Origin of the sequence: Kribbella sp. NPDC026611 (assembly GCF_040638345.1) — a bacterium.
Classification (GTDB): domain Bacteria; phylum Actinomycetota; class Actinomycetes; order Propionibacteriales; family Kribbellaceae; genus Kribbella.
Map to the genome: position 1 here is coordinate 271,841 of NZ_JBEZYC010000006.1, position 111,903 is coordinate 383,743.

Here is a 111,903-nt window from a genome sequence, read left to right on the forward strand (position 1 = left end):
GGGGATACGCAGCGGGTTCCGCGGGAGCGGGTGCGCCAGCCGGAGGCGGGTGGGGTGAGGCACGAGCACGATCCGTCCGCGGGGGAGACGCAGCGAGTTCCCCGGGAACACCTGCAGCAGGGGACGGGTGGGGTACGGCGTGAGCAGGATCCGTCGGCGGAGGAGACGCAGCGGATTCCGCGGGAGGAGGTGCGGCGTCAGGATGGTGGGTCGGTGGGTGAGCGGGGGCGGCATGAAGTGGGTTCCGGGGTTGATGAGACGCAGCGGATCTCTCGTCCGGAGCAGGACGGTGGGACCGGGGAGTCACACAACGCCTGGGGTCGGCGTCGCCCCACCCCTCCGGGACACACGCACGAGCATGATCCCGACCGCACCCAGCCGGTCCGGCGCGAGGAGGGCGGAGTACCGGACCGCGAGCACACCCAGCCGGTGCATCGAGGGGAGCACGAGGGCGCAGCCCCGGAACGGACACAGCCGGTTCGGGGCGAGGAGCACGAACCCGAGCGCACCCAACCGGTCACGCGCGAGGAGCACGAGGGTGCAGATCCGGAGCGGACTCAGGCAATCCGGCTTGAGGAGCACGGTCCCGAGCGCACCGAGCCGGTACGCCGCGAGGAGGCCGGCGTACCGGACCGCGAGCACACTCAGCCGGTGCATCGAGGGGAGCACGAGGGCCCAGACCCGGAGCGGACTCAGCCGGTCCGGGGCGAGGAGCACGGCGTACCCGATCCGGAGCGGACTCAGTCGGTGCGGCGGGGGGAGTACGAGGGCGCGGATCCGGAGTGGACTCAGCGGGTCCGGGGCGAGGAGCACGGCGTACCCGATCCGGAGCGGACTCAGTCGGTGCGGCGGGGGGAGTACGAGGGCGTGGACCCGGAACGGACACAGCCGGTTCGGGGCGAGGAGCACGGCGTACCCGATCCGGAGCGGACTCAGTCGGTGCGGCGGGGGGCGCACGAGGGGGCGGACCCGGAACGGACGCAGCCGGTCCGGGGCGAGGAGCACGGAGTACCCGATCCGGGGCGGACTCAGCCCGTGGGGCGGGAGGAATACGACGAGGCGGAGGCCGGGCGGGGAACAGACGACGACGGGGTGGATGAGGGGTGGAAGCGGCGGGAAGCTGGGCTTTATCGGAATCAGCCTTGGCGGGGGGTTGATGGGGATGGGCCGGTGCCTACTCATGACGGGGCGGAGGAGGTAGGGGAGTCGTCGGTGTGGAAGGGGATGGTGGGGCAGGAGCGGGTTCGGTGGGAGGTGCCGCAGGAGCGGGGGCGGCCGGTGCGGGTGCGGGTGGAGCGGCGGGGGGATCTGTACGACAAGTACGGGCCGCGCGACTGGCAGGCTGTCAAGGAGTTGGGGTTGACGCCGCCGGAGGCGTACGGGCGGCCGGGGGTGCCGCGGCGGGAGACGGATCCGCAGCGGTGGGATCCGGGTGACCCGAATGGCGACCTGCGGCGCGAGGTGGAGGCCTCGGTCGGTACGGACCCGCTCCAGGACCCGCAGAGCTGGGTCACCAAGGTCAACCCGCACCACGACTACGGCGGCGACCAGTTCCAGAAGAACTGCCCTTCGGTGACGATGACGGTCGCCGACATCATCCAGGGCCGCGACGTCCGCCTCGCCGATGGCGACTTCGGCAAGGTGCCGGGCGACTACGACGAGACGATGAAGTGGATGGGAGTGCGCAACCCGACCGAGCGGTTCGACCGGCACCTCCCGCCCACCCACCCCGACCCGGCCGCGCATCTGCAGGCGTTCACCGACAAGGTGTACCGATCGGTCGCCGACGGCCTCCGCGGCCGGCCGCCGCGGACCGTCGCCGCCATCTGCGTCGAGTGGGCGCCCAGACCGGTCGGCGGTGGCCACTGGTTCGTGGCGTACGTCGACGACCACGGCGCCGTACGCGCGATCGAGGCCCAGCCCGGCGCCAATTCCAAGGTGATGGCCTGGCCGCCGGCGTACCCGACCCAGCTCGAGCGGCTCGAGTACACCGTCCGCGAGCCGGGCGGCGACTGGGAGGACGGCGGACCGGCCGGACCGGAGTCGAAATGGGCCTGACCCGAAGGGGAGGAAACGCCTGATGCCGAACGAAACCGAGGCCCGCGAGACCCTGGCCGGCTGGCTCTCAGACCGCACGCCCACGCAGCCCCTGACCGCCGAGGACCTGGCCGACTGGCCCACGGCGCCGGTCGGTGAGTGGCAGGCGTTCACCCTGCCCAGCCCGGCGAACCAGGTCTACCTGGTTGCTGGCAGCACCGTTTTCGCCTTCGCCCCGAGCCGGTTCACCTTCGACCAGGCTTTCGCGGCGGCGCGAGCGCAACAGGCGGCACAAACGAAACAGGCGGCACAAACGAAACAGCCAGCACAAACGAAACAGCCGGCGCGAGCCAAACAGGCGCCGCGAGCCGAACGGATGGAGCGATGAGCGGACTGCTCGACCAGCTGCCCGGCGTCGACGCCGTCACGACCAAGGCGATCGTGATGCTGCAGGACCGACCGGTCGTCTCGATGTCCAACTGGTTGCTGACGGCAGCGATCGCGGCCGAGGAGACCAACCGGCAGCTGCAGATCGTCACGCCCCCGACGGCGCGGATCACGCACGCGGTGCGAACGCAATTGCGGGCCCTGTGGGTGGTCAAGGGCAACGAAGAGGTGTACGACGGCCTGACCGGCCGGCGACTGATCTGGGACGGCGACCAGTTCGTCCCGAATACGGACACGCCGACGCTGAGTCGCGAGTGGCTCAAACCCCTCGACGGTCCACCGCAAGCTTGCCTCCAGCTCGTAGCGCGAGTGCGTTACCCCGCCGCAGAGCAGACGGTTGTCGGCGGTGCAACGGAGTACCTCCTCGAGGAGCTGACCGGTGAGCCGCCCGCGGGCTGGGGCACCGAGGAGCCGGCGACCCAACTCTGGGACACCAAGGAACTGACCCACTTCTGCCGCCGCTGGGCTCCGCGCCGGACCATGCTCGTGGTCGCCGGCAAGCAGGCCAACGGAACAGTCGAGATCGCTGTACGCCCGGCCGGCCTCGAAGAGCTCGTCACCGTTGCCATCGGCTACCAAAGCGCCGACACCCCGTTGCCGGAAGCAATCTTCCCGGTCGTACGCCGGCTCGCAGACGACTTCGACCTGGTCTCGCTGCTCCTCATCGGCGTTGGCACGACCAACGACACCACCACCCCGGCGCGCTACACCGGCCTCCCGGACCCGGTCGCGCTGGCGATCGGCGGTGACGGACGGGCCGCGATGGGACCCGAGGCGGACCGGGCGATCGCGGCCGGCGCCGCTACCTCGATCGGCCACGACACCGGCCTGTGGTTCCCGCTCGGCACCGGTCACACCGTCCCGGACTGGCAGACGTACGCCGGCATCATGCGCCGGATCACCGCCGCCACCGTCCACTATTCGGCCAACCCGACACCACCCCGCCTCAGCTTCACCATGCCAAGCTGAGACGTATGGACATGCAGGCCTGGGCCGTTGACCACCCCGCGCCGATCGATGACGGCCCGCTCCGCAAGGTACGCCGTACCGTCCCGGAGCCCGGGTCGGGTGAGGTCCTCGTGCAGGTCGAGGCGTGCGGGATCTGCCGCACCGATCTGCATCTCTGCGAAGGCGACCTGGCGCCGAAGCGACCAGGCGTCGTCCCCGGCCATCAGGTCGTCGGCAAGGTGGTCGACCGAGGTGGCCGGTTCAGCCCCGGCGACCGGGTCGGCATCGCCTGGCTGCGCGGTACTGACGGCACCTGTGAGTTCTGCCGGGCCGGGGCCGAGAACCTCTGTCCGCAGTCGACGTACACCGGCTGGGATGCCGACGGGGGCTTCGCCGAGTACGCCGTCGTCCCGGAGGACTACGCCTACGCCCTGCCCACCGACCGGCCCCCCGAGGAGCTCGCGCCGTTCCTCTGCGCCGGGATCATCGGCTACCGCTCGCTCCTGCGCGCCAGTCTCCCGCCCGGCGGCCGCCTCGGCATCTACGGCTTCGGCTCCAGCGCCCATCTGACGGCGCAAATCGCGGCCGCCCAAGGCGCCGAGCTCTTCGTGATGACCCGTGGCGCCGGCAACCAGGCGCTCGCGCGCGAGCTCGGAGCGTCGTTCGTCGGGGAAACCGCGGACCGGCCGCCCACGCCACTGGACTCCGCGATCGTCTTCGCCCCGGCCGGTGAAGTGGTCCCGTACGCGCTCGAGGCCCTCAAGCCGGGTGGGACCGTGGCGGTCGCCGGCATCTACCTGTCCGACGTTCCGCAGCTCAACTACGAGCGCCAGCTCTTCCACGAGCGCGACCTCCGCAGCGTGACCTCCAACACCCGTCGCGACGGGGAGGAACTGTTCCGCCTGGTCGCTCGGCTACCGGTCCGCGCGCACACCACGGTGGTCTCGCTCGACGCCGTCGACCAGGCGCTCGCGGACCTCGCACACGGCCGTGCGAGTGGATCCCTGGTGGCAGTTCCTACCACTTGACTCCGTGGTGAACCGCCCGGCTCAGTTGTTCGTTAGAAAAGGGTGAAGATTCCACCAACAGCTCGGTGCGGACTTCTGGGGCGCCCGCTAGCTGCGTTAGATTTGATCAAATCTTGCGGACGGGGCAGGGGACCACGATGGCCGGAACACCAGGGAGCGTGAGCGTGAATGCAGGAACTGACCAAGCAGCTGTGGTCGGTCCTGCCGACAGGCGCGAGCCGCTGCCCGCGGGACGGCCGGTGCTGAGCAAGATCCTCGGCGCGGTGGGAGTGGTCCTGCTGATCGTCGGGGCGGTGTTCGCTGTCCGGCCGGTGCACCTCGACCGGGAGGACTGCGGCTCGGTCTTCTCGCCGGCCAGGGGCGTCACCCCGATGCAGTGCGACGACCGGCTGGGCAGCCGCGGCGATCTGGTCACCGGCTTCGGCGCCGGCGGTGTCGCCCTGCTGGTCAGCGCCTTTGCGATCACGGCCGTCCGCGACCGGAGGACCCGCGTCAAGCGCTGACAAGGACCAAGCGTTGCGCCGTACCCTCGGATCCGGGTCTTGACCTTCACACTGTGTCAACCCGGAAGGTGGCTGCATGTTCACCATCGGAGACTTCGCGGCGTTCGGTCAGGTGTCCGCACGGATGCTGCGGCACTACGACGCGCTCGGTCTGCTCCGGCCTGCGGTCGTCGACGCGGCCACCGGCTACCGGTACTACTCGGCCGACCAGTTCAGTCGGCTGAACCGGATCGTGGCGCTCAAGGACCTCGGCTTCAGCCTGCAGCAGGTCGGCGCAATCGTCGACGCCAAGCTGTCAGCGGAGGAGCTGCGCGGCATGTTGAGGCTGCGGCAGGCCCAGCTCGAGGACGACCTGGCGCGGAGTGCGGCCCGGCTGACCAGCGTCGAGGCGAGGCTCCGGCTGATCGAGAAGGAAGGTCACATGCCCACCGACGACGTCGTTCTGAAACACATCGCCGCCACCCGGGTCGCGGAACTGTCCGCGATCTCCCCGAGCTACGACGGCGAGGACATCGGTCCCGTCCTGCAGCCGTTGTTCGGCCAGCTCTTTGAGCGCCTCGGTGCTGCCGGCATCACGCCGTGCGGCTCCCCGGTCGCGTACTACGAGGACGCCGAGCACGACACCATCCGCGTGCACGCCGCCGTACCCGTCGACACCGGATCGGCTGCCGACGTGGAGATCCTGAGCATGCCGGAGCTCGCGCAGGCCGCGACCATCGTGCACAAGGGCGACATGATGGAAGCGGACCGCAGTATGCAGACCCTCGCCCGCTGGATCGAGGACAACGGCTATCGCAGCGACGGCTACGCCCGCGAGGTGACCCTCCAGTTCGACATGGACAACCCGGCGAACTGGATCCACGAGTTCCAGATCGCTGTCACCAAGCGGAACTGACGGTCGCGAAGGAGTGCGGCGGCAACGTCATCCGTAGACCCCGGGGTTCCGGCTCCAATCCGAGTGGAGCCGGAGCCACCACGTCGGGATCGCTGACCGTGTTGCAGCTCTGCGGCTTAGGTGCCGTCAGCAACCTTCCGGTGGGCTGGCGGAGCTCCCCGCCCCGCAGATCCAGTACGACGTCCCGCGCCGACACCGGATCCAAGTTACTCAACGAAATAAGGACTCGCCCGTCCTTCACCGACGCGGACGCCGACACCTCCTGGCCCTCGACCACGTGCACCGGTACGCCGGTCGCGTCCTGGTGCCCCTTGTTCATCTCGAACACGTGGTACGTCGGTGTCCGCACCAGCCCGCCGTCGCCGTCGGTGAGCAGCATCGCCTGCAGCACGTTCACCGTCTGCGCGATGTTCGCCATCACCAAGCGTTCCGCGTGCCGGTGGAACACGTCGAAGTGCAGACTCGCCACCAGCGCGTCCCGCATCGTGTTCTGCTGGTACAGGAACCCCGGGTTCGTGCCCGGCTCGACGTCCCACCAGGTGCCCCACTCGTCCAGCACCAGGCCGACCTTGCGCTCCGGGTCGTACGCGTCCATGACGGCCGAGTGCCCGCGGATGATCCGCTCCACGTCGCGCGCCTGGGCGATCGTCCGGTGGTAGTCGTCCAGGTCGAAATCGGTCGCGCTGCCCTTCTCCTCCCACGTCCCGGCCACCGTGTAGTAGTGGACCGAGACCGCCTGGAAGATGTTCTGCGGGTCGCGGCCGCAGCCCAGGCAGCTGATCGACTTCATCAGCGCCTCGGTCCAGGTCAGGTCGTCCTTGTTCGCGCCGGCGGCGATCCGGTAGAGCTGGTTGTCGCCGTGGTCGCGGCAGTAGGTGGCGTAGCGCCGGGCGAGATCGGCGTACGCCTCGGCCCGCATGTTGCCGCCGCAGCCCCAGGCCTCGTTGCCGATGCCCCAGAACGGGATCCGCCACGGCTCGTCGCGCCCGTTCGCCTTGCGCTGCCGGACCATTGGGCTGTCGCCGTCGCGGGTCAGGTACTCGACCCAGTCGCTCATCTCCTGGACGGTCCCGCTGCCGACGTTGCCGCAGATGTACGGGTCCGCGCCGAGCAGCTCGCAGAGCGCCATGAACTCGTGGGTGCCGAAGTGGTTGTTCTCCTCGACGTTGCCCCAGTGCGTGTTGACCATGGTGGGCCGGTCGGCCTTCGGGCCGATGCCGTCCTTCCAGTGGTACTCGTCGGCGAAGCAGCCGCCGGGCCAGCGCAGGTTCGGGATGTTGAGAGCTCGGAGCGCCTCGACCACGTCCACGCGGATACCGCCCTCGTTCGGGATCGGCGAATCCTCGCCGACGTAGAAGCCGCCGTAGATGCAGCGGCCGAGGTGCTCGGCGAAGTGCCCGTAAAGGTGCCGGCTGATGGTCGGACCGGGTACGTCGAGGTCGACTACGACACGTGCGGCCTGTGCTGTGGTCACGGCTCGCCTCCTTGGCTTCTACTCTTGTCGGCATGAACCGACCGGGACGCTGGGGTGGGGACGGCAAAGCACGGTCGTCGACTGTTGTGACGATGGCCGACGTCGCGCGGTTCGCCGGGGTGTCGACGATGACGGTTTCCAACGTGATCAACGGCCGGCCGCGGGTCGGCGCGGCGACCCGGGAGCGTGTGCTCGCGGCGATCAGCGAGCTCGGGTACCAGGTCAACCTGGCCGCCCGGCATCTGCGCGCCGGCCGAACCGGAGTCGTGGGTCTCGCGGTTCCCGAGCTCGAGCGCCCGTACTTCGGTCAGCTGGCCGGACGGCTCGCGGACCGGTTCGAGGCGCACGACCTGCGGATCGTGATGGAGCGTACCGGCGCCAGCCGAGAGGGCGAGCTGAACGCGGTCGCGTTCTCCCGGCTGCGGATGTACGACGGCCTGATCCTGAGCGTGGTCGACATCGACCCGGCCGAGCTCGGCCAGCTGCGGACCGACGCGCCGGTGGTGATGATCGGCGAGCGGGCGCTGCCGTCGCGCTTCGACCACGTGATGATGGCGAACGTCGACGGCGCCCGGCAGGCGACTGCGCACCTGCTCGCGACCGGGGCCCGCCGGGTCGCGATGATCGGCGGCGATCCGGGCGGGAGCGCGACCATGCCGGCGCTCCGGGCCGAGGGCTACCTGGCCGCTCACACCGAGGCCGGCGTATCGGTCGACCCGCGGCTGAACGTCCCGTCCACGTTCCGGCTGCAGGACGGGTACGACGCGATCCGGTCGCTGATCGACCGGGGGATCGGCTTCGACGCCGTGTTCGCGCTCACCGATGTCGTTGCCTTGGGCGCCCTTCGCGCGCTGGCCGACGCCGGGCTGCGGGTGCCGGACGACGTCCAGCTGGTCGGCTTCGACGATATCGACGAAGCGCCGTACCTGATCCCGTCGCTCTCCACGGTCAACCCGGGGCACGAGGAGATGGCCGACGCGATCACGTCTCTGCTCATCGCCCAGCTCAGCAACGGCCCCACCGGCGAGCCGCAGGAAGTCATCGTCCCGGCCCAGCTGATCACCCGCGGCACGACCAAACCGCTCAACTGACCACCACGACCGACCCGCCATGCCATAGGTATATCGATAAACCGATAGGCCGGGCAAGAGGAATGGCGCTGCAATGGCGCAGAGGTGAGGCGCGCGAGGAAGCAGCTACCTGTGCCAGGCCCGGCGCCACCACCTCCCGCCACACGAGGGGATATCCCCTCGACTTGAGCCTTCGCCCCTTCCGTGCCGGGGGAGAACCCTCAGCTCAGGGGGTTAACCCCTCGTGTGGCGGGGGAGGGAGGGAGTCGCCGCACCGCGGTGAGTCAGTCCGTGAGCAGCTTCGCGATCTCGGTCAGCTGCGCGTCGTTCAGAGGGCCGAACTCCATCGCGCGGGCGTTCTGCTCGGCTTGTTCGACGGTGCGGAAGCCGGGGATGGGGAGGGTGCGCGGGCTGCGGGCCCAGAGCCAGGCGAGGGCGCCTTGGGCCAGGGTGCGGCCGTCGCTCTGCAGGACCTCGCGGATGGCGGAGACCTTGTCCCACCACTCCGGCGCGGGTACGCCGCCCTCCTCGAAGTACCGGAGCCAGGACGGTGGCAGCGAGCGAATGTCCGCGCCGGTGGCCGGTCGACTCGGGTCGCGTTTGCCGAGGATGCCCATCCCGAGCGGCGTGCGGTTGATGCTGGCCAGGTCCGCGCGCTCGGCCAGCGCGAAGAACTCCGGCGCGTCGTGCAGGACGCTGGCCTCGTGCTGGACCGCCGAGCAGTGCTCACCGGCCGCGAACAGCTCCGCGCTGTGCACGGTGTCCGTGCTCCACGCGTAGCTCCGGATCAGACCCTGGCGGACCAGCTCCTCACACGCGTCCCGGAGCGGCAGCGCGATCTCGTCGGTCGTGTCGCAGTGCAACTGGTAGACGTCCAGGTAGTCGGTGCCCAGCCGCTCCAGCGACGCGCGGACGGCCTGGTGTACGTACTCCGGGGTGGTGTCCTGGTGGTGCATCACCCGGGTCGACTCGTCGAACGTGTTGCCCCACTTGCTCGCGATGACCACCTGGTCGCGCATCCCGGCGAGGGCCTTCCCGAGCACGCGCTCGCTGTGGCCGGCGCCGTACACGTCCGCGGTGTCGAAGAACGTCACGCCGAGCTCGATCGCCCGGTGGATCGCCCGCACCGACTCGTCGTCGTCGACCTCGCCCCAGCCCAGCGGCTCACCGGCCGGCGTACTGAACGGACCACCGATCGCCCAGCACCCGAACCCGACCGGGCTGACCTCGATCCCAACTCGTCCCAATCTGCGCTTGTCCATGCCCCCAGCCAACCAACCCGCCGATCATCCGTCCAATGAATCTTTTGCCCAGAGTTGATGCGCTCCTCGTATGACCGCTTTACCTTCCGTTAACTGTTAGGTAACCTTCCTAACAATTCACTTCCGCGCCCCCGGAGGTCTTCCGATGAAACTGCGCCACCTCGCGCTCGTCCTGCCCATCGGCTTACTGGCCGCGCTCGGCGGATCCGCCGCCGATGCGCGGACCACCGCCGACAGCTTGCTGTCCCAGAACAAGCCAGTCCTTGCCTCGAGCACCGAAGACGACACCCTCACCGCACCCCGTGCTGTCGACGGAAATGCGTCGACCCGCTGGGCCAGCGTCGAAGGTGCCGACCCGCAATGGCTCCGGGTCGACCTCGGCCAGGCAGCCACGATCCACCGGGTCAGGCTGACCTGGGAGGCAGCCTACGCGAAGGCGTACCGGATCGAGGTCTCCGACGACGGGATCACCTTCGATACTGCCAAGGAGGTTGCCAATGGCAATGGCGCCACCGACGACCTGACCAACCTGCAGGCCCACGGCCGGTACGTCCGGCTGGTCGGCACCCAGCGCGCGACGACGTACGGCTATTCGCTGTTCGAGCTCGAGGTCTACGGCATCACCGATTCGACCGGCGACACCCAGGCGCCGAGCGTCCCGTCCGGTCTGAGGAGCGGCACGGTCACGGCCACCTCGGCTGCGCTCAGCTGGACCGCGGCGACGGACAACGTCGGAGTCAGCGGGTACGACGTACTCCGCGACGGCGTCGTGGTGGCGACTAGCGGCACGACGACGTACAACGACACCGGGCTCACCGCGGCGACGGCGTACCGCTATGCCGTCCGTGCGCGTGATCTGGCCGGCAACGTGTCCGGTGCGAGCGACCCGATCACGGTGACGACGAGCGCCGGCGGGACCGGGCAGTTCGTGCTCGCCGCGGCCGGTGACATCGCGGACCGCTGCACGGCGTCGGACTCGAACTGCATCCACCCGAAGACCGCCAAGCTGGTCACCGCGATGAAGCCCGCGGCCGTGATCACGATGGGCGACAACCAGTACGACGACGCGCACTACTCGGACTTCCAGAACTACTACGCGACGACGTGGGGGAAGTTCAAGAGCATCACCAGGCCGATCCCGGGCAACCACGAGACGTACGACAGCCCGGCGTACGCGGGGTACCACAAGTACTTCGGCTCGATCGCGACGCCGGACGGAAAGAACTACTACAGCTGGAACCTCGGCAACTGGCACTTCATCGCGCTCGACTCCAACGACTTCGTCAAGGAGGACGGCGCGCTGGCCGAGCCGGCCCAGCTGACCTGGCTGAAGCAGGACCTCGCGAAGAACACGAAGGGCTGTGTTGCGGCGTACTACCACCACCCGCGCTTCAGCTCCGGCGACCACGGTGACAACCCGGATGCCGCGCCGCTGTGGCAGACGCTCGTCGGCGCGAAGGTCGACCTCGTGCTGAACGGGCACGACCACCACTACGAGCGGTTCAACCCGCAGAACGTCAACGGTCAGCCGGATCCGAACGGCCCGACGCAGATCATCGGCGGGATGGGCGGGATGGACGCGTACCCGGTGCACACGCCGCACCCGGCGACGGCCAAGCTGATCGCCGACACCTTCGGAGTACTCAAGCTGTCGATGACCGACACGACCTTCACCAGTCAGTTGATCGGGCTCGACGGCAAGGTCCTGGACAGCAGCCCGACGTACAGCTGCCACTGACATGTACCTCGCCTCTGTCGGGCCGCTCCGCACACCGCTCCGACGGGTCCCCGGGAACGTCGTCGCACTGGGCCTCGTCAGCCTGGTCACCGACATCTCGGCCGAGATGGTCACGGCGATCCTGCCGCTCTACCTGGTCGTCGGACTCGGCCTGAACCCGCTCCAGTTCGGCCTGCTGGACGGCCTGTACGCCGGAGCTACCGCGGTACTGCGACTCGTCGGAGGCCACGCCGCCGACCGCTGGCGACGGTTGAAAGCCGTCGCCGGCATCGGCTACGCCCTCTCGGCGATCTCCAAACTAGGCTTCCTGGCCGCCGGCTCGAGTGTCCCTCTGATCGGCGCGGTCCTGGCAATCGACCGCGCCGGCAAAGGCATCCGCACCGCCCCCCGAGACGCCCTGATCACCCTAAGCAGTCCACCCGAATCCCTAGGCCACTCCTTCGGCGTCCACCGAGCCCTGGACACAACAGGCGCCTTCCTAGGCCCCTTGGTAGCAACCCTCGTCCTCTGGACCAGCCTCAACAACTACAACTCAATCTTCATCACCAGCACCTCCCTAGCCACCTGCGGAGTCCTACTGCTGGTTGCGCAGGTACGTGACCATCCCAACCCGGCGCCGGTCCAACATCTGCCACCGACCCGCTTGTTGCGCGACGCAACCTTCCGCAAGACTTGTCTGTGGGCCGCGGGTCTCAGCCTCTTCACCATCACCGACTCGTTTGTCTATCTCGCCATCCAGCGGCGGTGGGAGATCAGCACGGGGTTGTTTCCGTTGCTTCCGTTGGCTACTGCGGGGACCTTTCTCCTGTTCGCGGTTCCGCTTGGGAGGTTGGGGGATCGGGTGGGGCGGTGGAAGGTGTTTCTTGGCGGGCATCTGGCGCTCGTACTCGCCCTCGTCCTCATCTGCGGACCGACCGGCACGTGGTGGCTGGCGCTCGCGCTGCACGGCACCTTCTACGCCGCCACCGACGGCGTACTCCCCGCAGCCGTTGGCCCGCTGCTGCCTGAAGGGCAACGTGCGACCGGCCTGGCAGTACTTCAAACCGGCCAGGCCTTGGCTCGGATGGCCTCGGCCGTCACGGTCGGCCTGCTGTGGACGGTGTGGGACGTCCGGCCGGCTCTCCTCGCGATCGCAGTCGCGCTGCTAGCAGTCACCATCACCGCCGCGGTCGCCAAGCCCCTGGAGGTACGTCGATGACCCGTCGTCTGCTCGTCACCACGATCGGCATCCTCGTCCTGCTGACGGCCGCGATCGTCTACATTGTCGACGCCCGCACCGGCGGCGCCGCGGAGAACGCCGTACCTGTCGTCAACCGGCCATTCACCCTCGACAACTCCACCCTGTACTTCCGGAACCTCGCCCCCGGCCCCGACTCCGGCAAGCTCGCCGCCGTACCCATCACCGACCCATCAGCACCTCGCCGAGTAGGCGACCTCCACTGCGACCGCTTCGCCGCGGCCGGCGGTACGGCGATCTGCCTGCAGCTCAAACCCGGCTCCCTCCCCGCGCTCACCGACCTCATCCTCCTCGACGCCAACCTCCACGAGCGCCACCGCGAAACGCTCAACGGCACCCCGAGCCGCGCCCGCGTGTCCCCGGACGGCAAACGCGTCAACTGGACCCTCTTCGTCACCGGCGACTCGTACGCCGCCACCGGCTTCTCCACCCGCACCGGCGTGTACGACCTCACCACCGGCCACCTCGTCAAGACCATCGAGGAGCTCGCAGTCTTCGTCGACGGCAAGCGGTACTTCGCCTCCGACGTCAACTTCTGGGGTATCACGTTCGCTGCCGACGGCAACCGTTTCTACGTGACGATGGCCAGCAAAGGTACGACGTACCTGATCGAGGCCGACTACCGCACCTATCGCGGCACTGCGATTGCCAAGAACGTCGAGTGTCCGTCGCTCTCACCCGATGGCCGCCGAATCGCCTATAAGGAGAAGGTGGCAAAGGGAGAATGGCGCCTCGCCGTCCTCGACCTCACCACCCGCGAGCTCACCCACCCAGACTCACGCTCGATAGACGATCAGCCGGTGTGGCAGGGCAACTCGACCTTGCTCTACCCGGTCCGCAACTCCACCGGCACGCTCGACCTGTGGTCGGTCGGCCTGGCCACGGCGCCGCGTCTGCTGGTCGCCCAGGCAACCAGCCCGTCCTTCGGCTAATCACTGCCAGCCATTGTCAGGTTTTGCTGACACCGTGAAGGGGTGACTTCGCGACCGCGCCTGCTGGTTCCGGCGGCCTTCATCACCTCCCTCGGCAACAACATCCAACTGATCGGCGCCGCGCTGCTGCTCGTCCGCGCGCACGGTTCGATGCTCGACGTCGGCTGGCTCTTCATCGCGGTCGCAGTACCGCAGGCGCTGCTTTCGCCGTACTTCGGTCGCCTGGCCGACCGCTTCGACCGGCGCCGGCTGTGGATCGGCTGCGACCTGCTCAGCGCCGCCGCGGCCCTCTGCCTCCCCATCGGGCTGGCACTTGGTGGCCCACAGCAACCACTCGTCTACGCGACCAACTTCGCGCTGGCCGTGATCGCGGCGCAGTTCGTCCCAGCCAGTGCCGCGCTGATCCGGGAGCGAGTGCCGGTGGAGCAGTTGCGCCGCTTCAATGCGCACTACGAGATCGCCCTGCAGAGCGGAATGTTGCTCTCCGCATCAGTCGGTGGGCTGGCGTTGCAGTACTTCGGGGCGATACCGCTGTTCGTCTTCAACGGAGTGAGCTTCGCACTCTCCGCCGTCCTGGTGATCGCGGTCGGTCGGGGGCGTCGGGTCGAGGTGGTCGATCAGTTGCCGCATGCAACCAAGGTCAGCGGTCTGCCGTTGGCGCCGTTGGCGTTGCTCTTCGGGCAAGGGCTGGTAGTAGTGACGGTGTTCAACGCGCTGTCACCGGTACTCGTCGTCGGGGAGTGGCATCGCGGCCCGGCGGTCCTCGGCGCGGTGGACGCGCTCGGAGGAGTCGGCTTCCTCTTCGCGGCGGTCGTCTACCGGCGAACCGCCGTACGCTTCGGCGACCTGAAGATCGCCGTCGCCGGCTTCCTACTCTGCAATCTGCTCCTGTTCTTCCAGCCGCTCCTAGGCGTCACTGCCTTGATGGGACTGGTCCTTCTAGGTGCCTTCGTCTTCGGCCAAGCTCGCATCGCAGCTCGCTCGCTGTTGATGACAGCTGTCGACGAGACCCGAGTCGGCCACGCCTTCGGCCTCGCCAACGGCTACGGCCTGGCCGCAACGGTCGTCGTCATGCTGGTGACGTCTCTTGTCACGGACCACACCGACACCCGCTACGGCTTCGCAACCCTGGTAACAATCAGCATCACCGCCGCACTACTCGCCCTCCACTGGATCCGCCGCTCAACCATTTCCCGCCGTACGGCATCTCACCACCATGAAGCGCGACCAGTCGTTCGACCACCTGGCGGAGCGCTACGACCGACTGGCCGACCTGACTGAAGACCCGATCGCCGACTGGCTGCCGACCGTTCTCCCCGAGCGCCGGCGCCGAGCGATCGACCTCGGCTGTGGTGCCGGTCGGCACGCGGTCGTTCTGGCGGAGTACTTCGACCAGGTCGACGCGATCGACCTCTCCGGCCCGATGATCCGGCTGGCCCGGCGCAAGCGGGCGCGCTCGAACATCACGTACCTCGAGTCGGACATTCTCGACGTCTCCGGCCAGTACGACTTCGTCACCAGCGCCGCGACGCTGCACCACGTCGCCGACCTGTCCGACGTACTGCGCCACATCCGGTCCCTCGTCGCGGTCGGTGGCGGCGTCGCGCTCGCGGACACCGTGTCGCCGCGGCCGTCGAACCCGCGGTGGTGGTTGTACGGCGGTGAGGTTCGGAAGCTGTTTCGCAACATCACGCGGCGGGGTGTGGGGACGCGTGGGAGATCTTCCGGCTGGCGACCGGGGACTGGCTGGACCACCGGGTGAGCGACCGGTATCTGAGTCGAGCCGGGTTCGAGCAGGCGTACGGCGCGGTGTTCCCCGGCGGGCGGTTCGTGCGCGTGGGTAACCAGCACGCGGTGCTCTAGTCGCGGCCGGAAGTGACAGTGCTTATATAAGTGCTGTTATGATCGGTGGATGGACGATCCGACGGAGTCGAGTCAGTGGCGTGGGGTGCATCAGTTGCTGGGGCGGATCGACGGGGAGATCGGGCGGATCTACACCGATCGGCAGATCGAGGGGCTGAAGCCGACGTACGTGATGGAGTTGCTGCGGCTGCATATTCGCGGGCCGATGACGATTACCGAGCTGGCCGAGTCGGTGGGACGGACGCACTCGGCACTGAGCCAGAAGGTTGCGGCGATGCGCCGGGCCGGGCTGGTGCGGACCGTGCCGGGTGTGGACGCGCGGAGCAAGAAGGTCACGTTGACGGCCAAGTCGAAGCAGTTGGTCGACCTGCTCGCCGCTGAGTGGCGTGCGACCGAGGCCGTAATCACGGAGCTCGAGGCCGAGCTGCCCTACCCGTTGACGCAGGTGGTGCAAGACATCGAGGCCGCGCTGGCCCGGAAGAGCTTCTACGACCGAGTCGCGGAGAAGCTGCAGTGAAGCACGCGCTCATCGACCTCCGGCCGCTGCGGGTCGTCGCGTACCGGCGGCTGTGGATCGGGCAGGTGTTGTCGGCGCTCGGCGGGCAGCTGACGTTCGTGGCGGTCATGTTCCAGGTGTGGGACCAGACGTCGAGTACGGCGTGGACCGGCGCGGTCGGGCTGGCGCAGGCGCTTCCGTTGATCGTCCTCGGACTGTTCGCCGGAGCCCTGGTCGATCGGGTTGAACGGCGGCGGATCTACCTCTTCACGGTGTGCGGGCAGCTGGTGACGGCCGCGGTGATGGCGAGTCAGCTGGTGCTCGGGCAGGTGCCGGTGGCGATGCTGCTCGGGCTGATCGCCGTACAGGCCACATTTGGTGCGGTGGCTGGTCCAGTCGCGCGGACTGTGTTGCCGCAGCTGTTGTCGCGGGACCAGTTGGCGGCGGGGATCGCGCTCAACCGGATCGGCTTCCAGGGCGCGATGCTGGTCGGCCCGGCAGTCGGCGGCTTGATCGTCGGCGCCTGGGGCGTGGGGGTCTGCTACCTGATCGACGCGTTCACGTTCCTGGCGGCGTTGTACGGCGTACTCGGACTGCCGCGGATGCGGATCGCGGCGACCGCGAAGCCGGGGTTGCGCGGGGTGTGGGAGGGGTTGACGTTCGTCGCGGCGACGCCGGTGATCCGGGGCGCGCTGGTGACCGATCTGGCGGCGACGGTGTTGTCGATGCCGATCAGCCTGTTCCCGGTGATCAATGCCGAGCGCTTCGGCAACAACCCGCGGACGTTGGGGTTGTTCCTGACCTCGATCGCTGTCGGCGGGGTGGTCGCGTCACTGTTCTCGGGGACCTTCACCCGGTTGCCTCGGCACGGCGTGGTGATGCTGACGGGGTCGGCGGGCTGGGGGATCGCGCTGCTGCTGTTCGCGTTCTCGCCGGTGCCGTGGCTGGCCCTGGCGTTCCTCGCGCTGGCCGGGGCCGCGGACACAGTCGCGGTCGTCTCGCGCAGCACGATCGTCCAGCTCCACACGCCAACCGAGCTGCTAGGCCGAGTCGGTGCCGCCGAACAGATCGTCGGCCAGGCGGGCCCCGACCTGGGCAACCTGCGCGGTGGCGTGGTCGCCTCGCTCACCTCGCCGGTCGCCTCCCTGGCCTCAGGCGCCCTCCTCTGCGTCGCAGCAGTCGCCGCAGTCGCCGCCACAACTCCAGGGCTCCGCGAGAGCGAACCGGTGCGCTCTAGAGGCTGACAGTGCGGAAGCCGGCGTTTCCCATCGAGGACTCGGGCGTGTTGGAGGAGCGTGCGCTGTTGCGGTAGCGGTTGCAGTACGAGTCGTGGCAGAGGTACGAACCGCCACGCATAACCCGCGCTGCCCCCAGCGACGGGCCCTTCGGATTCTCACCAGGGCAGAACTTGTAGTACCGCGGCCCGAACCAGTCCGCGCACCACTCCCAGGTGTTCCCGACCATTTGCCACAGCCCGAATCCGTTCGGCTCGAACGTCCGTACCGGCGCCGTCGTCAGATACCCGTCCGCTTCGGTGTTGGCGCGCGGAAACTCGCCCTGCCAGATGTTGCACCGCCACGCGCCGTCCTCGCCGAGCAGGTCGTCCCCCCACGGATAGCGCGCCCCGGCCACACCGCCCCGAGCCGCGAACTCCCACTCAGCCTCGGTGGGCAGTCGCCGCCCCGCCCACTTGCAATAAGCGACCGCATCGTTCCAGCTGACATGCACCACCGGGTGATCCTCGAGCCCGTCCAGCTCCGACCGAGACCCACCCGGATGCCGCCAGTCCGCCCCGCGAACTCCGATCCACCACGGCGTACCCGCAGCCGGCCCCATCACCTCGTCCGGCTCGGCCGCCAACGCCAGATGGAACACCGCGGAGTACCCGAACACCTCGGCCTCGGTCCGATACCCCGTCTCCCCGACAAACCCCGCAAAGTCGGAGTTCGTCACCGCCGTCGCGTCCATCGAGAACCCCTCGACGACAACCTCGTGTACGGGCGTCTCGCCGTCCCCGGCATTCCCGTCCCCACCCGCGTCGCCCATCGCGAACACGCCACCATCCACCAGGACCTGCTCAACGCCGTGCACCCCATGCTCGTCCGGAACAGGTGGTGGCGCAGCACGCTCTCCGCGAGCAGGTCCACAGCAGGCGGTCATAGGGTGGGCGGCCCCTGCTCGATGCGCTCGAGAATCGGGCCCAGGCGGTAGAAGTCAGTGCCTCGGATGTGCTGACGCTCGTCCCACCAGGTGGCGCCGGCTTCGGCCAGCGGCTCGATGACGGAGCGGGCGTTGGCGGGAGTCGTGATGCCGCCGACAATGACGTCGTACGGCGTGGTCGAATCGTCCCGCTGCGCTTTGATGAAGGTCACCAGTTCGCGGAGCTCTTCAACCGGCGGCGCCTCGCCGTGGTTCGCGCTGGCGAAGAGGGGTACGGCGCCGTCCCAGCGCGCGGCGCGCCGCATCGGCGCCTTGCGCGGCCAGTAGCCGGCGATCCACACCGGCGGCCGCGGCTGCTGAACCGTTGCTGGAAGCAACTGAACCTCGTCGGCCCGGTAGTGCTTACCGGAGTGGTTGACCGTCACCCCGGACCAGTACGCCGCCATCAGGTCCAGCCCCTCGTCCAAGCGCTCAGCGAGCACCCGCGGGTCCGTCTCGTCGCCGAAGCTGCCGAACTCGTCGTCGATCGGCCCACCGAGTCCGGCCCCGAAGATCACCCGCCCGCCGCTCAGACCGTCCAGCGTCGCCACCTGCCGCGCCAGTTGCTCCGGCCGTCGTCGCGCGACCGGCGTCACCAGCGGACCGAGCTGGATCCGGGACGTCGCGAGCGCCGCGGCCGTCATCAGCATCCACGGGTCACCGAACGGCTGACCGACCCGGCTCTGCTTGTGGTGGACGACGTGGTCCCACAGGAACAGCCCGTCCCAGCCGGACTCCTCGGCCGCTGTCGCGACCCGGGCGACGGTGTGGGCATCGGCAAAGTCCCCGAAGTTCGGGATGTTGATCGAGAAGCGCATCGTCATTCACCCAACCGTAGTTCGACAAAAGGAATCGTGTCGCCCGGCAACACGTACCGCTCCACCTCCGCGAACCCCTGCGCCGCGGCGAACGCCAGCCCGTCCGTGTTGCTCGCCAGCACCACCGTCAGCACACCGGACCCGCCGAGCTCCTGTCCGCGCGCCAACGCTCGCCGGTAGATCGCGTCGCCAAACCCACGCCGTCGGTACGGCGGTAGCACGCGAGCGATCACCGTGACCTCAGGTACGTCCTCGGCAGGCGGTCGCACGGTAGAACACCCGACGACCATGTCGCCGTCGTACGCCACCTCGAGCACGTTGCGCGTCACGCGCTCGCGCACCTCCTCGACCGACAACTCCGCCGTCGGAATGATCGTGTTGTGGACGAACTGCCAGTCCAGCAGCGTCGTCTCGTCGTCAACCGGCACGATCCGCAGGTCAGCTGTCACCCGCGCATAGTAACGTCCGGGATTGTGCGGATCCTCTTCATCGGCAACAGCTTCACGGCCCGCAACAACCTCCCCGGATTGCTGAAGGGCCTGGCCGGCGCGCGCGGTATCGACCTCGAGCACAAGCTCATCCAGGCCGGCGGCGCGTCGCTGCGTCAGCACCTCAACGCGGGCAAGGCGCTCAGCGAGATCGCGACCGGCGGCTACGACACCGTCGTCCTGCAGGAGCAGAGCACGCTGCCGATCAAGAGCCCGGACCGGTTCCGCGAGAGCGCTCGCGACTTCGATGCGGCGATCAAGGCGGCGGGCACGCGTACGGCGTTCTACGAGACTTGGGCGCGGCGCAATGCGCCCGAGACGCAGCAGGCGTTGACGAACGCGTACGGCGCGGCCGCGGTCGAGCTCGGCGCCACGCTCATACCAGTAGGTATGGTCTGGAAGCGGTTCCTCGCGAAGTACGACGTACCCGTGCTGCACGACGACGACAACAGCCACCCGGCGCTCGCCGGCAGTTACCTCGCCGCGTGTGTCTTCCTGATTGCGCTGCTCGACGAGGATCCGGTCGGCACCGACGTACCGGTGAAGGGCCTCGATGCAAACACCGCGGCCCTCCTGCGGCAAGCTGCCTGGGACATCTGCGAAGAACTAACGTCCCCCGAGTAGACCCCCGAGAACCCCGGCCACGCCGCCGTCCTGGCCGGCCTGGTTGCCGCCGCCGGTGCCGCCGATGACGCCGCCGGGCGGCTCCTCGGACGGCTGGACGACGACGAACCCGTGACCGCCGAAGCTCATCGTGAACGCCTCGCCCGTGGTCCGGCCGAGCAGCGTGCCCAGCCCGATCTGGTCGGCGCGCTGGTACCCGGTCTGCAGGCTGGTCGACCAGCACACCGCCGCCTGCGGGTCGACGTACGTCGGCTGGTCCACGTTCAGCACCACTGGCGTGCCCTTGCAGGTGATCGCCAGCCGGCCCTGACCGGTGAACGTGCAGTTGAAGAGGCCGGCGTTGGACAGCATCCCGACGCCCGACACGCGCTGGATGTCCCAGCTCAGCGTCGGCTCGAACGCGAGCACGTTCGCCCCGTTGATGCTGAGCCCGTCGTGCGGCCCTTCCAGGTCGATCAGGTACACGTCCGCGGCCCGGTCGGCGAGGAACACGTCACCCTGGCCGCGCAGCTTCATCAGCGGGATGCCCTCGCCGGTCAGCTTGCTCTTCAGGAACTTGCCGATCCCGCCGGCTCCCTGGGCCTCGAACTGCACGTTGCCCTGGTACGCGACCATCGCCCCCTGCCGCGCCATCACCTCACCGCGCAACTCCACTTTCAGCAGCTTCGAGTTCTGCAACCGCAACCCGGGCTGCGCCGACTCCTGCTCCTGGTTCGCCGACGCGAACAGTTCACTCCGCACTGACCTACCCCCTCGATTGACTTCAGCAACCCCGAGCGTAGGTTCCGACCCACGCTGTGCCCACCCGGTGCCACCCGGATCCTGCCCTGATTACTACTTGGCGTCGTGGAAGACGAGGCCCAAGGTGTGTCGCCGGCCGCTGCGGATCACGGACACGCCGTGGCGGACCGGCGCCGCGGACCAGCCGCGGGCGGACTTCACCGGCCGGTCCCGGGTGGTGAACACCAGGCCGTGGCCCTGGGGGAGGAGGGTCGACGTACCGCGGGACTGCGCGCGTGGCCGCTGCTCGACCAGCAGGAACTCGCCGCCGGTGTGGTCGACACCGGGGTCGTTGAGGTTGATCACGACCTGCAGGGGGAACACCTTGTCGCCGTACAGGTCTCGGTGCAGCGCGTTCCAGTCGCCCGATTGGTAGCGCAGCAGGATCGGTGTCGGCCGCGTCTGGCCGGCCTCGTGACAGATGTCCAGCCACTCGCTCAAGGTGTCCGGCCACTCTGCGTCCCGGCCGAGCCTTTCGTACCAGTCCTGAGCGATCGGCAACAGCCGCGGGTAGAGGAGCGTCCGCAGCTCCTCAACCGCATCCGGGAACGGCTCGGCGAAGTACCGGTACTGCCCCTCGCCGAAGCGATGCCGGGCCATGTCAATCGTCGCGCGGAAGCGCCCGACCTCGTCGTACAGCCCGGCGATCTTCGCGCACTCGGTCGGGGTGAGCAACTGGGGCAGCAACGCACAGCCGAGGTCGTTCACCTCGGCGCTCACCGCGTCCCAGTCCGCTCCGGCCACTCGTCGCTCGTACTTGTTCATGTGTGTGGAACGGGTGGACTGGCGCAGGTGTGAGGGGATAACCCCACCCTCGATTCGGGGGTTAGCACCATCGTTGTGGGGAGGCGAGAACCCTAGCGTTACAGGCATGTTGAGAACCGCGGTTGCCGCCATCGGAGCGGCGTTCACGATGGTGGCTCCGGCCGCTGTGCCGGCCGAGGCCGATGCCGGCGGGTGTGGTGCGCGAGGACGGGTGGTCTCGGTCAGCCAGGTCCTGCGGCTGACCCGATCAGAGGTGGACGAGGAGCTCCAGGGCGCGGGCCTGCCCGTTGGCGCGCAGTACGGCGTGGACTCGTACCGGGTCGTGTACTGCACGATCTCGGCGTACGGCGAACCGGCGATCGCCAGCGGGTTGCTCGCGTTACCGCATGGGAAGCGGGGCAGGCTGCCGGTTGTCTCCTATGAGCATTCGACGGTTGCGAAGCGCGCCGACGCGCCGTCCGCCTTGGTCACCGACGAGAGTCGGCTGGTGTCGTCCTTCTTCGCGTCCGGCGGGTTTGCCGTGTCGGCTCCCGACTATCTCGGGCTGGGCGTATCGGCAGGGCTGCATCCGTACGTGCACGCGGCCTCTGAGGCGTCTGCATCGGTGGACATGCTGACTGCTGCCGACCGGGTGGCTTCGCTGTCGCACCGGGTGTTCCTGACCGGCTTCTCCCAGGGCGGCCACGCGGTGATGGCGACCGGCCAGGCACTGCAGCGTTCCGGCTCGCGCTGGGCCGTCGCCGCGCTCGCTCCGATCTCCGGTCCGTACGACCTGGCGACCGAGTTCCCGGTGATGTTCGATCCCAACCAGGTCGATCCGCAACGTGCCTCGGGGTACATCTCGTATGTCCTCACTGCCTGGAACCCGCTCTACCATCTGTACGACGACCCGGCCGAAGCCTTCACCGAACCGAGCGCCGGTCGGCTCGCCGACCTGTACGACGGCACCCACGAGATCGATGAGATCGCCGCTGCGCTGCCGCCGCCCACCCAACTGGTCCAGCCCAGCTGGCGCGCCCTGCTCGAGCATCCGACCGGCCGTCTGGCCGCGGCCATCCGCGCCAACCAGGTCTGCCGCTGGGCACCCGACGCCCCCACCAGGCTGTACGCATCCCACGGCGACCGCGACGTCGTCTTCGCCAACGCCGAGTCCTGCCTCCACCAACTCCACCAACACGGCGCCCACGCGCAGCTAATCGACCTCGGCCAACTCGACCACGTCGCCTCAGCCCTCGCATCCCTCCCCGCCGTCCGCTCCTGGTTCACCCAAGAGGCCCACGCCAACGGCCCCCAGAACTAGAGCGAACCGCAGTACGACGCAGCTCGCCCGGCTCACGGCGCCGCCGTCGTACCTAAGGCGGTGCCCAGTGTCTGTCCGGCACGTCATCGCGGCACGCTGACGTGCTGGTCCACGTCGTACCCGACCTGGACCGGCACGATCACCTGCCCCGGACACCACCGTCGCATCCCGATCAGCTGAGACTTGGGCTGCTCGGCGGTTCCGGAGGGGCGGAGAACTTCATGGGGGTGCAATCGGGGGGCAACGTGGGGGAGTGATGGTCGGGGGTGTGGAATCGTTGCGGGTGACGCTTGCGGGTGGGGTGGCGTGTGAGGTTTGTGGGCGGCTTCCTCATCCGCGACGGCTTCGGCTGACGTTCGCCAAGCTGGTGGCCGTCGCTCCGGTGGAGCTTGTGCTGCATGCGATCGTGCTGGCCGTGCACCCGCCGTACCTGGTGTCGGTCGCCGTGCTGGCCTCCGTCACGACCGCGTTGGTGATCTGGGTGGTCGAGCCGTCCACGATGCGTTTGCTGCGAACGTGGCTGCACGCGCCGAAGAGGCGACCGAGGCCGGGTCTTGACGGGCTCTGGCGGATCCGCATGACGCTCGACGATCGCGCCGGATCGCTGCAGCGGGTCGCTCGCCGGCTCGCGGACGTCGACGCGAACATCCTCGGGCTGCACGTGCACCCGATCGATCACGGCGTACGGGACGAGTTGGTCGTCTCGACTCCGGATGCGGTCAACGGAGCCGTCCTCCAAGCTCTTGTCGAAGCTGCCGGCGGGTACGACGTCCACGTGTGGCCAACGACAGCGCTGGCGCTCGTCGACGGGCAGACGAAGGCGCTCAGTCTTTCGGCGCGGGTGGTCGCGGATCCGGCCGAGCTTCCGCACGCCGTCGCCGAACTCCTCGGGGCCCAACCCGTCACTGACCGTGCCACCCTCGCCGTACCGCTGCCGGCCGACGGGACGACCCTGAAGATCCCGTCGCCGTGGACGGGCCTGTTCGCCTTCGTCCGCCCAGGTGAACCGTTCACCCCCGCCGAATCAGCCAGAGCCCACCGCCTGGCCGAACTCGCAGAACTCGCCACCTCACGCCTGCTACCGCGGAAGTAGGTCCAGGCTCCGTCTCGAGGGAGCGATCCCGCCTGCACCGAAGCATGGCAAACGCTTGACTGCGGGTGGGAACGGGGGACCATCGGCAGTAGATGCACCACACCGCGTGGTGCGCGTTGGAGGTGTTCCCCATGACTGAGCGACACGAGTTGCGTTGGGGCGGCTTCGCCGGACTGGCCTTCGTCGTCCTGGCACTGCTGGGCAGGTTCCTGCCCGGCAACCCTCCGACGGTCGGTGATTCGGACAGCACGATCTCGAGCTGGCTCACTGACCACCGGACCACCATGTTGTTGAGCGCCCTGCTGTGGGCAGCCGCTGCCGGACTCGTCATCTGGTTCGCGGCGGCCTTCGCGGAGGCGATGCGGGAGCGGGCCGAGCGCAGCGACGTACATCTCGCGTTGCTCGCCGGTTCGGTTCTGGTCGGCGGCGCGATCTTCGTGAATGCCGCCCTCACGGCCGCGACGTCGTTCGGCGTCGACGGTCGGGATGCGGCGATGACCGGGATGCTGTACGACGCGACCGCGGTGATGACGACCATGATCGGCTTCGCCGCCGCACTGCCGCTGGCCGCGGCCGGACTCGGCGTACTGCGAACCCACGTGATGCCGAACTGGCTCGGCTACCTGGGGATGCTGGCCGCCCTGGTGTCGTTCCTCGGCGCGTTCGGCATCTTGGCGACGTCCGGCACGTTCGTTGCCGGCGGCACCTTGATGACCGCGGTCCCGCTGCTGGTCTCGGCGGTCTGGATCGTCTGCGCGAGCGGATTCATGGTCCGCGAACACCTGCCCGAACTCACCACCGGCGGAGCTGCCCAGCCGTCAACCGCAAGCTAACTCGGCGAACCTACAACCCGAATGCAGGAGACGAGCCCGCTCGTCTCCTGCATTCCTACTGAGCCGACATCTGACGCCGGACACCGGAGGGCCCCAGGTTGGTCCAGATCGAGCGCCGCATGCTCCGGACGTCGAGTATCGTCCGTACCTGCATGGAACGCTCCGTAACCAGGAGGACGTCATGAAGGAACATCCGAGCGCCTCCCTCTTGGTGGCGCGATGGTAGCCGGACGCCGTCGGCCGGCACGGGAATTCGCGCGGTACAACTGGCCCGGCCGCATTTCCACCAGGGCGGTGGTGTGGCTGTTCATCTTCGGCGCCGGGGCGCTGGCGCTGGGGGCGAAGCTGGCGAGCCAGGGTCCGACCTGCGGAAACGTCCAGATGCGCCCGGGGGATCGGTGCCGAATCAACGGCTCGACGGCGAGCTACGGGGACATGAGCTCCTCCCCGGCCCCGTGGATCTTTGTGATCATCGCCTTGGTCCTCTTCGGGTATGCGATCGCCCGGCTGATCAGACGACGGCCACCGACGCCGCAGGAAGTCAAGGACTTCAACACAGCCGCGGCGGCCGCGCGCCGGCACCTCATCACCAAGCACCATCAGCTCGCCGCCCAGAAGATCGCCTCCGCTGAGGATCTCCCGGGGCGCCTGGCCCGGTTCGACCAGGACGTCGCAGCGGAACGCGAGCGCGCCGGCCCCCGCAAAACAAGGTAATCACCGGTTGAGCTCAGGTGCGCAATGCGTTTCCTAGCTGTTCGAGGACGGTGATGGGGGCGAGCATGGTTGCGTCGTCGAGTGGTGGTTGGCCGGTGTCCAGCATCTCGAGGAACACCTTCAAGCCGGGGAGGACGTACTCCGAGTCGAGGCGTATGTCGCGGCTGGTCAGGCCGGTTCGGCCGACGAGGTGGGCGTGGAAGGGGACTCGGTCGGTGTCCGTTGGCTTGACCAACTGCAAGGTCACCAGGATCTCTCCGGTTCGGTACGTCGCGATGATCGTTGAGCCGACGCGGGCCACCTCGACCGGTGCTGGGTCGCCGGGGGCGAGGCGTTGGGCGAGGTCGGCGGTGTGGATGCCGTAGAAGAAGATGCCGGAGTGCTCGCTGTCGGGGTCGGCTGGGCCGGTCACTGTCACGGTCTGCAGGTCGCCGACGTCGGCTGTGGCGAGCTCGTCCGCGTCCGGTAGCCAGCGGATCGCGGAGTACGACGTGACCTGCGTCTTGCCGCGGTGCGCTGCTTGGAGGATCTCGCGTGCGTCCGTCGTACTGGCGGCTAACGGCTTGTCGACCCACACCGGGATGCCTGCCTCCAGGAACGGTACGGCCTCCGCGCGGTGGAGTGCGCCGTCGCGGTTGGTGACGATCAGGGCGTCCACGTCGGCCAGCAATTCACCTGAGGTCGCCACCACACGCTCGATGTCGCCGGCCTTGGCGAGCTCTCTCGTGCGTTCGTCGTCGCCTACCAGCGCTACGATCCGGTGCTGCTGGCCTTCGACGTTGAGATGGCGGACGAGGTGGTCCGCGTGGCTGTTCTCGGTCCCTACCAACGCGATGCGCATCAGACGTCCTGCAACGCGACCGGGCGCCCCAGACGCGCAGATTCGTACACAGCAAGCACAGTCGCCAACGAACGCCGCCCAGCCTCCAACGACACAGCCGGCGAATGTCCCTCCCGAACAGAGGCGATGAAGTCCCGGTACTGCGCCAGATGTGCAAGCTGGACAGCGCCCCACCCAGCGGGCTCGACCTGGGCAGCGCCCCGGCCAGCAGGCTCGACCTGGGCAGCACCCCGGCCAGCAGGCTCGATCGAAGGCTCCTGCGAAACCGGCGCGGCCGCGACGCTCGCGGGTGCGGCTGACGAGAGGGCAGCTTGGGAGTCCGGGGAGGGCGTTGCTGGTGCGCCTGGGGAATGGATCACCGGAGTGGCCTCGGTGTCTGCTGTCGTGGCGAGGTAGGTCAGCTCGTCGTTGTCCAGGATGGCTGTGCCTTGGGAGCCGTGGATTGTCAGGCGGACTGGGCGGCCGGGGTACGCCGCGGTGCTGGCGAGGAGGAGGCCGATGGCGCCGGATTCGAAGACGATGGTGGCGCAGGCCAGGTCTTCGACCTCGAGGTTCTGGTGGGCGAGTTGGCCGGTCTGGGCGCTGACCTGGACCGGGCGGCCGAGCATCCAGACCAGCAGGTCCAGGGCGTGGATGCCCTGGTTCATCAGGGCGCCGCCGCCGTCCATCGCGAGGGTGCCGCGCCAGTCGTCGCCGTCGTAGTACGACTGCGGCCGGAAGAACGCCGACTCCGCGATCCCGGACGTGATCCGCCCGAGCGAACCACGCTCGACCGCCGACTTGATCTCGACCACGGGCGGCTGGAAGCGGCGCTGACTGATCACCGTCACCGTACGGCCGCTCTTCAGCTGCGCCTCGATCAACCGATCCGCGGCGTCGAGCGTGATGTCCACCGGCTTCTCGACGATCACGTGCTTGCCCGCGTCCAGCGCCTCGATCGCCGCCTCCGCGTGCAACGCACTCGGGACGCAGATCGACACCGCGTCGAGCTCCTCCGCCGCGTACGCCTCGGCTGCGCTCGCATAAGCCTGACCGCCGTACTGCGAAGCCAACGCCTGCGCCCGATCGACCTTGGCATCGACCACCGCAACCAGCGCCGCCTCATCGCCAAGCGCCTCGATCAACTGCGCATGAACCCCACCGATGGTGCCGGCACCAACAATCGCGAAGCGCAGGGAAGGTTTCATTGCGCGATTGCAGCATGCAAAGGTTTGCCAGTCAAAGACGCGTCACCACGGCGAAGCGGTAGTTCATACCCTCGGACGTGATCAGCTTCAGTCGAGTCGGCGATACCCCTGGGCTGTCGTAGAAACGGACGCCCTCGCCCAGCAGCACCGGCGCGATGTGCAGAACGATCTCGTCGACCAGTCCGGCGTCGAGGGCCAGCCGCGGTACGGCGCCGCCGGTCACCACGAGGTCCTTGCCGCCTGCCGCCTCCAGGCCGCCGGCGACCACCTCACGGATGTCACCCGAGACGTACGTGAACTCGGGGATCGGGTTCGTCGCCGGATCCTTGTGCGTGTAGATCAGGATCGGTCCCTGCCACGCCCCGCCGTACGGGCGGTTCTTGCCGACCGCGTCGACCCGCTTCCCGCCGCACAGGAAGGCGCCGCAGGAAGCGATCACCTCCGCGCCGAGCGTCGAGGGTCCGCCCTCCGCGAGGAACCCCCAGGAGACGTCGTCGTCACGGTCGCCGATGAAGCCGTCGAGGGACATTGTCATGTGCCAGATCACTTTTTCGGTCATGTCACCAGGCTCCGGCAGCAGAACTCATGCGTCCAATGCCAATGTGGCGGCTGACGCATAGATACCATCGATGCATGCTCGACCTCGTCCGGCTGCGGGTGCTGGCCGCGGTTGCCGCGCACGGTTCGGTGACCGCGGCGGCCGCGGCGTTGCACTACACGCAGCCCACCGTCAGCCATCACCTTGCCCGGCTCGAAGCCGCGACCGGCGCGAAGCTCGTTCAAAAGGTCGGCCGCGGCATCCGGCTAACCCCCGAGGGCGTAGTGCTCGCCCGTCGCGCCGCGGAGATCGTCGGCCGGGTCGATGCGGCCGATGCCGAGCTCGCCGCGATGGTCGGCCTGCAGACGGGCCGGGTCCGCGTCGGTGCGTTCAGCTCGGCCCTCAGCGTCCTGGTCCCACCGGCGGCCGCCGAGCTCCGCGCCGCGCACCCGAACCTCGAGCTCGAGCTCACCGACGTCCATCCCCGGATCGCCGCCGAGCAGCTGAGGGCCGGCGAGATCGACCTCGCGATCGTGTTCCGGTACGACGACGAGCAGCCCGACGACGGGCTCCGGTACACGCATCTCCGCGACGACCCGGTCTACCTGCTGAGCCGCCGTACCGGCGAGACCCTCGCCGACCACCGCGACTCGGACTGGATCGCCGGCTGCGTGAACTGCCGCCGCGAGCTGCTCGCGCACTGCGAGGACGCCGGCTTCACCCCGCACATCGCCTTCACCAGCGACGACATCATCGTCGAGCAGGCCTTCGTCGCCGCCGGTCTGGGGGTCACGACCATGCCCGGTCTCGCGTTGCAATCTCATCTCGCCGCGGGCATCAAAACCACCAAGCTCCCCATCTACCGCCGCATCCATCTGGCCAGCTATGGAGAACCTCCCGACCCGCCGAGCACCACTGCCTTCATTGCGGCCCTGAAACGAGTAACACTGGAGTAGGGCGTACCTCTCGTCAGCACGCGAGGCACACCCTCGGCGGGGGCCGGTCGATCCCGGTTGGACGAACTGGGTGATGGGCACTAGGTGTGCATGGTGGACTGCGTCGGGCTTGGATATCGCCGGAGCTGGCGGGTGGCCGTGGGGCTGCTGGCCGCCATCGGCGTGGTCGCGTCGCTGGTGTTCGTGCGACCGTCGACCAACCTGGTGGCTTTCTTCGTGGCCGCGTTCACGGCCGGATCGGTGTGCCTGAGCATCGGGCTCGGCCGCGACCTGCCGACCCCCGACCTGCTCCGCCTCATCCCGCGCTGGGCCGGGCTCGGTGGACTGGTCGTCCTCTCGATCTGCGGGTACGCCGCCGCCGTCGGCGACGGGACCTTCGCGCTGGTGCTGCTGATCGCCTGCTCGTCGCCACCGGTCGTCGGCTGGCTGTATTCCCGGCCGGCCGACGACCCTCCAGCTGAGGACCGTCCGACCAAGGACCATCCGGCCTGGTCCAAGAAGTTGCCGACGGCATCGACCCGTCGGCGTACCGGCACCGCGCTGGTCAACCCCAAGGTCAGCGGTCTACCTGCTGACTGGCCGCTGCCGAAGTACCTGTTGGCGGTGACCCGGAGCGTCAGCGAGCTGACCGACGACGAGCTGTGCTTGGCTTGGCGACGAAGCTTCACCCAGCTGCAGCGGACGGCCGGCGCAGACCGCCGGACCGCGATGGCCGACGTACGGCGGGCGTACCTCGACGAGCTCGAGCGCCGCCACCCCGACTCGTTCGCCACCTGGATGGCGTCGAACCCGCGGGCAGCCGGCGACCCCGCGCGCTGGTTCACGCACCGCGCCGACCACTGAGGAGACCTGTGAGCCAGACCGAGACCGAGCGCCGACGCACGTTCTTCGGACACCCACCGGTTCTCGCGAACCTGTTCGGCGTCGAGCTCTGGGAGCGGTTCTCGTTCTACGGGATGCAGGGCATCCTGCTCATCTACCTCTACTACACCGCCGACCGCGGCGGCCTCGGCATCGACGAGGGTACGGCGACCAGCATCGTCGGCGCGTACGGCGGCCTGGTGTACCTCTCGACGATCCTCGGCGCCTGGCTCGCCGACCGCCTGCTCGGCGCCGAACGCACCTTGTTCTACAGCGCGATCGTGGTGATGGCCGGGCACATCGCACTAGCGTTGATTCCCGGGCTCGCCGGAGTGGCCGTCGGCCTGGTCCTGATCGCGCTCGGCAGCGGCGGCGTGAAGGCGAACGCGACCTCCCTGGTCGGCACGCTGTACGCCGAGAACGACGACCGCCGCGACGGCGGCTTCTCGCTGTTCTACCTCGGCATCAACCTCGGCGCGCTGGTCGGCCCGATCCTCACCGGTCTGCTGCAGAAGAACGCCGGTTTCCACTACGGCTTCGGGCTCGCCGCGGCCGGGATGTTCCTCGGCATCGTGCAGTACGGCGCCGGCCGCAGGCGGCTCAGCCCGGCGGCGAGCGACGTACCGAACCCGCTGCCGCCGGAGGCGCTCCGCAGGGTCGCACTCATCGCGGGCGCTGTCGTGGTCGTGATCGTCGTGGTGCTGATCTCGGGCGTGCTGCCGGCGTCGAAGTACGCAACGGCGGTAGCGGTGCTGAGTGCGCTCGCGGCGGTGATCTACTTCGCGGTGATCCTGGGCAGCAAGCAGCTGACGGAAGTCGAGCGGCACCGGGTGCAGGCGTTCATCCCGCTGTTCATCGCGAGCGCGGCGTTCTGGTCGCTGTACCAGCAGCAGTTCACCGTGGTGACGATCTACTCCGACCAGCGGCTGGACCGGAACATCTTCGGCTGGGAGATGCCGGTGTCGTTCGTGCAGTCGATCAACCCGGTGATGATCATCGTGCTGTCCGGGGTGTTCGCGGCGCTCTGGACCAAGCTCGGGCCGCGGCAGCCGTCGACGCCGGTCAAGTTCAGCCTCGGGTTGGCGGTGATGGGCGTCGCGTTCCTGCTCTTCCTGACCATGGCCGGCGGCGGCCCGAACAGCGCGCCGCTGCTCGGGCTCGCCGGCATCCTGCTGGTGTTCACGGTCGCGGAGCTGCTGCTGTCACCGGTCGGCCTGTCGCTGTCGACCAAGCTCGCGCCGGTGCGGTTCCGGACCCAGATGGTTGCCTTGTTCTTCCTGTCGATCGCGCTCGGTACGGCGTTGTCCGGCGTACTGGCGAAGTTCTACAGCACCGACCACGAGAAGCTGTACTTCGGGATCATCGGCGGGGTCGCGCTGCTCCTGGGCGGCATGCTCGCGCTGTCGGTCCGCCCGATCAAGCGGCTCATGAGCGGTGTGCACTGAGCCGTAGGTCCGCGCCGATCAGCTCGACCGCGTGCCGCCCGGCGCTCAGAGCTGCTGGGAAGTTGAGGAACGCGTGCATGGTGTCGGCGTACTCGACCAGGCGGGTTTCGACGTTGTCCTTGGTGAGGCGGTCGGCGTAGGCGAGGGCGTCGTCCCGCAGGTCGTCCCGGCCGGCCGCCAGGACCAGGGCTGGTGGGAGACCTGCAAGAGTGGTCGCCCGCAGCGGTACCGCGGTCGGTGGGACCTCACTGGTGGGGACGCCGAGGTACCAGCGGAACCAGTCGGCCTCCGGGTGGACGTCGAGGGTCGGGTAGCAGAGGATCTGGCGGTCGGGGAGTGGGCCGCCTTCGTCGCGGATCAGCAGGCAGGCGCCGGCGGCCAAGGCGGCGCCGGCGCTTTGCCCTCCTACCGCGATCCAGTCGGTGCCCAGCCCGGCGTTGCGGATCCAGGTGAGGGCGTCGCGGACGTCGTGAAGTGCTGCTGGGTAAGGGTTTTCTGGGGCGAGTCGGTAGTTGAGCGAGACCACCGTGACGTCGCCGGCCGCCGCAATTCCCGAGGTTGCGTACTCGATGTCGCGCAGGTGTCCGCCAACGAAGCCGCCGCCGTGCAGCCACAGCACGACCGGCCGAGGTCGGTCGTCCAGCCGGTAGATCCTGGCCTCCAGCGTCCGCCCGGGCAGGTCGATGCCGACGTCCTCGACCTCCACTCTCGGGTCGCGTTCGCCGGCCAGCTCGACCTCCGGCAGGTCCTCACGATCCTTCAGCAAAGCCTCGTACGGGTCGCCCTCGGACGGCGGCGCTGCCAACCGTTGCAGCAGGCTCTCTGTCTCGGCAGCGAACTGCGGCATGTCGACAAATTCGATGTCCTCGGCAAGCGTGCTCATGCGGCGCTCGGCTCCGGCTGGAGGTGACGGGCCGCGTGGCCGAAGACGACCTGGTTCGGCGGGGTGGACGCGTACTCCGCCAGCGCACCGATCCCGCCGTCGAAACCGCCGCCCGTGGACGGGTCCGTCCAGGTGTCTTCGTCGTACTGCTCGAGCTCGGCGACCAGCGCCTCGGCGACGCTGTGGTAGCGGTGCAGGAGGAGGTCGGACGGGATGTGGCGGGCGGCCTCGACGCCGCCGATGTTGAGGGCGCTGCCGATCTCGGGGGTTTCCCAGCGCGGGTCGATGCTCCAGTGCAGGCGGCCGGCGCGGGCGTCGCGCAGTACGGCGAGGGTGATCTCGTCCCACATCAGGATGTGACCGACCAGGTCGTGCAGGCTGTCGCAGAAGTGGCCGAGCGGGCCGTCGCTGACGTAGTACGGGGCTCGGAGGTCTTCTTCCTTGAGCCCGTTGATTCGGTCCAGGAGCAGCTGTTGGTCCGCCCGGAACAGGGCAACGGCCTGCTCCGGCGTCGTTTTCGCAGTACGCATGGCGTCAATCAACCATCCGCGCCGGCGCTGTGCCCGTCGATTGCGCGAAGTGCTCAATCCGCGGGCAACTAGCTGACGCGGGCGCGGGTCCGGGGCTCGGTCGGGGTGTGCAGTGTCCGGACGGCCAGGAACAGCGCGCACAGGGTGAGGCCGTAGACGGCGACGCCGAGCGGCAGCGCGCTGGTCATGCTGAGGCCGATCAGGACCAGGGACCAGACGCCTGCGCCCAGCGGGACGTAGCGCTGCCAGCCGGTCCAGTCGTTCGACCGCAGTACGGCGATGCCGGCGGTCAGGAGGCCGATCGCGGTGAGGGCTACGCCGGCGCCGAAGAACGCGCCGATGACCTGGGCGCCGGTGTCGTCCAGACGCTGGTCGGCGATCGGGATCGACGCGATCTCGGCGAGCAGGAGGACGAGGGTGCCCGCGGCCGCGATGCCGGCGCCGATCCGTGCCGTGCGGCTCGTGAGCGCCCGAAGTACGGCGAGCATGCCGAGGAAGACGAGCAGGTGGAGGACGGCGTACCCGATCGAGACGGCGACGAACGGGCCGCTGGTCCACGGGTAGCTCCACTGCTGGTCCGACACGTCGGTGGCCGGCTTCACGACGACCTCGACGGCGAGCCCGGTCAGCGTGGTCAGGGCAGCGCCGGTGAGGCCGGCGGTGCTGAGGTTGCGGTTCATGGTTTCCCACCTTTCGGAAGATTGTGCTTCGACGGTAGGAAGCGGAGGTGGGTGCGCACATCGGTGGCAGTACGCCGGCGGCTGCGCGGATCCACGTCGTACCGGATAGGTGCCAGCACTGTTGGCCGGACGGTCCGGCGCTGCCACGATGGTGCCGTGGGAGGGCGCCGGCCGATCTGGCTGTTCGGAGTGACGGTGGTCGCGGAGATCGCGGCGATCGTGCTGTCGTGGCGGCTGGAGCCGGTCTACGACACGCTGCTCTACGGCCTCTTCAACGTGGCAACGGTCGGCGCCGGCGCGGTGATCGCGCGGCGGCGGCCGGAGAACGTGATCGGCTGGCTGTTCTGCGGCTTCGGGCTACTGAACGCGCTCACGTCAGACCTGGCGCAGGGCTGGGGCCTGCGCGCGGCCGCGGAGGGCTGGGCCGGTGGCGCGATCGGCGAGGGGATCTCAGCAGTCAGCTGGCTCCCCAACGGCTTCGGCTGGACCCTGACCTTCCTGCTCTTCCCCACCGGCCACCTACCCAGCCGGCGGTGGCGGGTGGTGGCTTGGGTGGGGGCGGTCGGGCTCGTGATCAGCATGACCGCGTGGGGGCTGAGCCCGTCGCGTGGGCGGGACTTCGCGTCCGGGCGCAATCCGTGGGCCGTGGCGTCCCTTCCAACCGGTTTGCTGCTCGCGGTGGGGATGCCGCTCTTCCTCGGCGCGTTGGTTGCCGCGGTTGCGTCGCTCGCTTGGCGCTTCCGGCGGTCGACTGGGCTGGAACGCCAGCAACTGAAGTGGTTCGTCCTCGCCGCAGTCATCGCCGGCATCGCGCTACCAACCAGCTTCGTCCTCTGGTACATCACTCCCGCGGCAGGCATCATCGCCGCCTTCGCTCTTACCTGCCTCCCGCTCGCCGCGGGCGCCGCGATCCTGCGCTACCGCCTGTACGACATCGACTTCTTCATCAGCCGGACCGTCGCCTACGCAACGCTGACGATCCTGCTCGCCGCGTCATACGCCGTCCTCATCGTTGCCCTGGGCGCCTTCATCGGCCGCGCCTCGCCCTGGACCGTCGCCGTCGCGACCCTCGTCTGCACCCTGCTCTTCCGCCCGCTCCGGGCCCGGGTCCAGGACCTCGTCGACCGCCGCTTCAACAGATCCCGGTACGACGCCCTGCACCGGATGGCCGCCTTTCTCTCCGACGTCCGCGCCGGCCACCGCCCGCCTGAGGACGTCCGCGACGTACTCGCTCAAATCCTCGGCGACCCGACCCTCGCCCTCCTCCTCTACCTCCCCGAATCCCGCCATTACGTGGACCTCACCGGCCACGAGCAGCGTGACACCGCGACTCCGGGCAGACACCGCATCGTGATCGAGCGTGGAGATCAGCCGATCGGCGTGGTCCTGCACGACGGGACCAGTGCACTCGGTCCGGACCTGCTGCGCCGCGTGGTCGAGGACGGTGGACTAGCCATCGAGATCGCCCGCCTGCGCGCCGAGCTCAACGTCCAGCTCACCGAGGTGAAGTCCTCCCGCGCCCGCATCGTCGCCGCCGCCCACGCCGAACGCCGCCGAATAGAACGCGACCTCCACGACGGCGCCCAGCAACGCCTCGTCTCCATCGGCCTGGCCCTCCGCCACGCCCAACACCAACTAACCACCGCAAGCCCCACACAGGTCCGCGCCACCGTGAACAGCACTCCTGCAGACGACGGCGCACGCATGTACGGCGCTCGCGCGGACAGCGCCCCGGTGGACGGCACCCGCGTGGACGGCGCGGTGGTGGACAGCGCTTCCGCGGACCGCGGGCTGCAAGGCGCCGTCGCGGCAGAGGTGCGAGCAACTCTCGAAGGTGCGGTGGCGGAGGCGACTATCGCGATCGGCGAGCTGCGAGAACTGGCGCGCGGTCTTCCACCGGCACAACTCGACGCAGGCCTCGGCCCGGCCTGCCGCGAGCTCGCCCGCCGCGCTCCACTCCCGGTTTCCGTAGAGATGCCGGACACCCGCTTCGACACCGCCATCGAAGCAGCGGCGTACTTCATCTGCAGCGAAGGCCTCACCAACGCGATCAAACACGCCAACGCCACCCAAGTCACCCTGACCGCCGTCCAGAACCACAACCACCTCACCGTCCGCGTCACCGACAACGGCACCGGCGGCGCCACCATGAACCCCACACCCACGAACCCCGCCGCCCAAAACCTTGCCGAGTCCACCCCCGGCACCGGCCTCACCGGTCTGGCCGACCGGGTAGCCGCCCTCGGCGGCACCTTCCACCTCCAAAGCCACCCCACGACGGGCACCACCCTCACCGCGGAACTCCCATGCGCATAGTCATCGCCGAAGACCAGGTCCTCCTCCGCGAAGGCCTGAAAATGCTCTTCACCGACGCCACCCACGAAGTCCTCGCCACCTTCGGTACCGCCGACGGCCTCCTCCCCGCGGTCACGAAGTACCACCCGGACCTGGTCGTCGCCGACATCCGCATGCCCCCCACCCACACCGACGAAGGCGCCCGCGCCGCCCGCGCAATCAAGGACACCCACCCCGACACCGGCGTCCTCCTCCTCTCCCAACACATCGAAACCACCCACGTAGTCGACCTCGTCTCCCGCCCGGGCTTCGGCTACCTGCTGAAAGACCGGGTCCTCGACGTCGCCGAATTCCTCGCTGGCGCCGAGCGGGTCGCGCGCGGTGGTTCGGCCCTCGACCCGCAGGTGGTTGCCGGCCTGGTCGCCGGACGCGGCCCGAGCGACCCGCTGGCGTCGCTCACCGACCGCGAGCGCGACGTACTCGGACTGATGGCCGAAGGCCTCACCAACGGCGGCATCGCCAAGCGTCTCTACCTGAGCGAACGTACCGTCGAGGCCCACGTCCGCCACCTGTTCACCAAGCTCTCACTCCCGGAAACAGCCGACGGCCACCGCCGCGTTCTCGCCGTACTCACGCACCTCGGAGTACCGGCGCGCTGAGCCCTCAGTCCGCGGCGAGTTTTTGGAGGAGGTGGACGAGGGTTTGTTGTTCGGTGGGGGTTAGGTGGGCCAGTTGGGTGGTGACGACCTCGCGGCGTTTTTCGCGGAGGGTGGTGAGGAGTTGGCGGCCGGTGGGGGTCAGGTCGACGAGGGTGGCGCGGCGGTCGTGGGGGTCGGGGTGGCGGGCTACCAGGGCGGCCTCCTCCAGGTCGTCGACCACTGAGGTGGCCGAGCGGGGGACGATGCCGAGTTGGGCGGCGAGCTCGCTCAGGCGGAGGGCGTGGCCGGCTTGGTCGAGGGTGCGGAGGACCCGGAACTGGCCGTGGGTGACCGGCTCTCCGAATCCGGCCCGGGACGCGCGGCGCTGCCGTCTGACGATCCCGTCCAGCAGGGCGGCGATCTGTTCCGCCGTCGTCTCAGCCACATCCATCCCCAAAGCCTAGGCCGTCCCACGCCTACCGCACTTGGCACCGCACAGCGGGGAACAAACCGCCCGCTTGTGAGGTTAGCTCATAGTGAGTTAACCTCAGTATATTCCGACACGAGAGGATCTGTATGTCGCAGATGTCTGGACTGCCGGGTGGGGGAGCAGGCGGTGGCCGGGCGATGCGCTCGCTGCTGAAGGACTCCTCCGTCCGGCATCACAAGTTGACCGCCGGCACGCTCCGGCGGATTCTCGGGTTCGCCCGGCCGTACCGCGCTTTCCTGGCCGTCTTCCTGGTGCTCGTCGCGTTCGACGCCGGCACCGGTGCGGTCACCCCGCTGCTGTTCCGGGCGATCATCGACAAAGGCATCGTGCCTGGGCATGCCCAGGTCGTTGTCTGGCTGGCGCTGGTGGTTGCCGCGCTGGCACTGGCCAACGGCGCGATCACCCTGGCCGAGCGGTGGTTCTCCTCCCGGATCGGTGAGGGGCTCGTCTACGACCTCCGGACGGCGGTGTTCGACCACGTGCAGCAGCTCCCGGTGGCGTTCTTCAGCCGCACGCAGACCGGCGCGCTGATCCAGCGGCTCAACGGCGACGTGCTCGGCGCGCAGCAGGCCTTCACCTCGACGCTGTCCAACGTGGTCAGCAACCTGCTCAGCGTCACGCTCGTCCTGACCGCGATGTTCGTCATGTCCTGGCAGATCACCCTGCTCGCTCTCGTCGTCCTCCCACTCTTCGTGATCCCGGCCCGGCTGCTCGCCGGCAAGCTCCGGGAGATCACCTCCGAGACCTACAAGCTGAACGCGACGATGGCGCAGACGATGACCGAGCGGTTCAACGTCGCCGGTGCCGTGCTGGCCAAGATCTTCGGCCGCACCCAGGACGCCTCGAAGGACTTCGCCGGCAAGGCTGCGCAGGTCCGCGACATCGGCGTCACCACCGCGATGTACGGCGGTGTCTTCCGCGTCTCGCTCACGCTGGTCGCCTCGCTCGCGGTCGCCCTGGTGTACGGCGTCGGCGGCGTCTTCGCGGTGGAAGGTGCCCTCGGCATCGGTACGGTCGTCGCGCTGACGGCGTACCTGAACCGCCTCTACGGTCCGCTCACCGCGCTGTCCAACATCCAGGTCGACATCATGACTACGCTGGTCAGCTTCGAGCGGGTGCTCGAGGTTCTCGACCTCCCGCCGATGGTTGCCGACCGCAAGGATGCGAAGGAGCTGCCGGCCGAGCTGGTGCCGTCGATCGACTTCGAGCATGTCTCGTTCCACTACCCGTCCGCGTCGGAGGTCTCGCTCGCGTCGCTCGAGTCGGTCGCAAAGCTCTCGGCCGAGACCGGCGAGAACGTGCTGAAGGATGTCTCGTTCAGCGTCGAACCCGGCCAGATGGTCGCCGTCGTCGGCCCGTCCGGCGCCGGGAAGAGCACGCTGTCGTCCCTGGTTCCCCGGATGTACGACGTCACCGGCGGAGCCGTGCTGGTCGGCGGTCACGACGTCCGCGAGGTCACGCAGAACTCGTTGCGTGCCGCGATCGGCGTGGTGACCCAGGACTCGCACATGTACCACGACACGATCCGCGCCAACCTGCTGTTCGCCCGGCCGGACGCCACCGAGGCCGAGTTGCACGAGGCGCTCGAGGCCGCGCAGATCGCGACCCTGGTCGACAGCCTGCCCGACGGGCTCGACACCGTGGTCGGCGATCGCGGGTACCGCTTGTCCGGCGGCGAACGGCAGCGGCTCGCGATCGCCCGGCTGCTGCTCAAGTCCCCGTCGATCGTCATCCTCGACGAAGCCACCGCGCACCTGGACTCCGAGTCCGAGGCCGCGGTCCAGACCGCGCTGGCCAACGCGTTGGTCGGCCGTACGTCGCTGGTGATCGCGCACCGCCTCTCGACGATCCGCAACGCCGACGTGATCCTCGTCCTCGCCGACGGCGAGATCCGCGAACGCGGCACCCACGACGAGCTCCTGGCCGCCGACGGCCTGTACGCCGACCTCTACGCCACCCAGTTCGCCAAAGCCGCCTGATGGACACCGGGTCGCGGCCCGGACGGGACTCGGGAGAGGATCAGGTCCATGAGAGATCGGATGACTGGGTCAGCGACCGAGCTGGTGTACGACGGGCCGGCGGTGGACTGGTTGGCGGCGTTGCCGCTGGGGAACGGGCGGATCGGGGCGATGTGCTTCGGCGATCCGGTACACGAGCGGATCGCCCTGAACGACGAGACCTTGTGGTCGGGGAGCCCGGAGACCACCAGGCGGCTGTCGAGGCCGGCCGGGGCGCACGGGGCTGAGGCGCTCCAGCGCGTGCGGGAGGCGGTTGCGGCGGGCGACGTACGGACGGCCGAGGAGCTGGCCGCCGGGTTCCACAGTGGGTACTCGCAGGCCTACATGCCGCTCGGTGACATACTGATCGACTTCGAGGTGGACGGCGAGGTCACCCGCTACAACCGGCGGCTGGACCTGGACACCGCGGTTGCGCGGGCGTCCTACGAGGTGGGCGGGGTCGAGGTCTGGCAGGAAGTCTTCGTCAGCGCGCCGGCGCAGGCAATGGTCCTACGTCTTGGCGCCTCTGAGCCACTCAAAGTCACGTTCCGGCTGACCAGCCAGCTACGGGCGACCACGGAAGCGGTGGGGGAGGACGGGCTGGCGCTCCTGGTGACCTGTCCGTCGTCCGTCGCGCCACCACACGCGAGCGTGGACGAGCCCGTGCAGTACTCCGACGGCGACGGTCGGGGCATGAATGCGGCCGTCGTACTGCGAGCGCAGGCGGATGGATCGCTCCAGACCTCAGCCGATGCGCTCACGGTCAGCGGTGCTACGGAAGTGCTGCTCGTCTTGTCGACCAGTACTGGGTACGAGGGGCCTCTCGCTGCACCGACCCGTTCGCAGCAAGCATGTCGTGATGCAGCCGAATCGACAGTGGACGAAGTACTGCGCCGCTCACCCAGTGATGTGTTGGAAGAGCACGTTGCTGATCATCAGGAGCTGTTCCGGCGGTCAGTCCTCGCGCTTCCGGCGCAGAGCGAGGCGACGACCGACGTACGGCTGCGGGAGGCGGGAGACGACCCGGGGCTCGCGGCGTTGATCTACAACTTCGGGCGGTATCTGATGATCGCCGGGTCCAGGCCCGGCGGACTGCCGACCAACCTGCAAGGGATCTGGAACGAGCACCTCCGGCCGCCGTGGAGCAGCAACTACACGGTCAACATCAACACCGAGATGAACTACTGGCCCGCCGAGACCACGTCCCTCGCCGAGTGCCACGAACCGCTGCTCCGGTACGTCAAGGATCTCGCCGAAGCAGGTCGCCGTACCGCCCAGGAGCTGTACGGCTGCCGCGGCTGGGCCGCGCACCACAACGCCGACGCCTGGTGCTGGACCGCGCCCGTGGACGGCAACCCCAAGTGGTCCAACTGGCCCATGGCCGGTGTCTGGCTGTGCCGCCACCTCTGGGACCACTACGCGTTCACCAACGACCGCGACTATCTCGCCGAGGCCTGGCCGGTGCTGCGCGGGGCCGCCGAGTTCTGCCTTGACTGGCTGGTCGAGCTCCCGGACGGATCCCTCGGTACGTCGCCCTCGACCTCCCCCGAGAACGAGTACGTCGCCGCCGACGGCCAACCCGCCTCGGTCACCACGTCCGCGACCATGGACCTGTCGCTGATCGCCGACCTCTTCGACCGCTGCGCCCAGACCGCCGCCGAGCTAGACCTGAATGACCCGCTCGTCGACGACATCCAAGCGGCCCGCAAACGCATCCCGGCCCCCAAGATTGGTAGCCGAGGGCAACTACAAGAGTGGCTCGAGGACCTCCCCGAGGCCGAACCTCTGCATCGGCACACCTCGCACCTGATCGGCCTGCACCCCGGCGACCAGATCACGCCGGACGGTACGCCGGAGCTCGCCGCGGCCGCCGCCCGTACCCTCGAGCTCCGCGGCACCAAGTCCACCGGCTGGTCGCTGGCCTGGCGGATCTCGCTCTGGGCCAGGCTGCGCAACGGCGAGGCCGCGCACCGCCTCGTCCGCGAGCTCCTCACTCCGGCGTCGGACAACGGGACGGACTACGTCGGCGACGGCTCCGGTCTGTACCCGAACCTGCTCTGCGCCCATCCGCCGTTCCAGATCGACGGCAACTACGGCGCCACCGCCGGCATCGCGGAGCTCCTGCTCCAGAGCCACACCGGGGAGCTCGACCTGCTCCCCGCGCTGCCGGCGGCTTGGCCCGAGGGCAGCATCACCGGTCTCCGTGCCCGCGGCGGCGTCCGCGTCGACCTGACCTGGTCGGCCGCCGGCGTCACCGCCGTACTCACCGCCGACCGCGATCAAACCGTGTCAGTCCGTCACGGTGCAGATCGCGAGCTGGTCTCTCTGACCGAGGGAATCCCCCACACAATGACGCGGGCGCAGTAGAGGGGTCAGGTCACGTCGCGGACGTGCAGAACGGTGCCGTTCTCCAGGTCGCGGTCGAGGAGCGACCAGATCGTGCGGGCGACGGTCTCGGGTTTGGCGAGCTTGCCCTGCGCCGCCAGCTCCCGGAACCGGGCCGCCGCCGGCACCTGGTCGTCGTTGCAGGCGCGCAACTCCGCTTGCATGGCGGTGTCGACCGAGCCCGGTGACACCGAGATGACCCGGCAGCCGCTACGTCGGCGCCGTTGCTCGAGCCCGACCGTGCGCACCCACTGGTCGATCGCGGCCTTGCCGGCGCCGTAGGCAGCCTCGCCCTCGTGCGGTCGCCGGGCCGCACCGGAGGACACCATGATCAGGTGCTTCTCGAAGTCGCCGTCGGACACCGCGCTCAGGAACGACTGCCCGAGGATCTGCGCCGCGGCCGAGTTGAGCATCACGTTCCGGATGTACTGGTCGGTGTCCACCCGGTCGGCCGGTCCGAGCGGTGTCAGCGTGCCCGCGTTGTGTACGAACACCACCAGCTCGGGGTCAGCGGCTTCGATCCGTTGCCGGAAATCCTTCTCCACGACGGGCCAGGCGCCCGGATCGGCCAGGTCGACCGCGACGTGCGCGGCACCCGGCGCGCCGCCACGGCGCGAGATGTCCACGAGTTCGGCGCTGTCGAACGGGATGGTCGCCGCAAGTGCGGCTCCCAACCCGGCCGAAGCGCCCGAGATCCAGACCAGGACCCGGCGCAACGGAATCATCGCCAACTCCACCCCGCGCACAGGCAAAAATCCGGCATCATGCAGTTCCCCCCTGCAGGCCCCGAGAACAGTTTCCGTCTCCCCTTGTCCAGCAGAGTACGTCCTGATCCCCGCGGAACGTACCCCTGTCGGCGTTTCCGGACAAAAACCTGTCGGTTGCCCCGAGCACCCTCAGCGAATGCTCAGCAACCGCAAGGATTGCTGGGAATTCACACGTCGTTCAAACCCCGAAAACGCGTCCATATCCCACCGGTCGTGCTCGCGTGGACGCGGCGCGCAACAAACCCCGGAGCAGCGCGGAGTTGGCCGTGACGACCGGTCTGCGCAGCTCGTCCTCGAGCGCGGCGATCACCCCGACCGCGCGGAAGCCGTTACCACCGACGAACACCGCCTCCGCGTCCCGCGGAGTGTTCGCCGCGATCCAGCTGAACAACTCTGACGGACAGATGCTGCGTTGGTTACTGGGCAGGTCACACGGTTGGTGCAGGACGACGTCGAAGTCCTGCGCGGCAAAGTAGTCCGCACCCATCTCGTCCAGTACCGCATCGAACCACGGCGGACTGAACACCGCGAGACGATCGACCCGCAGCGCCCGGAAGCCGTCAACCGCGGCAGCACCCGGAGACACCACCGGAATACCGCCGGTGAGTTTCGCGAGCCGCTCGTTGACCTCGCGCTCACCGTCCGGACCCAGCACGTACGACGAACTCGTGAAGCCGATGCCGATCGCCTGCACCGGCGCCGCCGCGAGCAAGGCCGTCGCCTCGTCGATCGCCGGCGGTTCGACGAATGCCCGGACCGGGGCGAGCGGGATGGTCGGATCCATCTGTCCGCCCATCGCCATCGCGCCGAACGGGACACGCGTTGCGTGCACGCGGACACCTTCCGGTGCCATCGCCTGCAGTTCCGACTCGGGTCCGACATCGGCGTGCGGGATCAGCACCCCGATCCGCGCTCGAACGTCCCAGCCGTCTGGTTCCCACATAGGCCCCTCCTTCCCCGTGGAAATGAGTGTGCAACGGCGATCGTCGCGTCGGTAGCCTCGGGAGGTGGCTGATTGGGAGTGGGACCCGACGTTGTACGCCGGCAGCGCTGAGCACTACGCGGTGGGACGGATGGCTTACCCTGCGGCGCTGGCCGCTGCCCTGAAAGCCGAGCTTGGTCTGGACGGAGGCGGCCGATTGCTGGATGTCGGCTGTGGGCCTGGATCGCTGACCCTGCTGCTCGCACCCTTGTTCGCGGAGGCGATCGGGGTCGATGCCGACGCGGACATGGTCGCGGTGGCGGCGAAGCGGTCAACTCTGAGCAATGTGACCTGGCGACAGCTGCGCGCCGAGGAGCTCCCGGCGGATCTCGGGAGCTTCCGGGTGGTGTCGTTCGCGCAGTCCTTCCACTGGATGAATCGCGAACTGGTGGCGGACCGGGTGCGCGGGATGCTGACGCCCGACGGAGCCTGGGTGCACGTCGGCGCGACCACGCACCGCGGTCTCGACGGCAGTCACGACCTCCCGCACCCGCGGCCGCCGTGGGACGAGATCGACCGGCTGGTCACGCAGTACCTCGGTCCGGTACGGCGTGCGGGGCAAGGGCCCGTGCCGGTCTGGTCGGAGCGCAGCGAGGAGGACGTGATGCGCGCGGCCGGGTACCGCGGGCCGACCCGGTTGGTGGTCGGAGGCAACGAAATCGAAGACCGCAGCATCGACGGCATCGTCGCGTCGGTGTTCTCGTTGTCCGGTTCGGCACCGCACCACTTCGGCGCCAATCTGCAGGCCTTCGAGACCGACCTCCGCGAGCTGCTCACCAAGGCCTCCGACCGGGGCCGGTTCTCCGAGCAGCGCCGCGAGATCGAAGCCGTCATCTGGCGCTGAGCCGGCACTGATCCAGCGATGATCCAGCGATGATCCAGCGATGATCCGGTGCCGGAACCGCCGCAGCGGCCGCGGATCAGGATCCGCGGCCGCCGGCGGGGTGTGTCAGTTGTCGATGTCGTCGTCCTGGCCGTCCAGCTTGTCGAGCTGGTCCTTGGCCATGTCGCCGCCCTGGTCGATCTTGTCGCCGTACTTGCCGCCGGTCTTCTCGTCGGCGAAGTCGCCGGCCTTGTCGACGCCCTCGCCGATCTGGTCACCGTGCTCGTCGACCGCGTCGGTGGCCTTGTCCTTCAGGTTGTCGAACATACCCATCGTGATTCCCCGTTCCGTCGATGGTTGCCTGAACTACCTAACGCCCCCTGCGTACCCAATCGCGCGAACTTCACACCCGGCTTCAGCCGGCAAACGGATTCCGGTCTGCCTGCACCGCGGGCAGCATGGTCTCGGCGAACCGGGCGTACAGCGTGCGCTGGAACATCGGCCCGAAACTGATCCGCGCCACCCCGCGCGCGGTGTAGTCGGCGATCGAGTGCGCGCCGGCGCCGTACCCGACGTTCACCGGGCCCGGGATCCCCTCCACCAGCGTGCCGATCACGTCGAGATCGCCCACCCCGATCGGATAGACACAGTCTGCGCCCGCCGCGAGGTACTGCGTCGCTCGGTCGATCGCCGCCGCCGTGTCGCCGGCGCCACGAATGAACAGGTCGATGCGCGCGTTGATCACCAACGCATCCCCGGCCGCGGCTCGCACAGCGGCCAGGAAGTCGGCCTGCTCGGCCGGATCGACCATCGAACCGATGGCCGGATCCGAGTCCTCGAGGTTGAGACCGACCGCACCGGTCGCGGTAAACCGCTCAACCAGCTCGGCCGGCGCGAGCCGGTAGCCGCGCTCGAAGTCCACGGTCACCGGGACCGAGACCGACCGGGCGATCCCGGCCGCGGCCGCCAGTACGGCGTCGACGGGTGCTTCCTCGCCGTCGTCGTACCCGAGAATCGCCGCCGTCGCGTTGCTGCTGGTCGCGACCGCGGGGAACCCGGCGGCCTCGACCAGCCGGGCCGAGGCCGCGTCCCAGGCGTTGGGTACGACGAGCGGCTTGCCGGGCACGTGCAGGTCCCGGAGGGTGCTTGCGAGTGACATCACGAACTCCTACAGATCAGGGGCAGCCCGAAGGCCGGGAACAAAGCAGGTTGATGAAACGCCATCACGGCCGAGACCCCGGCCGTGGTCAGCGTCAGCACCTTGATCGAGTGCGCGTGGTACGCGCCGTCCTTGCCGGCCAGGTACTGCGCGAAGGCCGGTTGCCCGTTCGCCGACGTCTCGGTGAACAACCGGTGGTTCGGACCCGGCCGCAGCTTCGCGTCGAGCAGCCGCAGTACGTCGCGGCGCCCGGCGAACCAGGTCGGGATCGGCGGCATCTCCCACCGCGCGTCCGCGGTGAACAGCCCTTCCAGTACGGCGAGATCCTTCGACACCATCGCCGCGGAGAACTGGTCCAGCATCGCCCGCCGCAACGGTTCGTCCGGTTCGCTCAGCTCGTCCTCGCGCGGCCGGAGCCGGGCCAGTTCGGCCCGCGCCCGCTGCAGCGAGCTGTTGACCGCGGTTGTCGTTGTCTCCAGCAACGAAGCGACGTCGGCCGCCGGCCAGGTCAGCACCTCGCGAAGGATCAGCACGGCGCGCTGCCGCGGCGGCAAGTGTTGCATCGCCGCAACCATCGCCAGCCGCACGCTCTCCCGGTCGCCGACCACCGTGGCCGGATCGGCGCCCAGCAACTGATCCGGGAACGGCTCCAGCCACGGCACCTCGAGGGCCTCCGCGTGCAGGTCCTCCGGATCGTTGCCGGGGGCACCGAGCGCTGACGGGACCACCCGCCGGCTGCTGTGCTGCAGGAAGTTCAGGCAGACGTTGGTCGCGATCCGGTACAGCCAGGTCCGGATCGATGACCGGCCCTCGAAGTCCTTCAGCCCGCGCCACGCGCGCAGGTAGCTCTCCTGCACCGCGTCCTCGGCATCGTGCAGCGACCCGAGCATCCGGTAGCAGTGCGCCACCAGCTCCCCGCGGAGCAGCGCGAACTCCTCTTCGAGGTTCATCCGACTCCTTCCACCACCTTCACCGCGTCCGGTGCGCCGGTACGGCGGCGGCGAGCAGCGACACCGAGGCCGGACAGCGCTCCGAGGAACGACAGTACGCCGCCACCGGCGATAGCTCGGGTGAATCCGTCACCGCCGTACCCACCGGCCGCCGCGAACACTGCGCCGAGGATGGCGACGCCCGCGACGCCGCCCAACTGCCGGGCCATGCTGTAGATGCCGGAGGCGATCCCGACTGCCTCGCGCGGCAGCGCGACCATGGCCGCGCTCTGGGCCGCCGGCATCGCCAGCGACGTGCCGCAGCCGGTGACGACGAGCGGCAGGATGAGATCGTGGTACTGCGTCCCGCCGCGGCTCAGCCACAGCATGCCGACCGTCTGCAACGCCATACCGAGGATGATCAGCGGGCGTTCACCGACCCGGTCGACCAGCCGCCCTGCGATCGGGCCGACGATGAAGAGGGTCGCGGTCCACGGCAGTAGCTGCAGACCGGCCTTGAACGGTGCTGAGCCGAGCACCGCCTGCATGTACTGCGACAGGAAGAACACTGCGCTGAACAAGGCGGCGCTCAGGAAGAAGCCAGCGGAGTTCGAGGCCGAGAACGAGCCGTTCCGGAAGAAGGCGATCGGGATCATTGCGTGATCCGAGCGACGCTCCCACAGCCCGAACGCCACCAGCAGGACGATGCCTGCCGCATAGGTGCCGAGCACCTCGGCGCTCGTCCACCCGGCCGACGCGCCGCGGACCGTGCCCCAGACCAGGCCGAGCATCGAGAGGCTGATCAGCACCGCACCCATCGGGTCCAGCCGCCGTCCCGGCCCGGTGCTCTCCGGGACCTTCGCCAGGACGAACGCGATCGCCAGCACGCCGATCGGGACGTTGACCCAGAAGATCCACTGCCAGGACAGGCCCTCGGTCACCGCGCCACCGATCATCGGCCCACCGAGGACCGCGATCCCGGTCACGCCGCTGAACACGCCGATCGCCCGCCCGCGCCGCTCCGGCGGGAACGCCGCTCCCAGCAGACTCATCGCCAGCGGCATCACCATCGCCGCTCCGGCGCCCTGCACTGCCCGGGCCGCGATCAGCCCACTCAGCGAGGTCGCCAGCGCGCACGCCACCGACGCCGCGGTGAACACCGCCAACCCCGTCGCATAGGCACGCCGCCGCCCGATCCGGTCGCCGACCGCGGCGGCCGGCATCAACAACATCGCAAAACTCAACGCGTAGGCGTTGACCGTCCACTCCAACTGCTCGGGCGACGCCCCGAGATCCCCTCGAATGGTGGTCAGCGCAGCCGCCACCACCAACACATCCAACGCCACCATGACCGACCCCAGCGAAGTCAGCCCCAATATCCACCGCTCTTGCTTCGTGGTTCGCACAGGTCCTCCAGTTTGCTCTCACCTGTACAGACCACCGCCACCCCCCAAACTCATCGCTCCGATGACCATCAATTAACCCGCCCACCACACCCAGCCTCACCACCGGTCGCGCATCCGCCGCGACCAGCCTTCCCGCCGGGCGCCGGCCGGCCTCATCCCCGGGCACGCATCGCCCGCGGCCGGCCTCATCCCCGGGCATGTATCCGCCGCGGCCAGCCTCATCGCCGAGCGCGCATCCGCCGTTGAGCGGCCATCGCTGCACCCCCGCTCAGCATCACGAGCAGGGTTGCCAGGGACCAACGCCGAAGCACCTGCACTGTGCGGTCCTGGGCCCTCGGGGCAGCTGCTGCCGGTCGGGCGATCGCAAAGTCCGTTGGGGGAGTCACCTTGGTCGGAGTCGGATGTGGAGTGGGAGCCGGGGTTGGCGTGGGCTTGGACGGAGGTGGAGTGCGCGGAGGCGGCAGGACGGCCGGCGCCGTTGGAGTCGGAGAGGGAGTAGGAGCAGGAGTTGGCGTGGGGGTTGGTTTGGTGCTGTGGGTTGGGCTGGGTGTTGGTTTTGGGGGTGGTGTGGGCTTCGGGTGGGTCGTCGGTCGCGGTTTCGGACTTGGCTTGGGCGTGGGACGTGGTGTCGGATGTGGTGTCGGGGGCGGCGGGGTGGTCTCGGTGAGGCAGCCGGCTGCGTCGGAGTTGGCTACGGCCGGCCATGCCGCGAGCTTCGACGACGAGCCGTCGTACCCGATGCGGTAGAGCTCGCTCTGGCGGACGTGACCGGTGTGTGCGGCGTACACAGCTGTCGGCGTGACTACGACCGAGCTGTAGCCGTCCTGCCACGGGATGCCGGGGACCTGAGCGATCTCGTGCACCGAGCCGGAGGCCGGGGACACGGTGACCAGCTTCGCGACGTGGCCCCAGGTAGATATCCCGTAGAGGACGCCGGACGAAGGATCCGCGCCGAAGTCCTCCACCTCGAGGCCCAGGACCGACAGATGGACGGACTGTACGACCTTTCGTTGGGTCAGGTCGACGGTGTAGAGGCGGAGGTGGTCGCGGACATAGAAGCGGCCGCCGACCACTGCACCGGCGATGGGGTCGGCCAGGCCGCCGACTCCGGTGCGAATCGGTCCCAGGTCGGTGACGACCCCGGACCGCGTCATCGAGACGAGGACCGGCTTCCGGAGCAGCCAACCGTCATGATCGCGGGTAGCGATGCCGTAGACGAGGTCCTGGCTGCGCGAGTAGCCCGCAGCCTGGACCTGATACTCGAGCCGCCCGACCTCCGACCGCGCCCCCGACGGCAACTCCACGCGAACCAACCGCGACAACGAATGGAACCCGGACGACTCAAAGTCCAGGAACGAGCACCCCGCAGCAGCAGACGAAGGTACGGCGAACAGGAAGCAGACGACCCCCGACACACTCGCCAGCGCCGCGAGCGACCGCCGTACCTCACCCACTGTCGCTCAATCGCGCCAGCGCGGACAGGAACGCGTCCGGCCCGATGTTGGCGCCGCCGCTGAACGGGTTCTGCAGCTGGTAGATGGCGAACAGCAGCAGTGCGATCGCCCCGGCCAGCATCGACACGATGAATGCGTACGAATACAGGCCCGGCCCGCCGAACATGAACATCAGCGCCACCGACATGACGCTCCCGATCAGGATGGCGAACCACACCACCCCGCTGACGCCGCTGCCACTCGAGTTGAGCCGGTTCTGGCGGGCCTGGTAGACGTTCCAGACCTGGTTCGCCGCCTCGCTGCGGCGGTCCTCCTGACGCTGGCTGGTCGTCTTCGCCTGCTCGACCGTCTTCTGCAGCGACGCGAGCAGGCTCCAGCCCTGGTCGCCGACGTCGCGACCGTCGCGCATCGCCGGCCACTCCCGCTCGGACACCTCGGTCGCGTAGGCACGCGACAGCTGGTGGATCCGGGCCTTGTCCGGCGGTGCGAGCGAGTCGCCGGCCCACTGCACCGCCACCAGCGCGTTCGCCTCGTCGTACGTCGTCTTGCCGGCCGTGTCCATGCCGTCGAAGAGCGAGATCAGCACGAACGCCGCGATCACGACGTTGACCCCACCGACCACCGTGAAGACCTGTCCGGCGACCTCGTTGTTCGCCTCCCGCCCCTCGCGTTGGCGCCACTTCCGCAGGATGACCGCGACGACCGCGGTCACGATCATCACGACGCCGACCCACAGCAGCCCCTCGAAGAACAGACTCATCAATGCCTCACTTCCGGCGGCAACGTGAACCGCAACGTCTCCCTGGTCACCTCGTGCTCGACGATGCGGATAGGTCCCAGCTCCGCGATCCGCTCGATCACCGCGTGCACCAGCGCCGGGGGAGCGGACGCCCCGGCCGTCAGCCCGACCACGCTCACCCCCTCCAGCCACTCCACGGGTACGTCGGTCGCCCGGTCGACCAGGTACGCCGTCGTACCGGTGCGCTGGGCAACTTCCACCAGGCGGCGCGAGTTCGACGAGTTGGCCGATCCGACCACGATCACCAGCTCGGCCTGCTCGGCGATGGTGGCCACCGCGGCCTGCCGGTTGGTGGTCGCGTAACAGATGTCCGCCGTGTCGGGCCCGCGGGCACCGGGAAATTTGTTGCGCAGGGCATCGATCAGCGCAGTGGTCTCGTCCACCGCCAGCGTCGTTTGGGTCAGGTAGGAGATCGGGCCGTCGACCTCCAGCTCGTCCACCTCGGCGAGCTCCGACACCTGCACTGTCTGCTCCGGCGCCTCGCCGAGCGTCCCCTCCACTTCCTCGTGACCGGCGTGCCCGATCAGTACGACGGTGTGCCCGCGGGCGGCGTACCGGCGGGCCTCCTGGTGCACCTTGGTGACCAGGGGACAGGTGGCGTCCACGACGTCCAGTCCGCGCTGCTCGGCGGCCGTGTGGACCGCCGGCGCAACCCCGTGCGCGGAGAAGACGACCGTGGAGCCTTCGGGTACTTCGTCCAGCTCGTCCACGAAGATCGCGCCGCGTGTCTGCAGGTGCTCGACGACGCTGGTGTTGTGGACGATCTGCTTCCGGACGTAGATCGGGCCCGGCCGGGCCGCGAGCAGGCGCTCGACGATCTCGATCGCGCGCTCGACGCCGGCACAGAACGATCTGGGCGCGGCCAGCACGATGGTTCGCGTCATGTTTGTTCCCCCCGGTCGTCAGTGGTCGCGGCGAGTGGCCAGTCGGGCCAGCCTCTCCAGCTCGCCGGCCGCGGGAGCGAGCGCTCCGGCCGCGGTCAGTTCGCCCAGCGCCGCGCTCAGCAGGGCGTCGGCCTGGGCCTGGCTGGTCGCCCGGCCGCCGGCGCCCTCGACCAGTCCGGCCGCGGCCGCCAGTTCGGCGTCGGACAGCTCGTCGTCTCGCTGGTACAGCGCGGCCAGTTCGCGAGCGGCCGCCGTACCGGATGAGAGGGCTGCCACCACGGGGAGGGATTTCTTCCGGCGGCGGAGGTCGGAGTACACCGGTTTGCCGGTGACCTCCGGCCGGCCCCAGATGCCGAGCAGATCGTCGACGTGCTGGTAGGCGAGCCCGAGATCCTCGCCGTACAGCCGGAGGTGGTCGATCTGCTCCGGTCGTCCACCGCCGAACAGCGCGCCGAGCGCCGTGCAGCACCCGAGCAACGCGCCCGTCTTGAGCTGCGCCATCCGCACACACTCCGCGGGTACGACGTTGTCCCGCGTCTCGAACTCGGCGTCGGCCAGCTGCCCGTCGACGAGCTCCTGTACGGCGGCACCGAGCATCCGCGACGCCTCACCACGACTCGGATGGCCGCTGCCGACCAGGACGTCGAACGCCAGCCCGAGCAGCGCATCACCGGCCAGGATCGCCGGCCCCAGCCCGAACACGGTCCACGCGGTCGCGCGGTGCCGGCGCGTGGTGTCGCAGTCCATCACGTCGTCGTGCAGCAGGGAGAAGTTGTGCACCAGCTCGACCGCGACCGCCGCCGGTAGCGCGGTTTCCGGCAGACCGCCGACGGCCTGGGTGGTCAGCAGGACGAGGGCCGGTCGCACCGCCTTGCCGCTGTCGGCGTGAGCCGGCTGCCCGTCCTCGTCGGCCCAGCCGAAGTGGTAGTCGGCGATCCGTCTGGTTGCCGGGGGCAACGTACCCACCGCGGCCCGGAGCGCCGGCTCGACCTGCTCCCGGCTCCAGGCCAGGATCTCGGCCCCGGATCTGATCTCTTGAAGTGTCGACATCGCACCGCTCCTCAGCGCCCGAGCTCAACGTTCTCCAGAACGCCCAGCGCGTCCGGGACCAGTACTGCGACCGAGTAGTAGGTGCCGACCAGGTAGGAGATGATCGCCTTCTCGCTGATGCCGAGGAAGCGGACGTTCAGCCCGGGCTCGTACTCGTCCGGCAGGCCGGTCTGGTGCAGACCGATCACGCCTTCGTCGTCCGCTCCGGTGCGCAGTACGAGTACTGACGTCGTGTTGCTGCTCGAGATCGGGATCTTGTCGCACGGCAGCAGCGGGACGTTGCGCCAGGCGTGCACAGTCTTGCCGTCGACCGTCGTCGTCGCCGGGTAGATCTTCCGCCGGGTGCACTCTCGGCCGAAGGCGGCGATCGCGCGCGGGTGGGCGAGCAGCAGTTTGGGTTTGCGGCGCCGGGTCAGCAGCTCGTCGAAGTCGTCCGGCGTCGGCGGTCCGGTGCGGGTGTAGATGCACTGCTGGTAGTCCGCGTTGTGCAGCAGCCCGAACTCGCGGTTGTTGATCAGCTCGTGCTCCTGCCGCTCGCGCAGGGCCTCGATCGTGAGCCGCAACTGCTGCTCGGTCTGATCCATCGGGTCGTTGTAGAGGTCCGCGACCCGGGCCCGGACCCGCAGGATGGTCTGCGCGACGCTGAGCTCGTACTCGCGGGGCGCCGGGTCGTAATCCACATACGTGCCCGGCAGCTCGTCCTCACCCGCATGCCCCGACGCCACGTCGATCGCGGCTTCACCCGCCTTGTTCTGAGAGCGCTTGGGCTGATTGCGAACCTCCTCCAAATGCAGTCGAAGGCGTTCGGAGCGGTCCACCAACTCGGCGAATTCGTTCCGACTCAGGGTGAGGACGATGCAGCTGGTCGAGGCTCTCGCGGTGTATTCCCAGAGATGTTCCGGTGGTTCGACCATCAGTTCGGCGCCGAGGTGGTCGCCGTCGGCCAGCATCCCCAGGTCGGTGGCTGCGCCGTACGAGCCGACACCCGACTTGGTCACGCGGCCGTGGGCGATCAGGATCACCTCGTCCACGCGGCTGCCGAACTCGGCGATCACCTGGCCGGGCTCGACGTCCTCCCGGCGGAAGCGGTCGGCCAGCGCGTTCAGTACGTCGTCGTCGGCGAAGCCGCGCAGGGGTGCCAGCTCCGTGAGCTCGGCCGGGATCACCCGGACGTCGGAGCCGGTGACCGTGAAGCTCAGCCGGCCGTCGCCCATCGCGAACGTGCTCCGGCGGTTGACGCGGTACGACGCCGCCGTGGTCTCGACCCACGGCAGCTGCCGGAGCAGCCAGCGCGGCGTGATGCCCTGCATCTGCGGGACTGACTTGGTCGTGGTGGCGAGCTGCCGGGCCGCCTTGGTGCCCAGACTGAGCTGCGGGGTTTCGGCTGTGGTCATGCGGCACCGGCCTTTCGGAAGATGCGGACGGCAGAGGTGCCCAGTCCGGTGGGTCGGCCGACGAAGGGTGGCCGGGTGGGTTGCCGCGTGGGTTGCCGGTGCGGTAGGTCGGCGGCGCCGTACCGGTGGCAGCCGCGGTGCCAGGCGAGGATCCCGGACATCCAGTTCTGCAGCTCGTCGGCGTACCGCAGGACGGTCCGGCGGACGTCGTCGTCCAGGCCGAAGTCGGTGATCAGTGCCGGTAGGTCGACCGCGACGACGTTCTCGAACTGCTGCATCCGGGCCGTCATCAGGTCGTTGACGACGGCGACGGCCCGGTCCTTGTCGCAGGCCAGGAAGTTCTGTACGACCAGCACGCCGTTGTGCAGGTCGCCGTCGTACTCGATCTCCTTGTGGTACGAGAAGAGGTCGTTCAGCAGGCAGGCGTAGTCGGACGCCGCGTTCTCCATCGCCTGGATCGGGCGGGACCGGTAGATGTCTGGTGGGACGCGTTCGCCGTGACCGATCCGGCACAGGCTCATCGTGAGCTCCGACCCGAACGTCCGCCGCCGCATCTCCACGTAGTCGACCGGATCCGGAATCCGGTTCTGCGCCTGATTGCCCAACTCCCACAACCAGCTGTCCGTCATCGTGTCCACCGCGTGCTTGAACGCCGTCCGCTGCTCGACCGTCATCGGCCCGGTCGTCCGCCGCCACAGGTCGGCCAGCGAAACCTCCAGCGGCCCCTCGGGAACCGCACCGAGGGAGAAGCAGGCGCCACCGCCCCCCTCGCCTCCTGCTGCCGTCGTTGAGTCCAGGGCCATCAGTGCGGAGAGCTTCTGGTTCATCACCTTCGCCCCCGCCAGATCACGCCGACGACCGAAGACAGCCGGATAGTAGTCATCGGCGTACGTCCCCCACGCCAGCCACCCGCTCGCCAGGTCCAGCTGCTCCGCTGACGCATCCGGGAAGATCCCGGCGGCGCACAACGGTAGGTCAAAGGCTTCCAGCATCCGGGCGTCCCAGATGGTCCCGTCGGTGATGCCGTTCCGATCGCCCCACTCGAGGACGGTGAATCTTGACGTGTCGAGGTGGGGGCTCTGTTTTCCTGGGAATGGCATGTAGATGTCGGGCAGAGCCGTAGGCCCGACGTGTTGGTGTGGGGTGAAGCTGTGGGACCGATTGCGGTAGGGGGCCGTGGCGATCAACGAGGACACGATGCGCATCGCGGACGTGCCCAGGCCGGTGGTTGCGGCCTTGCCGCCGTTGTTCATGTAGCGGCTCGAGCGCAGGTGCCACTCGTGGCCGCCGGACTGCCAGTCCTGCAGGCCCTTCACGTAGTTCAGGACCGCGCCCGGATCGGCCGCGTGCTCGGCGACGACCTGTGGTACCTCGGTCAAGGCGGTGTTCTCGAACTGGTGCAGCCGTGACGTGAGGATGTCGTTCACTAGATTCGCGGCTTGTTGCGTCGGGCAACCGAAGAACGTCTCCAGCACCAGCACGGCGTTGTTCACCTCGCCTTCGACCTCGACCTCGCGCTGGTACGAGAACAGGTCGTTACGCAGATGGATCGCGTCCGAGAACGTGTCGCTGAGTACCTGCATCGGCCGCGTCGCCGCGATCTCCGTCGGTACTTCGGAGGTCACGTACTCGACCAGGTTCGCCGACCACGGCGCACCGCCGACCTTGCGGCGCATCTCGACGTACTCGATCGGGTTGGCGATCCGGCCGGTGGTGATGTTCGCCAGTTCCCACAGCGACTCGGCGAGCAGGGCCTCGGTCGTCTGCCGGAACCGTTGCCGCCAGCCCGCGGACATCGACGGGACGGTCCGGTTCCACAGGTCGACCAAGCCGTGCTCCACCGGGTTCCCGGGTATCTCGGTGATGTCGCCCTCGGCCGGCATGAACAACGGCAGCCGGTCCAGGTACGCCTTGGCGGCCGGGATGTCGCGGGTCTTCTTGTACAGCTCGAGGAAGTGGTCGTCGAAGTAGAACACCCACACGTACCAGTCGGTGACGAGATCCAGCTGTGGACCCGTCGCGTCCGGGTGGGTGTACGCGCAGAGCAGGGCGTAGTCGTGGGAGTCGAAGTCGTGCTCGTCCCAGACGGCGTGCCCTTCCTGCGGTACGTCGATCATGTCGAACTCGTAGGCCCATGCCTTGCTGTGCGCCCGGGCACCCTCGAGATGCGGGTTGATCCTCGCGGGGTAGGGCACATAGAAGTCGGGCAGCTCGTAGGGCTGCGCCACGCGTCAGCCCTCGCGGCCGATCTCCACGCCCTCGAGGATCCCCAACGCGTCGGGCACCAGCACCGCGGTCGAGTAGTAGGCGCTGACCAGGTAGTTGATGATCGCCTTCTCGCTGATGTTCATGAACCGCACCGACAGGCCGGGCTCGTACTCGTCCGGCAGCCCGGTCTGGTGCAGGCCGATGACGCCCTGGCTGTCCTCGCCGGTGCGCATCAGCATGATCGAGCTGGTCCGGGTGTCGCTGATCCCGAGCTTGTTGCACGGGAAGATCGGTACGCCGCGCCAGGCCGGCAGCCGGTGCCCGCCGACGTCGACGTGGTCCGGGTAGATGCCGGCCTTGGTGCACTCCCGGCCGAATGCCGCGATCGAGCGCGGGTGCGCGAGGAAGAACGCCGGCTCCTTCCAGACCAGGCTGAGCAGCTCGTCCAGGTCTCCCGGTGTCGGCGGGCCGCTGCGGGTCGGGATCCGCATGCTCAGGTCGGCGTTGTGCAGCAGGCCGAAGTCACGGTTGTTGATCATCTCGTGCTCCTGCCGCTCGCGCAGGGCCTCGATGGTCAGCCGCAACTGCTGCTCGGTCTGGTCCATCGGGTGGTTGTAGAGATCGGCCACCCGGGTGTGCACGCGGAGGACGGTCTGCGCGACGCTCAGCTCGTACTCGCGCGGGGTCGTCTCGTAGTCGACGTACGTCCCGGGCAGGTCCGACTCGCCCTGGTGGCCGGCCGCGAGCTCGATCGCGGCTTCGCCGTACTCGTTCTCGGAGCGTTCCGGGCTGCTGCGGAAGTGCTCGATGTGGGCGCGCAGGCTGTCGGACTGTGACATCAGCTCCTCGAATGATGCCTGCGACAACGTCAGCAGCGTGCACGGGGTGATCGCCTTGACGGTGAAGTCCCAGAAGTCGTCGGACTCCAGGATCGCCCGGTAGGTGAAGTGGTCGCCGTCGACAAGGGTCTCCAGCACCGACTCGTCGCCGTACTTGCCGAGGCCGATCTTGTTCACCTTGCCGTGCGCGATCAGGCAGATCCGGTCGGCCGGCCGGCCGCGCTCGACGATCACGTCACCGGGCTGGAACTCCTGCTGTACAAAGCGATCCGCGAGCGCGGACAGTACGTCGACGTCGTCGAAGCTGCGCAGCATGCCGAGCTCGCAGAGCTCCTGCGGGATCACCCGGACCTGCGCGCCGGTGGTGGTGAACGTGACCCGCCCGTCGCCGACCGCGTAGCTCAGCCGGCGGTTCACCCGGTAGGCGCCACCCTTCGCCTCCACCCAGGGCAGCAGCTTGAGCAGCCACCGCGAGGTGATGCCCTGCATCTGCGGTTCGGACTTGGTGGTCGTGGCGAGGTTGCGGGCGGCGGCCGTACCCAGGCTGAGCTGGGACTGGCCGTTCGAATGGGTGTCTGGATCGGTCAAGGTCATGGCGAAACACACCACCGTTCGATCGAAGTGCGGGCGCGCGTCAGTGGCCCGGCGCGCGTTCGTACGCAGGCAGCAACCAGCCCCGGACACGGCACTGCCCGGCGCAACGAGTGAGAAGTGGACAAATCCCCCGGACGGAGAACAGAACGTGCTCGGCGGCCCCAGTTACGCCGGTGTCTGTCCGTCGGCTTGCATTACAAAGAGTAATCGCCCGCTCACCGCAGGCGTCAAGAGCTATCAGCGAAGAACTTTCACCGCCCGGTCCGTCAGGCGAGGGGGACGAGGGCGGCTGGGGGGAGGGTGGGGCGGGGGGAGCCGCCGGTGGGTTCGATGCTGAGGCCGAAGGAGTTCATGCCGTTGACGGAGCCGTTGACTACCTGGGTGAGGTCGCCGGTGGCGAGGCCGATGGAGAGGGCGGTGTCGTGCGGGCCCATCATCCACAGCTGGTACGTGCGGTTCTTCGGGAGCTTCGGTAGCGCCTTGAGGACGACGACGGCCGAGTTCGCGCGGGCGGACACGACGACCGTGGCCTGGCCGCCGCCGTTGACCGGACCGTGGACGGTGCGGGCGTCGGGCTGCGTCAGTACTGCGGTCACTCGGTCGCGGGCCTCGATCGCGTCGCGCTTCTCCTGGTACTGGTCGACCGCGACGCCGCCGGCGGCCGCTACCGCAAGGGCCGCGGCGGCAAGGCCGAAGACCGAGCGGCGGCTGAAACGACGACGGACGATGCCGGACTGACCCGGGACATCCGGCGGGAGCTGGCGGATGTTCTCGATCGCGGCGAGTACGTCTGCCTTCAGCGCGGGCGGTGGCGGTGCCGCGACCTGCGACGCGAGCTTGACCGCGGCCTCGCGCAGCTCGGCGACCTCGGTGGTGCAGAACGCGCACTCGGCCAGATGGTCCTCGAACCGGACCCGTTCGTCGGCCGGCAGGGCATCCAGGACGTACGGTCCGGTGAGCGTGTGGACGTCAGGATCCGTCATGACGTGCCCCCCTTCGTGGTGCCGAGGCAGTCGCGGAGGCGGATCAGGCCGTCGCGCATTCTCGCCTTGATCGTTGGCAGTTTGGCCCCGAGCTGCTGGGCGACCTCGGGGTAGGTGTAGCCGTTGTAGTACGCCAGCTCGACCGACTCGCGTTGCAGGTCGGTGAGCGAGTCGAGGCACCGGCGTACCTGCTCGACCTCGAGCCGGGTGGTGACGGTGTCGGCGACCTGGTCGAAGTCGACCTCGGCGGACCGGGCACCGACCAGCTCGGTGCGGTCGGCGGCCGATTGCTCGGACCGGACCCGGTCGACGGCGCGGCGGTGCGCGATGGTGAGGATCCAGGAGTTGGCGGAGCCGCGGTCGGCGTCGTACCGCGTCGCGGTGCGCCAGACGTCGAGCATGACCTCCTGCGTGACCTCTTCGGACTGCGCCGGGTTGCGCAGGACCCGGCGGACCAGGCCGTAGACAAGCGGCGAGACCCGGTCGTACAGGGTGCTGAAGGCGGCCGTATCACCGGTCGCCGTCAGCGTCAGCAGGTCGCCGTCCGAGACCGCGCCGGATCGCGGGTGCGATCCGGCGGGCCAGGGCAGTGAAGTGGGCTCGGTCACGGGTCAGCTTGCCGGGGGCATCAGCACGGAGTCGATGAGGTACACCGTAGCGTTCGCGGTCTTGACGCCGCCGCAGATCACGTTCGCGCCGTTGACCTTGAGCGCGTCACCGGAGCCGGTGACGGTCACGTCCTGCTTCTCCACGGTCGGGTGCTTGCCGACGACCGCGGTCGGGTCGAGCTGCCCGGCGACCACGTGGTACGTCAGGATCTTGGTCAGCAGCGCGTCGTTGGTCTTCAGCGTGTTGACGGTCGCGGCCGGGATCTTCGCGAAGGCCGTGTCGACCGGGGCGAAGACGGTGAACTCGCCGCCGTTCAGGGTGGAGACCAGGTTGACCTTCGGGTTCAGCTTGCCGGAGACGGCCGCCACCAGGGTCTTCAGCAGCGGGTTGCCGGAGGCGGCGTTGGCGACCGGGGCGGCAGCCATTCCGTCGATCGAGCCGGCGCCGGTCGGGTTGGCCTTGGCGTAGCCCGCGCAGCCGGGCCCGACCATCCCGCCGGCCGCCGCGTCGGTCGCCGACGGGGTCATCGCGGGGGTGTCGCTCGTCATCGGCGCGCTGGTGCTGGACGAGCTGGATCCGCTCGCGTTCGAGTCGCTGTCGCCACCTCCACAAGCGGTCGCGGTGAAGGCGAGAGCCAGCGCGGAGACGGCGATGCCGGCGCGGGTGAGGTGCTTGGACATGAGAGGTCTCTTTCTCGGAGGAAGGGTGCGAACGCCGGTACTTCGGCGCCGTCGCGAGACCGGATGGGTGGTTCGTCACGAATTGGTGCTGAACGCTCGCGCCCCCCGCCTGTCGTAGGCTCCTCTGCATGCTCCGGACGATCGGTTTCAGCCTGCTGGCGGCGAGCGTGGTCGCCGTACCTCAGCTCACGTCAACCGCAGAGGCCGCGCCTGCTGTTCAGACCACCCGGGTGGTCACGTTCGACGGCCTGAGCGACCTGATGATCCAGCGCATCCTGCTCGGCGACGACGTCGCCGCGTCGAAGTACTTCAGCGGCAAGCCGGTCGACGACCCGGTCCGCGAGCAACAGATCCTGACGTCGGTGCGGGCGTCGGCGGTCCAGTTGGGCATCGACCCGGACTCGACCGCAGCCTTCTTCCAGGCACAGATCGACGCCAGCAAGGTAGTCCAGCGCGGCCTGCTGTCCTACTGGGCCGCACACCCTTCGCAGGCCCCAACCACCGGACCTGACTTGACCGTCATCCGCCAGAAACTGGACACCCTGACCACCCAACTCCTCACCGAACTGGTTCGCGTAGACGCTCTCCGCGCATCAGGCCTTCGCTGCGCCATCTCCCTCGCAGTAGCCGACGCCACAGCCGCAGCCCACCACCACCTGACCCACCTCCACCGCGAGGCGCTCCACGCAGCATCGGCCGGCGTTTGTTAACCCCAGCAGAGGGCGAGCCTCAGCCCGCCGAAGGCCACGGCTTTCGAAAGATGCTGAGGGCAAGCATCACATCAGGTCACCGGGGCTTGGGTTGGATGGGTAGAGGAAGGAGGCTGGGATGACGGCAGGGCGGTCGGTGCCTACGCAGGAGGACGTGCTCAGGTACTTCGAGACGTTGTCCAACTGGCGGCGGCGGTGGGGTGAGGACGACGAGATCGGGACGTTGAATCACGTCACTGACGGGGTGCGGCTGGCGGCGGCGCGAGCCGTGCGGCACGGGCGGAGCGTGTCTTGTGGGTGGGAGATCGCAGTACCCGAGGAGATGGAGCGGGCGACCAACTCCTGCCCGCATGCGGTCGACATGCCGGGTGCTGAGCACATGCCGGAGCTGTTCCAGAACGACCGGCGTTGGGGCTTCTCGAACGAGCGGCTCGGGATCATGTTCCACGGCAACACGATCACCCACCTCGATTCGCCGTGCCATCTGTTCTGGGACGGCAAGATGTACAACGGCCGCCCGCACTCGATGGTCGACGCGAGCACCGGATCGGCGTGGGCGGCGGTCACAGCGGCCGCGAACGGGATCGTCACGCGTGGCGTGCTGCTGGACGTCGCGGCGGTCCGGGACGTGCCGTGGCTCGAAGCGGGAGAGGGCGTGTTCCCCGAGGATCTCGAGGCGGCCGAGCGTCGCCAAGGCGTGCAGGTGCGGTCCGGTGACGCCGTACTCCTGCGGACCGGCTACGGCCGCGCTCGGCACGAGTCCGGTCCGGCCGGGGGCGTGACGCAGGCCGGATGGCACGCGTCCTGCCTGCCGTGGCTGCAGGAACGGGAGGTCGCGCTGATCGGCGCGGACACCCCACAGGACGTTCAGCCGTCGGGGTACGACGACGTGCTGATGCCGGTGCACGCCGTGGGCCTCGTCGCGATGGGTCTGTGGCTGCTCGACAACTGCGACCTGGAGGAGTGCGCGACAACTGCCGCCGAGCTCGGCCAGTGGGACTTCCAGCTCGCGGTCGCGCCGGTCCGCTTCGCCGGTACGTCAGGCAGCCCGGTCAACCCGATCGCCACCTTCTGACCCGTCAGCCCGCCGTCCGGACCTTGCCTGCGTGCGACACGATCAGGTGCAGTACGACGGTCGCGAGCAGGATCGCGCCCGAGACGCCGAGCAGCCCGTTGGCCGACGACCCCGCGGTCAGCGCGACCCCGCCGAGGCCGCTGCCGAGCGCGGAGCCGAGCGAGATCGCGCTCCCGTTCAGCGCCATCACGATCGCCGCCGAGTCCGGCGCGAGCGAGGCGAGCCGCGCCTGCTGCGGTACGGCGGCGCCGCCGTTGCCGATGCCCGCGCAGAAGAACCAGACCAGCCCCCACACCGCCGCCACCGCGAGCGGCGCGAACTCGAGCGCGATCAGGCCGAGGATCGCGTTCAGGAACAGGCCGCCGAGGACGATGCTGAGCACCCGGATCGCGCTGAACCGGTCGGTGAGCCGGCCGGTGACCGCGTTGCCGAGCATGCTCGAGACGCCGTACCCGAACATGATCAGGATGATCGCCCAGTGCGCCTTGAAGTGCGGGCCGAGGATCAGGGTGGCGTAGGTGAAGCAGGCGTAGCTGCTGCAGAGGATGCCCGTGGTGACGAGCAGGCCGGCCAGCAGCCGCGGCTGCCGGAGCGGGCGCAGGCGCTCGACGAGCGTGCCGCCAGGCAGATGCAGCCGGGGGAGCCCGAACAGGATGCCGACCAGCGCGATCGTGCCGACCGCGGCGACCAGGATCATCGGGAACCGCCAGCTGGACTGGCCGATCAGCAGGCCGACCGGTACGCCGAGCGCGGTCGCGGTCATCCAGCCGCCGAGCACGAACGACAACGCCTTGCCGTGGTGCTGCACCGGCGTCAGCGCGATCACGTACCCGGTGACGGCCGCGTTGAGCAGGCTGCCCCCGAGCGCCGCGACCACCCGGCCGCCGAGCGCGATCGGGTAGTTGGTCGCGATGCCGACGATCAGGTTGCCGGCCACGAACACGGCCAGCGCGAGGACGATCGTCGTACGGCGCTCCCAGCGGGACGTCAGCGTGCCGAGGACCGGACCCGCGAGCGCGGCGGTGAACGCGAAGACCGACATGAGCTGCCCGGCCGCGGCCGCACTGACCCGCAGATCCCCGGCGATCTGCGGCAGCAGCCCGGCCAGCACGTAGCCGTCGATCCCCATCGAGAACGTCGCCACCGCCAGCCACACCAGCGGCCGGTACGAGAACTCGCGCCCCACCGCCCCGGCCGCCCGCGTCTCCGTCATCCCTTCATCTCACCGCGCCCACCCGCTTTACGGCAAGACCTTTCTGATCAAACCTGTAAACTTCCCGCACTGTGGACGCAGCTGCGATCACCGAGGCCCATACCTGAGCACCAACAGTCCAGAGCTGAAGCGCTGCACGTCCTCCAAACGGAACCGGGCCGCCGGCGCGGTTGCTGCGAGGAGGTCGTTCGGAGCTGCTCTACCCACGAGCAACGGATGCAGCCACACCTGCAATTCGTCCACGAGGCCGGCCTCGAGCATGACCGCGGTGACCTGCCCGAAGCCGTACTGGAGCAGGTTGCGCGCGGTCTTCACCTCCCGCACCACCTCGACGGCCTTGTCAGGTGGCACCACGATCGTGTTGTGCCAGCTGGGGGAGGTGAGCGTGGTCGAGACGACGTAGTGCGGCACCGCGTTCATCCGGTCGGCGAATCCCTCGTCGTCCGTCGCGTCCGGCCAGTGGGCCGCGAAGATGTCGTAGGTACGGCGTCCCATCAGCAAGGTGTCTGCCCCGAACAGCAGGTCGTGCGAGTACGCCGCCGCGTCGTCGCTGCGGTAGTCGAACGTCCACCGCTCCGGGTGCTGCACCACGCCGTCGAGGGACAGGTACGTCGAGTTGATCAGCCGGCCCATCCCGATCACGCGGCCAACCGACGGCACAGGAGGGTGATCCAGGCCCAGCCGAGCGTCACCGAGAGGTAGAACAGCAGGCTCGTCGGCCCGGCTGAGCCGGACGAGATGCCGACGAAGCCGAACAGGAACACGACTCCGGTGATCCGGCTGAACCACGCCTGGCCGCGCTCGCCGGCGCGCGACTGGTGCCGGGCCACCACGAAGCAGGCGGCGATGAAGGCGATGAAGCCGATCGTGCCGACGGCCAGGTGAGCGTATCCGTGCCAGCTGATCGGCATCGGACCGTCCGGCGTCCCCGGCGGGAACCCCTGGGCGGGGTCGGCCCGGAAGATCCCGGCCAGCACGAGCGTGGCGCCGTACGTCGCCAGCAGGCGCGAGGTCCACGCGCCGGTGTAGGCGCTGCGCACGCCGATGGCGCCGCAGATGAGCAGCACTCCGGCCACGAAGAAGTTGAGCATCTGGATCCAGCCGTACGGGCCGTTCTCCAGCACGCTGAGCGCCTGCTTGCGCGGGTCGGCGCCGTCGCGGAAGGCCAGCTGCAGTACGCCGACCACGGTGTAGAGCACGCCGGCGGACGCGCCGGCGAGGAGCAGCGGCCGCGCTGTTCGAGTGGTGTTGATGGCGGTGGTCATGGCTAGCTCCTGGTGAAGAAGGCGGAAAGGGTTGGGACGAGAGCGCTCGCCTCGACGTTGTGCTGCTGGCCGGTCAGGGTCTGGCGGGACCCCTTGGGCAGCGCGGCCGCGACGGCGTCCGAGGCCTGCGTGAGCCAGGGCGTCGTACCGCCGTCGATGATCAGGACCGGGCAGCCGACGGCGGCGAGCTGCGTGGTCGGCAGTGAGAAGTCACCGGCGAGCTCCGCGTCGTACATGAGGGCCGGGGAGGCCGCGGCCTCGACGAACTCCCAGTACGGGCCCTGCCGCATGCCGACGACGAACTCCGGTGGCATGCCGACGGCTACGGTCATGAACAGCTCGACCATCCCACCGTGGTCCTTGGCCTCGGCGAGCTCGGTCATCCGCCGCTGGTAGTCCCCGGGCACCGGCGGGCGGCTCCCGGGCAGGACGTACGGCGGCTCCCACACGGCGATCCCGGCGCAGCGGAGCCCGGCGGCGACGGCCCGGAAGCCGAGGAACGCGCCGCCCGACGTACAGAACAGCTGGACGTCGCCGTCGACCGTCGCGGTGATCGCACTGAGGTCCTCGAGCTCGCGGTCGACGCTGTACGGCGGGGTGTCGCCGCTGCGGCCGCGGCCCCGGCGGTCGTAGTTGATCACGGTGCACGTCTCGGCCAGCAGCGCGGCGACGTCGGCGTTGGCGTTACGGTCGGTCGGCCCGGCCCCGATCAGGACCACGGCCGGCCCGGAGCCGGCCTGGTCGAAGTCGATGACGGTACCGTCGGCGGAGTGGACGTTCGGCATGGCATTTCTCCTTCGGGAAAAGGTTCTTGGCCGTTCGATCGTCGACTCGGCGGCGGCCCGCGAGGTAGATGCGGATATGGCCAAATCGGGATGACGAATGTCATCGCGAGATCGCTGATGTCCGTATCTGCCCAGGACCTGAGAACGCTGGGACACTGAGCCTGACCCCGGGTGACGGCACCGCCGGCACCCGATTGGTGGCAGTGCCGGGAGAGGCGAGTGTGATGATCCGGGTTTTGATTGCCGAGGACATGCATATGATCCGCGGTGCGCTCGTGGCGTTGCTCTCGACCGAGCCGGATCTCGAGGTCGTGGCGGAGTTGGAGCGCGGGGACCAGATCGTCGATGCGGCCGTCGAGCACCGCCCGGACGTCGCGGTGCTCGACATCGACCTGCCGGGGCTGGACGGCTTGAGCGCGGCGGCGATCCTGCACGAGAAGGTGCCGGAGTGCCGGACGTTGATGCTCACCGGGCTCGGCCAGCCCGGCAACCTCCTGCGCGCGCTGGAGGCCCACGTCCGTGGGTTCATCCTGAAGGACGCTCCCGCCCAGACCCTCGCCGCCGGAATCCGCAAGGTCGCCGAGGGCGGCCGCGTGATCGACCCCGAGCTGATCGCAGCGGCGCTCGAGACCGGCGCCAGCCCGCTCACTCAGCGCGAGGCCGACGTACTGCGGGCAGCGGACCACGGGACACCGACCGCGGACATCGCCGACCAGCTCTCGCTGTCGGCCGCGACCGTCCGGAACTACCTGTCCAACGCGATCAGCAAGGTCGGCGCCCGGAACCGCATCGACGCGATCCGGATCGCCCGCGACGCCGGCTGGCTCTGATGTCGCAGGCGACGCTCCAGCCCGCGCTGCGGGTTACAGTGCGGGGGACGTCGGAGCAGACAATGGCAGCAGGCCGGGTGGTGGAGTCCCGAGGGCTGGTCGTGATCGGCCAACTAGGTGCCCTCGGCATCGTCCTTGCCCTGCCCCTGATCGACCTGCTCAACATCCTCACCTGGCCCGGCGCGGGATCCGTCGTGCCGATGACCGTGTGTACGGCGCTCTGCCTGGCCCTGCTCGCAGCAATCGTCTGGCCCGCCGTCAGCGGTCGCCGGATCCCCGCTGCCGGCCGGCTGCTCGCCGCGATGGCAGTGCTCATGGTCCTCGCCACCCTGTGGGTCGGCCGCTTCTGGCTCTACGAGTACGCCGCCCTCGGCCTCGCGCTGCTCCTCGTCCTCCCACGCCCCTGGTCCTGGACGCTCTTCCTCCTCGTCGGCGCCACTGCCCTGACCCTCGCCTGGGTCCTCGACTTCGAGTCGGACGTCGCCGCCGTCCTGGCCCTGTACGCCTTCAAAGGCTTGGCCCCGCTCCTCCTCATCCGCTACGTCACCACCATCCGCAGCCTGCAGACCACAGCCCAAGCCCTCGCTGTCGACGCCCGGGCCCGTGAGCGCATCCGCGCGGCCGAAGACCTGAGAGCTACCGTCCAAACAGACCTGACCCGCATCCTGGTACTGGCTGAGACCGCGACCACTCATCAACAGTTCAGGGACATCACCAGCACTTCCCGATCGTCCCTGGCTCGAACCCGCCGCCTGATCGCCCAGTACCGGCAAGGGTCATTGAGCAGCGACGTCGACGCAGCAGCCAGGCTGCTTCAGGCTGCAGGCATCCGGGTGAGCATCGAAAACCCAGCCAGTGGCGACGAAAGCCTCCGCGACGAACTGAAGCGGGCCGTGGAAGGAATCCTGAGCACTCCAGGCGTCACCGCCTGCACGATCAGCTTCGCGCGCGGCCGTCTGCACGTAGAGGTCTCGCCATGACCAGGCGCCAGAGCCGGCTGCGGACCGCCCTGACGGCTGCCTGCCTCAGCGTCCCCGCCATCTTCACGATCTCCGGGTACGGTGGGGGCGGCGGCCACCGAGGCAACCCCGTCATCGTTGTCCTGCTGCTCGCCCTGCTCTGGCTCCTCCACGCCCGCCACGCGACCGCCGAGCTCACCGGCCAACGCCCGCGCGGCTGGCCGATCAGCCTGCTGCTGCTGGCGATCGTGGTCTACCTCCCGCAGCTGTGGTGGGGCCAGAACTGGGCCACCGCACAGTGGTTCCTGATGGCTTCGGCCGTTCTCCTCCTGCACCGCCTGCTCGCCGTCGCGATCGTCGCGGCCGCCACGCTCCTGACCGTCGTCGTCAGCGTCACCCACCCAGCACCCGCCATGGAGATCAGCACCACGGGCCAGCGGGTGTACCTCGCCGTCTTCTGGCTCGCCTGGCTCCCGATCGGCGCCCTCGCGCTCTACTGCTCGGCCGCCCTCGAGCGGGTACTGCGCGAACTCGTCACCAGCCGCACCGAGCTCGCCGAGTCCGAGGTCACCCGCGAACGTCTCCGCCTCTCCCGCGACCTCCACGACCTTCTCGGCCAGAGCCTCTCGGCGATCTCGCTCAAAGGCGACCTCGCCCTGACCCTGCTCGACCGCGACCCACAAGCCGCCCGGACCGAGGTCGCCGAGCTGACCGACATCGCCCGCCACACCTTGCACGGCCTCCGCGAGGTGACCCACGGCAGCCACACCGTCGAGCTCGTCGCCGAATGCGACGGAGCAGCCGCGCTCCTCGGCGCAGCGGGCATCGACCTCCACCTGACTCTCCCCGACGGTCAGCTGCCATCGCCCACCCAGGAGCTCTTCGGCTGGGCCGTCCGCGAAGGCATAACCAACATCCTCCGGCACAGCGACGCCCGGACCGCCTCTGTCGTCATCGACCAGGGCCCGGACGGTCACCGCCTGGAGATCGTCAACGACGGTGCGCATCCGGCCGCCTACGAACCCAGCGGCTCCGGTCTCGCCGGACTGCGCGAACGTGCCCGTCTCCTGGCCGGCACGCTCACCATCACCCACCTCGGCGACCGCTTCAGGCTCGCGATCGACATCCCGGACAGCCTCAGCTAGCTCGGCGGCTGGATCCCGTAATCGTGGATCTTGCGGTAGATCGTGGCCCGTGACATGCCGAGTGACTTCGCGGCGCGGCCCTTGTGGCCGTCGTTGGCGAGGAGGCTGCGGATGATCGCGTCGCGTTCGAGGGCCTCCAGTTGGCTCAGGCTGCGTCGGCTGACTGCCTGGGCCCGCGCGGGCAGGTCCGACGGCAGGACGACGCCGGTGCGGCGACGCCGTACGACGACCTGTTTGAGCACCTGGCACAGCTCGGCGGTGTTGCCCGGCCAGTCCGACCGCATCAACTGCTGCATGGTCTCCGGACTGCACGTCAGCTCGCCGTGGCTCAACTGATTGAGGAAGTACGGAACCAGCTCCCGGACGTCCTCGATGTGGTGGCGCAGCGGCGGCACCTCGACGGTCAGCGGGAACAACGTCAGCAGCTCACCAAGGTCGGCAGCCTCGGCGTCCGTCAGCGTGAGCGCGACCCACGGCGGCTCCGCCGGACGCCGTTCGAGTACGTCGTACAGCGACTGGACGGTCGCCTCGACGCCCGCGGGGTCGAGCAGGTCGGCGTGCCGGATCACCAGCGCCTGCACGGAATCGTCGGACAGCTCGGACTCGAGCTCCGCGGCGAACCCGTCACCCAGCCGCGCCGCGTCGACAACGTGGAACAGGCCGGCCGGGTTGTTCTGGTGATGAGCTGCCCGCGCCAGCGCGACCTTGCCGACCCCGCGTTCGCCGGTGAGCACGACCCACTGGCCGGCGCGGCACGCGTTGTCGACCTCGCGGCTGCTGCCGAGCCAGGGCGCGCTCCGGCCGACCAACCCAGGGAGCACCGGCCGTGGTGGCGGCCGGTGCCCGACGGTCAGGTCCAGGCCGGCCGAGTGCGGGCTGATCTGAATGATCCCGGCGCCGATGCGTCCGCCGACCGGCACCGGCCGGCAGGTGATCCGAACCCATGAACCGGTCGGGAGCTCGGTCACAACCGCCTCTGTCCCACCGCGGGCGAGGATCTCCGCCGCGTAACCGAGCACCGCGCGCTGGTCCGCCGCGTCCAGCGCCTGCCGGGCCTTCGCGTTCATCAGCAGCAGGTCCTCGTCGACCGCGATCACCATGTCACCGAGTCGCCGCGAGCTCTGCAGGTACGCCTGCAGCAGCGAGTGCTCACGCGCGGAGCTGTCCTTGAGCAGCGCCGCACGGATGTTCTCCGCGGTCGTCTTCGCGAGAGCCATCAGCAGCGACCCGGCGTCCTTGCGCCAGCAGGTCAGATCGATCGCACCCACGGTCTTGCCGGTCACCGGGTGCCGGATCGGTACGCCGGCGCAGGCGAGGTCCTCGAGGTCCTCCGCATAGTGCTCGTGGCCGAAGACGTGCATCGGTCCGCCGCCCTCGAGCGCCGTACCGATGCCGTTGGTGCCGGCGAACTCCTCGGCGTAGCTGAAGCCCGGGGCCAGCGAGACCTTGTCCAGGTGCCTGCTCAGGCTGGTGTCGGCGGTGAGGCGCTCGAGGACCAGGCCGGTGCGGTCGGTCAGGATCACGCTGATCGGCTGGCCGTCGAGGTTCTGGTGCAGCTGCTGCAGCACCGGACGGGCGCTGCGGGTCAGCGGGATGTCCAGGTCCGGGTCGGCGACGTACGGCAGCGTGATCCGGTCGGCCGGCAGCTTGAACCGGCGCGAGCGGACCCAGGACGCGAGGATCGGCGGCCGGACGTCCTGGGTCCGGACCGGATCGAGGGTGAGAAAGTTCAGCCGGGCAGTCGCGGCTCGGCGGTTGTCCGCAGCCGTTGGGGCGATCTCGTCCACGGGGCCTCCTGACGCCGAGTGGGTACGGCGAAGTCACCCCACCCGGTCCTCTTCGAGCGTAGTGCAGTCAGCCGCAAGCAGCGTCTCAGAATGAGACAACCGCCGGACCGCTCCGGGCTTGTGATGCGAACAGACGACCTGGAGGTTTCATGGACAACGATGTCTCAGCGGCACCGGAGCCGGACGAGTCCTACAACCCGTGGACCGTGGTGAACCTGGTCTTCGACCACCTGGCTGCGAGGGGTCTGCACCCGGTCCTCGGGGCCACCGGTCACCCGGGCGAGCCGGCCGCGGAACTGCTGCGCTGCCTGGGCATTCGCCCCGATCCGCAGGGCGACCAACGAATCTCCGCGCAGAAGGCGGCGAAGCTCGCCGAGCTCCGGGAGGCCTTCTTCGGGGAGCCGTGACCCGGATCTCATATTGAGACCTCTGCTCACTCCCGGTGGCGATGTACTCAGTGCGTCAGCCGGCCACATGAGCGGGAGGAGTGCCATGAGTCGCCAAAGCGTGGCGAAGGCCCACCAGAAGATCCAGGAGTTGTCATGGGAACCGGCGTACCACGAGCCGGTCTCCCAGTACGGGACGGACTACACGTTCCGTAAGGCGCAGAAGAAGGACCCGCTGAAGCAGGTACTGCGGTCCTACTTCCCGATGCAGGAGGAGAAGGACCACCGCGTGTACGGCGCCTCGGACGGCGCGATCCGCGGGAACATGTTCCGCCAGGTGCAGGAGCGCTGGCTGGAGTGGCAGAAGCTGTTCCTGAGCATCATCCCGCTGCCGGAGATCTCGGCCGCGCGGGCGATGCCGCTGCTGTTCCGGACCGTACCGAACCCGGAGCTGCACAACGGGCAGGCGATCCAGATGATCGACGAGGTCAGGCACTCGACGATCCAGCAGAACCTGAAGCGCCTGTACATGAACAACTACATCGACCCGGCGGGCTTCAACTCGAGCCTGCGGAACTTCCAGAGCGACTACTGCGGCACCATCGGCCGCCAGTTCGCCGAGGGGTTCATCACCGGTGACGCGATCACGGCGGCCAGCATCTACCTGACCATCGTGGCCGAGACCGCGTTCACCAACACGCTGTTCGTCGCGATGCCGGCCGAGGCGGCCGCGAACGGTGACTACCTGCTGCCGACGGTGTTCCACTCGGTGCAGTCCGACGAGTCCCGGCACATCAGCAACGGGTACGCCACCCTGCTGATGGCGCTGGCCGACGAGGACAACCACCAGCTGCTCGCCCGCGACCTGCGGTACGCCTGGTGGAACAACCACCGCGTCGTCGACGCCGCGATCGGCACCTTCATCGAGTACGGCACCAAGGACCGCCGCAAGGACCGCGAGAGCTACGCGGAGATGTGGCGGCGCTGGATCTACGACGACTACTACCGCAGCTACCTGGTGCCGCTGGAGAAGTACGGTCTGGAGATCCCGCACGACCTGATCGAGGAGTCCTGGAACCAGATCTGGAACAAGGGCTACGTGCACGAGGTGGCTCAGTTCTTCGCCACCGGCTGGCTTGCCAACTACTGGCGGATCGACCCGATGACGGACAAGGACTTCGAGTGGTTCGAGTACAAGTACCCGGGCTGGTACGACAAGTACGGCGCCTGGTGGGAGAACTACAACCGGCTGGCCACGCCGAACGGGCACAAGCCGATCGTCTTCGAGGACGTCGACTACGAGTACCCGCACCGCTGCTGGACCTGCATGGTGCCGTGCCTGGTCCGGGAGGACATGGTGATGGCCAAGGTCGACGGCCAGTGGCGGACGTACTGCCACGAGATGTGCAAGTGGACCGACGAGACCGCGTTCCGGCCGACGTACCAGGGCCGGAACACGCCGAACATGGGCAAGCTCATCGGCCACCGCGAGTGGGAGACCCTGTACCACGGCTGGAACTGGGCCGACGTGGTCTCCGACATGGGCTTCGTCCGCGACGACGGCAAGACGATGGTCGCCCAGCCGCACCTTGACCTGAACCCGGACAAGATGTGGACGCTCGACCACCTGCGCAAGTGCCCGCCGCTGGCGAGCCCGAACGTGCTGCTGAACGAGATGACCGACGACGAGCGCACCGCGTTCGCCGCCCGGTACGTCAAGGGTGGGCCTGCCGGCCGTCCGGCTCCGGCCGACGCGTGACCAGATGACCGGCAAACACGTCGTACGGTTCGAACCCGTCGGCATCGAGATCGAGGTGGCGGAGGATCAGACGATCCTCCGCGCCGCGGCCGAGCAGGGCGTGATGCTCATGCACGGCTGCAAGGAGGGACAGTGCGCGTCCTGCAAGTCCTTCGTTCTCGACGGTGAGGACATCGAGCTCGACCGGTACTCGACCTTCGCGCTGCCCGAGTACGAGCAGGACGAGGGGTACACGCTGCTGTGCCGCGCCCACGCGTACGAGGACCTGACGATCGAGCTGCTCAACTACGACGAGGAGATGATCCGCTCCGGGCTGCCGATCCAGGAGCGGGTCGCCGAGGTGGTCGCCGTCAACGCGGTCACGCACGACCTGCGGCACCTGGTGCTGAGGCTGACCGAGCCCGGGGAGCTGAAGTTCTTCCCCGGGCAGTACGTCGACATCGCGGTACCGGGCAGCGAGCACACGAGGTCGTTCTCGATGGCGAACACCAACAGCCGCGAGACCGGGCAGCTGGAGTTCGTGATCAAGGTCTACCCCGGCGGGGTGTTCTCCGAGTTCCTGGACCAGCGGCTGTCGGTCGGCGACCGGCTGGACCTGACCGGGCCGTTCGGGGTGTTCACCCTCCGGGACAACCCGGACGCCCGGCTGGTCTTCCTCGGCGGCGGGGCCGGGCTGGCGCCGATCCTGGCGCTGCTCCGGACCATGGCCGAGCGCGGGATCGACCGGCCCGCGACGTTCTACTACGGCGCCCGGACCCAGCGGGACCTGTGCTTCGTCGACGAGCTCCGCGAGCTGGAGCGGACGTTGCCCCGGTTCCGGTTCGTGCCGGCGCTCTCGGAGGACCGATGGGACGGCGAGACGGGGCTGATCACCGACGTGGTCGCCCGGCTGGAGCCGGACCTGAAGGGTGCCGATGCCTACGTGTGCGGGCCGCCGCCGATGGTCGAGGCGGCGATCCCGCTGCTCGAACGGCTCGGGATCGCGACCAAGCACATCTACTACGACAAGTTCACCACGACCGGCGATGCCGGTGACTCAGAGGTGCTGGAGGCAGGAAGCCGATGACCACCACACAGGACTCACCAAAGACCGAACGCAGCGTCCCCAAGCCGGTCTTCACCGACGCCGAGGCCGGCGCCCGCGAGTTCCCGGACTCGAACTCCCGGCGGTACAACTACTACACGCCGCAGAAGCGCAAGCAGAGCCACTACGAGGACGTCACGGTCGACGTCCAGCCGGACCCGCGGCACTACCTGAGCCAGGGCTGGCTGTACGGCTTCGCCGACGGCCGCGGCGGCTACCCGCTGGACTGGACCGTCCTGAAGGCCTGGGGCTCGGACCAGCCCAGCCCGAAGCGCGGCCCGGGCACCGGCGGCCTGTTCGTGAAGGAGTGGCCGGCCACCGGGTGGCACGAGTTCCGCGACCCGAACGAGGAGTGGGAGCTCACCCTCTACCGGTACAACTCGAACGTCGTCCGCCAGGTCACCCAGAACGTCGAGGCGGCCAAGGCGTCCAAGGCCTTCGAGCAGTGGAACCCGAACTGGGTCCGGTTCGTCGAGCAGCACGTCGGTGCCTGGATGCACGTCGACCACGGCCTCGGCCTGTACCTGTACGCGAACGCGAACCGGCGCGCGCCCACGAACATGCACAACAACGCGATCTCGGTGAACAGCATGCACCGGATTCGCGCCGCCCAGGACCTGGCGCTGTACAACCTCACGCTGTCGGAGGAGATCGACGGGTTCGACGGCAGCGCGCACCTGGAGACGTGGAACAACGACCCGGCCTGGCAGGGCGTCCGCGAGGTCGCCGAGGGTCTGACCGGGATCGACGACTGGTGCGAGGCGATCTTCGCGGCGAACCTCGTCTTCGAGCCGCTGGTCGGAGAACTGTTCCGCAGCCAGCTGGTGCAGCAGGCGTCGCCACGCAACGGTGACTTCGTCACGCCGACCGTCGTCGGCGCCGCGGAGTACGACTTCGCCGAGCGCGACCTGCGCTACACCACCGCGATGTTCGAGCTGCTCACCAACGACAGGGAGTTCGCCGACCACAACAAGGCGATCCTGGCCGACTGGATGTCGACCTGGACGGCGAGGTCGCTGGCGGCGGCGCGCACGCTGCAGCCGCTGTGGTCGCAGCCGGACGCCAAACCACCGCGGTTCGAGGACGGGCTCGACCGTGTGAAGAGCCGGTTCAGCGGCATCGTCACCTCGCTGGGCCTCGAGGAACCGAAGGAGCTGGCACAGTGAGCACGACGTTCACCACCGCAGAGAGCCCGTTCAAGTCCGACAGCACCGCGTCCAACAAGTGCGGCGTCACGCTGATGAACAACCAGGTCGGCGCGGTCGTCGCGGAGGTGATGAGGGCGTACGACAACGTCACCGTGACGCCGTTGCCGTCGATGATCCGGGTCGACGCGATCGGCCGGATGGACTTCGTCTACGACGACATCTCCGAGGCGCTCGGCGAGGAGCCCGGGTACTTCGACCAGGCCGAGTTCGAGGAGAACATGTCCACCCACTACGGGCGGATGGTGCACCTCGACGACCGGACGATCATGTTCGCCAACCCCGAGGACGCCGCCGACTACATCGGCTTCGACCTGACCGCGTCCAGCTGAGACAGGAGGTTCTCCCGTGTACGAGAAGAACGGTGAGAAGTACTTCGTGGTCGACAGCCACATGCACTTCTGGAACGCCGGCCCGGACAACTGGGTGCCGGGCGCCGAGCAGTACGCCAAGGGGTGGATCGAGTGCTTCCACGCGTACCAGAGCCTCGGCCCGAAGGAGACCCACTGGTCCATCGAGAAGTTCATGTCCTACACCGAGGACGACCTGATGAAGGACGTCTTCGAGGACGGCTACGTGGACGTCGCAGTGTTCCAGCCGACGTACCTGAAGGAGTGGTACAAGGAGGGATTCAACACCACCGAGAAGAACGCCGGGCTGGGTGAGAAGCACCCGGGGATGTTCGTCCACAACACCCGGTTCGACCCGCGCGACGGCGACGCCGGCCTGGAGGAGCTGGCCGCCAACGTGGACCGGTACGGCTCCAAGGGGGTCAAGCTCTACACGGCCGAGTGGAACGCCGGTTCGCGTGGCTACAAGCTCACAGACCCGGCCGCGTACACCTACCTGGCCAAGGCGCAGGAGCTGGGGATCAAGAACATCCACGTCCACAAGGGCCCCACGATCTGGCCGCTGGACAAGGACGCGTTCGACGTCGCCGACGTGGACCACGCCGCGACCGACTTCCCCGAGCTCAACTTCATCGTCGAGCACGTCGGGCTGCCGCGGATCGAGGACTTCTGCTTCATGGCCACCCAGGAGCCGAACGTGTACGCAGGTCTGTCCGTCGTCATCGGCGGCCTGATGCACGCCCGCCCGCAGTTCTTCAACAAGGTGATGGGCGAGCTGTTGTTCTGGGTCGGCGAGGACAAGATGACGTTCGGCAGCGACTACGGCATCTGGGAACCGAAGTGGCAGATCGAGGGCTTCGTGGACTGGGAGTTCCCGGACCAGCCGGAGTTCGCCGACTACCCGCGGCTCGGGGTCGAGGGCAAGAAGAAGATCCTTGGGCTGAACGCCGCCAAGCTCTACGACCTGAAGGTGCCGGTCGAGCTGCAACTGAAGGAGGCCACGCCGGCCGCGCAGGACGACTCGAAGCTGGTCGCGTCCTGATGACGGCAGTCCTTACCGAGCGGGACCGGGTCCTGGATGCGCTGGGCGCGGTCCGGGACCCGGAGCTGGACGAGCCGATCACGACGCTGGGATTCGTGTCCACCTGCGTCGTGTCGGCCGCCGGCGACGTGGTCGTCCGGCTGCGGCTGCCGACGTACTTCTGTGCGCCCAACTTCGCCTTCCTGATGGTCGCCGACGCGTACGACGTCGTGGCCGCGTTGCCCGCGGTTCGCGCGGTCGACGTCGCGCTCGAGGACCACTTCGCCGCCACCCAGATCAATGCCGGGGTGGCGGCGCGGGCGGGGTTCCGGGCGTCGTTCGGGGACGAGGCGGCGGCGGAGCTGGACGAGCTCCGCAGGACATTCGTGTCCAAGGCGGTGCTGGCCGGGACCGACCAGGTGTGCCGGCAGTTCGTTGCTGCCGGCACCGATCCGGCCGCGATCGCCGGGCTGACGATCGGCGACGTACCGCCGTCGGCCGCGCTGGAGCGGCTGCTGCGGCGCAGAGCGGAGCTGGGGCTGCCGACCGGCCCCGACGCTCCGCTGCTGATCGACGTCGGCACCGGCGCGGCGGTCGAGGCCGCGGCCGCGGCCCGGCACCTCGGGCTGGCCCGGCTGACCCGGACCGGGATCGAGGCCAACACCGGTATCTGCCGAGGAATGCTGAAGCACCGGTACAGCGACGCCGGTGCGGGTGAGGAGGAGCCCTGATGAAGGCCGTTCGACTGCACGGGTACCACCAGCAACCAGTGGTCGAGGACGTCCCGGAGCCCGCGATCAAGGGCCCGCTGGACGTGATCGTCAAGATCGGCGGCGCGGGCGTGTGCCGCACCGACCTGCACATCATCGAGGGCCAGTGGGACGCCGCGATGCACCCCACGCTGCCCTACACGATCGGCCACGAGAACGCCGGCTGGGTGCACGAGATCGGCTCCGCCGTGACCAACGTGCAGGTGGGCGACACGGTCATCCTGCACCCGACGCCGACCTGCGGGCTCTGTCAGGCCTGCCGCGCCGGTAACGACATGCACTGCGAGAACAGCACCTTCCCCGGACTGGACAGCGACGGCGGGATGGCGGAGTACCTCCTCACCTCCGCCCGTGCGTGCGTCAAGCTCGATCCGAGCACCCGCCCGCAGGACGTGGCGGCGCTCGCTGACGCCGGCATCACGGCGTACCACGCGGTCCGGAAGGCGCTGCCACTGCTGCCTCCCGGCACGACCGCCGTGGTGATCGGCGCCGGCGGGCTCGGGCACATCGGGGTGCAGTGCCTGGCCGCGTTGACCGCGGCCCGGATCATCGTCGTCGACCGGAACCCGGACGCGCTCAAGCTCGCCGAGCAGCTCGGGGCCGACCAAACGGTCGTTGCTGATGGCAAGCAGGTGGAGACGGTGCTGGAGCTGACCGGCGGCGCCGGCGCGCACGTGGTGCTGGACTTCGTCGCCGAGCAGGGCGCGGAGCAGGACGGCTTCGCGATGACCCGGCCGGCCGGTTCGTACTTCGTGATCGGGTACGGCGGCCTGGTGCAGATCCCGACCCTGGACATCATCTCGACCGAGCGGAACATCGTCGGCAACATCGTCGGCACGTTCAACGAGCTGTCGGAGCTGATGGCGCTGGCGCAGGCCGGCAAGGTCACGCTGCACACCCGCACGTACCCCCTCGACGCGGCCGCGGACGCGGTCGCCGATCTCGACGCCGGCCGGGTCCGCGGCCGCGCCATCCTCGTGCCGTAACACGACCATGACCGGAGGGTTTTGATGGCCAAGGAACTGCGCTTCGGCGAAACCGCCCGCGATCTGCTGCTGGCTGGTGTCGACCAGTTGGCAGACGCGGTGAAGTCGACGTTGGGTCCGAAGGGCCGCAACGTCATCCTGGAGAAGATCACCGGGTCGCCGGTGGTCACCAACGACGGGGTCACGATCGCCCGCGAGATCTTCCTCAAGGACCAGTTCCAGAACATGGGCGCCCAGCTGGTCAAGGAAGCCGCGATCAAGACCAACGACATCGTCGGCGACGGCACCACCACCGCGACCGTGATCGCGCAGGCGATCATCCGCGAGGGGATGGCCGCGATCGGCTCCGGCGGGAACCCCGTACTGGTGAAGCGGGGGATCGACCTGGCCGTCGGCCGGCTGGTGGACCGGCTGCGCGAGGTCGCGCACCCGGTCGAGACCGAGCAGGACTACGCGCGGGTCGCGGCCATCTCGGCCAACGACGACGACGTGGTCGGCGCGGTGATCGCGAAGGCGCTGCACACCGTCGGCGACGCCGGCATCGTCACCGTCGAGGAGTCGTCGGTGAACGGCATGGGCGTGGACTTCGTCGAGGGTTTCGAGTTCGACAACGGCTACCTGTCGCCGTACATGGTGACCGACCCGGGCAGCCTGCAGGCCGTGCTCGACAACCCGTACATCCTCTTGTGCAGCGAGAAGATCACCAAGGTCCAGGAGATCATGCCGCTGCTGGACAAGATCATGCGCGCGCCGCGACCGCTGGTGATCATCGCGGAGAGCCTCGAGGGTACGGCGCTCAGCATGCTCGTGCACAACCACGTCAACGGGCTGTTCCAGTGCGTGGCCGTAAAGGCGCCGGGGTTCGGCGACCGGCGGCTGCACAAGCTGGAGGACATCGCGGCGATCACCGGTGGGGCCGTGTACAGCCGGCACTCCGGCTTCAGCCTCGAGACGATGACGCTGGACCAGCTGGGCCACGCGGACCAGGTGCGGGTGAATGCCGACCGGACGGCGATCGTCGCCGGGTCCGGCCACGAGCAGGACGTGACCTTCCGGATCGCGCAGTTGCGCGCGGAGCTGGAGCGGGCGACCTTCGGCGTCGACGAGGACGTGCTGACCGAGCGGATCGGTGCGTTGTCCGGCAAGGTCGCGGTGATCCGGGTCGGTGCGCCGACGCCGGCCGAGCTAAAGGAGCTCCAGCACCGGGTCGAGGACGCGTTGTCGGCGACCCGGGCCGCGATGGCCGAAGGAATCGTCGCGGGCGGCGGCATGGCCCTCCTGCATGCCGCCTCCGCGCTCGACGGCCTGGAGGTGAAGGGCGACTACCGGACCGGGGTCGAGATCGTCCGGCGGGCGTTGCGCGAACCGGCGTACCTGATCGCCGCCAACGCCGGCTACAACGGCGCCGAGGTCCTGGAGCGGACGTCGGCCATGGACACCGACGAAGGCTTCGACGCCCTCGAGGGCCAGTACGGCAACATGCTCGACCTCGGCATCATCGACCCGCTCCGGGTCGCCCGGTCGGCACTGCAGAACGGCGCATCGGTGGCCGGCCTGCTGCTGACCACCAACACGCTGATCGCCGAAGAACAAACCCCGTGGGGTGGCAGTCCGGCCCTGATGACGGAGTACGGCGCCCTCGACGAGGGCCTCCACCAACCCTCCCCGGACCCCAGCACCCCCCAATCCCTCGGCCTAGGTCCGTCTGTGGGCTAGCCGAGCCGTCATGCCCCGGCCGTCGTGGCGAGTACGGCGGCCGGGCGGCTGACGTTTCAGTCGAGGCGAGCCTTCCAGGGGTACTGGCGGCAGCGGGGCGGGGTCGAGGTCCTGGGCACGGACGTCCAGGACCCGTCCCCGTTCCGCATCGTGACCATCGGACAGGTGGTCACTGTCGGCGGAGCGCTGGGGTCGGGACTGAGGTCGATCACCTTGCCGGCCGCGTCGTACCCGCGGACGACGTACTTCGACTTCAGCGGGTCGTCGGCGTCGTACGGACCCCAGTTGAGCCGGCCCTCGGTCGGCGCGAACCAGAAACTGCCCATCAGGTAGGCCTCGACCTCGGCCTGGCCCGGCGGCTGCACGGTCACCCTGGTGATCGGTGCGACGAAGGCGCCGGCGTTCCGGGCCATCAGGTGTATCCGGCCGCCGATGAAGATGGCCTGCTTGCCCATCCGGAGACTCGACTCGCTGATCTTGCCGCCCTTGGTGCGGCTGCAGAACCAGTTGATCGAGACGACGTCGTCCGGCAGGTGAGCGAGCTTCTTGGTGCGTGAGTTCTCCACGCCGTCGCCGATCAGCCAGGTGGTGACGACATTCGGGTCGTCGACGCCGTTGAACTCGAAGGCTCTGACCACCGTGAAGTCGTGGAACGGGCGCTTCAGGCCGTTGGCCGTGATCTTGTCGGACTCGGCCAGGCACTGCTGGTGGAGGGTCTCGGTCTCTGCCGCCGTCAGGATCCTGACCGTTGGGTGGACCGGGCCGGTGACCGGTGGCTTCGCGTCCGGCTTCCACGCGCGGAGTCCGACGACGAGGGCGAAGACGGCGACGGCCGCGACGGCCGGGATCAGGTAGCGGCGTGGCGATCGGACCGGCTCGGTCTCGATGGCAGCCAGGAGTTCGGCGCGGAGCTTCTCGTGGGTCTCCGGCGGCAGCGGCCGGTCGGGCCGGCGGTCGAGCAGATCGGTCATGACAAGTTCTCCAAAGGTGCGGCGATGCTCAGCTCGCGCAGATGTTTGCGGGCGCGGGCGAGTCGCGACTTCACGGTGCCGAGCGGTACGTCGAGGGCGACAGCGGCGGACTGCGCGTCGAGGCCGGTCCAGAAACAGAGCTCGACGACCTCTTGCTCGTGCTTGGGCAGCTTGCTCAGCAACCGCCGCAGCTCCCGTGCCCGCCGCTCGTCGTCGAGCCGTGCGGCCACTTGGTCGGCGTGGTCCGGCTCGTCCGTGGCCGGGGTCTGCCGGGCGAGGTTCAGCCACCGGAAGCGTTGCCGGCGGCGCTCGTTGCGGATGACGAAGTCCGCCGTACGCAGCAACCAGGGCAGCGCCGAGTCGTGCACGAGCACCACGTCGGCCCGCCGTCGCCACGCGTGCAGGAACACCGCCGAGGTCAGGTCCTCGGCGTCGCTCCACGACGCCATCCGCCGGAAGACGAAGTTGTAGACCGCCTTGGCGTGCCGGTCGAACAGGCTGCCGAAGGCGTCGGCCTCCCCGTCCGCGGCCCGCCGCCACAGCTCGCCGTCGCTCACCGCCACCGGCGCTCCTCGAGGTCTCTCCTGACCCGCCACGACCACTACCCGCCACCTCCACCCTGGCCCCCGGCCGGGGCACTCACCGAGTATGTGTCCCGACCTCCCGACCGGGGTTCCGCTAGGTGCCGTTGCGGAACTGGCGAGGCTCTGATTCGACCAGGATTCAATGGGTTTACCGGCCTCCCTGAGCACGCCCTAGCATCGTGCCGCATCGCCCCCGCCCCAAGGAGTGCTGGATGTCGGTTGCGCTTGGCAATGATGTTGCGTTGCGAAGAGGTGCGGTGGCGACGATGTGTGGGGCACCTTTGGTGGTGCTCGTCAACTACGCGCTACCGATCATGACGATGCCGGACATCGCGCGTTCACTCGGAGCGGGGGTGTCGGCGCAGGTCTGGATCCTGAACGGCGCGGCGCTCGGGCTGGGATCGGTGCTGATCGCCGCCGGGACCGTCGCGGACGCGTTCGGGCGCCGGCGCGTGCTGATGGCGGGGGCCGCGCTGCTCGCGCTGTCGAGTCTCGTGGCCGGGGCGGCGGACCGGCCGATGGTCTTCGTCCTGGCGCGGATGGTGCAGGGGGTCGCCAGCGCGATGCTGCTGGCCGCCAGCCTCGGCATGCTCGGGCACACCTTCGCGGGCTCTCCGGCGCGACCTCGTCTGGCCGGTCTCTGGGGTTCGGCGGCCAGCGCCGGCATCGCCAGCGGTCCGCTGTTGTCGAGCGTGCTGGCGGAGGTCTGGACGTGGCGAGCGGCGTACTGGCTGATCTGTGCTGGTTCGATGGCCCTGTGGGCGGCCAGTGCGCGGTTGCTGCCCGAGTCGAGGCCTGGTGACCGCCGGCAGCTCGACCTGCTCGGTCTCGCCCTCCTGGGCCTTGGGCTGGTGACGGTGCTGGCCGGGCTGACTGAGGCGCGGCAGCAGTGGAACGGTCCGGTAGCGATCGGGCTGCTCGTGGCCGGTGGCGTGCTGATGATCGTCTTCGGCGTCGTCGAGGCGCTCGGCCGTACGCCGATGCTCGACCTCGCCCTGTTCCGTTCGGTCTCGTTCGTGGTCGCCACCGGTGGCGCGTTCATGACCGGTCTGACCGTGGTCGCCTTGATGAGTTGCCTGCCGGTGATGCTTCAGGAGCTGCGTGGTCTCGGGGCGCTCGCCGCCGCCGGCCTGTTCGCGAGCTGGTCCGGCACTGCCGCCGTGGTCGCACAACAGGCCCGTGGTTGGCGGTTCGGTGGCCGGCTGCAACTGGGGATCGGCCTGGTGGTGGCCGGAGCCGGGACGGTGCTGCTGGTCAGCGACGTCTCGCACTGGTCGCTGCTTCGGATCGGCGCTGCGCTGGGAATCGCCGGTATCGGGACCGGTCTGGTCAACAGCGCCCTGCCAGGGCTCGCGGTCGCCAGCGTCCCCGCAGACCGCGGTGCGATGGGTTCCGGGACCAACAACGCGGCTCGTTACATCGGGTCGTCGGTCGGGGTAGCGATCATGGTCGCGTTCGTCACCCGGTCGGGCGCGCTGAACGATCACGGCCTGGATCGGGCGATTCTCGTGGCCGCCGCCGCGGCGGAGGCCACCGGCGTACTCATTCTCGCCACTCGCCTCCATCGCTCGGCAAGGTGATCACAAGCACTGCTTGAGCAGGGCAAGTGCCTCGTCGATCCGGTTCTGCTCGATGGCGCCGTAGCCGAGGATCAGGCCGGTGACGCGGGGCTGCGGGTCGACTGCGTGGTAGGAAAGCGGCAGCAGGCCGACACCCAACTCGGTAGCGCGGGCGGCCAGGGCGGTGTCGTCGTACGTCGGCTCGGGGGAGCGGACCGCGACGTGCAGGCCGGCGAGGCTGGGGAGTGGGCAGAGGGTGCCGTCGAAGGCGGTGTGCAGGGCGGCCTGGAGATGGTGGTGGCGTTGGGCGTAGGTGCGGCGCATCCGGCGCAGGTGATGGGCGAGGTGGCCGTTCTCGATGAAGGTCGCGAGGGCTCGCTGCAGTGGCAGGGCGGTGTGCCAGTCGGTGAGCCACTTCGCCTTGCGCAGAGCGCCGTACAGCGAGGGTGGCGCGACGAGGAAACCGAGCCGGATGGTGGGGAGCATGATCTTGGAGAATGAGCCGACGTAGATCACGCTGCCGTCCCGGTCCAGGCTCTGCAACGGTTCCAACGGCCGCCCGGCGAAGCGGAACTCGCTGTCGTAGTCGTCCTCGACGATGGTCGCGCCGGTCCGCGCCGCCCACTCGAGCAACGCGGTACGACGCTGAGCCGACAGCGGTACGCCGAGCGGGAACTGATGTGCGGGCGTGACGTAGACCAGCCGCGCGTCAGCGGGCAGCGCATCGACCACGAGCCCTTCGTCGTCGACCGGTACGCCGACCACCCGGAGCCCGAGCGACCGGAACAGCACCCGCGGCGGCCCGTAGCCAGGATCCTCGACCGCGACCACGTCGCCCGGTTTGAGCACCACCCGGGCGATCAGGTCGATGGCCTGCTGGATGCCGTTGGTGATCAGTACGTCGTCCGGTCCGCCGCGCACGGACCGCGAGACCGCGACGTGCCGCGCGACCGCGGTCCGCAGCCCTGGATCCCCAGCAGGATCGCCGTACGCCGCTGTGCCGACGACGTTCGGCCGGAACTGATCCGCCACCGCCGCCCGCCAGGTCGCGAACGGGAACGACCGCGCGTCCGGGATGCCGGCGCGCAGGTCGAAGCGCGGCGCGGCCGCGGACAGGTCCTCAGGATCGTGCAGCCCGGCCCAGATCGGCTGCGGCTCCGGCCCACCGGTCAGGCGGGACAGCGTTGGCGGTTCGACGGTCGGGTTCCGGATGTAGGTCCCGACCCCGGTGCGCGCCTGCAGGAAACCGTCGGCGGTCAGCTGTTCGTACGCCGTCGCGACCGTGGTCCGGGAGACCCCGAGCCGCGCGGCGAGCTCGCGGCTGGACGGGATCCGGTCGTCGGCCCGGAGCAGGCCTTGCTTGACCAGACCGGCGATCTGGTCCCGGATCTGCCCGGCGAGATCGCCCCGCCCGGCCAGCTCGATCCGAAGCTCCACCCGCTCAACATAAACCCCAGCACGGCCGGCGACGGGCTGCAGTGGAAGGACCCTGTCGCCGGCCGTGTCTCCGAGGGAGGGGAGAGGCCGGGTCAGGAGGCACCCAGCCGGACCCTCGGGTCGATCAGGCCGTAGACCAGATCGACGATCAGGTTGGCGCCGACCACGAAGCAGGCCGCGATCAGCACCAGGGCGACGATCACCGGGAGGTCGAACACCGATACCGCCTGGACCGCGGCCCGGCCCATACCCTGGAAGTTGAAGACGGTCTCGGTGATCGCCGCGCCGGCCATCAGCCCGCCGAGGTCGAGACCGGCGACCGTGACGATCGGGGTGAGCGCGGACCGGAGGTTGTGTTTGAGCACGATCTTCCACGGTGGCAACCCCTTGGACCGGGCCGTCCGCAGGTAGTCCTCGCCCATCGTCTCCAGCACATACGCCCTGGTCAGCCGCAGGTAGCTGGCCGCGAACAGCGTGGCCAGCGAGATCCACGGCAGCACCAGTCCCTGCGCCCAGGCCAGCGGGCTCTGCTGGATGGGTACGTATCCGGGCGCGGGAAGCACGTGCCACTGCGTGGCCAGGAAGTTGTACATCAGCAGCGCGACGAAGAACGCGGGGAACGAGAAGAAGATCAGCGCGAGCGCGACCAGACCGCGGTCCTGCCACTGCCCGCGGCGGAGTGCGGCCAGTACGCCGCACCCCACGCCGAACAGGATCCACACGACGAACGCCCCGGCGGTCAGCGACAGGGTGACCGGCAGCCGCTCCTTGACCATGTCGGTGACCAGTTTGTTCTCCAGCGGCGAGTACCCGAGACACGGCGCCGGGCAGTGCGTGACCTTGTCCGGGTTCACCTTGGCGAAGGCGGGATCGTCCGGGAAGTCCCGCTCGACCACGAGTCCCTTGACGAAGTCGGCGTACTGCGCCAGCACCGGCTTGTCCAGGCCGAGGTAGTGCCGGTTGTCCGCGATCGACTGCGGGGTGCAGTTGCGGCCGCAGGTCAGCCGGGCCGGGTCGGTCGGACCGGCGTAGAACATGCCGTAGGTGACGATGCTGATCACCGCGAGCAGCCCGAGTGCCGCCAGCAGCCGCCGGACCAGGTAGCCGATCATCGGTCTACTCGACGCCGAGCGCGCCGAGGTCGGGGAAGTTGCTGGTCGACGGGTTGTCGATCCAGCCCTTCACACCGGATCCCCAGAGCAGGAAGAACCGCTGGCTGCGGAGCGGGATGTAGGCGATGTCCTTGGCCACCTGCTCGTCGATGTCACCCCAGAGCGCGGCCTGCTTGGTCAGGTCGGTCTCCAGGTAGGCCTTGTCGATCATCGCGTTCACCTTGTCGCTGGAGTAGAGGCCGTAGTCCTGGCCGTTCGAGGCCGCGGACAGGTTCAGCCGGCTGTCCCACAGGACCGGGACGTCGGTCGAGGCGTTCGGCCAGTCGGCGCCCCAGCTCGCCCAGGTGACGTCGTACTTGCTCGCGTTGGCCGGGTTCTGGATGACGTTGTAGTAGGTGTCGGTGAGCTCGTTGAGCGTGACGGCGAAGCCGGCCTTCTCCCACCCCTCCTTGAGCGCGGACGCCGATTTCGCGGAGGTCGGCGTACCGCCGTTGTAGGTGAGCGTGATCGGGTACGGCGTGCTGACCCCGGCCTGGGTGAGCAGGTCCTTGGCCTTGGCCGGATCGCCTTGATCGGGTACGCCGTACGCGTCGAACTGCTTGTAGCCGTTGACGACCGGGCTGATCACGGACTGGGCCGGCTTGCCCGCGTCGGTGCCGCCGGTCGCGGTCACCCAGGCGGCCTTGTTGGTTGCCGTCAGCAACGCCTGGCGGACGAGCGGGTTGGTCATCTTGCGGAAGTTCGGGACGAGGTAGTCGACGTACGGCGCGTCGACGATCTCGAACCGGCTCTTCAGGCTCGGGTTGCCCTTCACCTGCGGCCGCATCGCGGGCGGCACGCTGCGGTCGGAGACGGCGTACTTGTCGTTGCCCTGGTCGGCCGTCAGTCGCTGCGCGATCACCTCGTCCTGCAGGCCCTCGGTGAACACGATCTTGTCCGGCAGCGCCTTGCGGATCTGGTCGGTCGCCGCGTCCCACTGGTCGTTGCGGACGAACGTGCCGCCCTTGCCCTTCTCCCAGCTGCCCTCGAGTTTGTAGGGGCCGTTGGAGAAGACCGCGTAGTTGGACTTGTCGCCCTTGTCCTGCGCCTTCTTGTACGGCGCCCAGGCCGGCATCGTGACCGCGTACGCGAAGTCGGCGACCGGCTGCTTGAGCTTGAACGTGATCGTCTCGCCGTTACAGCTGACCGCCTTGTCGAAGGCGGCCTGGCCGTCCGGGTTCTTGACGTACGGGCCCTTGTAGACCGAGCCTTTGGCGTCCTTCGGGATGTCGAGGAACTGCAACGCGTAGATCGGGCCGCCGGTGATCACGTCGGTGGCGAACGTGCGGGAGACGCCGTACCGGATGTCCTCACAGGTGACCGGACTGCCGTCCTGCCACTTCACGCCGGGGCGGAGGGTGAACTCCCAGGTCTTCGCGCCGTTCGACATCCGGCCGGTGTCGGTGGCCAGGTCCGGGACGACCTTGGTGGCGTCCTTGCCGGTCGCGGTCGGGTACGTCGTCAGCGTCCGGTAGACCAGCCGCGATTCGTTGGCGATGTCGCGGCCGATGTAGGTGCGCTGCGGGTCGAGGTGCTCGGACGGCCTTCGCGTCAGGTAGTAGAGCGTGCCGCCGGCGCTTGCCTTGGACGCTGACGTCGAGGTGGTGGTGTTGCTGCCACAAGCTACGAGCCCGGCGGCGAGGAGCACGACGGCGTACTTCGGGCGCATGGGAGATCTCCTTCAGGACTTGGGGTCGAGGGCGTCGCGCAGGCTGTCGCCGAGCAGGTTGGCACTCAGCACGAAGACGAAGATGGCGAGGCCGGGCAGCGCGAAGAAGACCGGGTCGGCCTGCAGGAAGCTGACCGAGTCGGCCAGGATGTTGCCGAGCGTCGGAGTCGGGGGTGGGACGCCGACGCCGAGGAAGGAGAGCGCCGCCTCGGCGGACACGTTGCCGGGCAGCGTGAGCGTGCCGAACACGAGCAGCGGCGGCCAGAGGTTCGGCAGCAGCTCCTTGAACCAGATCCGCCGGGTCGGTACGCCGATCGCCCGCGCCGCCTGCATGAACTCGCGCTCGCGCAGCGACAGCACCTGGCCGCGGATCACCCTGGCGATGAACGGGAAGCCGAAGAACCCGAGCACGAGAATCAGGTAGACGATCTGCGCCGGGCCGCCGGACGGGACCCCGAGGGCGCTGATCCGCTGGATCAGGACCACCGAGAGCGTCAGCAGCATCAGCAGCGCGGGGAAGGCGAGGACCAGGTCGACGACCCGGCCGAGGACGAAGTCGACGCGGCCACCGGCGTACCCGCTGATGATGCCGACGGTCGTGCCGAGCGTGATGCTGAACACCGTGGCGCAGACCGAGATCAGCATCGATTGGGTGACTCCGGCAACGATCCGGGCGAACACGTCGCGGCCGGTCTGGGGTTCGACCCCGAACAGGTGGTGGGAGCCGACGCCGCCGAGGGTGCCGGCGGGCATGCCGTCCTCGGGGCGGAGCAGGTCGTTGTGCAGGGTGTAGGGGTCGATCAGGCCGGTCTTCTGCAGGATGGGCGCGACGGCCGCCATCACGACGTACAGCGTGAGGATCGTGACGGCGGCCATCGCGACCTTGTCGTGACGCAGGCGCCCCAGGGCCAGCCGCCACGGTGGACGGCCGGACGCCTGGACCCCTGAGCCGGCTTCCGTGGTCGCGTCCATGGCGGCCAGGTTGCTCGCGGCGGCCGGCGCTGCTCCACGATTCTGTGACGGCCGAATCCTCAACCGTTACTTTCTCTTCTGGCCGAATCGTGGAGAGTCTGTGTGGTCCGGGCCGAGGGTGCGGAGATGGACGAGTACCTTGCCGAGCTGCACCGGTCCGCCGCGGTGCTGCTGAGTCGAACTATTGCCCTGGTGTCTGCTGCGGACCTCGAGCGGCCGACGCCGTGTGCGGGGTGGGACGTGTCGGCGTTGCTGGCGCATCAGAGCGGGCAGGAGCGCGGGTTCCTGATGGCGGCAGTCGGTGGTGGCGCGCCGCTGACGGCGTGGCGGCCGTTGGAGGTGGCGCCGGACCGGTTGATCGCGGCGATCCACACGACCGATCGGGCCCTGCGGTCGCCGACTGTGGTGGCACGGTTGTGGGTGCCGGAGATTTCGCGCTCGCGGTTGCCGTGGGAGACCGCGGTGACGGCACATGTGCTGGATCTCGTGGTGCACGGGTGGGATCTGGCGGTGGCGCTGGGTTCGGTGTTGGCCGTGCCGGATCCCTTGGTGGCGTTGGTGCTGGAGGTCGCGTCGGCGATCCCGGACGACGAGTCCCGCGGGACCATGTTCGCGCCGGCGTTGCCTGCCGCCGAGGGCGACGACTTCAGCCGAGCGTTGCGGCTGCTGGGTCGAGATCCCGCATGGGTTCCTCAGCCAGCAGCGCGCTAGCGAGTCCGGTCCGGGAGTACAGGACGCGGCGGCCGTCGCGTCGCGCGGTAAGCAGGCCGGACGAGGTGAGGACGGACAGGTGGTCGCTGACCGTGGCCGGCGCCAGTTGCAGCCGGGCGGCGAGGGTCGTCGTACTGCGGGGGATGTCGAGGTGCTGCAGGACTGCCGCGCGGGAGCGGCCGAGGAGGGCCGCGAGGCGATCCATACTGCCCGGGTCACCGGTCTCCCAGACCAGCCCGGCGCCGCGGGCGGCGTAGCTGATGACGGGCCGGGTGCCTGGATCGACCGCTACCCAAGGAAAGCGGAACACCGAGGGGACGAGCCAGACTCCGTTGCCGTTGGGTGTCGTGGACAGGTCGACGCTGTGCAGGTCGACGGTGAGTGTGCCGTCCGTGTAGCTCAGCTCGTCGTGCACCTGACCGATCGCCGCCCCCAGCCCTTCGTTGGCGACGGTTGTTGCCGCACGTGCGATGTCGGCGCCGACGATCGCATCGACCCGCTCCCAGATCGGCTCGAGCAACCGCCAGTACTTCGTCAGAGCGACGACAACCCGCTCGTGCAACTCATGCGGACACATCCGCGCCAGCCGGCTGTGCGGGGCCAGCTGCCGATACATCTCCACGTCCTGCTCGACGACCGCGGTGTCCGTCCCCCGCAACCGATCGAATTGCTCCAACGGCGCCGGTGGCTTCGCCGTCGGCTGCGGCCCGAGCAGGTCTGGCATCCAGTGGTTCTGCCCCATCAACTCGAACAACAACCGCAGGTCGAAGGCCGGCCGCCGCGGAACCAACGTCCACAACCGGCTGTGCAACGCGTGATGCCGCAGATGCACCAACGCCGACAAACTGGCCGCCGTCTCCCACACCGCATCCGTGGTGAACCGCACCCGAGCCAGATCCCCGACCCCCAACTCGAACCGAATCATCCCGCCACCCCTCCACAGTCGGCCCCGACAGCGTAGAAAGACAGGCCGGTACTGCGAAGATCCGATTCGGCGCGAGCTGGAGTGGGCCGGTCACGGCCCGATAACGCGGCGCCCGGTCAGATCGGCAGGGTGAAGGCGGACAGCCGGGTGTAGACGCCGGGGTAGCCTTCGCGGGCGCAGCCGTGGGCCCAAGACGTCAGCGCGGCGAGCTTGCCGTCGAGGATGAGCGGGCCGCCGCTGTCGTACTCGCACGTGTCGGCCTGCGGGGTGCCCGCACACACCATGTTGCCCGGCTCGAACGAGGCGCCGTACGCCGTGCCGCAGGTCGAGTCCGCGGTCATGGGGATGTTCGCGCTCCGCAGTACCGTGTTGGAGGTGCTGCTCTCGGAGGTCGACCCCCACCCGAGCACCTGCGCCTCCGCGCCGGCCGGGTAGCTCGCGTCGCGGCCGACGACGGGGAGCGTGGCGCGGTTGACCGCCCGGCTCAGCGTCAGTACGGCGACGTCGTTGTGCTCGACGGTGTCGCCCATGAACTTGGTCTCCTTGAAACCGGGCGCGATCCAGATCTTCTTGACCGACACGGTCTCGCCGTCCTTGCCGGTCAGATCGGCCCGCCCGAACGTCGCCCGCAGTAGCCCCGGCGTCAGCTTGAACAGATTCGCACAGTGCGCCGCGGTGACGACCTTGTCCGGCGCCACCAGCGCACCCCCACAGAACTGGCCCGAAGCCCGGATCAAGAACCCCGGACTCCCGACCGCCGCCATCCACGAAGGCGGTGCAACCGGAGTGCCGCCGATCACGGCCTCGGCAGGCTGCGCCGAAATCCCCGCAGCTGCCACCACCAACCCCGCACCTGCCATAGTCAGAGACCGCCGAAACCGGCGAAGAATTGTCATCATGCCGAGAGAGTAAGCAGCCAGGAGGGTTAGACACGGCGGTCGGGCCGGAGGTGGAGTGAGGACTCGTCTACGAGGACGCCGGCGGCGCATCGACAATGACGGAACCGATGGGACCGCGGAAGACTCCCATCGCGGAGAGAGGTGACGATGGTCGAGCGGTGGACTTCTGTGGTTGGCGCGTTCGGGCTCGCCCTCTGCTTGCTGGGGATCGCGGCGCTGATCGACAGCCGGCAGCAGCGGGACCTGGGAGCCGAGTTCCTGGCGACTGGTGTGCGGGTGGTGGCCGAGGACGTCGTGATTGAGGTGGGCACCGGAAAGGGTGGGGACTACCTCGACGCCGTCGACGTCACCTACACGGTGGCGGGGCAGCGGCGGCAGGACGAGTTGGTCGACAGCCTTGGGGATGTCGAGGGCAACGAGCTCGGTCGGCACGCGCCCAACCCCGGGACCAGGTACGCCGCTCCGCTGCAGCTGTTGGTGAGGCCCGGCGAGGCCGACCCGGTGATGGCGTTGGTGGATGCGCAGGAGTTTGCCGACAGCCCGCACACGTCCCCGACGGCTGCGGGGATGATCTCGATCGGCGGGACCGGCGTACTGGCCGCCGCGGCCGCTGTGGTCTGGACGAGGCGGCGGCGGGTCAGTGGGTCCACGGGATGACCCGGACGCAGGTCTTGGGGTCGGGGTGGGAGTCGCGGCCGTACTCGAGGACCTTGGTGGCGGTGGAGTTCGTGAGGCATCTCAGCGCGGAAACGCGGTCCCTTTCCGTGGTGTAGACGAGCTTGCCGTTGGCGTCGTACGCGTTGACGTCGAAGGTGGTGTAGCCGCGGTATCCGTCGAGCTCGAAGGCCGTCGGGCGGGTTTCGTCCATCAGCGGCGTGTACCAGTAGCCGTTCCGCAGCAGCGCCTCGACCGGCTGCCCGCCGGGGAGTTGTACGACGACCTTCGCGACCGGCTTGGTGTACCGGCCGACGGCGGGGGAGACCTGTTCGACAACGGAGTACAGGTACGTCCGATCGTCGTAGGTGAGAGTTGGATCCCCTGCGGCGCCGTACTTGTTGTCCCATCCGCACACGTGCACGTTCTTCGCGCCCTGCAGGATCACCCAGGTTTTGATGTGCGGGGAACCCAGCGGTACGTCGGTGAACTCGAAGGCGTCGAGCACGGTGACCTTGTCCGGAAGCCGCATGCGCAGGCACTGCAGCGCCAGCCGATGGGCTCGCGCCTGCGAGATCGTGCGGATCGGAGCCGCGGTGGGCTTCGCAGCGGCTGGTACTTCGGCCTGGTGCTTGAGCAGCGCAGGCACCCCAACCAGCAGACCCGCGGCGACGGTGATGACGGCAGCAGCAGCCATCAGCGGTACGACGTATGTCCGCCACGACCGGGCGGACGGGCGCCCAGCGGTCTCGTGCTGGACGATCGCCGCGAGCTCGGCGGCCTGACGCTCCAGGATGTCCGCGGGAAGGTCGCGCTCCGGGGGCCGGGTGATCATGACTCGTTCTCCTGCTCGACGAAGGACGCGAGGTTCCACTCGCGCAGACGTTTGCGGGCCCGGGACAACCGCGACTTGACCGTGCCGACGGCGACGTCGAGGGTGATCGCCGCGGCCTGCTGGTCGAGGCCCGACCAGACGCACAGCTCGACGACGTCGCGCTCGTGCTTCGGCAGCTTCTTCAACGCGGCCTGCGCCTCGAGGAGCTGGCGCTGGTCGTCGAGGCGGTCGACGACGTCGTCGGCGTGGTCGCGCTCGGTGTCGAGGGGGAGGTCGGCGGCTGCCAAGGCCCGGCGGTAACGCCGCTTCGAGCGCGACTCGTTCCGGGCGGTGTAGTCCGCGGTACGGAGCAGCCAGGGGAGCGCGGAGTCCTGGTGCAGCACGATCTCGTCGCGCCGCCGCCATGCCTGCAGGAACACGGCGGACGTCAGGTCCTGCGCGTCGCTCCACGACCCGGTCCGCCGGTACAGGAAGTTGTAGATCGGCCGCGCGTGCCGCCGGTACACCTCGGCGAACGCGTCCCCGTCCCCGGTCGCCGCCCGCTCCCAGAGCAGCCGGTCCGTGGTCATACCCACCCCGATCATCGATGCGCCACCCCAGCCGAGTGTGCCATCCACACAGTCCCCTCATCTCGCCTCACCCCTGTACTGTCCGCAGCGCGGCGGAGGTTCCCGGTCCGTCTGGGCGATCGGAAAGTCGCCAAATGCAAGTGCGGCTGCACGGTCGGTCCGGGTGGTTGCCTGGGGCAAATGATTTGGCACGCTGGTAGGCGTTGCCGGGGTGGCGTACGGCGCGCATCGTGGAAGAGTGGAGATCGAGGCTGCTGTGGTGGAGCTGTACGGGTTGCTGCCCGAGCAGTTCGTTGCGGCCCGGAATCGGATGGTGAAGGCGGCGCGGGCGGACGGGGACGAGCGGCTGGCGGCCGCGGTCGCCGGGTTGCGGAAACCGACGGTGGCGGCCTGGTTGGCCAATCAGCTGGTCCGGACCGATCCCGACGGGGTGCATGCGCTGACCGAGCTCGGTGAGGAGCTGCGGGACAACTATCTGTCGACCGACAGCGCCCACCGCCGCAAGCTGACCCGCCGGCGACACGACCTGATCAGCGGCTTGGTGAAGACCGCCCGTACCAAGGCCGCACCCGGCCGCCGCATCACCGCCCAGACTGCGGACCGTCTGATGGAGACGCTCGACGCGGCACTGATCGACCCGGGTGCTGCTCAACTCCTCCGCTCCGGCCAACTGACCAGCGCCCTCCGCCACGTCGGCTTCGGCGTCGTCGACGAGTCCGGCGACCTGGCCCACCTACCGCCCGCTCGGCCCCGCGTGGTCGGCGGCAAACCCACGGGAGGTAAAGCCAACGGCGCCCGAGCCAACGGCGCCCGAGCCAACCGATCCCGCTCCAACGGAGCCGCCGCCGACGGATCCCACGCCAATGGATCCCGTGCCAACGGGTCCCGCTCCAACGGGTCGCGGGCCGCTGGCGCGCTGGCTGAGCGGCGTACGGCTCAGGAGCGGCGGATCCAGCAAGCTGAGGCGGAGTACGCCGCGGCCGAGGCGGCGCGGGCCGAGGCTGAGCGGATCCTGGATGCTCACCAGCACCGGATCGCCGACCTGGAGGCCGATATCGAGCGGATGACCGAGCAGCTCGACGAAGCCCGACGCACGCTGCGCGAGGCCCGTCGGCAAGCAACCCACCTGCAACACACTCTCAACGAAACCACCTACACCGCCAGGTCGCTCGACAAGCACCGCAGCCAGGAACGGCAGCGGCTCGAGAGCATGTGAGACCGGCTTCCGGGCACCGGGGTGCCGTTCGAAGGACCCCGAGTGGAGGAGGACGTGTGGTGAAGGTCGGGTTCAAGCTGATCGCGGAGGCGTACGGGCCGGCGGAGATCGTCGAGCAGGCGGTGCGGGCCGAGGAGGCGGGGTTCGACTTCGTCGAGGTGAGCGACCATTTCCATCCGTGGGTGAGTGAGCACGAGCACTCCGGGTTCGCGTTCTCGATGCTGGGTGCGATCGCCGCGCGGACGTCGGCGGTCGGGCTGGCGACCGGCGTGACCTGCCCGTTCATCCGGTACCACCCGGCGATCGTCGCGCAGGCCGCGGCGACGCTCTCGATCCTCTCCGGTGGACGCTTCACGCTCGGGATCGGTGCGGGCGAGCGGCTCAACGAGCACGTCGTCGGCGCCGGCTGGCCCGCGGTCGCGACGCGGCACGAGATGCTGCGGGAGGCGCTCGAGATCATCCGGCTGCTGTGGAGCGGCGGCTACCACTCGTACGACGGCAAGCACCTGAAGCTGGAGGACGCCCGGGTCTTTGACCTTCCCGACGAGCTCCCGGCGATCGCCGTCGCCGCCGGTGGACCGGAGGCGGCCCGGCTCGCTGCCGAGCTCGGCGACGCGTTGTTCGTCACGGAGCCGGATGCGGACCTGGTCACGGCGTACGGCGAAGCGGGCGGCGACGGGCCGCGGTACGCCGAAGTACCACTCGCGTGGGCGGCGACGGAGGAGGACGCGGCCGAGTCGGCGCGCCGACTGTTCCGCTTCGGCCTCACGGGCTGGAAGGTCCAGGCCGAGCTGCCGAATCCGGTCAACTTCGACGCCGCGACCGAACTGATCACCACCGACCACCTGCTCGACCAGTTCGGCTGCGGCCCCGACGTCAACCGCCACCTCGAAATCGCCCGCCCGTTCGTCGAGGCCGGCTACGACCACCTGGCCCTGATCAACGCCGGCCCCGACATGCCCACCTTCTTCGACTTCTTCACCAAAGAACTCGCCCCAGCCCTCCGCGACCTCACACCGCGATAACGCAGAACTCGTTGCCCTCCGGGTCACGCAGTACGACGAACTCGTGGTGCTCGGGATACTCCCAGTCGTCCGCCCGCATGGCACCGAGCTCCAGCAGCCGAGCAATGTGCTTGTCGCGATCGCTCGTGTAGAGATCGATGTGAACCGGCGTCGGCTCAGCCGGAATCGCCCGGGCCCGCTGCAGCAGCACGGCAGGCGCCGTACGGTCCGGATCCTTCAGCTTGGCGAACTGGTCGTGCGGACCGATCCGGTCCGGCCGCGAGTAGCCCAGAGCGGACGACCAGAAGTCGGCCGCTCTGTCCATGTCCGTCGCGTTCACGCACACCGTCGCCAGGCGCAGGTCGCCGACCTCCGGGGGGCGCATCAGGCGTGGTCGCCGTCTAGGAGTTCGTGCAGGTTTGCGAGGGCCTTGGCGATTTCGTCGTGGTTGTACTGCGCGGCGCGGGACTCGGCGCTGATCACGCCGCAGCGGTGCAGCCGGCGGAAGTCGCCGTACGGGAACTCGTAGCGGCCCTTGGTCTCCTCACCCATCTCGGTGTCGATCCCGAGGAACCAGAGCCCGTAGCCGGACCACCCGTGCTTGTCCAGGAACGCATTCTGCTCGTCCGCCGAAGGAGCATGCTCACTCCAGTCGTCCCGCTCGTCCTTGACCGTCTGCCCCTTCTCGATCAAGTCCTTCGCATGCTCGAACGCCTTCTCATTCAACTTCACACTCATGTGCTCCCGGTTACCCGATCACCACCCACACATTCACCGACCAGGCAACAATTCCTCCATGCGCATCCTGCTGCGGGTAAAACCCGGCGCCTCCCGGACCACCGTCGGCGGCCGCTACGACGGCCCGAACGGCCCCGCCCTGGTAGTCGCCGTAACGGCACGCGCGGTCGAGGGCGAGGCAACAAAAGCAGTCCTTCAGGCCGCGGCCCGGGCGTTCGGCGTACGACGAGCGGCTGTGACACTCGTGCGCGGCGCGACCAGCCGAGACAAGCTGGTCGAGGTCGCGGGCGAGGAGCCCGCGCTCCGCCAGCGGCTCAACGACCTCCTCGACGGAGCCTGACCGCCGCTCAGTCGAGGAGTCTGAGGGTGTGGGCTTGGGCGGTGGCTTCTGTGCGGGTGGTGGCGTCGAGTTTGGTCAGGATGCGGGATACGTGGACGGCTACGGTGGCGGGGGAGATGTATAGCTCGGCGGCGATCTCTCGGTTCAGGAGGCCGCGGGCCAGTAAGCGCAGTACGTCGAGTTCTCGCGGAGTCAGGCCCATCACGTCGGTGCTGCTTGCGGCCGGTTCCAGCCGTGCCCGTTGGCCCAGCGCGGCGATTCGGTCGAGGTACAGGCCGGCTCGCAGCGGAGTCGCCAGCTCGCGAGCCTCCTCGAGCCGTCGACGGGCGCCGGGGCGGTTGCTGATGGCAAGCGCCGCCTCGGCCGCCGCGATCAGGCAGGCGATCGTGCCGGGCAGGTACGGCATCCGGCGCCAGTGGTCCGCGGCCGTGTCCCAGTCGGCCATCCGCCCAGGGCCGAGCGCGGCCGAGATTGTCGCGACGTACGCCGCCAGCGGTGGCGCGGCGGTCGTCCCGACCTGGGGGAGCAGTTCGGCGACCGACGCGCGGATCGACGCCACGTCCGCGGCGATCTCGCGATTGCGTGCTGCGGCGGCGAGCCGGGCCCGTTGCAGCATGGCGATCCCGAGCAGCCCGTCGAGGTCCGGACGCTGAGGTCCGTCCGGATCGAGCGCGTGCTGCAGGAACTCCGCAGCCGCGGGCACGGCCGCCTCCGGGTCGTGCCGGGCGATGGCCAGTTCACAGGTCAACGACGTGAGGTAGCCCTGCATGAAGCTGCGCAACACCGGCGACCGGGCGTACAGCTCGTCGGCCACCGGCAGCAGCTCGGCCGCCCGTGCGAGGTCTCCGCGGTACAGGTGCAGGCTCGCGAGCTGCCCACGCAGTACCGTCTCGTAGAGCGTCTCCGGCCCTGCCGCGAGCTCCTCCTCGATCGCGTGCACGGCCTCGTCCCACCGGCCGACGGCGGTCAGTGCCAGCGCGAGGTTGACCGTCATCAGCGGCCCGCGCCACTTGCGCATCCCGAGCAGCTCGGCCTCGCGGACCGCGCCGGGCATGTGCGCGGCCAGCCGCTCGAACTGGCCGGCCGCGTTGAGCGTCGCGCACTCCCACAGCGAGTTCGCGACCAGCACGAAGTCGTCGTTGATCGCGGTCGCGATCCGCCGGCACCGAGCCTGCGCGTCCCAGGCCGCCTCGAGGTCGTCGGCCATGTACGCGGCATACCCCAGGACGGCGTACGCGCGGCAGCGCAGCCGGTCGTCGTCCAGTGCCTCGCCGATCCGCAGCACGGTCCGGCCGTGCTCCTGTGCCGCGTCGGTGTGCCGCGCGGTCCCTTCATCGATCCCGAGCACCCAGTGCAGCCGCCCGAGCGCGTACGTCTCCTGGTCCGTGGGCAGCAACCGGCGCGCACGATCGATGTCCTCCCGGCCGGTCAGATCCAGCCGGCTCCGGAGCTGTGCTCGATCCAGGAGGAGCAGCGCGGCCCGCTCGGGATCGGCGACCTCGTCGACCAGCTCCAGTGCGGCCGCGCACAGCTCGAGACCTCGGGCACCTTCACCAGCGCGCATTGCCGCCGTGATCGCGCGCTCGAGCAACTCCAGCCGTGCTGGATCGGTTGCCGGCCGGAGCGCGAGCGCCCGCTCGAGATGCCGGAACTCCTCGCCGTACGCGAAGGTCGCCCGCGCCTCGTCGGCCGCGACCAGCGCCGCGTCGTACGCCTCGTCGGCGTTGCCGGCCAGGTACCAGTGCTCCGCCAGCTCGGCAGCCGGCAGACCTTGCGCGGCGAGATCGGGGTGCTCGGACAGCGCGGAGGCCGCGCGCGCATGCAGCCGGCGCCGCTCGCCGGGCAGGAGCCCGGTGTAGACGGCCTCCCGGATCAGCGCATGCCGGAACTGATAGCCGTACGCCGTCGGGACCAGCTGCTCGCGTTCGACGAGCTCGCGCAACGCCCGGTCGAGCTCGTCGTCCGGCCGGTCGGCCAGCACAGTGAGCAGGTCATGGCCCATCGAGGCCCCTGCGATCGAGGCGACCGCGAGCACCGGACGCGCGGTGTCGGACAGGCCGGCGACCCGCTCCTGCAGGAGCGTGCGCAGTGACGAGCGAGGCGAGCTGTCGTGCACCAAAGCCTCGACGAACAATGGGTTCCCGCCCGAGCGGCGATAGACCGCGGAGGCGCGCACCGGGTCGTACCGGCCGTCGAGCGCGGTCAGCAGCTCGCCGACGTCGTGCTGCTCCAGCGGCTCGAGCGGCAGCATGGTGATGTCGGACCGCCGCCCGAGCTCGGCGACGAGCTGACGGACCGGGTGGCCGGCCGGGAGCTCGCCGGTACGCACGGTGCCGATGAGCAGGACCGGGAGCTTTCCGAGGTTCCGGGCGAGGTAGCCGAAGAGTTCGCGGCTCGCGCTGTCGGCCCAGTGCAGGTCCTCGACGACGAGAACCAACGGACGATCGGCGGCCGCACGTTCGATGAGCGCGATCAGGTCGTACAGCAGCGCGAGCCGGCCGCCCGTGGACTCCGGACTGTCATCGGCGGACCCGTGCGGCAGCAGACTCCGCAGCGCCGGGCTGGCCGGCGATCCGTCGGCAAGCCGGCGCACGATCGGCAGGAAGGCGACGTACGGGAAGTGCTCGGCGCCGAGCTCGGGGCAGGCGCCCGTGACGGTCAGCCACTCCGCGCCGAGGCCCGCGGTGAACTCGGCGATCAGCCGGGTCTTCCCGATCCCGGCCTCGCCGACGACCAGGAGCCGGGCCGAATCGCCGGCCTCGACCTGACCGGCCGCGCTCCGCAGTACGGCGAGCTCGGCCTCGCGACCGACGTACGGCGAGGTCACGCGCATTCGCCCAGGTCGGTCGGCATGCTCGATCCTAAACCGGCGCCAGGCCGAAATACGTGAGGCGCCTAGTCGGCGAAGACTGCGCGCCCGAGGGGTGGCACGGCTCCGCAGACGCGGAAGAACGTACGGGCTGCCCGGCGCTTGAGCGTGTTGCGGGTGATCGCGCCTTCGGTGTTGCGGACCGCCTCGCGGACGGTCGCGAAGCCGTGTTTGAGCATGCCTTGCTCGTAGTCGGTGAGCGCATCGCCGAGCGACCGCTCGCCCTTGTGTACCGCGGTCAGCGCGGCGCAGAGGTGCTGTGCATCGCGCAGCGCCGTGTTGCCGCCGAGACCGCCGACGGGCGGCATGTGGTGTACGGCGTCACCGAGCCCGGTGACGTTACCTGCGCGGCCGAGAGACAGCGGCCGAGCTGCGGTGAAGGCGGTCTGGAAGAGGTTGTCGGGCTCCGACGCCGCGATCAGGCGGTGCAGCGCCGGGTGCCAGGTCGCCGTACGGTCGCTCAGCTCGGCCTTCGCCACCTCTGGGTCCAGCGAATTGAAGTCGGCAGGCATCGCGTCGCGATGGGCGATGTAGGCCCACATGACGTAGTCGCGGTCTGCCGAGTCGGCGAGCAGCCGGGCGGGGTCGACGCCCAGCGCGCGCAGGTCGGGGCCGAGCCGGTCGACGACGGCGCTCGGGTCTTCGCGGCGCCGGAAGACCGCGGTGAACAGGAAGTCGCGGATGGGCCAGAAGACGTTCTTCCCCTGGAGCAGCTCGGCGGGCAGCCAGGCGCTGGTCTCGTCGGTGAGGAAGAGCTTGCCGCCCACCGCGACGGCGGGCAGCTCGGTGCGGGTGGCCTCGGGGTGCAGTTGCGCCCACAGCCGGGAGTTCGCGCCGTCGGCGGCGACGATCACGTCGGCGGTCGCCGTACTGCCGTCGGCGAAATGTACTTCGTTGCCGTCGAGCCGGGTGAACTCCTTGCCGAAGTGGACGACGTCGCCCAGGCCGGCGAGGAGCAGCCGGCGCAGGGTGACGCGGCTGACCGCGTGCTCGCCGGTCGCGGGATCGAGCGGGTCCGGTGCCTCGTCGCCACGGCCGACCATGATCAGCGGGCGCATCTGCTCGTCGAGGAACCCGATTCCGCGGCCGGAATCGCCCGCGGTAGCGACCAGGACCTGCCACAACGTGTCCGGGAGGCAGGCGTGCAACGCAGTACTGCCGACGGGTTCGATGTTCAAGCGGAAACCTTGCAGTCGTGACTCCGGCGTGTGGTCACGCTCGTAGACGGTGACGTCGATTCCCGCCTTGGTGAGGCCTTGGGCGAGGCACAGTCCGCCGACGCCGCCGCCGATGATGCCGACTCGCATTTCAGTCCGCTCCGATCGCTGTCAGTAGTTGGTCGTGCCATTCGAGCTCGGCGCGCAGCCGGATCAGGGTCTGGTCGAAGGCGACCGGTTCCAGGCCGACCAGGTGCGGCTCGGCGTCCACCCGGAGGTTCGTCCAGAACTCGAGCTGCTCGGCGTACGACGCTCGCCGGGCGCGCACCGCGGTACGAAGCTCGTCGTCGTCGATCACGCTGCGGTGCAGCAGCACGAGCTGCATGGGGTCCGGCGTCAGCTTGGTGTCGGCCAGCGCGGCCCGGATGATCGCGGCGAGCTCGTCGCGGCCCTTGGCGGTGATGCCGTACACGGTCCGGGCCGGCATGCCGCCTTCCTGCTCGGTGCGGACCACCTCGACGACCCCTTCGGCCGCCATCCGGCCGAGAGCGCCGTACAGCGAACCCGGTTTGACGTCGGCCCACACGTCGGCGCGGTCCAGCTTGGCCGCGGCCCTGATCTTGTGCCCGTGCATCGGTCCGCCGTCGGCCAGGGCGCCGAGGATGAAGAGTCGAGTAGCTCGCATATGAGTACTCAAACACGAGTAGTCGGCGAAGTCAACGGTGAAGCCCGGCGGTGAACTTTCCGGCCACTGGTGGCGTCGACAGTGGTGACCAGGACGGACGATCGGGGGAGTTGGCGATGAGGGGCAGATTCGGGTTGCCGATCGGGCTCGCGGTGGGGGCGGCGGTGGCGATGGCCTGTTTGCACGCGGCGGTCTCCGGCCCGGCCGGGATGGCGAACGCGGCCCAACCGGTGCCCACGACAACCATCTCGAAGGCTGCGGCGACCACCACGCCGACCCCTGAGTCGACGCCGTCGAAGACCGCGAACGGGCCTGTGAAGGCGGCGCACGGCAAAGTCGTCTACCTGACCTTCGACGACGGCCCCGACCCGCGCTGGACGCCCGAGGTGCTCGCCGTCCTCGCGAAGCACAACGCCCACGGGACCTTCTTCATGCTCGCTCAGAATGCGAACCCGCACCCCGGGCTCGTCGACCAGGTTCGCACGGCCGGCAACAGCATCGGCAACCACTCGGTCTCGCACCCGCAGCTCCCGAAGCTCTCACCGGCCGCCCTGCATCACCAGGTCGCCGACGGCGTTCGGTCCAAGTGCTTCCGTCCGCCGTACGGCGCGACGAACGCCCGCGTCCGCGCCGAGATCCGCAAGGACGGCATGCAGCAGGTCCTCTGGGACGTCGACCCCGAAGACTGGGCCCGCCCCGGTACGGCGACCATCGTCAACCGCGTCCTGGCCGGCACCACACCGGGCGCCATCATCCTCATGCACGACGGCGGCGGCAACCGCTCCCAGACCGTCGCCGCCCTGGATCAGGTCCTGACCACCCTCACCGCCCGCGGCTACGCCTACGCCACCCTCTCCTGCTGACCGATCAGATCGGGACGGTGGCGATCAGGTGGTTGAGGACTCGTTGGGTCTTGTTGAGCGGGTTGTTGTCGAGGGGCAGCGACAGACTGGTGGCGAAGGCGGTCAGGGATTCCTGGGTGGCGGCGGCGTCCTTGGGTTTGGCGATCACTGAGAGCTCGAGGAAGTCGAGGGTCGGGTCCACCTGCCAGCGCTCCGCGCGGAGCTCGAGCGCGGTGCCTGTCGGGGTGAACTTGGCGTAGCGGGTGGCCGCGATCGGCGGGAGCAGGCTGACCGCTGCGAGGTTGACCCGGCCGGTCGCGCAGGTGGCGAGGAAGTCCTGCTGGGTCTTGCTGAAGAGGTCCGGCACCAGAGCACTGTCGGCCTGGGCGGCGGACAGGCGAGAGTCTGCCCAGTCGATGGTCATCGACGTGGCCAGCGAGTGCTTGTCGCCGGCCCAGTCGGCCTCGATCTTCAGGTCGGCGTCGTCGGTCTTGCGGCTCTCGAAGTAGTCCGGGTCGAGCTGTGACCAGCGGCTCGGCCGGAGCTTGACGGTGGTGTCCCCGGTGGTCGCGCTCTTGCCGCGGATCCGCAGTACGACGCCGAGGTCGAGCAACGCCGTCGTCGCCGCGGCGCCGGTGACATCCTCGCCGAAGACCACGGTCCACGGCTCCGGGCCGGGCAGCCGCAGCTGGTCGACCACGTCGTCGATCCTTGGTCCGGCCAACGTAATTTTGATTTCTACTGTCTTGGGTCGCATCGCACCCACCCCCGCACTCGACGTTCCTCCGGACCGGGCCTGCCGTCAACGGGTTCATCCGCTTGAAATTGTTGCTCAGGGCAATAATTCACCACGTGTTGACATCACCTGCGCCCCTCCGTAGCGTCATTGGTGGGGGTTCGTCAGGCAAACTCGCCGTGCCTGAGGGGGGAAGCGCATGTCCGACGTTGCGTTGTCCCTGCTCGCCGAACCGGAGTCTCCGGCGTCCTGGCGACGCCCGTTCGAGCGACTCGACGCCATCCTCGCCGCGGCGGTGGCTGCTGCTCGCGTGCGGTTCGGCGACGAGGCGGCGAACGACGCGTTCCGCGGCCTCTACATCACCGACGAGCAGGCGACGGCCGCGTTGCAGGACCAGCCGTCGCACCGCGCGCCGCCGGCCTGGACGACGTACGACGACAACTGGTCCTGGCTGCGGAGCACCTACGGACTGACCGACGCCGAGCTCGACGTCGTGCTGATCGCCCTGGCCCCAGAGGTCGACCTGAGGTACGAGCGGCTCTACGGCTACCTCCAGGACGACGTCAGCCGCCGCCGCGCCACGGTGAACCTGATCCTCGACCTGATCAGCACCTCACCCGACGACAAGCTGGTACGGCGTTCTCTGTTCGCCGCCGACGCCCCGCTGCTGCGAAACCACCTCGTCGACCTGGTCAGCGACGACCGGACCCATCCACCGCTCCTCGCGCAGACCGTCGTACTCGACGAGCAGATCACAGACGTCCTGCTGGCGAAGAGCGGTCTCGACCGACACTTGGCCGCGTTCTGCCGGCTCACCACGCCGCATTCCGGGGGCGAGCTCCCACCAACCATCCTGACCGCGGCACGCAGCGGCACCCCATTGCGTGTCCAGCTGTACGGCGCGGAGGGCCAGGGAACCGTCGCGCTGGCTCTGGCGGGGGAGCTGCGCGTTCCGATCCTTACCGTCCACGCTGCGCACCTTCCGGCCGCGGACGCAGAGGCAGCAATCATCATCACCCGGTCGTTCCGCGAGGCTCTGCTTCAGGAAGCAGTGCTGTTCATCGACGACGTGGACGTCCTCACCCATCGCGCCCACAGAGCCCTGACCGACGGCTTGGCCGATCATCCCGGCATCACCGTCATGGCCGGCACTCGCCCTTGGTCCGCGGCGAGCGGACCCGAGGTCCTCGACGTCGCGGTCAACTACGCAGATCTCGCGGCCAGGCGGCTGTCCACTCTCGCGCGCCGGGTCGAGCCGGAGTGCGGCTGGGCCGACCTCGTCGTACCGGAGGACACCACCGCGCAACTGCGGGAGCTGTGCGCTCGCGTCGGGTTGCGGTCGACCGTCCTCGACGAGTGGGGCTTCGGTGGGAAGCGCGGCCGCGGTACCAGCGCGCTGTTCACCGGGCCGCCGGGCACCGGCAAGACGACGGCGGCCGAAGTCGTGGCCGGTGAGCTCGGGCTGGACCTGTTCGCGATCGATCTGTCCACGGTGGTCAGCAAGTACATCGGGGAGACCGAGAAGAACCTGGAGAAGATCTTCACGGCCGCCGCCGACGCGGACGCGATCCTGTTGTTCGACGAGGCCGACGCGTTGTTCGGCAAGCGGTCCGAGGTGCACGACGCGCACGACCGGTACGCCAACGTCGAGACGTCGTACCTGCTGCAACGGATGGAGCAGTACGAAGGCGTCGCGATCCTCGCCACGAACTTCCGCCAGAACCTGGACGAGGCGTTCACCCGCCGGCTGCAGTTCATCGTCGAGTTCCCGTTCCCCGACGAGGAGCTGCGCGCCGGGATCTGGCGGGTCTGCTTCCCGGCCGGCGCACCATTGGCCGGGGAGCTGGACTTCGCCGGCCTGGCCCGCGACTTCCGGCTCTCCGGCGCGAACATCCGGAACGCGACGCTGCACGCGGCGTACCTGGCGGCAGCGGAGCGCGAGCCGATCGGGATGCCGCACCTGCGGCGGGCGATCCACCGTGAGTTCCAGAAGCTCGGCCGGGTCCGGCCGGAGCTGGGGTGAGCTGCCGTGTTCCAGGACCTCGACGAGACCTTGAAGGCGATGCTCGACGACGCGGCGGCACCGGCCGAGCTCCGGGCCGCGGACGTGAGCTTCGATACGCCGGACCGGGACTACAAGCCGGCCGAGGCGACCGTGAACCTCTTCCTGCACGAAGTGACGGAGAACCGGAGCCTCCGCGACGAGGCGCGCGTGCTGACCCGAGTGGCCGACGGCTACACCTCGCAGCTCCCGTCGCTGCGGGTCGACTGCACGTACCTGGCCACGGCTTGGTCCGCGCAGGCCGGCGGTCTGAAGGCGGCGGAAGAACACCGCCTGCTCGGGCTCACCCTGCAGTGGCTCAGCCGGTTCCCAGTGGTCGCCGACCGGTTCTTGCGCGGTTCACTCCAGACCCCGCCGCAGCCGTACCCGTTGCAGGCGATGGTCGCGCAGGCCAAGGAGAACAGGTCGACCGGCGACTTCTGGACCGCTCTCGGCATCGCGCCGCGGCCTGCGTTCCCGCTGACGGTGACCGTCACGGTCGAGCCGTACGACGAGGTCGTCCAGCTCCCGCCGGTCCACGAGGTGCACCTGCACAGCGGCCTGATCGACGACCCGCTGTTCCGGGGCGTGGTGTTCGACCATTCGCTCGTACCGGTCGCGGCCGCCACGGTCTCCGTCGACGGGACGGGCGCCCGGGCGACCTCCGGTCCGGACGGGGAGTTCGCCGTACCAGGTCTCGAGTTCGGGACGTACACCCTGACAGTGCGGGCGAGCGGGCGGCCCGACGAACAAGTCGCCGTGACGTATGCGGCCGACCATCAGACGCAGACGGTGGTGCTCTCCGGGCCCTAGGCGCGGAGGACGTGGGGAAACGAAAGGGGGAGGAGCATGGTCGACTACGCGACAGCGGCGCCGGGGATCCATGTTGAGGAGATCACGCCCGCGGGCCCGATCGAGGGGGCCGGGACGAGCGTGGCGGCGCTGATCGGTACGACGGCGACGCTGCCGACCGGCGACGCGCTCGGGAAGCCGGTACCGGTGACCAGCTGGAACGCGTACAAGGACCGGCTCGGCGAGTACAAGGCCGGGCAGAACCTGCCGTACGCCGTCCGCGGGTTCTTCGACAACGGCGGCACGTTCGCATACGTCGTACCGATCAAGGACATGGGCGGTCTGGACGGCGCGCTGGCGCAGCTGAGCCGGTTGCCCGACGTCGGGCTGGTGTGTGTGCCGGGGCTGGTGGATCCGGCGCTGCAGAAGGACAAGGTGATCAAGCACTGCGAGGACCTGGGCGACCGGTTCGCGATCCTGGACGGCATCCAGGACAAGGACCCGCTGAAACCGGGTGGCGCGCTGCTCACCCAACGGGCCGGACTGCTCTCGCCGAACGGTTTCGGTGCGCTCTACTGGCCGTGGATCACGATCCGCGACCCAGCCGGCGCTGCCGCGGACACCATCGCCGTACCGCCGTCGGGGCACCTGGCCGGCGTGATGGCCCGCTGCGACAGCACGGTCGGCGTCCACAAGGCCCCGGCCAACGAGCAGGTGCGTGGTGCCGTCGGGCTGGACTTCACGCTGAACGACACCGAGCAAGGCGCTCTGAACAAGCAGAACATCAACGCGCTGCGTGTTTTCCCCGGCGGGCCACCGCTGGTGTGGGGTGCGCGGACGCTCTCCGCCGACGTGCCCTGGCGCTTCGTCAACGTCCGCCGGCTGGTGTCGTACGTCGAGGACTCGCTGGTCGCCGGGTTGCGGTGGGCGGTGTTCGAGCCGAACACGCCGGGCCTGTGGAAGGGGCTGCAGCGGTCGATCACCGAGTTCCTCACCCGCGTCTGGGAGGCCGGCGGGCTGTTCGGCCGGTCGGCGAAAGAGGCCTTCTACGTGACGATCGACGAGTCGTTGAACCCCGCGGCGGTCCGGGACCGCGGCGAGGTGATCGTCGAGATCGGACTGGCCGTCACCCGCCCGGCCGAGCACATCGTGCTGCGGATCGGCCTCTGGGACGGCGGCGCCAAGGTCAGCGAGGGCTGATCCCAGGTTGAACCGGGCCGCGGCCCGGTCGAGAGGGGAGGCAAGGGGATGCCGCAGACAGGACAGCGCGTCGATCCGTACCGCAGTTTCAACTTCCTGGTCGAGCTGGACGGGATCGCGCAGGCCAGTTTCACCGAGTGCAGCGGGCTCGGCTCCACCACGGAGGTGATCGAGAACCGCGAAGGCGGCGACAACACCACGGTGCGCAAGCTGCCCGGCAAGACGACGTACACCGACATCACGCTGAAGTGGGGAGCGACGGCGTCGATCGAGCTGTGGGAGTGGCGGCTGCAGATCGTGCAGGGGCTCGTGGTCCGCAAGAACGGCTCGATCGTGGTCTTCGACCTGGCCAACAGCTCCGAGGTGGTGCGCTGGAACTTCGACCGGGCCTGGCCGACCAAGTGGGAGGGCTCGGCGTTCAACGCCAAGGGCAGCGAGATCATGATCGAGACCCTGGTCCTCGCGCACGAGGGCCTGGACCGGGTATGACCGGGCAGCTGGTCACCGAGGTGCCGTTCGAGCTCCCGAAGGGGTACGTCGACGCCGAGGGCACCCTGCACCGGTCCGGGACGATGCGGCTGGCGACCGCGGCGGACGAGATCTACCCGCTGCGCGACCCGCGGGTGCAGGGCTGGCCGGCGTACCTGATCGTGGTCCTGCTGGCCAGGGTGGTGACCAAGCTCGGCAGCCTGCCGGACGTGAACCCGGGGGTGGTCGAGGGCCTGTTCTCCGAGGATCTGGCGCATCTCCAGGACCTCTACAACCGGATCAACGGGCTCACGCCGCACCTGTTCTCGGTGGTCTGTCCGCACTGCGGAGAGAACCACGACGTGGAGGTGCCGCTGCTGGGGGGATAGCGGGCTACCCCTTGGACCGGGTCCACCAGGAGGCAGCCTTTCTCGGTCGGCACACGCACTGGACTCTCACGGAAGTGCTGACGCTGGATCACGCCGAGCGCCGGCGGTGGGTGCGCGAGGTGACCGCTCAGCTCGAGCCGGGCTGATGGCGTAGGGGGAGGGGGACAACATGGACGCTACGGCGGAGCGCCCGGACACGCTCGGGGAACGGCTGGCCCGCCTCGCCGAGTACCTGCGCCTGCGGCATGTCACCAGCTTCGCGTGGGCGCCGGGACTCGCGACGGTGCTGGACCGGCTCGACGCGCTCGACCAGTCCTGGGCCGGCCGGTTCGAGCGGCACGAGAACGCTGAGGACTGGGCTCCGCGCCGCGGCGCGTTCCCGTCGGCAGTCGCCGTACCATCGCCACTCCGCGAGCCGGAGGCGGTTGGCGAGCCGGAGCCGCAGCGGCTGCCGGTGGATGTGCGGGCACGGCTCCGCGAGGTGGCTGGGCCTGGCGTCGACCACCTGCAGGTACGCGTCGACGCGGAGGCGGACGCCGCGGCTCGTTCGCAGCACGCGGACGCGGTCACGGTCGGTACCACGGTCAAGGTGCGATCCGGGAAGTTCCGGCTGGATACTCCTGAGGGCCTCGGCCTGCTCGCGCACGAGGCGAGTCATGTCACCGCCCTGCTCGCGCGCGGCGCCGGCACGAGCCGAAGCACGCCGGATGGCATCGCGGCGGAAGAAGCTGTCGCGGCGCGTGTCGAGCGTCTGGCCCAACGGCTTCCGATGGGGAGCGAACCGGTCCGGCCCCCTGACAGCAAGTCCGTCGCCCTGTCGTACGAGGCTCATTCGGTAGGTCGCACCAATCATCTGCCTGCAGCGCCCCAAGCTCGCGTGGATGTCCCGAGCGCGCCGCCGGCAATGACTCCGATGCGCGCGGACGCCGACCGCGCGGAGGCGGGCGGCGGCCCCGGCCCTGCGTCGTTCGATGCCGAAGGGTTGCGGCAGGGCATCGTCGAGGAACTGATGCGCCGGCTGCGGACCGATTCCGAGCGGGGAGGCTGAGATGGCGTCGCCGCTGGCCAAGGCCGTGCTGATCGACACCACCACCGGGATCAGCCACGTGGTGATGTACAACCCCGAGGAGCTGAAGGTCGAGCAGGGCAACCAGTTCGCCGAGGTCGGCATCCCGGGGCTGAACGCCTCGCCGCTGCAGTACGTCCGCGGCAAGAACCGGGTCCTGACCATGGAGTTGTTCTTCGACACCTACGAGACCAAGGAGGACGTGCGGACCTTCACCGCGCCGATCGTCGGGCTGCTCGACAAGCTGCCGCAGACGCTCGCGCCGCCGGTGCTGCTGTTCTCCCTCGGCCGCGTGCAGTTCCGCTGCGTGCTCACCGACGCCGGCCAGCGGTTCACGATGTTCGCCCCGGACGGTACGCCGGTCCGCTCGACGATGTCGGTGCGCCTGCAGGAGTACGTCGACGTCTCGCTGGAGATTCGGCAGGGCGTGTTCATCGGGTCGCCGACCGCTTCGGCGATCGTGGACGTGGCGCTGACCCCGATCGTGGCCGCCGTCAGCCCGTCCGCGGCGTCGGCGATGCACACGGTGCTGGCCGGGGAGACGCTCAGCGGTATCGCGGGTGCGTACCTCGGCGATCCCGCGCGCTGGCGGGAGATCGCAAAGGCGAACGCGATCGTCGATCCGCTCGCCGTCAAGCCGGGGGCGTCGTTGGTGATCCCGGGTCCAGCGGCCGGATCGGGGCGGACGCCATGAGTGCACCGCCGTACGCCCCGCGCTTCGACGTCCGCCTGTCCGGCGTGACGCTGGCCGCGGACCTCGCCGACCAGGTGCTCAGCCTGACGGTCGAGAGCGACCTCGATCTGGCCGGCTCCTTCAGCCTGAGTCTGCGCAACCACGACAACGCGCTGCTCGACTCCGCCCTGCTCGACGTCGGCAAGACCGTCGAGATCCACCTCGGCTACGCGCAGGACCTGGTCCCCGCGTTCCTCGGCGAGGTGGCCGCGATCGAGCCGTCGTTCCCGGCCGACGGGCCGCCGACGATCACGGTCTCGGGGTACGACAAGTCGTACCGGCTGCGGCACACCCAGCCGGAACCGCGAACGTACGGCGATCTCAACGACAGCCTGATCGCGGCGCAGATCGCGGCCGAGAACGGGCTGACCCCGATCGTGGACCCGGTGCCGTTCCACGCCGACCGGGTCCAGGTCGAGACCGACATGGCTTTTCTGAAGGCGTGCGCCGAGCAGTATTTCTTCGACGTGTACGTCGAGTGGGACCGGCTGCACTTCCACTTCCCGCGGCCGCAACTGGCCGCGCACACCCTGGAGTGGGGCAAGAACCTGTCCAGCTTCAGCCCGCGGATCTCGGCCACCGGCCTGGCCGGCGTGCAACAGGTCCGCGTCTACAACCAGGAGCTCGCCCAGGCGCTCACGGTGACCATGCTGGCCGCGGACCTCGACCCGGACAACCTGGTCGAGCGGCTCGGCAGCTCGGCGGCGCAACTGCTGATGTCCTTTGTCCGCAAGGGGATCCGGCGTCAGTCGATCGGCAACCCGGTCCAGGCCGCGGCAGTGGCCAGGGCAATCCTGTCGAACCTGCTCGAGGGCATCTACGAGGGCAACGGGTCCTGTATCGGCATCCCGGACCTGTCGGCCGGCCGCTACGTCACGATCGCCGGCGTGGGGAAGCGGTTCAGCGGCACCTACCGGCTGCGGAAGGTGACGCACCGGATCGACGGCAACGGCTTCCGGACCGACTTCTCGATCACGCAGAGCGGGCACTCGAGCCTGCTCGGGCTGCTGCGGAAGAAGCTGGTCGAGACACCGTCGCCGAACCAGGCGGAGAAGTTCTACGGCGTGGTCCTGGCCGTGGTCGAGAACAACAACGAGCTCGGGGCCGCGACGGCGACGCCGGCGATCGGGCGGGTCCAGGTGAGCTTCCCCGGGTTGGGCGACAGCTTCAAGAGTGGCTGGGCACCGTGCGTCCGCCCGATGGCCGGCGACGGTACCGGCTTCTGGGCCCTGCCCGACAAAGGGGATCAGGTGCTGGTCGCGTTCGAGCACGGTGAGCTGTCGAAGCCGTACGTGCTGGGTGCGCTGTGGACGGCGCTGCGTAAGCCGCCGACCGACAACGCGGACGGTCAGAACGCCCGCAAGGTGCTCAAGTCCAAGTCGGGACACACCATCACCTTCGACGACACGACCGGCGCCGCGGCGCTCACGATCAGCGCGGCCGGTGACCTGGCGATCAAGGCGAGCGGCGAGCTCAAGCTCGAGGCGGCCGGCGGCACGGCGATCACGATGGCCGCGGACGGGGTGGACGTGACATGACCGAGGAGGGGAGTCGATGGTCAATCCAACGGTGCTGACCACGGACAGCACGCTCAACTGCTTCCACGGGTTCGCGGTGTCGGCCGGCAGTTCGAGCCGGCTTCGGGTCGGCGGCAAGAACGTGCTGCTGGCGAAGCTCGGCGGCAAGTCCATCGACTGCAAGGTGCCGAATGACCCGACGACCTCGACCAAACAGTGTACGAAGGTCACCCAGGTGTCGGCCGGCGAGTCGTCCAAGCTGACGGTCGGTGGGGCGTCAGTGCTGCTCACCGGCCTGGCCGGGATCTCCGATGGCGGTCCACCTCTCGCTGCCGCACCGCTGCTGCCGGCTGTCGCGAACCAGTCCAAGCTACGAGCGGCGGTGGCGCCATGACCGACGAGGTGCTCGGCCGCGGGGTCGCGTTCCCGCTGCGGATCAGTGGGCCCGGGCTCGCCGAGTCCGCGGGGGTGGCCCGGGTCGAGGAGTCGATCCGGATCATCCTCGGCACGCAGTACGGCGAACGCGTCATGCGCCCCGGGTTCGGCGCCAACCTGAAGAGCCTGGTCTTCGCGCCGAACAACGCGGCCACGGCGAGCCTTGCGGCGTACTACGTGACCGACGCGCTCGGCCGGTGGGAGCAGCGCATCGACGTGCTCGACGTCCGGGTGACGAACGACGTCGACGCGGGCGCGCTCGTGATCGAGATCCGGTACCGGCTCCGGGCCACCGCCCAGGAGCACCAACTGGTCCTTCCCTTCCTGCTGGAGCGTGGCTGATGGCTCCCGAATCGAACCGTGGGCGGATCGTGCCGCCGGACCTGGACGACCGGACCTGGCAAGACCTGGTCAACGAGATGCGGGCACTGATCCCGAAGTACGCGCCGCAGTGGACCGACCACAACCCGAGCGACCTCGGCGTCACGCTGATCGAGCTGTTCGCCTGGCTCGGTGAGAGCATCATCTACCGGCTGAACCAGACGCCGGAGAAGAACTACCTGGCCTTCCTCAACCTGCTCGGGATCACCCGCGATCCGCCGACCCCCGCGCGGACCTACCTGACCTACAGTTCCTCGGTCCCGGCGCCGGTCACGGTGCCGGCCGGGACCCAGGCGCAGACCCTCGACCCGGCCGGTGGACGGCCGGTGCTGTTCGAGACCGACCAGGACTTCGTCGTACTGCCCACCAATCTGAAGGCGGCGCTCCGGGTCGGTCCGCTGGCGGCGGGCGCGACGCGGGCGACCTACCGCAACGTGTCGACCGACCTGGTTGCCCCGCCGACTGCGGAACATCTCGTCGAGGTCCCGGCTGAGCAGACGGTCGCGTTCTATCTGGGGTTCGACCAGCCGGTGACGAACGACGTGACGCTGGACCTGCGCCTCTACCAGGCGGCCCGGACTGCCGGGGCAGCCAAGGTACGCGCCACCTACTCCAGGGGTACGACGGAACCGTTGGCCTGGCCGCCGGTGCCTACGCCGGCCGACGGGACCGAGGGACTGCAGCACGACGGAACAGTGCGGCTGTCGATACCGGCCGACTGGGCCTCGCAGCGCGCCGCCGGTCCCGACGCCACCAAACCATGGAAGACCGTGCTACCCGCGACCGATGCGGACCAGCTCGTCGAGCCACTCTTCTGGGTGGGTCTGCTGATCGACGCGCCGGCTGCTGCACCGACGCCCGGCGGGGACCCGCCACCCGCACTCGCGATCGGCATCGACCGGCTGCTGTTCAACGCGGTCTCCGCGCGGGCCGCGCTGTCGATCCGGACGCCCGAGGAGCTGGGCGAGAGCACCGGCCAAGGGTTCCAGGTATTTGCCCTGCGCAACCGTCCGTTGTACCGGCGGCCGGGGCTGACCGCGCCGTACGCCGATCTGGTCGTCCAGGTCCAGTCCGGGACGCCGCCGGTGTGGCACGACTGGAAGCTGGTCGACGAGTTCCCGCCCGGTGCCGGTGAGGTCTACCGGGTCGACGCGGTCGCGGGCGAGGTGCGCTTCGGCAACTTCGACGAGCGATCCGGCAAGGGCAGCGGATCGGTGCCGCCGAGAGGCAGCAAGATCCAGGCCGCCCGCTACCGGTACGTCGCTTCCGGCGCCGGCGGCAACGTCGGGCCGAACCAGGTCACGGTCCTCGGCACGGTTCCCGGCGGCGGCTCGGCGAACGGCATCGCCACGGTGACGAACCACGGACCGGCGCGGGACGGCGCGGACGAGGAGCCGATCGAGGAAACGATGCGGCGGGCGCCGGAGGAGCTGCGGATCCGCTACCGCGCGGTGACCGTGGACGACTACGAGTTCCTCGCGCGGGAGGCGAGCAACGACCTGCGGATCAGGCGCTGCCTGCCGCCGCGGATACACACCTCGGACGCGCCGGGTCAGCCACCACCATGGCGGGCCGGTGATCCCTGGACGTTCGGCGGACTGGTCCGCGCGCCCGGCACGGTCAACCTGGTGATTGCCCCGGACCGGACTGTCGAAGTACCTCGGCCGGAGCCCACCCCGGACCAGATCCGGCTCGTCCAGGCGTACCTCGATGCGCGCCGGGACCTCACCGCCCGGCTGGAGGTGGTCGCGCCGCGGTACCTGCCGGTGATCGTCAACGTCGAGATCATGGTCTTCCAGCAGGCCCTGGACGCGGGCGCCGACATCGACGCCATCAAGGCCGACACCAAGGCGCGGATCCAGAAGTTCCTGCACCCCACCAGCGGCGGGCCGGAGGGAAAGGGCTGGGCAGTCGGGGCGCCGGTGTTCACCTCCGACGTGTTCCGGGCGCTGATGCCGACCGAGGACCTCGGGTTCATCAGTGTCCTGCAGGTGAAGCCGGACACGCCGGTCTACCACTTCCCGCCGCTCGGTCCGGGTGGGGTCTACAAGGGGGACGTGGAGCGGCCGTTCGCGTTGTCGACGTTCGGTGCGTCGGTGCGGCTGGCCGACTACGAGCTGGTCTGTGCGGCGGACGATTCCGTGCAGCAGGTCAAGACCACGCCGGTGCAGGTCTGAGCGCCCGATGACCGAGTCGAGCAGCTATCTCGCGTACCTCCCGCCGGTGCTCTGGCGGGACTCTCCCACGGCCGAGAACCCGGAGCGGCTCGACCTCGGTGCGGTGCTGCGGATCTTCGAGAAGGTCGCGACCGGTGTGCCGGACGACGTACGCCTGACGCACGTCGGCGCCGCTCGGCCTCATGATCACCCGGCGCTCACCGATGAGATCGCCGACCTGCACCGGCTGTTCGACCCGTGGACGACGCCTACGGAGTTCCTGCCCTGGCTGGCCTCCTGGGTTGCGCTCGACTTCCCCACCTTGC

At 69.1% G+C, this 111,903-nt stretch carries 114 protein-coding genes (1 of these 114 running past the window's edge); 61 read left to right on the top strand and 53 right to left on the bottom strand.

The genetic code is table 11. The annotated features are described in order from the left end of the window. Together AB0E69_RS25580 and AB0E69_RS25585 are read right to left on the bottom strand one after the other, a co-directional pair. A partial coding sequence (locus AB0E69_RS25580; protein WP_360150890.1) for a hypothetical protein occupies positions 1-234 on the bottom strand: 234 nt, incomplete at its 3' end. Between the two features lie 69 nt (positions 235-303). Next, positions 304-1,005 (bottom strand): hypothetical protein, encoded by a 702-nt coding sequence (locus tag AB0E69_RS25585; RefSeq protein ID WP_360150893.1) that lies wholly within the window; start codon positions 1,003-1,005, stop codon positions 304-306. A 165-nt stretch (positions 1,006-1,170) separates the two neighbouring features. Between AB0E69_RS25585 and AB0E69_RS25590 the strand changes: the two genes are divergently transcribed. The 6 genes from AB0E69_RS25590 (at position 1,171) to AB0E69_RS25615 (ending at position 5,858) form a co-directional block, all read left to right on the top strand. Beyond that, on the top strand, positions 1,171-2,058 hold the full coding sequence (locus AB0E69_RS25590) for a toxin glutamine deamidase domain-containing protein (protein ID WP_360150896.1): 888 nt from the start codon (positions 1,171-1,173) through the stop codon (positions 2,056-2,058). Between the two features lie 22 nt (positions 2,059-2,080). Beyond that, positions 2,081-2,425 (top strand): hypothetical protein, encoded by a 345-nt coding sequence (locus tag AB0E69_RS25595; RefSeq protein ID WP_360150898.1) that lies wholly within the window; start codon positions 2,081-2,083, stop codon positions 2,423-2,425. After that, positions 2,422-3,453 carry a DUF6177 family protein gene (locus AB0E69_RS25600; protein ID WP_360150901.1) on the top strand — a complete coding sequence of 344 codons (1,032 nt, stop codon included), beginning with the start codon at positions 2,422-2,424 and terminating at the stop codon, positions 3,451-3,453. Before AB0E69_RS25595 ends, AB0E69_RS25600 begins: the two co-directional genes overlap by 4 nt. A 5-nt stretch (positions 3,454-3,458) precedes the next feature. Continuing rightward, a complete protein-coding gene (locus AB0E69_RS25605) occupies positions 3,459-4,460 on the top strand; it encodes a zinc-dependent alcohol dehydrogenase family protein (protein WP_360150904.1) in 1,002 nt (333 codons plus the stop codon). Between the two features lie 164 nt (positions 4,461-4,624). Further along, positions 4,625-4,963 (top strand): hypothetical protein, encoded by a 339-nt coding sequence (locus AB0E69_RS25610; RefSeq protein WP_360150906.1) that lies wholly within the window; start codon positions 4,625-4,627, stop codon positions 4,961-4,963. Between the two features lie 76 nt (positions 4,964-5,039). Next, positions 5,040-5,858 carry a MerR family transcriptional regulator gene (locus AB0E69_RS25615; protein WP_360150909.1) on the top strand — a complete coding sequence of 273 codons (819 nt, stop codon included), beginning with the start codon at positions 5,040-5,042 and terminating at the stop codon, positions 5,856-5,858. Here the strand turns inward: AB0E69_RS25615 and AB0E69_RS25620 are convergent. Further along, positions 5,842-7,332, bottom strand: coding sequence for an alpha-L-arabinofuranosidase C-terminal domain-containing protein (locus tag AB0E69_RS25620; RefSeq protein ID WP_360150912.1), 1,491 nt, complete (start codon positions 7,330-7,332; stop codon positions 5,842-5,844). The two genes, AB0E69_RS25615 and AB0E69_RS25620, sit on opposite strands and share 17 nt — an antisense overlap. Before the next feature lie 32 nt (positions 7,333-7,364). Here AB0E69_RS25620 and AB0E69_RS25625 point away from each other — a divergent pair, with 32 nt between their 5' ends. Then, on the top strand, positions 7,365-8,423 hold the full coding sequence (locus AB0E69_RS25625) for a LacI family DNA-binding transcriptional regulator (RefSeq protein ID WP_360150915.1): 1,059 nt from the start codon (positions 7,365-7,367) through the stop codon (positions 8,421-8,423). 263 nt (positions 8,424-8,686) lie between these two features. Here AB0E69_RS25625 and AB0E69_RS25630 read toward each other — a convergent pair whose 3' ends face one another. Next, positions 8,687-9,664, bottom strand: a complete 978-nt coding sequence (locus AB0E69_RS25630) for an aldo/keto reductase (RefSeq protein ID WP_360150918.1) — start codon at positions 9,662-9,664, stop codon at positions 8,687-8,689. A gap of 145 nt (positions 9,665-9,809) precedes the next feature. On the opposite strand from AB0E69_RS25630, the gene AB0E69_RS25635 reads away from it, so the two are divergent. The 7 genes from AB0E69_RS25635 (at position 9,810) to AB0E69_RS25665 (ending at position 17,174) form a co-directional block, all read left to right on the top strand. After that, the gene (locus AB0E69_RS25635) at positions 9,810-11,402 is read left to right on the top strand and encodes a discoidin domain-containing protein (protein WP_360150921.1); all 1,593 of its coding nucleotides are present in this window, start codon (positions 9,810-9,812) and stop codon (positions 11,400-11,402) included. 1 nt (position 11,403) lies between these two features. Then, entirely contained in the window at positions 11,404-12,600 is a 1,197-nt protein-coding gene (locus AB0E69_RS25640) for an MFS transporter (RefSeq protein ID WP_360150924.1), read from the top strand. Further along, positions 12,597-13,571 (top strand): hypothetical protein, encoded by a 975-nt coding sequence (locus tag AB0E69_RS25645; protein ID WP_360150927.1) that lies wholly within the window; start codon positions 12,597-12,599, stop codon positions 13,569-13,571. Before AB0E69_RS25640 ends, AB0E69_RS25645 begins: the two co-directional genes overlap by 4 nt. Positions 13,572-13,613: 42 nt before the next feature. After that, on the top strand, positions 13,614-14,852 hold the full coding sequence (locus tag AB0E69_RS25650; RefSeq protein WP_360150930.1) for an MFS transporter: 1,239 nt from the start codon (positions 13,614-13,616) through the stop codon (positions 14,850-14,852). Continuing rightward, positions 14,788-15,333, top strand: a complete 546-nt coding sequence (locus AB0E69_RS25655; protein WP_360150933.1) for a class I SAM-dependent methyltransferase — start codon at positions 14,788-14,790, stop codon at positions 15,331-15,333. The genes AB0E69_RS25650 and AB0E69_RS25655 overlap by 65 nt, the downstream gene beginning before the upstream one ends. 150 nt (positions 15,334-15,483) lie before the next feature. Continuing rightward, positions 15,484-15,951: a MarR family transcriptional regulator gene (locus tag AB0E69_RS25660; RefSeq protein WP_360150936.1), complete on the top strand. Its 468-nt coding sequence runs from the start codon at positions 15,484-15,486 to the stop codon at positions 15,949-15,951. After that, on the top strand, positions 15,948-17,174 hold the full coding sequence (locus AB0E69_RS25665) for an MFS transporter (RefSeq protein WP_360150938.1): 1,227 nt from the start codon (positions 15,948-15,950) through the stop codon (positions 17,172-17,174). Before AB0E69_RS25660 ends, AB0E69_RS25665 begins: the two co-directional genes overlap by 4 nt. Here the strand turns inward: AB0E69_RS25665 and AB0E69_RS25670 are convergent. The 3 genes from AB0E69_RS25670 to AB0E69_RS25680 form a co-directional block, all read right to left on the bottom strand. Then, on the bottom strand, positions 17,164-18,021 hold the full coding sequence (locus tag AB0E69_RS25670) for a formylglycine-generating enzyme family protein (RefSeq protein ID WP_360150941.1): 858 nt from the start codon (positions 18,019-18,021) through the stop codon (positions 17,164-17,166). The genes AB0E69_RS25665 and AB0E69_RS25670 overlap by 11 nt on opposite strands. Positions 18,022-18,086: 65 nt before the next feature. Further along, entirely contained in the window at positions 18,087-18,953 is an 867-nt protein-coding gene (locus AB0E69_RS25675; RefSeq protein ID WP_360150944.1) for an LLM class flavin-dependent oxidoreductase, read from the bottom strand. Next, positions 18,950-19,396 (bottom strand): GNAT family N-acetyltransferase, encoded by a 447-nt coding sequence (locus AB0E69_RS25680; RefSeq protein WP_360150947.1) that lies wholly within the window; start codon positions 19,394-19,396, stop codon positions 18,950-18,952. Before AB0E69_RS25680 ends, AB0E69_RS25675 begins: the two co-directional genes overlap by 4 nt. Positions 19,397-19,420: 24 nt before the next feature. On the opposite strand from AB0E69_RS25680, the gene AB0E69_RS25685 reads away from it, so the two are divergent. Further along, positions 19,421-20,059: a hypothetical protein gene (locus AB0E69_RS25685; protein ID WP_360150950.1), complete on the top strand. Its 639-nt coding sequence runs from the start codon at positions 19,421-19,423 to the stop codon at positions 20,057-20,059. Here AB0E69_RS25685 and AB0E69_RS25690 read toward each other — a convergent pair. Together AB0E69_RS25690 and AB0E69_RS25695 are read right to left on the bottom strand one after the other, a co-directional pair. After that, positions 20,042-20,800 (bottom strand): AIM24 family protein, encoded by a 759-nt coding sequence (locus AB0E69_RS25690; protein ID WP_360150953.1) that lies wholly within the window; start codon positions 20,798-20,800, stop codon positions 20,042-20,044. The genes AB0E69_RS25685 and AB0E69_RS25690 overlap by 18 nt on opposite strands. A gap of 93 nt (positions 20,801-20,893) precedes the next feature. After that, complete coding sequence (locus AB0E69_RS25695; protein ID WP_360150956.1) at positions 20,894-21,604, bottom strand: 2OG-Fe(II) oxygenase; 711 nt, start codon at positions 21,602-21,604, stop codon at positions 20,894-20,896. Positions 21,605-21,710: 106 nt separating this feature from the next. Between AB0E69_RS25695 and AB0E69_RS25700 the strand changes: the two genes are divergently transcribed. From AB0E69_RS25700 to AB0E69_RS25715, 4 genes are all read left to right on the top strand, one after another. Continuing rightward, positions 21,711-22,904, top strand: coding sequence for a hypothetical protein (locus AB0E69_RS25700; protein WP_360150959.1), 1,194 nt, complete (start codon positions 21,711-21,713; stop codon positions 22,902-22,904). 268 nt (positions 22,905-23,172) lie between these two features. Further along, positions 23,173-23,997, top strand: a complete 825-nt coding sequence (locus AB0E69_RS25705) for an ACT domain-containing protein (protein WP_360150962.1) — start codon at positions 23,173-23,175, stop codon at positions 23,995-23,997. A gap of 131 nt (positions 23,998-24,128) precedes the next feature. Further along, entirely contained in the window at positions 24,129-24,830 is a 702-nt protein-coding gene (locus tag AB0E69_RS25710) for a DUF4386 family protein (protein ID WP_360150965.1), read from the top strand. Between the two features lie 219 nt (positions 24,831-25,049). Further along, a complete protein-coding gene (locus AB0E69_RS25715; protein WP_360150968.1) occupies positions 25,050-25,544 on the top strand; it encodes a hypothetical protein in 495 nt (164 codons plus the stop codon). A gap of 13 nt (positions 25,545-25,557) precedes the next feature. Here the strand turns inward: AB0E69_RS25715 and AB0E69_RS25720 are convergent, their stop codons facing one another. Genes AB0E69_RS25720 through AB0E69_RS25730 form a run of 3 tightly spaced genes read right to left on the bottom strand, consistent with a single transcriptional unit; the run spans position 25,558 to position 28,131 of the window. After that, positions 25,558-26,385: a Gfo/Idh/MocA family oxidoreductase gene (locus AB0E69_RS25720; RefSeq protein WP_360150971.1), complete on the bottom strand. Its 828-nt coding sequence runs from the start codon at positions 26,383-26,385 to the stop codon at positions 25,558-25,560. Next, positions 26,385-27,572 (bottom strand): Gfo/Idh/MocA family oxidoreductase, encoded by a 1,188-nt coding sequence (locus AB0E69_RS25725; protein WP_360150974.1) that lies wholly within the window; start codon positions 27,570-27,572, stop codon positions 26,385-26,387. Before AB0E69_RS25725 ends, AB0E69_RS25720 begins: the two co-directional genes overlap by 1 nt. A 31-nt stretch (positions 27,573-27,603) precedes the next feature. After that, positions 27,604-28,131, bottom strand: coding sequence for a dihydrofolate reductase family protein (locus tag AB0E69_RS25730; protein WP_360150977.1), 528 nt, complete (start codon positions 28,129-28,131; stop codon positions 27,604-27,606). 74 nt (positions 28,132-28,205) lie between these two features. On the opposite strand from AB0E69_RS25730, the gene AB0E69_RS25735 reads away from it, so the two are divergent. The 3 genes from AB0E69_RS25735 (at position 28,206) to AB0E69_RS25745 (ending at position 31,372) form a co-directional block, all read left to right on the top strand. Next, entirely contained in the window at positions 28,206-29,066 is an 861-nt protein-coding gene (locus AB0E69_RS25735) for a LysR family transcriptional regulator (protein ID WP_360150980.1), read from the top strand. Between the two features lie 132 nt (positions 29,067-29,198). After that, complete coding sequence (locus AB0E69_RS25740; RefSeq protein ID WP_360150983.1) at positions 29,199-29,909, top strand: hypothetical protein; 711 nt, start codon at positions 29,199-29,201, stop codon at positions 29,907-29,909. A gap of 8 nt (positions 29,910-29,917) precedes the next feature. Continuing rightward, positions 29,918-31,372: a peptide MFS transporter gene (locus tag AB0E69_RS25745; protein WP_360150986.1), complete on the top strand. Its 1,455-nt coding sequence runs from the start codon at positions 29,918-29,920 to the stop codon at positions 31,370-31,372. Here the strand turns inward: AB0E69_RS25745 and AB0E69_RS25750 are convergent. From AB0E69_RS25750 to AB0E69_RS25760, 3 genes are all read right to left on the bottom strand, one after another. Next, positions 31,353-32,255 (bottom strand): alpha/beta hydrolase, encoded by a 903-nt coding sequence (locus AB0E69_RS25750; protein WP_360150989.1) that lies wholly within the window; start codon positions 32,253-32,255, stop codon positions 31,353-31,355. The genes AB0E69_RS25745 and AB0E69_RS25750 overlap by 20 nt on opposite strands. Further along, positions 32,252-32,785: a maleylpyruvate isomerase N-terminal domain-containing protein gene (locus tag AB0E69_RS25755; protein ID WP_360150992.1), complete on the bottom strand. Its 534-nt coding sequence runs from the start codon at positions 32,783-32,785 to the stop codon at positions 32,252-32,254. Before AB0E69_RS25755 ends, AB0E69_RS25750 begins: the two co-directional genes overlap by 4 nt. 68 nt (positions 32,786-32,853) lie before the next feature. Continuing rightward, the gene (locus tag AB0E69_RS25760) at positions 32,854-33,465 is read right to left on the bottom strand and encodes a hypothetical protein (RefSeq protein WP_360150995.1); all 612 of its coding nucleotides are present in this window, start codon (positions 33,463-33,465) and stop codon (positions 32,854-32,856) included. Between the two features lie 156 nt (positions 33,466-33,621). On the opposite strand from AB0E69_RS25760, the gene AB0E69_RS25765 reads away from it, so the two are divergent. Together AB0E69_RS25765 and AB0E69_RS25770 are read left to right on the top strand one after the other, a co-directional pair. Then, positions 33,622-35,781 carry an ATP-binding protein gene (locus AB0E69_RS25765; RefSeq protein WP_360150998.1) on the top strand — a complete coding sequence of 720 codons (2,160 nt, stop codon included), beginning with the start codon at positions 33,622-33,624 and terminating at the stop codon, positions 35,779-35,781. Then, the gene (locus AB0E69_RS25770) at positions 35,772-36,419 is read left to right on the top strand and encodes a response regulator transcription factor (protein WP_360151001.1); all 648 of its coding nucleotides are present in this window, start codon (positions 35,772-35,774) and stop codon (positions 36,417-36,419) included. The genes AB0E69_RS25765 and AB0E69_RS25770 overlap by 10 nt, the downstream gene beginning before the upstream one ends. Before the next feature lie 4 nt (positions 36,420-36,423). On the opposite strand, the gene AB0E69_RS25775 is transcribed toward AB0E69_RS25770, so the two are convergent. After that, the gene (locus tag AB0E69_RS25775; RefSeq protein WP_360151003.1) at positions 36,424-36,849 is read right to left on the bottom strand and encodes a MarR family transcriptional regulator; all 426 of its coding nucleotides are present in this window, start codon (positions 36,847-36,849) and stop codon (positions 36,424-36,426) included. 125 nt (positions 36,850-36,974) lie between these two features. On the opposite strand from AB0E69_RS25775, the gene AB0E69_RS25780 reads away from it, so the two are divergent. Further along, on the top strand, positions 36,975-38,867 hold the full coding sequence (locus tag AB0E69_RS25780; protein ID WP_360151005.1) for an ABC transporter ATP-binding protein: 1,893 nt from the start codon (positions 36,975-36,977) through the stop codon (positions 38,865-38,867). 60 nt (positions 38,868-38,927) lie between these two features. Then, positions 38,928-41,252, top strand: coding sequence for a glycoside hydrolase family 95 protein (locus tag AB0E69_RS25785; protein ID WP_360151008.1), 2,325 nt, complete (start codon positions 38,928-38,930; stop codon positions 41,250-41,252). A gap of 5 nt (positions 41,253-41,257) precedes the next feature. Here the strand turns inward: AB0E69_RS25785 and AB0E69_RS25790 are convergent, their stop codons facing one another. Then, entirely contained in the window at positions 41,258-41,995 is a 738-nt protein-coding gene (locus AB0E69_RS25790; protein ID WP_360151011.1) for an SDR family NAD(P)-dependent oxidoreductase, read from the bottom strand. A 220-nt stretch (positions 41,996-42,215) separates the two neighbouring features. Continuing rightward, positions 42,216-42,980, bottom strand: a complete 765-nt coding sequence (locus tag AB0E69_RS25795; protein ID WP_360151014.1) for a maleate cis-trans isomerase — start codon at positions 42,978-42,980, stop codon at positions 42,216-42,218. Positions 42,981-43,044: 64 nt separating this feature from the next. On the opposite strand from AB0E69_RS25795, the gene AB0E69_RS25800 reads away from it, so the two are divergent. Then, complete coding sequence (locus AB0E69_RS25800; RefSeq protein ID WP_360151017.1) at positions 43,045-43,863, top strand: methyltransferase domain-containing protein; 819 nt, start codon at positions 43,045-43,047, stop codon at positions 43,861-43,863. A 105-nt stretch (positions 43,864-43,968) separates the two neighbouring features. Here the strand turns inward: AB0E69_RS25800 and AB0E69_RS25805 are convergent, their stop codons facing one another. The 14 genes from AB0E69_RS25805 to AB0E69_RS25870 all read right to left on the bottom strand — a co-directional run bounded on the left by AB0E69_RS25805 (position 43,969) and on the right by AB0E69_RS25870 (position 58,830). Beyond that, a complete protein-coding gene (locus tag AB0E69_RS25805) occupies positions 43,969-44,175 on the bottom strand; it encodes an antitoxin (protein ID WP_360151020.1) in 207 nt (68 codons plus the stop codon). Positions 44,176-44,257: 82 nt separating this feature from the next. Then, the gene (locus tag AB0E69_RS25810; RefSeq protein WP_360151028.1) at positions 44,258-45,001 is read right to left on the bottom strand and encodes an isocitrate lyase/phosphoenolpyruvate mutase family protein; all 744 of its coding nucleotides are present in this window, start codon (positions 44,999-45,001) and stop codon (positions 44,258-44,260) included. After that, entirely contained in the window at positions 45,001-45,951 is a 951-nt protein-coding gene (locus AB0E69_RS25815) for a sigma-70 family RNA polymerase sigma factor (RefSeq protein WP_360151031.1), read from the bottom strand. Before AB0E69_RS25815 ends, AB0E69_RS25810 begins: the two co-directional genes overlap by 1 nt. Next, positions 45,948-47,279, bottom strand: a complete 1,332-nt coding sequence (locus tag AB0E69_RS25820; RefSeq protein ID WP_360151651.1) for a DHA2 family efflux MFS transporter permease subunit — start codon at positions 47,277-47,279, stop codon at positions 45,948-45,950. The genes AB0E69_RS25815 and AB0E69_RS25820 overlap by 4 nt, the downstream gene beginning before the upstream one ends. Positions 47,280-47,554: 275 nt before the next feature. Beyond that, positions 47,555-48,790, bottom strand: coding sequence for a hypothetical protein (locus AB0E69_RS25825; RefSeq protein ID WP_360151034.1), 1,236 nt, complete (start codon positions 48,788-48,790; stop codon positions 47,555-47,557). Then, complete coding sequence (locus AB0E69_RS25830) at positions 48,783-49,550, bottom strand: hypothetical protein (protein WP_360151037.1); 768 nt, start codon at positions 49,548-49,550, stop codon at positions 48,783-48,785. Before AB0E69_RS25830 ends, AB0E69_RS25825 begins: the two co-directional genes overlap by 8 nt. Continuing rightward, complete coding sequence (ispH, locus tag AB0E69_RS25835; protein WP_360151040.1) at positions 49,550-50,473, bottom strand: 4-hydroxy-3-methylbut-2-enyl diphosphate reductase; 924 nt, start codon at positions 50,471-50,473, stop codon at positions 49,550-49,552. The genes AB0E69_RS25830 and ispH overlap by 1 nt, the downstream gene beginning before the upstream one ends. 18 nt (positions 50,474-50,491) lie before the next feature. Continuing rightward, positions 50,492-51,523, bottom strand: coding sequence for a family 2 encapsulin nanocompartment cargo protein polyprenyl transferase (locus tag AB0E69_RS25840; protein WP_360151043.1), 1,032 nt, complete (start codon positions 51,521-51,523; stop codon positions 50,492-50,494). A gap of 11 nt (positions 51,524-51,534) precedes the next feature. After that, a complete protein-coding gene (locus tag AB0E69_RS25845; RefSeq protein ID WP_360151046.1) occupies positions 51,535-52,917 on the bottom strand; it encodes a family 2B encapsulin nanocompartment shell protein in 1,383 nt (460 codons plus the stop codon). Then, positions 52,914-55,145 carry a germacradienol/geosmin synthase gene (locus AB0E69_RS25850; protein ID WP_360151049.1) on the bottom strand — a complete coding sequence of 744 codons (2,232 nt, stop codon included), beginning with the start codon at positions 55,143-55,145 and terminating at the stop codon, positions 52,914-52,916. Before AB0E69_RS25850 ends, AB0E69_RS25845 begins: the two co-directional genes overlap by 4 nt. Before the next feature lie 3 nt (positions 55,146-55,148). Continuing rightward, positions 55,149-56,558: a family 2B encapsulin nanocompartment shell protein gene (locus AB0E69_RS25855; RefSeq protein ID WP_360151052.1), complete on the bottom strand. Its 1,410-nt coding sequence runs from the start codon at positions 56,556-56,558 to the stop codon at positions 55,149-55,151. Positions 56,559-56,824: 266 nt separating this feature from the next. After that, positions 56,825-57,541 (bottom strand): anti-sigma factor, encoded by a 717-nt coding sequence (locus tag AB0E69_RS25860; RefSeq protein ID WP_360151055.1) that lies wholly within the window; start codon positions 57,539-57,541, stop codon positions 56,825-56,827. Then, complete coding sequence (sigK, locus tag AB0E69_RS25865) at positions 57,538-58,149, bottom strand: ECF RNA polymerase sigma factor SigK (protein ID WP_360151058.1); 612 nt, start codon at positions 58,147-58,149, stop codon at positions 57,538-57,540. The genes AB0E69_RS25860 and sigK overlap by 4 nt, the downstream gene beginning before the upstream one ends. Positions 58,150-58,152: 3 nt before the next feature. After that, complete coding sequence (locus AB0E69_RS25870; RefSeq protein ID WP_360151061.1) at positions 58,153-58,830, bottom strand: fasciclin domain-containing protein; 678 nt, start codon at positions 58,828-58,830, stop codon at positions 58,153-58,155. Between the two features lie 128 nt (positions 58,831-58,958). Here AB0E69_RS25870 and aroQ point away from each other — a divergent pair, with 128 nt between their 5' ends. Further along, positions 58,959-59,540: a gamma subclass chorismate mutase AroQ gene (aroQ, locus tag AB0E69_RS25875; protein ID WP_360151063.1), complete on the top strand. Its 582-nt coding sequence runs from the start codon at positions 58,959-58,961 to the stop codon at positions 59,538-59,540. A gap of 118 nt (positions 59,541-59,658) precedes the next feature. After that, positions 59,659-60,615: a cyclase family protein gene (locus AB0E69_RS25880; RefSeq protein WP_360151066.1), complete on the top strand. Its 957-nt coding sequence runs from the start codon at positions 59,659-59,661 to the stop codon at positions 60,613-60,615. Positions 60,616-60,619: 4 nt separating this feature from the next. Here the strand turns inward: AB0E69_RS25880 and AB0E69_RS25885 are convergent, their stop codons facing one another. The 4 genes from AB0E69_RS25885 to AB0E69_RS25900 all read right to left on the bottom strand — a co-directional run bounded on the left by AB0E69_RS25885 (position 60,620) and on the right by AB0E69_RS25900 (position 63,878). After that, positions 60,620-61,828 (bottom strand): MFS transporter, encoded by a 1,209-nt coding sequence (locus AB0E69_RS25885; protein ID WP_360151069.1) that lies wholly within the window; start codon positions 61,826-61,828, stop codon positions 60,620-60,622. An 87-nt stretch (positions 61,829-61,915) separates the two neighbouring features. After that, on the bottom strand, positions 61,916-62,461 hold the full coding sequence (locus AB0E69_RS25890) for a dihydrofolate reductase family protein (protein ID WP_360151654.1): 546 nt from the start codon (positions 62,459-62,461) through the stop codon (positions 61,916-61,918). Positions 62,462-62,466: 5 nt separating this feature from the next. Continuing rightward, positions 62,467-63,093 (bottom strand): DUF998 domain-containing protein, encoded by a 627-nt coding sequence (locus tag AB0E69_RS25895; protein WP_360151072.1) that lies wholly within the window; start codon positions 63,091-63,093, stop codon positions 62,467-62,469. A gap of 2 nt (positions 63,094-63,095) precedes the next feature. Next, entirely contained in the window at positions 63,096-63,878 is a 783-nt protein-coding gene (locus tag AB0E69_RS25900; RefSeq protein ID WP_360151075.1) for an alpha/beta hydrolase, read from the bottom strand. A 224-nt stretch (positions 63,879-64,102) separates the two neighbouring features. On the opposite strand from AB0E69_RS25900, the gene AB0E69_RS25905 reads away from it, so the two are divergent. From AB0E69_RS25905 to AB0E69_RS25915, 3 genes are all read left to right on the top strand, one after another. Continuing rightward, on the top strand, positions 64,103-64,708 hold the full coding sequence (locus AB0E69_RS25905; protein WP_360151078.1) for a response regulator transcription factor: 606 nt from the start codon (positions 64,103-64,105) through the stop codon (positions 64,706-64,708). A gap of 62 nt (positions 64,709-64,770) precedes the next feature. Next, entirely contained in the window at positions 64,771-65,688 is a 918-nt protein-coding gene (locus AB0E69_RS25910; RefSeq protein WP_360151081.1) for a hypothetical protein, read from the top strand. Beyond that, positions 65,685-66,812, top strand: coding sequence for a histidine kinase (locus tag AB0E69_RS25915; protein WP_360151084.1), 1,128 nt, complete (start codon positions 65,685-65,687; stop codon positions 66,810-66,812). The genes AB0E69_RS25910 and AB0E69_RS25915 overlap by 4 nt, the downstream gene beginning before the upstream one ends. On the opposite strand, the gene AB0E69_RS25920 is transcribed toward AB0E69_RS25915, so the two are convergent. Then, complete coding sequence (locus tag AB0E69_RS25920; RefSeq protein WP_360151087.1) at positions 66,809-68,599, bottom strand: GAF domain-containing protein; 1,791 nt, start codon at positions 68,597-68,599, stop codon at positions 66,809-66,811. The two genes, AB0E69_RS25915 and AB0E69_RS25920, sit on opposite strands and share 4 nt — an antisense overlap. A 149-nt stretch (positions 68,600-68,748) precedes the next feature. Here AB0E69_RS25920 and AB0E69_RS25925 point away from each other — a divergent pair, with 149 nt between their 5' ends. The 9 genes from AB0E69_RS25925 to groL all read left to right on the top strand — a co-directional run bounded on the left by AB0E69_RS25925 (position 68,749) and on the right by groL (position 77,876). Then, positions 68,749-69,006, top strand: a complete 258-nt coding sequence (locus AB0E69_RS25925; RefSeq protein ID WP_360151090.1) for a hypothetical protein — start codon at positions 68,749-68,751, stop codon at positions 69,004-69,006. Between the two features lie 85 nt (positions 69,007-69,091). After that, positions 69,092-70,744: a hypothetical protein gene (locus tag AB0E69_RS25930; RefSeq protein ID WP_360151093.1), complete on the top strand. Its 1,653-nt coding sequence runs from the start codon at positions 69,092-69,094 to the stop codon at positions 70,742-70,744. 4 nt (positions 70,745-70,748) lie between these two features. Beyond that, a complete protein-coding gene (locus AB0E69_RS25935) occupies positions 70,749-71,810 on the top strand; it encodes a 2Fe-2S iron-sulfur cluster binding domain-containing protein (RefSeq protein ID WP_360151096.1) in 1,062 nt (353 codons plus the stop codon). Beyond that, positions 71,807-72,994 (top strand): hypothetical protein, encoded by a 1,188-nt coding sequence (locus tag AB0E69_RS25940; RefSeq protein ID WP_360151099.1) that lies wholly within the window; start codon positions 71,807-71,809, stop codon positions 72,992-72,994. Before AB0E69_RS25935 ends, AB0E69_RS25940 begins: the two co-directional genes overlap by 4 nt. Beyond that, on the top strand, positions 72,991-73,365 hold the full coding sequence (gene mimD, locus AB0E69_RS25945) for a propane 2-monooxygenase effector subunit MimD (protein WP_360151102.1): 375 nt from the start codon (positions 72,991-72,993) through the stop codon (positions 73,363-73,365). The genes AB0E69_RS25940 and mimD overlap by 4 nt, the downstream gene beginning before the upstream one ends. 16 nt (positions 73,366-73,381) lie before the next feature. Further along, positions 73,382-74,425, top strand: coding sequence for an amidohydrolase family protein (locus tag AB0E69_RS25950; protein WP_360151105.1), 1,044 nt, complete (start codon positions 73,382-73,384; stop codon positions 74,423-74,425). Beyond that, positions 74,425-75,135: an iron-sulfur cluster assembly protein gene (locus tag AB0E69_RS25955; RefSeq protein ID WP_360151108.1), complete on the top strand. Its 711-nt coding sequence runs from the start codon at positions 74,425-74,427 to the stop codon at positions 75,133-75,135. The genes AB0E69_RS25950 and AB0E69_RS25955 overlap by 1 nt, the downstream gene beginning before the upstream one ends. Then, complete coding sequence (locus tag AB0E69_RS25960; protein WP_360151111.1) at positions 75,135-76,160, top strand: NAD(P)-dependent alcohol dehydrogenase; 1,026 nt, start codon at positions 75,135-75,137, stop codon at positions 76,158-76,160. Before AB0E69_RS25955 ends, AB0E69_RS25960 begins: the two co-directional genes overlap by 1 nt. Positions 76,161-76,181: 21 nt before the next feature. Beyond that, complete coding sequence (gene groL / locus AB0E69_RS25965; RefSeq protein WP_360151114.1) at positions 76,182-77,876, top strand: chaperonin GroEL; 1,695 nt, start codon at positions 76,182-76,184, stop codon at positions 77,874-77,876. 56 nt (positions 77,877-77,932) lie between these two features. On the opposite strand, the gene AB0E69_RS25970 is transcribed toward groL, so the two are convergent. Continuing rightward, positions 77,933-78,847, bottom strand: a complete 915-nt coding sequence (locus tag AB0E69_RS25970; protein ID WP_360151117.1) for a hypothetical protein — start codon at positions 78,845-78,847, stop codon at positions 77,933-77,935. After that, positions 78,844-79,410 (bottom strand): RNA polymerase sigma factor, encoded by a 567-nt coding sequence (locus tag AB0E69_RS25975; RefSeq protein WP_360151120.1) that lies wholly within the window; start codon positions 79,408-79,410, stop codon positions 78,844-78,846. Before AB0E69_RS25975 ends, AB0E69_RS25970 begins: the two co-directional genes overlap by 4 nt. Before the next feature lie 233 nt (positions 79,411-79,643). On the opposite strand from AB0E69_RS25975, the gene AB0E69_RS25980 reads away from it, so the two are divergent. Next, positions 79,644-81,011, top strand: a complete 1,368-nt coding sequence (locus tag AB0E69_RS25980; RefSeq protein ID WP_360151123.1) for an MFS transporter — start codon at positions 79,644-79,646, stop codon at positions 81,009-81,011. Here AB0E69_RS25980 and AB0E69_RS25985 read toward each other — a convergent pair whose 3' ends face one another. From AB0E69_RS25985 to AB0E69_RS26000, 4 genes are all read right to left on the bottom strand, one after another. Next, positions 81,012-82,427, bottom strand: a complete 1,416-nt coding sequence (locus tag AB0E69_RS25985; RefSeq protein ID WP_360151126.1) for a PLP-dependent aminotransferase family protein — start codon at positions 82,425-82,427, stop codon at positions 81,012-81,014. A 92-nt stretch (positions 82,428-82,519) separates the two neighbouring features. Further along, positions 82,520-83,539 carry an ABC transporter permease gene (locus tag AB0E69_RS25990; protein WP_360151129.1) on the bottom strand — a complete coding sequence of 340 codons (1,020 nt, stop codon included), beginning with the start codon at positions 83,537-83,539 and terminating at the stop codon, positions 82,520-82,522. A 4-nt stretch (positions 83,540-83,543) separates the two neighbouring features. After that, positions 83,544-85,247 (bottom strand): ABC transporter substrate-binding protein, encoded by a 1,704-nt coding sequence (locus AB0E69_RS25995; RefSeq protein WP_360151132.1) that lies wholly within the window; start codon positions 85,245-85,247, stop codon positions 83,544-83,546. A 12-nt stretch (positions 85,248-85,259) separates the two neighbouring features. Further along, a complete protein-coding gene (locus AB0E69_RS26000; protein WP_360151135.1) occupies positions 85,260-86,219 on the bottom strand; it encodes an ABC transporter permease in 960 nt (319 codons plus the stop codon). A gap of 126 nt (positions 86,220-86,345) precedes the next feature. Here AB0E69_RS26000 and AB0E69_RS26005 point away from each other — a divergent pair, with 126 nt between their 5' ends. Beyond that, complete coding sequence (locus AB0E69_RS26005; RefSeq protein WP_360151138.1) at positions 86,346-86,930, top strand: TIGR03086 family metal-binding protein; 585 nt, start codon at positions 86,346-86,348, stop codon at positions 86,928-86,930. Here the strand turns inward: AB0E69_RS26005 and AB0E69_RS26010 are convergent. Further along, a complete protein-coding gene (locus tag AB0E69_RS26010; protein WP_360151141.1) occupies positions 86,866-87,855 on the bottom strand; it encodes a DUF5937 family protein in 990 nt (329 codons plus the stop codon). The two genes, AB0E69_RS26005 and AB0E69_RS26010, sit on opposite strands and share 65 nt — an antisense overlap. A gap of 116 nt (positions 87,856-87,971) precedes the next feature. Continuing rightward, positions 87,972-88,697, bottom strand: a complete 726-nt coding sequence (locus tag AB0E69_RS26015) for a serine protease (protein ID WP_360151144.1) — start codon at positions 88,695-88,697, stop codon at positions 87,972-87,974. 204 nt (positions 88,698-88,901) lie between these two features. On the opposite strand from AB0E69_RS26015, the gene AB0E69_RS26020 reads away from it, so the two are divergent. Next, the gene (locus AB0E69_RS26020) at positions 88,902-89,411 is read left to right on the top strand and encodes a hypothetical protein (RefSeq protein WP_360151147.1); all 510 of its coding nucleotides are present in this window, start codon (positions 88,902-88,904) and stop codon (positions 89,409-89,411) included. Here the strand turns inward: AB0E69_RS26020 and AB0E69_RS26025 are convergent. Both AB0E69_RS26025 and AB0E69_RS26030 read right to left on the bottom strand, forming a co-directional pair. Further along, complete coding sequence (locus tag AB0E69_RS26025) at positions 89,392-90,243, bottom strand: hypothetical protein (RefSeq protein WP_360151150.1); 852 nt, start codon at positions 90,241-90,243, stop codon at positions 89,392-89,394. The genes AB0E69_RS26020 and AB0E69_RS26025 overlap by 20 nt on opposite strands. Beyond that, positions 90,240-90,860, bottom strand: a complete 621-nt coding sequence (locus AB0E69_RS26030; protein ID WP_360151153.1) for an RNA polymerase sigma factor — start codon at positions 90,858-90,860, stop codon at positions 90,240-90,242. Before AB0E69_RS26030 ends, AB0E69_RS26025 begins: the two co-directional genes overlap by 4 nt. A gap of 190 nt (positions 90,861-91,050) precedes the next feature. On the opposite strand from AB0E69_RS26030, the gene AB0E69_RS26035 reads away from it, so the two are divergent. Together AB0E69_RS26035 and AB0E69_RS26040 are read left to right on the top strand one after the other, a co-directional pair. Continuing rightward, positions 91,051-92,028, top strand: a complete 978-nt coding sequence (locus tag AB0E69_RS26035) for a hypothetical protein (protein ID WP_360151156.1) — start codon at positions 91,051-91,053, stop codon at positions 92,026-92,028. Positions 92,029-92,084: 56 nt separating this feature from the next. After that, positions 92,085-93,053: a TIGR03557 family F420-dependent LLM class oxidoreductase gene (locus AB0E69_RS26040; RefSeq protein ID WP_360151159.1), complete on the top strand. Its 969-nt coding sequence runs from the start codon at positions 92,085-92,087 to the stop codon at positions 93,051-93,053. Here the strand turns inward: AB0E69_RS26040 and AB0E69_RS26045 are convergent. Next, positions 93,040-93,417 carry a VOC family protein gene (locus tag AB0E69_RS26045; RefSeq protein ID WP_360151163.1) on the bottom strand — a complete coding sequence of 126 codons (378 nt, stop codon included), beginning with the start codon at positions 93,415-93,417 and terminating at the stop codon, positions 93,040-93,042. The two genes, AB0E69_RS26040 and AB0E69_RS26045, sit on opposite strands and share 14 nt — an antisense overlap. Further along, positions 93,417-93,770 carry a hypothetical protein gene (locus AB0E69_RS26050; RefSeq protein ID WP_360151166.1) on the bottom strand — a complete coding sequence of 118 codons (354 nt, stop codon included), beginning with the start codon at positions 93,768-93,770 and terminating at the stop codon, positions 93,417-93,419. The genes AB0E69_RS26045 and AB0E69_RS26050 overlap by 1 nt, the downstream gene beginning before the upstream one ends. A 58-nt stretch (positions 93,771-93,828) precedes the next feature. Here AB0E69_RS26050 and AB0E69_RS26055 point away from each other — a divergent pair, with 58 nt between their 5' ends. After that, entirely contained in the window at positions 93,829-94,110 is a 282-nt protein-coding gene (locus AB0E69_RS26055; protein WP_360151169.1) for a DUF167 domain-containing protein, read from the top strand. Between the two features lie 7 nt (positions 94,111-94,117). Here AB0E69_RS26055 and AB0E69_RS26060 read toward each other — a convergent pair whose 3' ends face one another. The 3 genes from AB0E69_RS26060 to AB0E69_RS26070 form a co-directional block, all read right to left on the bottom strand. Then, positions 94,118-96,943, bottom strand: coding sequence for an AAA family ATPase (locus tag AB0E69_RS26060; RefSeq protein WP_360151172.1), 2,826 nt, complete (start codon positions 96,941-96,943; stop codon positions 94,118-94,120). A gap of 62 nt (positions 96,944-97,005) precedes the next feature. Beyond that, the gene (locus tag AB0E69_RS26065; protein WP_360151175.1) at positions 97,006-98,286 is read right to left on the bottom strand and encodes an FAD-dependent monooxygenase; all 1,281 of its coding nucleotides are present in this window, start codon (positions 98,284-98,286) and stop codon (positions 97,006-97,008) included. A 1-nt stretch (position 98,287) separates the two neighbouring features. After that, positions 98,288-98,821 (bottom strand): PadR family transcriptional regulator, encoded by a 534-nt coding sequence (locus AB0E69_RS26070; RefSeq protein ID WP_360151178.1) that lies wholly within the window; start codon positions 98,819-98,821, stop codon positions 98,288-98,290. A 116-nt stretch (positions 98,822-98,937) separates the two neighbouring features. On the opposite strand from AB0E69_RS26070, the gene AB0E69_RS26075 reads away from it, so the two are divergent. Next, a complete protein-coding gene (locus AB0E69_RS26075) occupies positions 98,938-99,684 on the top strand; it encodes a polysaccharide deacetylase family protein (protein WP_360151181.1) in 747 nt (248 codons plus the stop codon). Between the two features lie 4 nt (positions 99,685-99,688). Here AB0E69_RS26075 and AB0E69_RS26080 read toward each other — a convergent pair whose 3' ends face one another. Further along, positions 99,689-100,420 carry a hypothetical protein gene (locus AB0E69_RS26080; RefSeq protein ID WP_360151184.1) on the bottom strand — a complete coding sequence of 244 codons (732 nt, stop codon included), beginning with the start codon at positions 100,418-100,420 and terminating at the stop codon, positions 99,689-99,691. Between the two features lie 178 nt (positions 100,421-100,598). Between AB0E69_RS26080 and AB0E69_RS26085 the strand changes: the two genes are divergently transcribed. The 13 genes in view from AB0E69_RS26085 to AB0E69_RS26145 are tightly spaced (at most 48 nt apart) and all read left to right on the top strand, a layout consistent with a single transcriptional unit that may run on beyond the window. Further along, a complete protein-coding gene (locus tag AB0E69_RS26085; protein ID WP_360151187.1) occupies positions 100,599-102,422 on the top strand; it encodes an ATP-binding protein in 1,824 nt (607 codons plus the stop codon). 6 nt (positions 102,423-102,428) lie between these two features. Continuing rightward, positions 102,429-103,253 carry a Pvc16 family protein gene (locus AB0E69_RS26090; protein WP_360151190.1) on the top strand — a complete coding sequence of 275 codons (825 nt, stop codon included), beginning with the start codon at positions 102,429-102,431 and terminating at the stop codon, positions 103,251-103,253. 36 nt (positions 103,254-103,289) lie between these two features. Further along, on the top strand, positions 103,290-104,432 hold the full coding sequence (locus AB0E69_RS26095; RefSeq protein ID WP_360151193.1) for a phage tail sheath subtilisin-like domain-containing protein: 1,143 nt from the start codon (positions 103,290-103,292) through the stop codon (positions 104,430-104,432). Between the two features lie 48 nt (positions 104,433-104,480). Next, on the top strand, positions 104,481-104,921 hold the full coding sequence (locus tag AB0E69_RS26100; protein WP_360151196.1) for a phage tail protein: 441 nt from the start codon (positions 104,481-104,483) through the stop codon (positions 104,919-104,921). Continuing rightward, positions 104,918-105,289, top strand: coding sequence for a hypothetical protein (locus AB0E69_RS26105; protein ID WP_360151199.1), 372 nt, complete (start codon positions 104,918-104,920; stop codon positions 105,287-105,289). Before AB0E69_RS26100 ends, AB0E69_RS26105 begins: the two co-directional genes overlap by 4 nt. Positions 105,290-105,300: 11 nt before the next feature. Then, the gene (locus AB0E69_RS26110) at positions 105,301-105,435 is read left to right on the top strand and encodes a DUF6760 family protein (RefSeq protein WP_360151202.1); all 135 of its coding nucleotides are present in this window, start codon (positions 105,301-105,303) and stop codon (positions 105,433-105,435) included. 23 nt (positions 105,436-105,458) lie between these two features. Beyond that, positions 105,459-106,337, top strand: a complete 879-nt coding sequence (locus AB0E69_RS26115) for a DUF4157 domain-containing protein (protein WP_360151205.1) — start codon at positions 105,459-105,461, stop codon at positions 106,335-106,337. Between the two features lies 1 nt (position 106,338). Then, positions 106,339-107,049 carry a LysM peptidoglycan-binding domain-containing protein gene (locus AB0E69_RS26120; RefSeq protein ID WP_360151208.1) on the top strand — a complete coding sequence of 237 codons (711 nt, stop codon included), beginning with the start codon at positions 106,339-106,341 and terminating at the stop codon, positions 107,047-107,049. After that, positions 107,046-108,626 (top strand): phage baseplate assembly protein V, encoded by a 1,581-nt coding sequence (locus AB0E69_RS26125; protein ID WP_360151210.1) that lies wholly within the window; start codon positions 107,046-107,048, stop codon positions 108,624-108,626. Before AB0E69_RS26120 ends, AB0E69_RS26125 begins: the two co-directional genes overlap by 4 nt. A 16-nt stretch (positions 108,627-108,642) precedes the next feature. Next, complete coding sequence (locus AB0E69_RS26130; protein WP_360151213.1) at positions 108,643-108,999, top strand: hypothetical protein; 357 nt, start codon at positions 108,643-108,645, stop codon at positions 108,997-108,999. Beyond that, positions 108,996-109,382: a GPW/gp25 family protein gene (locus AB0E69_RS26135; protein WP_360151216.1), complete on the top strand. Its 387-nt coding sequence runs from the start codon at positions 108,996-108,998 to the stop codon at positions 109,380-109,382. The genes AB0E69_RS26130 and AB0E69_RS26135 overlap by 4 nt, the downstream gene beginning before the upstream one ends. Beyond that, entirely contained in the window at positions 109,382-111,598 is a 2,217-nt protein-coding gene (locus tag AB0E69_RS26140; protein WP_360151219.1) for a putative baseplate assembly protein, read from the top strand. Before AB0E69_RS26135 ends, AB0E69_RS26140 begins: the two co-directional genes overlap by 1 nt. A gap of 7 nt (positions 111,599-111,605) precedes the next feature. After that, positions 111,606-111,903 carry the 5' end (the start) of a phage tail protein gene (locus AB0E69_RS26145; protein ID WP_360151222.1) on the top strand. Its footprint extends 1,358 nt past the window's final position, so the window shows 298 of its 1,656 coding nt (coding positions 1-298); it begins with the start codon at positions 111,606-111,608; its stop codon lies off the right edge, out of view.

Excerpts from the sequence above, each read along its gene's own strand:
- AB0E69_RS25595 (WP_360150898.1), top strand. The coding sequence starts at position 2,081 with ATGCCGAACGAAACCGAGGCCCGCGAGACCCTGGCCGGCTGGCTCTCA.
- AB0E69_RS25600 (WP_360150901.1), top strand. The coding sequence starts at position 2,422 with ATGAGCGGACTGCTCGACCAGCTGCCCGGCGTCGACGCCGTCACGACC.
- AB0E69_RS25605 (WP_360150904.1), top strand. The coding sequence starts at position 3,459 with ATGGACATGCAGGCCTGGGCCGTTGACCACCCCGCGCCGATCGATGAC.
- AB0E69_RS25615 (WP_360150909.1), top strand. The coding sequence starts at position 5,040 with ATGTTCACCATCGGAGACTTCGCGGCGTTCGGTCAGGTGTCCGCACGG.
- AB0E69_RS25625 (WP_360150915.1), top strand. The coding sequence starts at position 7,365 with ATGAACCGACCGGGACGCTGGGGTGGGGACGGCAAAGCACGGTCGTCG.
- AB0E69_RS25630 (WP_360150918.1), bottom strand. The coding sequence starts at position 9,664 with ATGGACAAGCGCAGATTGGGACGAGTTGGGATCGAGGTCAGCCCGGTC.
- AB0E69_RS25635 (WP_360150921.1), top strand. The coding sequence starts at position 9,810 with ATGAAACTGCGCCACCTCGCGCTCGTCCTGCCCATCGGCTTACTGGCC.
- AB0E69_RS25640 (WP_360150924.1), top strand. The coding sequence starts at position 11,404 with ATGTACCTCGCCTCTGTCGGGCCGCTCCGCACACCGCTCCGACGGGTC.
- AB0E69_RS25645 (WP_360150927.1), top strand. The coding sequence starts at position 12,597 with ATGACCCGTCGTCTGCTCGTCACCACGATCGGCATCCTCGTCCTGCTG.
- AB0E69_RS25655 (WP_360150933.1), top strand. The coding sequence starts at position 14,788 with ATGAAGCGCGACCAGTCGTTCGACCACCTGGCGGAGCGCTACGACCGA.
- AB0E69_RS25660 (WP_360150936.1), top strand. The coding sequence starts at position 15,484 with ATGGACGATCCGACGGAGTCGAGTCAGTGGCGTGGGGTGCATCAGTTG.
- AB0E69_RS25675 (WP_360150944.1), bottom strand. The coding sequence starts at position 18,953 with ATGACGATGCGCTTCTCGATCAACATCCCGAACTTCGGGGACTTTGCC.
- AB0E69_RS25695 (WP_360150956.1), bottom strand. The coding sequence starts at position 21,604 with ATGAACAAGTACGAGCGACGAGTGGCCGGAGCGGACTGGGACGCGGTG.
- AB0E69_RS25700 (WP_360150959.1), top strand. The coding sequence starts at position 21,711 with ATGTTGAGAACCGCGGTTGCCGCCATCGGAGCGGCGTTCACGATGGTG.
- AB0E69_RS25710 (WP_360150965.1), top strand. The coding sequence starts at position 24,129 with ATGACTGAGCGACACGAGTTGCGTTGGGGCGGCTTCGCCGGACTGGCC.
- AB0E69_RS25715 (WP_360150968.1), top strand. The coding sequence starts at position 25,050 with ATGGTAGCCGGACGCCGTCGGCCGGCACGGGAATTCGCGCGGTACAAC.
- AB0E69_RS25720 (WP_360150971.1), bottom strand. The coding sequence starts at position 26,385 with ATGCGCATCGCGTTGGTAGGGACCGAGAACAGCCACGCGGACCACCTC.
- AB0E69_RS25725 (WP_360150974.1), bottom strand. The coding sequence starts at position 27,572 with ATGAAACCTTCCCTGCGCTTCGCGATTGTTGGTGCCGGCACCATCGGT.
- AB0E69_RS25730 (WP_360150977.1), bottom strand. The coding sequence starts at position 28,131 with ATGACCGAAAAAGTGATCTGGCACATGACAATGTCCCTCGACGGCTTC.
- AB0E69_RS25735 (WP_360150980.1), top strand. The coding sequence starts at position 28,206 with ATGCTCGACCTCGTCCGGCTGCGGGTGCTGGCCGCGGTTGCCGCGCAC.
- AB0E69_RS25750 (WP_360150989.1), bottom strand. The coding sequence starts at position 32,255 with ATGAGCACGCTTGCCGAGGACATCGAATTTGTCGACATGCCGCAGTTC.
- AB0E69_RS25755 (WP_360150992.1), bottom strand. The coding sequence starts at position 32,785 with ATGCGTACTGCGAAAACGACGCCGGAGCAGGCCGTTGCCCTGTTCCGG.
- AB0E69_RS25760 (WP_360150995.1), bottom strand. The coding sequence starts at position 33,465 with ATGAACCGCAACCTCAGCACCGCCGGCCTCACCGGCGCTGCCCTGACC.
- AB0E69_RS25770 (WP_360151001.1), top strand. The coding sequence starts at position 35,772 with ATGCGCATAGTCATCGCCGAAGACCAGGTCCTCCTCCGCGAAGGCCTG.
- AB0E69_RS25775 (WP_360151003.1), bottom strand. The coding sequence starts at position 36,849 with ATGGATGTGGCTGAGACGACGGCGGAACAGATCGCCGCCCTGCTGGAC.
- AB0E69_RS25780 (WP_360151005.1), top strand. The coding sequence starts at position 36,975 with ATGTCGCAGATGTCTGGACTGCCGGGTGGGGGAGCAGGCGGTGGCCGG.
- AB0E69_RS25785 (WP_360151008.1), top strand. The coding sequence starts at position 38,928 with ATGACTGGGTCAGCGACCGAGCTGGTGTACGACGGGCCGGCGGTGGAC.
- AB0E69_RS25790 (WP_360151011.1), bottom strand. The coding sequence starts at position 41,995 with ATGATTCCGTTGCGCCGGGTCCTGGTCTGGATCTCGGGCGCTTCGGCC.
- AB0E69_RS25795 (WP_360151014.1), bottom strand. The coding sequence starts at position 42,980 with ATGTGGGAACCAGACGGCTGGGACGTTCGAGCGCGGATCGGGGTGCTG.
- AB0E69_RS25805 (WP_360151020.1), bottom strand. The coding sequence starts at position 44,175 with ATGGGTATGTTCGACAACCTGAAGGACAAGGCCACCGACGCGGTCGAC.
- AB0E69_RS25810 (WP_360151028.1), bottom strand. The coding sequence starts at position 45,001 with ATGTCACTCGCAAGCACCCTCCGGGACCTGCACGTGCCCGGCAAGCCG.
- AB0E69_RS25815 (WP_360151031.1), bottom strand. The coding sequence starts at position 45,951 with ATGAACCTCGAAGAGGAGTTCGCGCTGCTCCGCGGGGAGCTGGTGGCG.
- AB0E69_RS25820 (WP_360151651.1), bottom strand. The coding sequence starts at position 47,279 with ATGGTGGCGTTGGATGTGTTGGTGGTGGCGGCTGCGCTGACCACCATT.
- AB0E69_RS25830 (WP_360151037.1), bottom strand. The coding sequence starts at position 49,550 with ATGAGTCTGTTCTTCGAGGGGCTGCTGTGGGTCGGCGTCGTGATGATC.
- ispH (WP_360151040.1), bottom strand. The coding sequence starts at position 50,473 with ATGACGCGAACCATCGTGCTGGCCGCGCCCAGATCGTTCTGTGCCGGC.
- AB0E69_RS25840 (WP_360151043.1), bottom strand. The coding sequence starts at position 51,523 with ATGTCGACACTTCAAGAGATCAGATCCGGGGCCGAGATCCTGGCCTGG.
- AB0E69_RS25845 (WP_360151046.1), bottom strand. The coding sequence starts at position 52,917 with ATGACCACAGCCGAAACCCCGCAGCTCAGTCTGGGCACCAAGGCGGCC.
- AB0E69_RS25855 (WP_360151052.1), bottom strand. The coding sequence starts at position 56,558 with ATGACCTTGACCGATCCAGACACCCATTCGAACGGCCAGTCCCAGCTC.
- AB0E69_RS25860 (WP_360151055.1), bottom strand. The coding sequence starts at position 57,541 with ATGACGGATCCTGACGTCCACACGCTCACCGGACCGTACGTCCTGGAT.
- AB0E69_RS25870 (WP_360151061.1), bottom strand. The coding sequence starts at position 58,830 with ATGTCCAAGCACCTCACCCGCGCCGGCATCGCCGTCTCCGCGCTGGCT.
- aroQ (WP_360151063.1), top strand. The coding sequence starts at position 58,959 with ATGCTCCGGACGATCGGTTTCAGCCTGCTGGCGGCGAGCGTGGTCGCC.
- AB0E69_RS25880 (WP_360151066.1), top strand. The coding sequence starts at position 59,659 with ATGACGGCAGGGCGGTCGGTGCCTACGCAGGAGGACGTGCTCAGGTAC.
- AB0E69_RS25885 (WP_360151069.1), bottom strand. The coding sequence starts at position 61,828 with ATGACGGAGACGCGGGCGGCCGGGGCGGTGGGGCGCGAGTTCTCGTAC.
- AB0E69_RS25890 (WP_360151654.1), bottom strand. The coding sequence starts at position 62,461 with ATGGGCCGGCTGATCAACTCGACGTACCTGTCCCTCGACGGCGTGGTG.
- AB0E69_RS25895 (WP_360151072.1), bottom strand. The coding sequence starts at position 63,093 with ATGACCACCGCCATCAACACCACTCGAACAGCGCGGCCGCTGCTCCTC.
- AB0E69_RS25900 (WP_360151075.1), bottom strand. The coding sequence starts at position 63,878 with ATGCCGAACGTCCACTCCGCCGACGGTACCGTCATCGACTTCGACCAG.
- AB0E69_RS25905 (WP_360151078.1), top strand. The coding sequence starts at position 64,103 with ATGATCCGGGTTTTGATTGCCGAGGACATGCATATGATCCGCGGTGCG.
- AB0E69_RS25910 (WP_360151081.1), top strand. The coding sequence starts at position 64,771 with ATGGCAGCAGGCCGGGTGGTGGAGTCCCGAGGGCTGGTCGTGATCGGC.
- AB0E69_RS25915 (WP_360151084.1), top strand. The coding sequence starts at position 65,685 with ATGACCAGGCGCCAGAGCCGGCTGCGGACCGCCCTGACGGCTGCCTGC.
- AB0E69_RS25925 (WP_360151090.1), top strand. The coding sequence starts at position 68,749 with ATGGACAACGATGTCTCAGCGGCACCGGAGCCGGACGAGTCCTACAAC.
- AB0E69_RS25930 (WP_360151093.1), top strand. The coding sequence starts at position 69,092 with ATGAGTCGCCAAAGCGTGGCGAAGGCCCACCAGAAGATCCAGGAGTTG.
- AB0E69_RS25935 (WP_360151096.1), top strand. The coding sequence starts at position 70,749 with ATGACCGGCAAACACGTCGTACGGTTCGAACCCGTCGGCATCGAGATC.
- AB0E69_RS25940 (WP_360151099.1), top strand. The coding sequence starts at position 71,807 with ATGACCACCACACAGGACTCACCAAAGACCGAACGCAGCGTCCCCAAG.
- AB0E69_RS25955 (WP_360151108.1), top strand. The coding sequence starts at position 74,425 with ATGACGGCAGTCCTTACCGAGCGGGACCGGGTCCTGGATGCGCTGGGC.
- AB0E69_RS25960 (WP_360151111.1), top strand. The coding sequence starts at position 75,135 with ATGAAGGCCGTTCGACTGCACGGGTACCACCAGCAACCAGTGGTCGAG.
- AB0E69_RS25970 (WP_360151117.1), bottom strand. The coding sequence starts at position 78,847 with ATGACCGATCTGCTCGACCGCCGGCCCGACCGGCCGCTGCCGCCGGAG.
- AB0E69_RS25980 (WP_360151123.1), top strand. The coding sequence starts at position 79,644 with ATGTCGGTTGCGCTTGGCAATGATGTTGCGTTGCGAAGAGGTGCGGTG.
- AB0E69_RS25990 (WP_360151129.1), bottom strand. The coding sequence starts at position 83,539 with ATGATCGGCTACCTGGTCCGGCGGCTGCTGGCGGCACTCGGGCTGCTC.
- AB0E69_RS25995 (WP_360151132.1), bottom strand. The coding sequence starts at position 85,247 with ATGCGCCCGAAGTACGCCGTCGTGCTCCTCGCCGCCGGGCTCGTAGCT.
- AB0E69_RS26000 (WP_360151135.1), bottom strand. The coding sequence starts at position 86,219 with ATGGACGCGACCACGGAAGCCGGCTCAGGGGTCCAGGCGTCCGGCCGT.
- AB0E69_RS26005 (WP_360151138.1), top strand. The coding sequence starts at position 86,346 with ATGGACGAGTACCTTGCCGAGCTGCACCGGTCCGCCGCGGTGCTGCTG.
- AB0E69_RS26010 (WP_360151141.1), bottom strand. The coding sequence starts at position 87,855 with ATGATTCGGTTCGAGTTGGGGGTCGGGGATCTGGCTCGGGTGCGGTTC.
- AB0E69_RS26020 (WP_360151147.1), top strand. The coding sequence starts at position 88,902 with ATGGTCGAGCGGTGGACTTCTGTGGTTGGCGCGTTCGGGCTCGCCCTC.
- AB0E69_RS26025 (WP_360151150.1), bottom strand. The coding sequence starts at position 90,243 with ATGATCACCCGGCCCCCGGAGCGCGACCTTCCCGCGGACATCCTGGAG.
- AB0E69_RS26045 (WP_360151163.1), bottom strand. The coding sequence starts at position 93,417 with ATGCGCCCCCCGGAGGTCGGCGACCTGCGCCTGGCGACGGTGTGCGTG.
- AB0E69_RS26050 (WP_360151166.1), bottom strand. The coding sequence starts at position 93,770 with ATGAGTGTGAAGTTGAATGAGAAGGCGTTCGAGCATGCGAAGGACTTG.
- AB0E69_RS26055 (WP_360151169.1), top strand. The coding sequence starts at position 93,829 with ATGCGCATCCTGCTGCGGGTAAAACCCGGCGCCTCCCGGACCACCGTC.
- AB0E69_RS26060 (WP_360151172.1), bottom strand. The coding sequence starts at position 96,943 with ATGCGCGTGACCTCGCCGTACGTCGGTCGCGAGGCCGAGCTCGCCGTA.
- AB0E69_RS26065 (WP_360151175.1), bottom strand. The coding sequence starts at position 98,286 with ATGCGAGTCGGCATCATCGGCGGCGGCGTCGGCGGACTGTGCCTCGCC.
- AB0E69_RS26070 (WP_360151178.1), bottom strand. The coding sequence starts at position 98,821 with ATGCGAGCTACTCGACTCTTCATCCTCGGCGCCCTGGCCGACGGCGGA.
- AB0E69_RS26075 (WP_360151181.1), top strand. The coding sequence starts at position 98,938 with ATGAGGGGCAGATTCGGGTTGCCGATCGGGCTCGCGGTGGGGGCGGCG.
- AB0E69_RS26080 (WP_360151184.1), bottom strand. The coding sequence starts at position 100,420 with ATGCGACCCAAGACAGTAGAAATCAAAATTACGTTGGCCGGACCAAGG.
- AB0E69_RS26085 (WP_360151187.1), top strand. The coding sequence starts at position 100,599 with ATGTCCGACGTTGCGTTGTCCCTGCTCGCCGAACCGGAGTCTCCGGCG.
- AB0E69_RS26095 (WP_360151193.1), top strand. The coding sequence starts at position 103,290 with ATGGTCGACTACGCGACAGCGGCGCCGGGGATCCATGTTGAGGAGATC.
- AB0E69_RS26100 (WP_360151196.1), top strand. The coding sequence starts at position 104,481 with ATGCCGCAGACAGGACAGCGCGTCGATCCGTACCGCAGTTTCAACTTC.
- AB0E69_RS26105 (WP_360151199.1), top strand. The coding sequence starts at position 104,918 with ATGACCGGGCAGCTGGTCACCGAGGTGCCGTTCGAGCTCCCGAAGGGG.
- AB0E69_RS26115 (WP_360151205.1), top strand. The coding sequence starts at position 105,459 with ATGGACGCTACGGCGGAGCGCCCGGACACGCTCGGGGAACGGCTGGCC.
- AB0E69_RS26120 (WP_360151208.1), top strand. The coding sequence starts at position 106,339 with ATGGCGTCGCCGCTGGCCAAGGCCGTGCTGATCGACACCACCACCGGG.
- AB0E69_RS26125 (WP_360151210.1), top strand. The coding sequence starts at position 107,046 with ATGAGTGCACCGCCGTACGCCCCGCGCTTCGACGTCCGCCTGTCCGGC.
- AB0E69_RS26130 (WP_360151213.1), top strand. The coding sequence starts at position 108,643 with ATGGTCAATCCAACGGTGCTGACCACGGACAGCACGCTCAACTGCTTC.
- AB0E69_RS26135 (WP_360151216.1), top strand. The coding sequence starts at position 108,996 with ATGACCGACGAGGTGCTCGGCCGCGGGGTCGCGTTCCCGCTGCGGATC.
- AB0E69_RS26140 (WP_360151219.1), top strand. The coding sequence starts at position 109,382 with ATGGCTCCCGAATCGAACCGTGGGCGGATCGTGCCGCCGGACCTGGAC.